105 protein-coding genes, 4 tRNA genes and 1 pseudogene (2 of these 110 cut by a window edge) are annotated in these 113,224 nt (G+C 59.4%); 58 read left to right on the top strand and 52 right to left on the bottom strand.

Going from position 1 to position 113,224, the window contains the following annotated elements; translation table 11 throughout:
• Positions 1 to 477, bottom strand: the beginning of a protein-coding gene (locus AC06G5_RS26355) for an MFS transporter (protein WP_413424639.1). The gene continues 774 nt to the left of window position 1, outside the view; only the first 477 of its 1,251 coding nucleotides appear in the window; it begins with the start codon at positions 475 to 477; the stop codon falls past the left edge of the window.
• 499 nt (positions 478 to 976) lie between these two features.
• On the opposite strand from AC06G5_RS26355, the gene AC06G5_RS26350 reads away from it, so the two are divergent.
• The 3 genes from AC06G5_RS26350 to AC06G5_RS26340 all read left to right on the top strand — a co-directional run bounded on the left by AC06G5_RS26350 (position 977) and on the right by AC06G5_RS26340 (position 3,654).
• Positions 977 to 2,413, top strand: coding sequence for a cytochrome ubiquinol oxidase subunit I (locus tag AC06G5_RS26350; RefSeq protein ID WP_110657142.1), 1,437 nt, complete (start codon positions 977 to 979; stop codon positions 2,411 to 2,413).
• A 3-nt stretch (positions 2,414 to 2,416) separates the two neighbouring features.
• Positions 2,417 to 3,424, top strand: coding sequence for a cytochrome d ubiquinol oxidase subunit II (gene cydB / locus AC06G5_RS26345; protein ID WP_413424641.1), 1,008 nt, complete (start codon positions 2,417 to 2,419; stop codon positions 3,422 to 3,424).
• A 62-nt stretch (positions 3,425 to 3,486) separates the two neighbouring features.
• On the top strand, positions 3,487 to 3,654 hold the full coding sequence (locus AC06G5_RS26340) for a DUF2474 domain-containing protein (protein ID WP_413424643.1): 168 nt from the start codon (positions 3,487 to 3,489) through the stop codon (positions 3,652 to 3,654).
• Between the two features lie 64 nt (positions 3,655 to 3,718).
• On the opposite strand, the gene AC06G5_RS26335 is transcribed toward AC06G5_RS26340, so the two are convergent.
• Both AC06G5_RS26335 and AC06G5_RS26330 read right to left on the bottom strand, forming a co-directional pair.
• Positions 3,719 to 4,843: a methyltransferase gene (locus AC06G5_RS26335; RefSeq protein ID WP_413424645.1), complete on the bottom strand. Its 1,125-nt coding sequence runs from the start codon at positions 4,841 to 4,843 to the stop codon at positions 3,719 to 3,721.
• A gap of 172 nt (positions 4,844 to 5,015) precedes the next feature.
• The gene (locus AC06G5_RS26330; protein WP_413424647.1) at positions 5,016 to 5,729 is read right to left on the bottom strand and encodes a helix-turn-helix transcriptional regulator; all 714 of its coding nucleotides are present in this window, start codon (positions 5,727 to 5,729) and stop codon (positions 5,016 to 5,018) included.
• Positions 5,730 to 6,032: 303 nt separating this feature from the next.
• Here AC06G5_RS26330 and AC06G5_RS26325 point away from each other — a divergent pair, with 303 nt between their 5' ends.
• Entirely contained in the window at positions 6,033 to 6,809 is a 777-nt protein-coding gene (locus AC06G5_RS26325) for a ferredoxin--NADP reductase (RefSeq protein WP_413424649.1), read from the top strand.
• Between the two features lie 43 nt (positions 6,810 to 6,852).
• Here AC06G5_RS26325 and mscL read toward each other — a convergent pair whose 3' ends face one another.
• Entirely contained in the window at positions 6,853 to 7,266 is a 414-nt protein-coding gene (gene mscL, locus AC06G5_RS26320) for a large-conductance mechanosensitive channel protein MscL (RefSeq protein WP_413424651.1), read from the bottom strand.
• 630 nt (positions 7,267 to 7,896) lie between these two features.
• Between mscL and radA the strand changes: the two genes are divergently transcribed.
• Positions 7,897 to 9,264: a DNA repair protein RadA gene (gene radA, locus AC06G5_RS26315; protein ID WP_057400505.1), complete on the top strand. Its 1,368-nt coding sequence runs from the start codon at positions 7,897 to 7,899 to the stop codon at positions 9,262 to 9,264.
• Positions 9,265 to 9,409: 145 nt separating this feature from the next.
• On the opposite strand, the gene AC06G5_RS26310 is transcribed toward radA, so the two are convergent.
• Positions 9,410 to 9,778, bottom strand: coding sequence for a PilZ domain-containing protein (locus tag AC06G5_RS26310; RefSeq protein WP_413424654.1), 369 nt, complete (start codon positions 9,776 to 9,778; stop codon positions 9,410 to 9,412).
• A 160-nt stretch (positions 9,779 to 9,938) separates the two neighbouring features.
• On the opposite strand from AC06G5_RS26310, the gene AC06G5_RS26305 reads away from it, so the two are divergent.
• The 3 genes from AC06G5_RS26305 (at position 9,939) to yjiA (ending at position 13,351) form a co-directional block, all read left to right on the top strand.
• Positions 9,939 to 12,005 carry a carbon starvation CstA family protein gene (locus AC06G5_RS26305; RefSeq protein ID WP_480458563.1) on the top strand — a complete coding sequence of 689 codons (2,067 nt, stop codon included), beginning with the start codon at positions 9,939 to 9,941 and terminating at the stop codon, positions 12,003 to 12,005.
• Positions 12,006 to 12,020: 15 nt separating this feature from the next.
• Positions 12,021 to 12,218 carry a YbdD/YjiX family protein gene (locus AC06G5_RS26300; protein ID WP_007895266.1) on the top strand — a complete coding sequence of 66 codons (198 nt, stop codon included), beginning with the start codon at positions 12,021 to 12,023 and terminating at the stop codon, positions 12,216 to 12,218.
• A 161-nt stretch (positions 12,219 to 12,379) separates the two neighbouring features.
• Positions 12,380 to 13,351 carry a GTPase gene (yjiA, locus tag AC06G5_RS26295; RefSeq protein WP_413426271.1) on the top strand — a complete coding sequence of 324 codons (972 nt, stop codon included), beginning with the start codon at positions 12,380 to 12,382 and terminating at the stop codon, positions 13,349 to 13,351.
• Between the two features lie 122 nt (positions 13,352 to 13,473).
• Here the strand turns inward: yjiA and AC06G5_RS26290 are convergent, their stop codons facing one another.
• The 5 genes from AC06G5_RS26290 to AC06G5_RS26270 form a co-directional block, all read right to left on the bottom strand.
• Positions 13,474 to 14,154 carry a GntR family transcriptional regulator gene (locus AC06G5_RS26290; RefSeq protein WP_413426269.1) on the bottom strand — a complete coding sequence of 227 codons (681 nt, stop codon included), beginning with the start codon at positions 14,152 to 14,154 and terminating at the stop codon, positions 13,474 to 13,476.
• 25 nt (positions 14,155 to 14,179) lie between these two features.
• Entirely contained in the window at positions 14,180 to 14,884 is a 705-nt protein-coding gene (locus AC06G5_RS26285; RefSeq protein WP_057400500.1) for a FadR/GntR family transcriptional regulator, read from the bottom strand.
• 49 nt (positions 14,885 to 14,933) lie between these two features.
• On the bottom strand, positions 14,934 to 16,247 hold the full coding sequence (locus AC06G5_RS26280) for a C4-dicarboxylate transporter DctA (protein WP_322614913.1): 1,314 nt from the start codon (positions 16,245 to 16,247) through the stop codon (positions 14,934 to 14,936).
• A 350-nt stretch (positions 16,248 to 16,597) separates the two neighbouring features.
• A complete protein-coding gene (gene glyA / locus AC06G5_RS26275) occupies positions 16,598 to 17,851 on the bottom strand; it encodes a serine hydroxymethyltransferase (RefSeq protein ID WP_008022534.1) in 1,254 nt (417 codons plus the stop codon).
• 224 nt (positions 17,852 to 18,075) lie between these two features.
• Positions 18,076 to 21,924 (bottom strand): sensor domain-containing protein, encoded by a 3,849-nt coding sequence (locus AC06G5_RS26270; protein ID WP_413703989.1) that lies wholly within the window; start codon positions 21,922 to 21,924, stop codon positions 18,076 to 18,078.
• Between the two features lie 429 nt (positions 21,925 to 22,353).
• On the opposite strand from AC06G5_RS26270, the gene ettA reads away from it, so the two are divergent.
• Together ettA and gdhA are read left to right on the top strand one after the other, a co-directional pair.
• Complete coding sequence (gene ettA / locus AC06G5_RS26265) at positions 22,354 to 24,018, top strand: energy-dependent translational throttle protein EttA (RefSeq protein ID WP_111288331.1); 1,665 nt, start codon at positions 22,354 to 22,356, stop codon at positions 24,016 to 24,018.
• Between the two features lie 349 nt (positions 24,019 to 24,367).
• Positions 24,368 to 25,705, top strand: coding sequence for an NADP-specific glutamate dehydrogenase (gdhA, locus tag AC06G5_RS26260; protein ID WP_413426264.1), 1,338 nt, complete (start codon positions 24,368 to 24,370; stop codon positions 25,703 to 25,705).
• Here the strand turns inward: gdhA and AC06G5_RS26255 are convergent.
• From AC06G5_RS26255 to AC06G5_RS26245, 3 genes are all read right to left on the bottom strand, one after another.
• The gene (locus AC06G5_RS26255; protein WP_413426262.1) at positions 25,702 to 26,196 is read right to left on the bottom strand and encodes a GreA/GreB family elongation factor; all 495 of its coding nucleotides are present in this window, start codon (positions 26,194 to 26,196) and stop codon (positions 25,702 to 25,704) included. The two genes, gdhA and AC06G5_RS26255, sit on opposite strands and share 4 nt — an antisense overlap.
• Positions 26,197 to 26,464: 268 nt before the next feature.
• Positions 26,465 to 28,318 (bottom strand): Lnb N-terminal periplasmic domain-containing protein, encoded by a 1,854-nt coding sequence (locus tag AC06G5_RS26250; protein WP_413426260.1) that lies wholly within the window; start codon positions 28,316 to 28,318, stop codon positions 26,465 to 26,467.
• 232 nt (positions 28,319 to 28,550) lie between these two features.
• Positions 28,551 to 29,039 carry a DUF3015 domain-containing protein gene (locus AC06G5_RS26245; RefSeq protein ID WP_413426258.1) on the bottom strand — a complete coding sequence of 163 codons (489 nt, stop codon included), beginning with the start codon at positions 29,037 to 29,039 and terminating at the stop codon, positions 28,551 to 28,553.
• Positions 29,040 to 29,315: 276 nt separating this feature from the next.
• Here AC06G5_RS26245 and AC06G5_RS26240 point away from each other — a divergent pair, with 276 nt between their 5' ends.
• Positions 29,316 to 31,754, top strand: coding sequence for a Lon protease family protein (locus tag AC06G5_RS26240; protein WP_480458562.1), 2,439 nt, complete (start codon positions 29,316 to 29,318; stop codon positions 31,752 to 31,754).
• A 317-nt stretch (positions 31,755 to 32,071) separates the two neighbouring features.
• Positions 32,072 to 32,413, top strand: a complete 342-nt coding sequence (locus AC06G5_RS26235; protein ID WP_008022519.1) for a PA4575 family protein — start codon at positions 32,072 to 32,074, stop codon at positions 32,411 to 32,413.
• Between the two features lie 6 nt (positions 32,414 to 32,419).
• On the opposite strand, the gene AC06G5_RS26230 is transcribed toward AC06G5_RS26235, so the two are convergent.
• Positions 32,420 to 34,249, bottom strand: coding sequence for a hypothetical protein (locus AC06G5_RS26230; RefSeq protein ID WP_480458561.1), 1,830 nt, complete (start codon positions 34,247 to 34,249; stop codon positions 32,420 to 32,422).
• 161 nt (positions 34,250 to 34,410) lie between these two features.
• Between AC06G5_RS26230 and AC06G5_RS26225 the strand changes: the two genes are divergently transcribed.
• From AC06G5_RS26225 to bamJ, 3 genes are all read left to right on the top strand, one after another.
• Positions 34,411 to 34,899 (top strand): TIGR00645 family protein, encoded by a 489-nt coding sequence (locus AC06G5_RS26225; RefSeq protein WP_007990463.1) that lies wholly within the window; start codon positions 34,411 to 34,413, stop codon positions 34,897 to 34,899.
• Positions 34,900 to 35,030: 131 nt separating this feature from the next.
• Positions 35,031 to 35,321 carry a DUF6482 family protein gene (locus tag AC06G5_RS26220; protein ID WP_413426251.1) on the top strand — a complete coding sequence of 97 codons (291 nt, stop codon included), beginning with the start codon at positions 35,031 to 35,033 and terminating at the stop codon, positions 35,319 to 35,321.
• Positions 35,322 to 35,442: 121 nt separating this feature from the next.
• Entirely contained in the window at positions 35,443 to 36,060 is a 618-nt protein-coding gene (gene bamJ, locus AC06G5_RS26215; protein WP_008022510.1) for a BamJ family beta-barrel-assembly machinery protein, read from the top strand.
• A gap of 132 nt (positions 36,061 to 36,192) precedes the next feature.
• Here the strand turns inward: bamJ and AC06G5_RS26210 are convergent, their stop codons facing one another.
• From AC06G5_RS26210 to AC06G5_RS26200, 3 genes are all read right to left on the bottom strand, one after another.
• Positions 36,193 to 36,450 (bottom strand): PA4570 family protein, encoded by a 258-nt coding sequence (locus tag AC06G5_RS26210; protein ID WP_413426249.1) that lies wholly within the window; start codon positions 36,448 to 36,450, stop codon positions 36,193 to 36,195.
• Between the two features lie 203 nt (positions 36,451 to 36,653).
• A complete protein-coding gene (locus AC06G5_RS26205; protein WP_008022504.1) occupies positions 36,654 to 36,995 on the bottom strand; it encodes a zinc ribbon domain-containing protein YjdM in 342 nt (113 codons plus the stop codon).
• A 202-nt stretch (positions 36,996 to 37,197) separates the two neighbouring features.
• The gene (locus tag AC06G5_RS26200; protein WP_413426247.1) at positions 37,198 to 38,166 is read right to left on the bottom strand and encodes a polyprenyl synthetase family protein; all 969 of its coding nucleotides are present in this window, start codon (positions 38,164 to 38,166) and stop codon (positions 37,198 to 37,200) included.
• Positions 38,167 to 38,405: 239 nt separating this feature from the next.
• Between AC06G5_RS26200 and rplU the strand changes: the two genes are divergently transcribed.
• The 5 genes from rplU to AC06G5_RS26175 all read left to right on the top strand — a co-directional run bounded on the left by rplU (position 38,406) and on the right by AC06G5_RS26175 (position 42,165).
• Complete coding sequence (rplU, locus tag AC06G5_RS26195) at positions 38,406 to 38,720, top strand: 50S ribosomal protein L21 (protein ID WP_007950961.1); 315 nt, start codon at positions 38,406 to 38,408, stop codon at positions 38,718 to 38,720.
• 35 nt (positions 38,721 to 38,755) lie between these two features.
• Complete coding sequence (gene rpmA, locus AC06G5_RS26190) at positions 38,756 to 39,013, top strand: 50S ribosomal protein L27 (protein ID WP_003281574.1); 258 nt, start codon at positions 38,756 to 38,758, stop codon at positions 39,011 to 39,013.
• Positions 39,014 to 39,208: 195 nt separating this feature from the next.
• Positions 39,209 to 40,432: an Obg family GTPase CgtA gene (cgtA, locus tag AC06G5_RS26185; RefSeq protein WP_007970919.1), complete on the top strand. Its 1,224-nt coding sequence runs from the start codon at positions 39,209 to 39,211 to the stop codon at positions 40,430 to 40,432.
• A gap of 137 nt (positions 40,433 to 40,569) precedes the next feature.
• A complete protein-coding gene (proB, locus tag AC06G5_RS26180; protein WP_413426277.1) occupies positions 40,570 to 41,688 on the top strand; it encodes a glutamate 5-kinase in 1,119 nt (372 codons plus the stop codon).
• Between the two features lie 12 nt (positions 41,689 to 41,700).
• Positions 41,701 to 42,165 (top strand): CreA family protein, encoded by a 465-nt coding sequence (locus AC06G5_RS26175; RefSeq protein ID WP_413426243.1) that lies wholly within the window; start codon positions 41,701 to 41,703, stop codon positions 42,163 to 42,165.
• Between the two features lie 173 nt (positions 42,166 to 42,338).
• Here the strand turns inward: AC06G5_RS26175 and rpsT are convergent, their stop codons facing one another.
• On the bottom strand, positions 42,339 to 42,617 hold the full coding sequence (rpsT, locus tag AC06G5_RS26170) for a 30S ribosomal protein S20 (protein ID WP_007970922.1): 279 nt from the start codon (positions 42,615 to 42,617) through the stop codon (positions 42,339 to 42,341).
• Between the two features lie 252 nt (positions 42,618 to 42,869).
• Between rpsT and murJ the strand changes: the two genes are divergently transcribed.
• The 6 genes from murJ (at position 42,870) to ispH (ending at position 50,348) form a co-directional block, all read left to right on the top strand.
• A complete protein-coding gene (gene murJ / locus AC06G5_RS26165; protein WP_480458560.1) occupies positions 42,870 to 44,408 on the top strand; it encodes a murein biosynthesis integral membrane protein MurJ in 1,539 nt (512 codons plus the stop codon).
• Positions 44,409 to 44,537: 129 nt separating this feature from the next.
• Positions 44,538 to 45,476 (top strand): bifunctional riboflavin kinase/FAD synthetase, encoded by a 939-nt coding sequence (gene ribF, locus AC06G5_RS26160; RefSeq protein ID WP_413426239.1) that lies wholly within the window; start codon positions 44,538 to 44,540, stop codon positions 45,474 to 45,476.
• Between the two features lie 13 nt (positions 45,477 to 45,489).
• Positions 45,490 to 48,321 carry an isoleucine--tRNA ligase gene (gene ileS, locus AC06G5_RS26155; protein WP_413703991.1) on the top strand — a complete coding sequence of 944 codons (2,832 nt, stop codon included), beginning with the start codon at positions 45,490 to 45,492 and terminating at the stop codon, positions 48,319 to 48,321.
• Positions 48,314 to 48,826 (top strand): signal peptidase II, encoded by a 513-nt coding sequence (gene lspA, locus AC06G5_RS26150; protein WP_007970932.1) that lies wholly within the window; start codon positions 48,314 to 48,316, stop codon positions 48,824 to 48,826. Before ileS ends, lspA begins: the two co-directional genes overlap by 8 nt.
• Before the next feature lie 7 nt (positions 48,827 to 48,833).
• Complete coding sequence (gene fkpB / locus AC06G5_RS26145; protein ID WP_413426275.1) at positions 48,834 to 49,271, top strand: FKBP-type peptidyl-prolyl cis-trans isomerase; 438 nt, start codon at positions 48,834 to 48,836, stop codon at positions 49,269 to 49,271.
• A gap of 129 nt (positions 49,272 to 49,400) precedes the next feature.
• Complete coding sequence (gene ispH / locus AC06G5_RS26140; RefSeq protein WP_413426235.1) at positions 49,401 to 50,348, top strand: 4-hydroxy-3-methylbut-2-enyl diphosphate reductase; 948 nt, start codon at positions 49,401 to 49,403, stop codon at positions 50,346 to 50,348.
• Here ispH and AC06G5_RS26135 read toward each other — a convergent pair.
• Complete coding sequence (locus tag AC06G5_RS26135; RefSeq protein ID WP_413426273.1) at positions 50,317 to 50,856, bottom strand: GspH/FimT family pseudopilin; 540 nt, start codon at positions 50,854 to 50,856, stop codon at positions 50,317 to 50,319. The two genes, ispH and AC06G5_RS26135, sit on opposite strands and share 32 nt — an antisense overlap.
• Positions 50,857 to 50,984: 128 nt before the next feature.
• On the opposite strand from AC06G5_RS26135, the gene AC06G5_RS26130 reads away from it, so the two are divergent.
• From AC06G5_RS26130 to thiO, 7 genes are read left to right on the top strand one after another with little or no spacing between them, the layout of a single operon-like run.
• Positions 50,985 to 51,458, top strand: coding sequence for a GspH/FimT family pseudopilin (locus AC06G5_RS26130; RefSeq protein ID WP_413426233.1), 474 nt, complete (start codon positions 50,985 to 50,987; stop codon positions 51,456 to 51,458).
• Positions 51,455 to 51,904 carry a type IV pilus modification protein PilV gene (pilV, locus tag AC06G5_RS26125; RefSeq protein WP_413426231.1) on the top strand — a complete coding sequence of 150 codons (450 nt, stop codon included), beginning with the start codon at positions 51,455 to 51,457 and terminating at the stop codon, positions 51,902 to 51,904. Before AC06G5_RS26130 ends, pilV begins: the two co-directional genes overlap by 4 nt.
• Positions 51,901 to 52,608 carry a PilW family protein gene (locus tag AC06G5_RS26120; RefSeq protein WP_413426229.1) on the top strand — a complete coding sequence of 236 codons (708 nt, stop codon included), beginning with the start codon at positions 51,901 to 51,903 and terminating at the stop codon, positions 52,606 to 52,608. The genes pilV and AC06G5_RS26120 overlap by 4 nt, the downstream gene beginning before the upstream one ends.
• A gap of 10 nt (positions 52,609 to 52,618) precedes the next feature.
• The gene (locus tag AC06G5_RS26115; protein WP_480458559.1) at positions 52,619 to 53,098 is read left to right on the top strand and encodes a pilus assembly PilX family protein; all 480 of its coding nucleotides are present in this window, start codon (positions 52,619 to 52,621) and stop codon (positions 53,096 to 53,098) included.
• On the top strand, positions 53,085 to 53,498 hold the full coding sequence (locus AC06G5_RS26110; protein WP_413703994.1) for a hypothetical protein: 414 nt from the start codon (positions 53,085 to 53,087) through the stop codon (positions 53,496 to 53,498). Before AC06G5_RS26115 ends, AC06G5_RS26110 begins: the two co-directional genes overlap by 14 nt.
• 14 nt (positions 53,499 to 53,512) lie before the next feature.
• Entirely contained in the window at positions 53,513 to 53,914 is a 402-nt protein-coding gene (locus tag AC06G5_RS26105) for a type IV pilin protein (protein WP_413426223.1), read from the top strand.
• Positions 53,915 to 53,970: 56 nt separating this feature from the next.
• Positions 53,971 to 55,089 carry a glycine oxidase ThiO gene (gene thiO, locus AC06G5_RS26100; RefSeq protein WP_413426221.1) on the top strand — a complete coding sequence of 373 codons (1,119 nt, stop codon included), beginning with the start codon at positions 53,971 to 53,973 and terminating at the stop codon, positions 55,087 to 55,089.
• On the opposite strand, the gene AC06G5_RS26095 is transcribed toward thiO, so the two are convergent.
• The 4 genes and pseudogenes from AC06G5_RS26095 to AC06G5_RS26080 all read right to left on the bottom strand — a co-directional run bounded on the left by AC06G5_RS26095 (position 55,067) and on the right by AC06G5_RS26080 (position 58,130).
• Entirely contained in the window at positions 55,067 to 56,404 is a 1,338-nt protein-coding gene (locus tag AC06G5_RS26095; protein ID WP_413426219.1) for a sigma-54-dependent transcriptional regulator, read from the bottom strand. The genes thiO and AC06G5_RS26095 overlap by 23 nt on opposite strands.
• A pseudogene (locus AC06G5_RS26090) lies at positions 56,401 to 56,718 on the bottom strand (hypothetical protein); the annotation flags it as partial. The pseudogene AC06G5_RS26090 and the gene AC06G5_RS26095, both read right to left, overlap by 4 nt.
• A 31-nt stretch (positions 56,719 to 56,749) precedes the next feature.
• Positions 56,750 to 56,983, bottom strand: a complete 234-nt coding sequence (locus AC06G5_RS26085) for a PP0621 family protein (RefSeq protein ID WP_322614893.1) — start codon at positions 56,981 to 56,983, stop codon at positions 56,750 to 56,752.
• 124 nt (positions 56,984 to 57,107) lie between these two features.
• On the bottom strand, positions 57,108 to 58,130 hold the full coding sequence (locus AC06G5_RS26080; protein WP_413426215.1) for an outer membrane protein assembly factor BamD: 1,023 nt from the start codon (positions 58,128 to 58,130) through the stop codon (positions 57,108 to 57,110).
• 151 nt (positions 58,131 to 58,281) lie between these two features.
• Here AC06G5_RS26080 and rluD point away from each other — a divergent pair, with 151 nt between their 5' ends.
• The 7 genes from rluD to AC06G5_RS26045 all read left to right on the top strand — a co-directional run bounded on the left by rluD (position 58,282) and on the right by AC06G5_RS26045 (position 63,376).
• A complete protein-coding gene (gene rluD, locus AC06G5_RS26075; RefSeq protein WP_007990414.1) occupies positions 58,282 to 59,244 on the top strand; it encodes a 23S rRNA pseudouridine(1911/1915/1917) synthase RluD in 963 nt (320 codons plus the stop codon).
• Entirely contained in the window at positions 59,241 to 59,966 is a 726-nt protein-coding gene (gene pgeF / locus AC06G5_RS26070; protein WP_413426213.1) for a peptidoglycan editing factor PgeF, read from the top strand. The genes rluD and pgeF overlap by 4 nt, the downstream gene beginning before the upstream one ends.
• A gap of 130 nt (positions 59,967 to 60,096) precedes the next feature.
• On the top strand, positions 60,097 to 62,661 hold the full coding sequence (gene clpB, locus AC06G5_RS26065; protein WP_480458558.1) for an ATP-dependent chaperone ClpB: 2,565 nt from the start codon (positions 60,097 to 60,099) through the stop codon (positions 62,659 to 62,661).
• Positions 62,662 to 62,961: 300 nt separating this feature from the next.
• Positions 62,962 to 63,037 (top strand) — tRNA-Asn (locus AC06G5_RS26060).
• A 9-nt stretch (positions 63,038 to 63,046) separates the two neighbouring features.
• Positions 63,047 to 63,123: transfer RNA gene (locus AC06G5_RS26055), tRNA-Pro, on the top strand.
• A gap of 5 nt (positions 63,124 to 63,128) precedes the next feature.
• Positions 63,129 to 63,204, top strand: a tRNA-Lys gene (locus AC06G5_RS26050).
• A 95-nt stretch (positions 63,205 to 63,299) separates the two neighbouring features.
• Positions 63,300 to 63,376: transfer RNA gene (locus AC06G5_RS26045), tRNA-Pro, on the top strand.
• Between the two features lie 172 nt (positions 63,377 to 63,548).
• Here AC06G5_RS26045 and AC06G5_RS26040 read toward each other — a convergent pair.
• From AC06G5_RS26040 to AC06G5_RS26025, 4 genes are read right to left on the bottom strand one after another with little or no spacing between them, the layout of a single operon-like run.
• Positions 63,549 to 64,847: an NAD(P)/FAD-dependent oxidoreductase gene (locus AC06G5_RS26040; protein WP_413426347.1), complete on the bottom strand. Its 1,299-nt coding sequence runs from the start codon at positions 64,845 to 64,847 to the stop codon at positions 63,549 to 63,551.
• 60 nt (positions 64,848 to 64,907) lie between these two features.
• Positions 64,908 to 65,081 carry a DUF3094 domain-containing protein gene (locus tag AC06G5_RS26035; RefSeq protein ID WP_007970531.1) on the bottom strand — a complete coding sequence of 58 codons (174 nt, stop codon included), beginning with the start codon at positions 65,079 to 65,081 and terminating at the stop codon, positions 64,908 to 64,910.
• A 51-nt stretch (positions 65,082 to 65,132) separates the two neighbouring features.
• Complete coding sequence (locus AC06G5_RS26030) at positions 65,133 to 65,660, bottom strand: MOSC domain-containing protein (protein ID WP_413426343.1); 528 nt, start codon at positions 65,658 to 65,660, stop codon at positions 65,133 to 65,135.
• Complete coding sequence (locus AC06G5_RS26025) at positions 65,657 to 66,283, bottom strand: DUF1780 domain-containing protein (RefSeq protein ID WP_057400461.1); 627 nt, start codon at positions 66,281 to 66,283, stop codon at positions 65,657 to 65,659. The genes AC06G5_RS26030 and AC06G5_RS26025 overlap by 4 nt, the downstream gene beginning before the upstream one ends.
• A gap of 219 nt (positions 66,284 to 66,502) precedes the next feature.
• Here AC06G5_RS26025 and AC06G5_RS26020 point away from each other — a divergent pair, with 219 nt between their 5' ends.
• From AC06G5_RS26020 to AC06G5_RS26010, 3 genes are read left to right on the top strand one after another with little or no spacing between them, the layout of a single operon-like run.
• Entirely contained in the window at positions 66,503 to 67,846 is a 1,344-nt protein-coding gene (locus AC06G5_RS26020) for an aromatic acid/H+ symport family MFS transporter (protein WP_480458557.1), read from the top strand.
• Positions 67,847 to 67,849: 3 nt separating this feature from the next.
• Positions 67,850 to 69,070, top strand: a complete 1,221-nt coding sequence (locus AC06G5_RS26015; RefSeq protein ID WP_480458556.1) for a benzoate/H(+) symporter BenE family transporter — start codon at positions 67,850 to 67,852, stop codon at positions 69,068 to 69,070.
• A 16-nt stretch (positions 69,071 to 69,086) separates the two neighbouring features.
• Positions 69,087 to 70,355, top strand: a complete 1,269-nt coding sequence (locus AC06G5_RS26010) for an OprD family porin (RefSeq protein ID WP_480458555.1) — start codon at positions 69,087 to 69,089, stop codon at positions 70,353 to 70,355.
• A 9-nt stretch (positions 70,356 to 70,364) separates the two neighbouring features.
• Here AC06G5_RS26010 and AC06G5_RS26005 read toward each other — a convergent pair whose 3' ends face one another.
• Positions 70,365 to 70,607 carry a DUF2790 domain-containing protein gene (locus AC06G5_RS26005; protein ID WP_413426335.1) on the bottom strand — a complete coding sequence of 81 codons (243 nt, stop codon included), beginning with the start codon at positions 70,605 to 70,607 and terminating at the stop codon, positions 70,365 to 70,367.
• A gap of 121 nt (positions 70,608 to 70,728) precedes the next feature.
• Between AC06G5_RS26005 and AC06G5_RS26000 the strand changes: the two genes are divergently transcribed.
• Positions 70,729 to 71,661 (top strand): LysR family transcriptional regulator, encoded by a 933-nt coding sequence (locus AC06G5_RS26000; RefSeq protein ID WP_480458554.1) that lies wholly within the window; start codon positions 70,729 to 70,731, stop codon positions 71,659 to 71,661.
• Positions 71,662 to 71,789: 128 nt separating this feature from the next.
• Entirely contained in the window at positions 71,790 to 72,479 is a 690-nt protein-coding gene (locus AC06G5_RS25995) for an energy-coupling factor ABC transporter permease (RefSeq protein ID WP_413704000.1), read from the top strand.
• Between the two features lie 35 nt (positions 72,480 to 72,514).
• On the opposite strand, the gene yacG is transcribed toward AC06G5_RS25995, so the two are convergent.
• From yacG to AC06G5_RS25975, 4 genes are read right to left on the bottom strand one after another with little or no spacing between them, the layout of a single operon-like run.
• Positions 72,515 to 72,715, bottom strand: a complete 201-nt coding sequence (gene yacG, locus AC06G5_RS25990; RefSeq protein WP_413426329.1) for a DNA gyrase inhibitor YacG — start codon at positions 72,713 to 72,715, stop codon at positions 72,515 to 72,517.
• A complete protein-coding gene (gene coaE / locus AC06G5_RS25985; RefSeq protein WP_413426327.1) occupies positions 72,712 to 73,335 on the bottom strand; it encodes a dephospho-CoA kinase in 624 nt (207 codons plus the stop codon). Before coaE ends, yacG begins: the two co-directional genes overlap by 4 nt.
• Positions 73,332 to 74,204, bottom strand: a complete 873-nt coding sequence (locus AC06G5_RS25980) for a prepilin peptidase (protein WP_413426325.1) — start codon at positions 74,202 to 74,204, stop codon at positions 73,332 to 73,334. The genes coaE and AC06G5_RS25980 overlap by 4 nt, the downstream gene beginning before the upstream one ends.
• Before the next feature lies 1 nt (position 74,205).
• The gene (locus tag AC06G5_RS25975) at positions 74,206 to 75,423 is read right to left on the bottom strand and encodes a type II secretion system F family protein (RefSeq protein ID WP_480458553.1); all 1,218 of its coding nucleotides are present in this window, start codon (positions 75,421 to 75,423) and stop codon (positions 74,206 to 74,208) included.
• Between the two features lie 227 nt (positions 75,424 to 75,650).
• Between AC06G5_RS25975 and AC06G5_RS25970 the strand changes: the two genes are divergently transcribed.
• Both AC06G5_RS25970 and AC06G5_RS25965 read left to right on the top strand, forming a co-directional pair.
• Entirely contained in the window at positions 75,651 to 76,064 is a 414-nt protein-coding gene (locus AC06G5_RS25970; protein ID WP_480458552.1) for a pilin, read from the top strand.
• A gap of 433 nt (positions 76,065 to 76,497) precedes the next feature.
• The gene (locus AC06G5_RS25965) at positions 76,498 to 76,854 is read left to right on the top strand and encodes a BON domain-containing protein (protein ID WP_413426319.1); all 357 of its coding nucleotides are present in this window, start codon (positions 76,498 to 76,500) and stop codon (positions 76,852 to 76,854) included.
• Between the two features lie 179 nt (positions 76,855 to 77,033).
• Here AC06G5_RS25965 and AC06G5_RS25960 read toward each other — a convergent pair whose 3' ends face one another.
• The 16 genes from AC06G5_RS25960 to dksA all read right to left on the bottom strand — a co-directional run bounded on the left by AC06G5_RS25960 (position 77,034) and on the right by dksA (position 98,115).
• Complete coding sequence (locus AC06G5_RS25960) at positions 77,034 to 77,330, bottom strand: DUF2845 domain-containing protein (RefSeq protein ID WP_413426317.1); 297 nt, start codon at positions 77,328 to 77,330, stop codon at positions 77,034 to 77,036.
• Positions 77,330 to 80,287 (bottom strand): DUF748 domain-containing protein, encoded by a 2,958-nt coding sequence (locus AC06G5_RS25955; protein WP_413426315.1) that lies wholly within the window; start codon positions 80,285 to 80,287, stop codon positions 77,330 to 77,332. Before AC06G5_RS25955 ends, AC06G5_RS25960 begins: the two co-directional genes overlap by 1 nt.
• Before the next feature lie 93 nt (positions 80,288 to 80,380).
• Positions 80,381 to 81,397: a class I SAM-dependent rRNA methyltransferase gene (locus AC06G5_RS25950; RefSeq protein ID WP_413426313.1), complete on the bottom strand. Its 1,017-nt coding sequence runs from the start codon at positions 81,395 to 81,397 to the stop codon at positions 80,381 to 80,383.
• Between the two features lie 145 nt (positions 81,398 to 81,542).
• On the bottom strand, positions 81,543 to 82,409 hold the full coding sequence (locus tag AC06G5_RS25945) for an oxygenase MpaB family protein (RefSeq protein WP_413704003.1): 867 nt from the start codon (positions 82,407 to 82,409) through the stop codon (positions 81,543 to 81,545).
• A 128-nt stretch (positions 82,410 to 82,537) separates the two neighbouring features.
• The gene (gene acs, locus AC06G5_RS25940; RefSeq protein WP_413426309.1) at positions 82,538 to 84,475 is read right to left on the bottom strand and encodes an acetate--CoA ligase; all 1,938 of its coding nucleotides are present in this window, start codon (positions 84,473 to 84,475) and stop codon (positions 82,538 to 82,540) included.
• Positions 84,476 to 84,707: 232 nt separating this feature from the next.
• The gene (gene pgi / locus AC06G5_RS25935) at positions 84,708 to 86,372 is read right to left on the bottom strand and encodes a glucose-6-phosphate isomerase (protein WP_223500462.1); all 1,665 of its coding nucleotides are present in this window, start codon (positions 86,370 to 86,372) and stop codon (positions 84,708 to 84,710) included.
• 223 nt (positions 86,373 to 86,595) lie between these two features.
• A complete protein-coding gene (panD, locus tag AC06G5_RS25930) occupies positions 86,596 to 86,976 on the bottom strand; it encodes an aspartate 1-decarboxylase (RefSeq protein ID WP_003228271.1) in 381 nt (126 codons plus the stop codon).
• Between the two features lie 204 nt (positions 86,977 to 87,180).
• Entirely contained in the window at positions 87,181 to 88,041 is an 861-nt protein-coding gene (gene panC / locus AC06G5_RS25925) for a pantoate--beta-alanine ligase (RefSeq protein ID WP_413426307.1), read from the bottom strand.
• On the bottom strand, positions 88,038 to 88,838 hold the full coding sequence (panB, locus tag AC06G5_RS25920) for a 3-methyl-2-oxobutanoate hydroxymethyltransferase (RefSeq protein WP_413704004.1): 801 nt from the start codon (positions 88,836 to 88,838) through the stop codon (positions 88,038 to 88,040). Before panB ends, panC begins: the two co-directional genes overlap by 4 nt.
• Positions 88,839 to 89,202: 364 nt before the next feature.
• Positions 89,203 to 89,688: a 2-amino-4-hydroxy-6-hydroxymethyldihydropteridine diphosphokinase gene (gene folK / locus AC06G5_RS25915; protein WP_480458551.1), complete on the bottom strand. Its 486-nt coding sequence runs from the start codon at positions 89,686 to 89,688 to the stop codon at positions 89,203 to 89,205.
• Positions 89,689 to 89,691: 3 nt separating this feature from the next.
• Positions 89,692 to 91,092, bottom strand: a complete 1,401-nt coding sequence (locus tag AC06G5_RS25910; protein WP_480458550.1) for a polynucleotide adenylyltransferase PcnB — start codon at positions 91,090 to 91,092, stop codon at positions 89,692 to 89,694.
• 802 nt (positions 91,093 to 91,894) lie between these two features.
• Positions 91,895 to 93,334, bottom strand: a complete 1,440-nt coding sequence (locus AC06G5_RS25905) for a sigma-54-dependent transcriptional regulator (protein WP_480458549.1) — start codon at positions 93,332 to 93,334, stop codon at positions 91,895 to 91,897.
• Positions 93,335 to 93,356: 22 nt separating this feature from the next.
• Positions 93,357 to 96,311 carry a sensor histidine kinase gene (locus AC06G5_RS25900; RefSeq protein WP_007971103.1) on the bottom strand — a complete coding sequence of 985 codons (2,955 nt, stop codon included), beginning with the start codon at positions 96,309 to 96,311 and terminating at the stop codon, positions 93,357 to 93,359.
• A complete protein-coding gene (locus AC06G5_RS25895) occupies positions 96,295 to 96,471 on the bottom strand; it encodes a hypothetical protein (RefSeq protein ID WP_003176118.1) in 177 nt (58 codons plus the stop codon). Before AC06G5_RS25895 ends, AC06G5_RS25900 begins: the two co-directional genes overlap by 17 nt.
• A gap of 77 nt (positions 96,472 to 96,548) precedes the next feature.
• Entirely contained in the window at positions 96,549 to 97,445 is an 897-nt protein-coding gene (gluQRS, locus tag AC06G5_RS25890) for a tRNA glutamyl-Q(34) synthetase GluQRS (protein ID WP_413426298.1), read from the bottom strand.
• 229 nt (positions 97,446 to 97,674) lie between these two features.
• Entirely contained in the window at positions 97,675 to 98,115 is a 441-nt protein-coding gene (gene dksA / locus AC06G5_RS25885; protein WP_007995322.1) for an RNA polymerase-binding protein DksA, read from the bottom strand.
• 335 nt (positions 98,116 to 98,450) lie between these two features.
• On the opposite strand from dksA, the gene AC06G5_RS25880 reads away from it, so the two are divergent.
• Together AC06G5_RS25880 and sfsA are read left to right on the top strand one after the other, a co-directional pair.
• Positions 98,451 to 99,623 (top strand): pyridoxal phosphate-dependent aminotransferase, encoded by a 1,173-nt coding sequence (locus tag AC06G5_RS25880; protein WP_413426296.1) that lies wholly within the window; start codon positions 98,451 to 98,453, stop codon positions 99,621 to 99,623.
• On the top strand, positions 99,623 to 100,336 hold the full coding sequence (gene sfsA / locus AC06G5_RS25875) for a DNA/RNA nuclease SfsA (protein WP_413426294.1): 714 nt from the start codon (positions 99,623 to 99,625) through the stop codon (positions 100,334 to 100,336). The genes AC06G5_RS25880 and sfsA overlap by 1 nt, the downstream gene beginning before the upstream one ends.
• On the opposite strand, the gene AC06G5_RS25870 is transcribed toward sfsA, so the two are convergent.
• From AC06G5_RS25870 to AC06G5_RS25855, 4 genes are all read right to left on the bottom strand, one after another.
• Positions 100,333 to 100,650 carry a Rieske (2Fe-2S) protein gene (locus tag AC06G5_RS25870; protein WP_008020493.1) on the bottom strand — a complete coding sequence of 106 codons (318 nt, stop codon included), beginning with the start codon at positions 100,648 to 100,650 and terminating at the stop codon, positions 100,333 to 100,335. The two genes, sfsA and AC06G5_RS25870, sit on opposite strands and share 4 nt — an antisense overlap.
• A gap of 489 nt (positions 100,651 to 101,139) precedes the next feature.
• Complete coding sequence (locus AC06G5_RS25865) at positions 101,140 to 101,412, bottom strand: TfoX/Sxy family protein (protein WP_008020494.1); 273 nt, start codon at positions 101,410 to 101,412, stop codon at positions 101,140 to 101,142.
• Positions 101,413 to 101,657: 245 nt separating this feature from the next.
• Positions 101,658 to 102,002, bottom strand: coding sequence for a pentapeptide repeat-containing protein (locus AC06G5_RS25860; protein ID WP_008020496.1), 345 nt, complete (start codon positions 102,000 to 102,002; stop codon positions 101,658 to 101,660).
• Positions 102,003 to 102,093: 91 nt separating this feature from the next.
• Positions 102,094 to 103,650 (bottom strand): bifunctional aminoglycoside phosphotransferase/ATP-binding protein, encoded by a 1,557-nt coding sequence (locus AC06G5_RS25855; protein WP_413426291.1) that lies wholly within the window; start codon positions 103,648 to 103,650, stop codon positions 102,094 to 102,096.
• 115 nt (positions 103,651 to 103,765) lie between these two features.
• Between AC06G5_RS25855 and mrcB the strand changes: the two genes are divergently transcribed.
• The 9 genes from mrcB to msrQ all read left to right on the top strand — a co-directional run.
• A complete protein-coding gene (gene mrcB, locus AC06G5_RS25850; protein WP_413426289.1) occupies positions 103,766 to 106,084 on the top strand; it encodes a penicillin-binding protein 1B in 2,319 nt (772 codons plus the stop codon).
• A gap of 16 nt (positions 106,085 to 106,100) precedes the next feature.
• Positions 106,101 to 106,838: a tetratricopeptide repeat protein gene (locus AC06G5_RS25845; RefSeq protein ID WP_413426287.1), complete on the top strand. Its 738-nt coding sequence runs from the start codon at positions 106,101 to 106,103 to the stop codon at positions 106,836 to 106,838.
• Positions 106,838 to 107,173, top strand: a complete 336-nt coding sequence (locus AC06G5_RS25840; RefSeq protein WP_008020503.1) for a YqcC family protein — start codon at positions 106,838 to 106,840, stop codon at positions 107,171 to 107,173. Before AC06G5_RS25845 ends, AC06G5_RS25840 begins: the two co-directional genes overlap by 1 nt.
• 483 nt (positions 107,174 to 107,656) lie before the next feature.
• Positions 107,657 to 109,381, top strand: coding sequence for an acetolactate synthase 3 large subunit (locus AC06G5_RS25835; protein WP_413426283.1), 1,725 nt, complete (start codon positions 107,657 to 107,659; stop codon positions 109,379 to 109,381).
• Positions 109,382 to 109,383: 2 nt separating this feature from the next.
• Positions 109,384 to 109,875, top strand: coding sequence for an acetolactate synthase small subunit (gene ilvN, locus AC06G5_RS25830; protein WP_003205610.1), 492 nt, complete (start codon positions 109,384 to 109,386; stop codon positions 109,873 to 109,875).
• A 45-nt stretch (positions 109,876 to 109,920) separates the two neighbouring features.
• Positions 109,921 to 110,937 carry a ketol-acid reductoisomerase gene (ilvC, locus tag AC06G5_RS25825; protein ID WP_003228216.1) on the top strand — a complete coding sequence of 339 codons (1,017 nt, stop codon included), beginning with the start codon at positions 109,921 to 109,923 and terminating at the stop codon, positions 110,935 to 110,937.
• Positions 110,938 to 111,081: 144 nt separating this feature from the next.
• On the top strand, positions 111,082 to 111,936 hold the full coding sequence (pssA, locus tag AC06G5_RS25820; RefSeq protein ID WP_057400427.1) for a CDP-diacylglycerol--serine O-phosphatidyltransferase: 855 nt from the start codon (positions 111,082 to 111,084) through the stop codon (positions 111,934 to 111,936).
• A gap of 58 nt (positions 111,937 to 111,994) precedes the next feature.
• On the top strand, positions 111,995 to 113,008 hold the full coding sequence (gene msrP / locus AC06G5_RS25815; protein WP_480458548.1) for a protein-methionine-sulfoxide reductase catalytic subunit MsrP: 1,014 nt from the start codon (positions 111,995 to 111,997) through the stop codon (positions 113,006 to 113,008).
• Positions 113,008 to 113,224 carry the start of a protein-methionine-sulfoxide reductase heme-binding subunit MsrQ gene (gene msrQ, locus AC06G5_RS25810; RefSeq protein WP_413426279.1) on the top strand. The gene runs 404 nt beyond the window's last position, so only the first 217 of its 621 coding nucleotides appear in the window; its start codon is at positions 113,008 to 113,010; its stop codon lies beyond the right edge, outside the window. The genes msrP and msrQ overlap by 1 nt, the downstream gene beginning before the upstream one ends.

Genomic DNA, 113,224 nt, shown 5'->3' with positions numbered 1-113,224 from the left:
CGGGGCGACGATGGTTGCCGATTGCTGGGCCGATTGCGCGGCGGCCACCGCACGGGGAAACAGTGCGCTGGGCACGATGCTTGGCAGCAGGGCCTGGGTGGTCGGCATTTCAAAGGAGCGAGCGCCGCCGAGCAGGAAGGCCAGGATAAAGATCATTTCCCGGGTGACATGGTCGGTCGCGCTGCCGATGGCCAGCGACAGGGCGATCAGTGCCTGCAAGGACTGGCAGATTGCCGCGACCTTACGCCGGTCATAGCGGTCGGCGACGTGCCCGGTGTGCAGCATGAACAGCACGCGCGGGGCGAACTCGACCAGGCCGACCAGGCCCAGGTCAAGCACGTTGCCGGTCAATTGATACAGGTTCCAGCCGATGGCCACGGTGAGCATCTGGAAGCCGCTGGCGGTGAAAATCCGGGCCAGCCAGAACGCGAGAAAAGGGCGATGGTGACGTAACAGCAAGGGCTCTTGGCTGGGCATCTGCGGGAAAATCTGGGGAGAGGGGAACGGCGAGATTAGCATCAACCTGTAACAGGAAGTTGCCATGACAAAAAATTTAGTTAGCCAGACATCGAATTCAGTAGCACTACCAATCCCTGTGGGAGCGGGCTTGCTCGCGAAGAGGACGGCACATCCGGCATTGAAGTCGACTGACACTCCGCCTTCGTCGGAACGCCGCCCGGAGCAAGTCCGCTCCCACAGGAAATGTATTTCAGCTTGTGACCAAGGCCGTGAGGCAACTTGTCACGCGGCAAAAGACCACGCGGTTCATGCCCGAAAATGGGACTACTCTTTCAACGTTGATTGATCCAGATCAAAACCCGCAAAAGGAATTGATCCGGCGGCCGCAAGGCCAGACTCCCTGCGTTGTGATGCGTGCAGAAAAAGAACAAAAAGGGATTCGCCACACTCCATACCCGTGGGGGCCGTGGGTGCAGGCTTCCAGCCGGCAGCCGTACTACCTGACAGAGGAAGACTTATGTTCGGTTTAGAGGCACTTGATCTCGCCCGAATCCAGTTCGCGTTCACCATCTCGTTCCACATCCTGTTTCCGGCCATCACCATCGGCCTGGCGAGTTACCTGGCGGTACTCGAAGGCCTCTGGCTGAAAACCCATAACGACACCTACCGTGACCTCTACCATTTCTGGTCGAAGATCTTTGCCGTCAACTTCGGCATGGGGGTGGTTTCCGGCCTGGTAATGGCCTATCAGTTCGGCACCAACTGGAGCCGCTTCTCGGACTTCGCCGGTTCCGTGACCGGGCCGTTGCTGACCTATGAAGTGCTCACGGCATTCTTCCTCGAGGCCGGGTTCCTCGGCGTCATGCTGTTTGGCTGGAACAAGGTCGGGCGTGGCCTGCACTTCTTCGCCACCGTGATGGTCGCTATCGGTACGCTGATCTCGACCTTCTGGATTCTCGCCTCCAACAGCTGGATGCAGACCCCGCAGGGCTTCGAGATCGTCAACGGTCAGGTCATCCCCACCGACTGGCTGGCCATTATCTTCAACCCCTCGTTCCCCTATCGCCTGATGCACATGGCCACGGCGGCGTTCGTAGCCACGGCCTTCTTCGTCGGTTCCTCCGCGGCCTGGCATTTGCTGCGCGGCAAGGACAACCCTGCGATCCGCAAAATGCTCTCGATGGCCATGTGGATGGCGTTGATCGTGGCGCCGATCCAGGCGGTCATTGGCGACTTCCACGGCCTCAACACGCTTGAGCATCAGCCGGCGAAAATCGCCGCGATCGAGGGGCACTGGGAAAACAAAGGCAATGAGGCGACTCCGTTGATTCTGTTCGGCTGGCCGGACATGAAAGAGGAGAAGACCAAGTTCGCCGTTGAGATTCCGTATCTTGGCAGCCTGATCCTCACGCATTCCCTGGATAAACAGGTGCCGGCCCTCAAGGAGTTCCCGCCTGAAGACCGGCCAAACTCGACCATTGTGTTCTGGTCGTTCCGGATCATGGTGGGCCTGGGCTTCCTGATGATCTTCACAGGGTTGTGGAGCCTGTGGCTGCGCAAGCGTGACACCCTCTATACCTCGCGGCCGTTCCTGTACCTGGCGTTGTGGATGGGGCCGTCAGGCCTGATCGCGATCCTCGCCGGCTGGTTCACCACGGAAATCGGCCGTCAGCCGTGGGTGGTCTACGGCCTGATGCGTACGGCGGATGCGTCGTCCAACCATAGCTTCATGCAGATGAGCATCACCCTGATCCTGTTTGTCGTGGTTTATTTCGCGCTGTTTGGCGCCGGTCTTGGCTACATGATGCGCCTGGTGCGCAAGGGACCGAAGATCGACGAGGGCAAGGAAACCAACGACGGCGGCCCCGGCCAGAAACGCACACCGGCCCGTCCGTTGTCCGCAGCCGACGACGATCACGCCGATGCCGGCCACAGCCTGACCAAGGAGATTTGAATCATGGGTATTGATCTTCCGCTGATCTGGGCCGTGATCATCATCTTCGGCATCATGATGTACGTGGTCATGGACGGTTTCGACTTGGGCATCGGCATTCTCTTCCCGTTCATTCCGGGCAAGACGGATCGCGATGTGATGATGAACACCGTCGCCCCGGTCTGGGACGGCAACGAGACCTGGCTGGTGTTGGGTGGCGCGGCGTTGTTCGGCGCGTTTCCGCTGGCCTATTCGGTGGTGCTCTCGGCGTTGTACCTGCCGCTGATCCTGATGTTGATCGGGTTGATCTTCCGCGGTGTGGCCTTCGAGTTCCGCTTCAAGGCCAGGGATGACAAGCGTCACCTGTGGGACAAGGCGTTCATCGGTGGCTCGATCACTGCGACGTTCTTCCAGGGCGTTGCGCTCGGTGCGTTCATCGATGGACTGCCGGTGGTCAACCGGCAGTTCGCCGGTGGTTCACTGGACTGGCTGACACCGTTCACGATGTTCTGTGGTGCGGCGCTGGTGGTGGCCTATGCGTTGCTCGGTTGCACCTGGCTGATCATGAAGACCGAAGGCAAGTTGCAGGAACAGATGCATGACCTGGCTCGGCCATTGGCTTACGTGCTGCTGGCGGTGATCGGCATCGTCAGCATCTGGACCCCGTTGGCTCACGCAGAAATCGCCGCACGCTGGTTCACCATGCCGAATCTGTTCTGGTTCATGCCGGTGCCGATTCTGGTGCTGGTGACGATGTACGGCCTGATCCGCGCTGTGGCCCGCAACGCTCACTACACGCCGTTCCTGCTGACCCTGGTGCTGATCTTCCTCGGTTACAGCGGGTTGGGCATCAGCCTGTGGCCGAACATCATCCCGCCGTCGATCTCGATTTGGGATGCTGCCGCGCCACCGCAAAGCCAGGGCTTCATGCTGGTGGGCACGCTGTTCATCATCCCGTTCATCCTGGGCTACACCTTCTGGAGCTACTACGTGTTCCGCGGCAAGGTCACCCATGAAGACGGCTATCACTAGCCCCATGGAACCCTGCGATGGTGCCGCAATCGGCGCCATCGCACTGAAGGAGGATCAAAGCAATGAGCGGCAAAGATTCCCTGCACGACATTGAAGAAGCCGAAAAAAAGCCGCTGTGGCAGCGGCTAGGCTGGTTGGCCCTGATCTGGGCTGGCAGCGTGGGCGCCTTGTTCATCGTCGCCAGCCTGATGCGTCTGTTCATGAACGCGGCCGGCCTGACCACGCACTGACATCTCTCCCGTAGCCTCAAGGCACGGATTTATAACCCTCCGACCGGAGGGTTTTTTTTGCCTGTTACTTACGCGCCTTGAGGATCACGAATTTCGGATTGGCTGCCACTTGCTCGACACCACGGAACAATCGCGCCAGCTTGCTGTGGTAGCCCAGGTGACGATTGCCGACGATGTAAAGCGCGCCGCCCACGACCAACGCTTCGCGCGCTTGCTGGAACATCCGCCAGGCCAGGAAGTCGCCGACCACTTGTTGTTGGTGAAACGGTGGATTGCACAGCACGACATCAAGCGATTGCGGCTCCTGGCCGGCCAGGCCATCGCCGGCACGCACGGTCACTTCCCGTTCACCCAACGCTGCGCGCCAGTTTTCGCAGGCCGATTGCACGGCCATGAAAGATTCGTCCACCAGTGTGTAGCGGGCCTCGGGGTTTTGCAGGGCGCTGGCGATGGCCAGAACGCCGTTGCCGCAACCGAGATCGGCGACCCGCGCCGAGCCGAGGTTTTTCGGCAGGTGTGGCAAAAACGCCCGGGTACCAATGTCCAGGCCTTCGCGGCAAAACACATTGGCGTGGTTGAGCAGTTCGATAGCCGGTTCGTCGAGTCTGTATCGCGTCGGGTAAGGCGACACGGCTGGTGCTTTGTCTTGAGCAGTGGCAATCAATAGCCGCGCTTTCTTCACGGCCAACGAGGCTTGCACTGGGCCGATGTAGCGCTCCAGCAAGTCGCCCGCCGCCCGGGGCAGATGTTTGATCATGGCCGCGGCAACCACTTGGGCGCCGGGCGCCAGTTGGTCCTGCAGGCGGATCAGTTGTTCCTCCAACAGCGCCAGGGTTTTCGGCACACGGATCAGCACGCAGTCGAACGGCCCGACAAGGGCCTCGCTGGCGGGGACGCCCGGTACCGCATCAAACGCCAGGCCGTTACGCACCAGGTTCTTTTCCAGGCCCTGGAAGGCCAGGAACGAATCACCGCTGCTGACCACCCGGACCTTACCCGCCAGGCTGGCCGCCAGCGCGCCGAAACTGTCATTGAGGACCAATACCCGGGTGTCTGACGCCGGCTGCTGTTCGGCCAGATGATTGAGCAGGTATTCATCGGCCGCATCGAAAGCTTGCAGCGGTTCGTTCTGCTGTTCGGGCTGGCGGATCAGGTCGAGGCTGGCGAAGGGTGTTTCGAGCAAAGGCATGGGGGGGCTCTGGGTAATCAACTGATGTCCCGCTACCCTAAGGCGTAGGAGCGGGCGGAGCCGTCCGAGTGTACTGCGCCGTGAAGGTCTACACGCTATCACTCAGGAGGGACCGCAAATGGTACGTTTTTTTTGCCTGGATTACCCGCAGGTTTTCCCGCAGTCGGGCTTTTCAGATGGCTCCGGACCGTGCCGCGGCGATGACGGCCGCAATCTTGTTGTTGACGCCAAGCTTCTCGATAGCCCTGTGTACATGAAAGTTGACTGTGCGCTCACTCAAATTGAGGATCCTGGCAATTTCATAGGCCGTCTTGCCATCGGCCGACAGTTTCAACACTTCAAGTTCCCGCCGTGACAAGGGGGGAATCTGAGGGGGAGCCGGTTTTTTCGGTTGCATTGCGATTGCCAGAGCGTGCAGATGGCGACTGATGAACACCGAGAACCCAAGATTCTCGTACAGCTCAAAAGCGGAAATGGGGCAATGGCTCCTGGCCAGGCTGAGAATACTGCGCAGGCCTGTTTCCTCATCGTGGATCGCCTGGGACCAGCCATGCTGCAAACCTTGTTGCTGCAACAACTGCCATAGCCATGGTGTCCTGGAAAAAAGCTCCTCGCTCCAGAGAACAGGCAATAATGAGTGATTGCAATGAGCCATTACCGGATCTATTTGCGAGACGTGGTTTTTTTCATATTGGGTATTCCACTCATGAGGGAAATTGTTCAGGTTCACCGTACTGGCGTCGATCCCGACTGAGTTTGAAGTAATTGAAAAGCCACAGAATTTATATCCAAGGTTTTTGGCAAAATTGAGCGCGATTCGATAGGCCGTATTGATCTCTTGCGTATGCGCCAATTGCTTGAGCTGTGACTCTTTCCAGATCTCCATAGAATGATCTCCATAAGTGTGTCTTTTGGGTGAAGAATTGGATCCAAAATGCGGCACGTGACGAGTGTAGGACAGTTCCTACGGTGCTGGTGCAACAAATTTGCTCTTTTGGCTGTTGGAAAAGTGTATTTAAGGTTCTTAGGCAATTGATGAGTTAAAAAATCCATATGTCATTTTATATCTATGGTTGGGCGTAATATTTTGTAACAAGTCGCTGGTGCAGATTAATGTCACTACAAACTGTCGGTGTTTACGCTGCTTTCTTTGCGGGACACTGGGGGTGTCTTTTGATTGGAGCCTTCCATGTCCGTCAGTGAAGAAAAATTTACGCGTCAGACCTTGCGCGAGGTTCATCCGTTGACCCCGAACCTGTTTACCCTGCGCGCCACCCGGGATGCAGGGTTTCGTTTTCGGGCGGGGCAGTTTGCCCGATTGGGTGTCACCAAGGCTGATGGCAGCACGGTATGGCGTGCCTACTCCATGGTGTCCTCGCCCTTTGACGAGTTCCTCGAGTTCTTTTCCATTGTCGTACCGGGCGGTGAGTTCACCAGCGAACTGTGCCGACTGGGCGTTGACGATACATTACTGGTCGACCGCCAGGCTTTCGGCTACCTGACGCTGGACCGTTTTGTCGATGGACGCGATCTGTGGTTGTTATCCACAGGCACGGGCCTGGCGCCGTTCCTGTCGATACTCCAGGACTTCGAAGTCTGGGAGAGATTCGAGCGGATCATCCTGGTCTACAGCGTTCGCGAAGCCCGGGAACTGGCTTATCAGGAGCTGATCGCAGGGTTGGCGCAACGTGAGTATCTGGCGGAGTACACACACAAACTGCAGTTCATCACCACGGTCACTCGTGAGCAGCATCCTGGCGCATTGAACGGGCGTATCACCACGTTGATTGAAAACGGCGAGCTGGAGCGTGTCGCGGGTGTTGCGCTGACGCCTGAGCACTCACGGGTCATGCTGTGCGGCAATCCGCAGATGATCGATGACACGCGCAAGCTGCTTAAACAGCGGGACATGCACTTGAGCCTCAGTCGGCGACCCGGCCAGGTGGCGGTGGAAAACTTCTGGTAAGAAAAACGGCGCCTCAAAGCGCCGTTTTTTTTCGCTAATGAAGTCAAGGCCGGTTGTTCTGGGCCTTGAGCAAGTCGCGGATTTCGCCCAGCAATTCTTCTTCCTTGGTGGGAACCGGCGGCAGGCTAGGGGCCACGGCCTCTTCGCGCTTCAGGCGGTTGATGGCCTTGACGCCCATGAAAATCGCAAAGGCGACGATGACGAAGTCGATGATGGTCTGGATGAATTTGCCATACGCCAGCACCACCGCTGGAGTTGCGCCTTCTGCTGCCTTGAGCGTTATGGCCAGATCACTGAAGTCCACGCCACCGATCAGCATCCCGATTGGCGGCATGACCAGGTCACCGACAAACGACGTAACGATCTTGCCGAAGGCTGCACCGATAATGATGCCGACGGCCATGTCGACCACGTTGCCTTTGACCGCGAAGGCCTTGAACTCGTTAAGCACGCCCATAGGTTATTTCCTTGTTACAGATGAGGTTGATAAGCGCAGTGTAAATCAGCAAATCGCATCCTGCTCGAGTCAAGTGCCTGTTGTGCTTGCCAGCAATCGACCCGGGCGGTGTTGAAAAAATCACCGATCGATCTCATGTGTGGGCTGGTCAGCCATTCTGAGGCAGTTTGAATACGACTTTTCTCAACGACAGGGCGTCGTTTGTTTCAGCGAACCAGAGTTGAGAGACCATCCCTGAGTCGGGCCGTTTAAGTTGAACGCGCAGCTGGTGGTCAGGAGGCTGTATTTAGAACTAGTGCGTTTGTAGTTGTATTAACTGTTTCGTTAGTTCTGGAGGGCTAGAAAGTTATGTATTGCTCGGAGCGGATAGCTGTGTTTTGTTTAATTGATTTTGCACTAAATGTGTAACTGAATAAAGTTTGTATAGGTTTTCAAGTCGTTCAGTAAGGCGTGTCTCTAGTGTTTGTCGGGCGTGCGTGGAAAAACTTATACAAGTTTTTGTAGGGGGGCGTATATCGGTATGCCTGAGCCTGTTGAAATATTTTGAAAATATTAAACGGGTTGCAAAGTACCTGACCGTACTCGCGCGCCTTGGCTGAGCTATCATCGCGTTTTTTTCCGGGGGTTCCGATGGCCAAGGCCAAGCGCATGTATGGCTGCACCGAGTGCGGCTCAACCTTCCCCAAATGGGCCGGCCAGTGCGGTGAGTGCGGGGCCTGGAACACGCTCACCGAAACCATGGTGGAAAGCGGCGGGGCAGCTGCCCCCAGCGGTCGTACCGGCTGGGCCGGCCAGCAGGCGCAGATCAAGACCCTGGCCGAAGTCAGTGTCGAAGAAATTCCGCGTTTCTCCACCGCTTCCAGCGAACTCGACCGGGTTTTGGGTGGTGGTCTGGTGGATGGCTCGGTGGTGCTGATCGGTGGCGACCCGGGCATCGGCAAGTCGACCATTCTGTTGCAAACCCTGTGCAACCTCGCCAAGAGCATGCCGGCGTTGTACGTCACCGGTGAAGAGTCCCAGCAGCAAGTGGCCATGCGTGCACGGCGCCTGGGGTTGCCTCAGGATCAACTGCGGGTCATGACCGAAACCTGCATCGAAGCCATCATTGCCACGGCCCGTCAGGAAAAGCCCAGGGTGATGGTGATCGACTCGATCCAGACGATCTTTACCGAGCAACTGCAATCGGCCCCGGGTGGTGTATCCCAGGTACGTGAAAGCGCGGCGTTACTGGTGCGTTATGCCAAACAGAGCGGTACGGCGATCTTCCTGGTGGGCCACGTCACCAAGGAAGGCGCGCTGGCGGGCCCTCGGGTGCTGGAACACATGGTCGACACCGTGCTGTATTTCGAGGGTGAGTCCGATGGGCGCCTGCGTCTGCTGAGGGCGGTGAAGAACCGCTTCGGTGCCGTCAATGAATTGGGCGTGTTCGGCATGACCGACAAAGGCCTGAAAGAAGTCTCCAATCCGTCGGCGATTTTTCTGACCCGCGCCCAGGAAGAAGTCCCGGGCAGTGTGGTGATGGCAACGTGGGAAGGCACGCGGCCGATGCTGGTGGAGGTTCAGGCGCTGGTGGACGACAGTCACCTGGCCAACCCGCGTCGGGTCACGCTGGGGCTGGATCAGAACCGGCTGGCGATGTTGCTGGCGGTGCTGCACCGTCACGGTGGCATTCCGACCCACGATCAGGACGTGTTCCTCAACGTGGTCGGTGGGGTCAAGGTGCTGGAAACGGCGTCCGACCTGGCCTTGATGGCGGCGGTGATGTCCAGTTTGCGCAACCGGCCGTTGCCCCACGATCTGCTGGTGTTCGGTGAAGTCGGGCTGTCCGGTGAAGTGCGTCCGGTGCCTAGCGGTCAGGAGCGATTGAAAGAAGCTGCCAAGCACGGCTTCAAGCGGGCCATCGTGCCCAAGGGTAATGCGCCGAAGGAGGCTCCGGCAGGGTTGCAGATCATTGCCGTTACTCGCCTGGAGCAGGCCTTGGATGCGTTGTTCGAATAATCTGCAGGGGAAACACAAACCCTGTGGGAGCGGGCTTGGTCCGGGCGGCGTTCCGACGAAAGCGGTGTGTCAGTCAACGGAGATGCTGAATGTAACGGCCTCTTCGCGAGTAAGCCCGCTCCCACACTGGATGGTTGCCGGGCGGTCAGACTTCGATCAGGGCACCCAGTTCGCGCTCAAGCTCCTGCTGGTCGCCCAGATTTAGCTCGATCAACCGCCGCAGGCGCCCGATGGATTCCAGGCTGATGTGCCGGCAAACAAAGCCAAGTTGGCCATGGTCGTCATGGGCCAGTTGCACATCCATGGTGATGTCGGCCTCTTCGCTCAGATGTATGTCGACCAGAAAATCCTGCTGCGGGTTGCCCAACCAAGGATCGGGACGCTCGATCAATAACCCCTTGAGCGACAGATCAACCAACTTCACCGACCAGGTGGACTCACCCTGACTCAGCTCGGTTCGTGCATCGAACGCAATACGTTTGAAGCGGCGACGTTCGGCAGGGTGCTCGCTCATGGCGCGATCCTCGGAAATGTACGCTGACTATAGACCCGCCTGATCAAAGGCTGCCAGCGCGTGCAGGTGTCCAGACCAATGTCGGGGTATGGCCTTTGCCGTCAGGAGCGCTAAACTCGGGGTGGCTGTCTTTCTTGTCCACTCTGGCTGGAATAATAAAATGAAAAATAATAATAGCCCGCTACGCCATCTGCCTTGGCTGGTGCTGGCAATCGTAGGTGCGTGTGCCTTGGGTGTCGTGGCACTGCGCCGAGGCGAGGCCATCAACGCCTTGTGGATTGTGGTCGCTGCCGTGGCCATCTATCTGGTCGCCTATCGCTACTACAGTCTGTTCATCGCCAACAATGTCATGCAACTCGATGCGCGCCGGGCCACTCCCGCTGTGCTCAACAATGACGGTCTGGACTACGTTCCGACCAACAAACACATTCTTTTTGGTCACCACTTCGCAGCCATCGCCGGTGCAGGTCCGCTGGTCGGTCCGGTGCTGGCGGCGCAGATGGGCTACCTGCCCGGCACGCTGTGGCTGATCGCCGGCGTGGTGCTGGCCGGTGCCGTCCAGGACTTCATGGTCCTGTTCATGTCCACCCGCCGCAACGGTCGCTCCCTGGGCGACATGGTCCGTGAAGAAATGGGCCGCATCCCCGGTACCATCGCGCTGTTCGGCTGCTTCCTGATCATGATCATCATCCTCGCGGTGCTGGCGCTGATCGTCGTGAAGGCCCTGGCCGAAAGCCCCTGGGGCATTTTCACGGTGATGGCGACCATCCCGATCGCGATGTTCATGGGCGTCTACATGCGCTACATCCGCCCCGGTCGCATCGGCGAAATCTCGGTGATCGGCGTGGTGCTGCTGCTCGGTTCGATCTGGCTCGGTGGGCAGATTGCCGCGGATCCGGTGTGGGCCAAGGCTTTCAGCTTCACTGGCGTACAAATCACCTGGATGCTGATCGGCTACGGTTTTGTCGCGGCGGTGTTGCCGGTATGGCTGATCCTGGCGCCGCGTGACTACCTGTCGACCTTCCTGAAAATCGGCACCATCGTGGCCCTGGCCATCGGCATCCTGGTGACCATGCCCGAGCTGAAAATGCCGGCGCTGACCCAGTTCATCGACGGCACCGGCCCGGTATGGAAGGGCGGTCTGTTCCCGTTCCTGTTCATCACCATCGCCTGTGGCGCGGTCTCGGGTTTCCATGCGCTGATCTCTTCCGGTACTACACCGAAACTGCTGGATAACGAAACCAACGCCCGCTACATCGGTTACGGCGGCATGCTGATGGAATCGTTCGTGGCGATCATGGCCATGGTCGCCGCGTCGGTGATCGAGCCAGGCGTGTACTTCGCCATGAACAGCCCGGCTGCCGTGGTTGGCGGTGATGTGGTGGCGGTAGCGACAGCGGTCAGCAACTGGGGCTTTGCCATCACGCCGGAAGCGTTGCAGGCGGTGGCCCATGACATCGGTGAAACCACCATCCTGGCCCGTGCCGGTGGTGCGCCGACCCTGGCGGTGGGGATCGCACAGATCCTGCACAGTGTTCTGCCGGGTGAAAACACCATGGCGTTCTGGTACCACTTCGCGATCCTGTTCGAAGCGCTGTTCATCCTGACCGCGGTCGACGCCGGTACCCGTGCCGGGCGCTTTATGCTTCAGGACTTGCTCGGTTCGTTCGTGCCGGCCCTGCGCCGCACCGAATCCTGGACCGCCAACCTGATCGCCACCGCCGGTTGCGTGGCCATGTGGGGCTGGTTGCTGTACCAAGGGGTGATCGACCCGCTGGGCGGTATCAACACCTTGTGGCCGCTGTTCGGTATCTCCAACCAGATGCTGGCCGGTATCGCGCTGATGCTCGGCACCGTGGTGCTGATCAAGATGAAACGCCAACGCTACATCTGGGTGACCTTGCTGCCGGCGGCATGGCTGCTGATCTGCACCACCACCGCCGGCTTCATCAAGCTGTTCGATGCCAACCCGGCGATCGGCTTCCTCGCCCTGGCGAAAAAATACAGCGATGCCCTGGCCAATGGTCAGATCCTCGCCCCGGCCAAGGACATCACGCAGATGCAGCACGTGATCTTCAACGCCTACACCAACGCAACGCTGACCGCGCTGTTCCTGTTCGTGGTGTTCAGCATCCTGTTCTATGCGCTCAAGGTCGGTATTTCCGCCTGGGGCAGCAAGGAGCGTACGGATAAAGAATCGCCATTCCAGGCGCAGCCGGAAGCGTGATCGAGGATTTGCACCATGTTCAATGACCTGAGTCGCCTCGGTAAATACCTCGGTCAGGCCGCGCGCCTGATGGTCGGCATGCCCGACTACGACAACTACGTCGAGCATATGCAGACCAAGCACCCGGACAAACCGGTGATGAGCTATGAGATGTTCTTTCGCGAGCGTCAGGAAGCCCGTTACGGTGGCAAGGGGGGGCCGAAGTGCTGTTGATCCGGTTGTTCGATTAACAGCGACCCTGTGGGAGCGGGCTTGCTCGCGAAAGCGGTGTATCAGTCAACATAACTGTTGAAGCTGACGGCCCCTTCGCGAGCAAGCCCGCTCCCACATTTGTTTTGTGTTGTTTTTTCATTGTGTGAAAAAGGAGATCCAGCTTGTCCTCTCCCATCCCGGTCACGATCCTCAGCGGCTTCCTCGGCGCTGGCAAGACCACCCTGTTGCGTCACCTGCTCAAGGCCGAGCACGGCCTGAAGATTGCCGTGATCGAGAACGAATTCAGCGACGCCGGTATCGACACCCAGTTGTTGGGCGATGAACCGGTGCAAGTGATGACGCTCTCCAACGGCTGCGTCTGCTGCACCATCCATACAGACCTGACCAAAGCGCTTTATCTGTTGCTCGAGCGTCTGGACCAGGGCGACATCGCCTTCGACCGTCTGGTGATCGAGTGCACCGGCCTGGCCGACCCGGCGCCCGTGGCGCAAACCTTTTTCATCGACGAAGAATTGCGCGAGCGCTATATCCTCGACGGCATCATCACGCTGGTCGATGCGGCGCATGCCGACTTGCACCTGACCCAGACCATCGCCCAGGCGCAGATCGGTTTCGCCGACCGCTTGCTGGTGAGCAAGCGCGATCTGGTGGACGAGCTGACCTTCACCGCGTTGAGCGAACGCCTGACCCGCATCAACCGTCGCGCCCCGATCCGCGTGGTCGACCATGGCAAGATCGACCTGGCCGAATTGCTCGACGTGCGCGGTTTCAATCTCAACGCCGACCTCGGTGGCGGGGTGAGTTTGCGACCGGTCAGCCAGGCACCGTCCATCGACCGCATTTCCAGCCTGGTGCTGCGCACTGAAAAGCCGCTGGATATCGACAGACTCAGCGAGTTCATGAACGAGCTGCTGGAGGAGCATGGCAAGCAGTTGCTGCGCTACAAAGGTGTGTTGAACATCCTCGGCGAACCGCGGCGCATGGTGTTCCAGGGTGTCTTGAAGCTTTATGGATTCGACTGGGATACCGAATGGGCCGACGATGAAACCCGCGAAAGCGTGATCGTGTTCATTGCTGATGATTTGCCGGAAGAAAAGATTCGAGAGGGGTTTGCGCGGGTGGCGGCGGTCTGAAGTTTTATGGCGTCTGTGAGGGCGCCATCGCGGGCAAGCCCGGCTCCCACAGGTTTCTGGTTGAACACAAAGTCTGTGCTTACCCTCGAACACTGTGGGAGCGGGCTTGCCCGCGATGCGATCTAGCCAGCAACACAATGTTCACGGGGTGTACTGAGCAGTGTCTGCTCCAGATGATCCAGATGCCGGTTTATCAGCATGACCGCTGTCGCAGCATTTCCACGTTCAACAGCATCAGCAATCGCCAAATGCTCCTGCCACGCGCAACAACTGTGCGTCTGCTCCTCACACTGTGCAATCGCCAATGAGGTCAGCGGCACCAGGCTGCCAAGAAAATGCGCCAGCGGTGCATTTCCAGCCATTTCGGCCAACTGCAAATGGAACTCTCCCGACAAACGAATTGCCCGGCCGCGCTCAGCGCATTCACGCTCGTTATCGACTAGCGTCCGCAGTTGCTTCAGGTCTTGCGCGCAGGGTTGCTGACACGCCAGCCGCACCAGCATGATCTCGGCGAGCCGCCGGGCATGCAGTGTCTGCCGGGTCTGCTCGGCATCAAGTTCGGCGACGCGGGGACGATGGTTGACTCGAAGGAGGATGATTTGCTGATGGGACAGTCGCGTCAGTACATCGCGCACATCGCTGCGTCGAGCACCGAACATCTGCGTCAGACTTTCTTCCGTAAAGCGGCTGGCCGAATGGATGCGCTGGTCGAAAATGGCATCGAGGATCCGCGAATACAGATCATCCACCGAAGGGCGGATGGGCAGGGTAACGAGTGTTTGTGGCGAGGCGAAGCCGGTCATGGCCAATCTCCAGTTCGAAGAGGTTTCAACTGCCGAGGTTGTCTTCCGGAATGTTCAGTTCGATGCCCATGCGCTGGCCTTCGCGCAAAATGTGCCGACGCATCTCGGCACTGGCCTGGGCGCTGTTCTTGCTGCGGATCGCGCGCACCACGGCCTCGTTTTCTTCAAGGCGTTCAGCCAGATGCTCCGGGGAGTTGCGCAACACTTCGGCGCTTTGCTTGAGGGCATTGCTGGTTTGCTGGACCACGCTCTGGAAGATCGGGTTCGAGGTCAGGGTGAACAATTCCTCGTGGAAGGCGATGTAGGCGCTGACTCCGGCTTCACTATCGCCAGCCTCCAGGGCTTCGCGCATGTCCATCAGGGTCAGGCGCAGTTGCCCGACTTCCTTGCTGCTGATGGACTGCGCCACGAGGCCGACGATGAACGGTTCGAGGGTGTAGCGCAGTTGCAGCACATCTTCGAGGCTGGCGCCGGCCACGGCGCTGTCATGGCTGGCGTTGTCGCTGAGCTGCGCGTCGAGCACCACAACGCCTTTGCCCGGCATTGAACGCACGAGGCCGAGGGTTTCCAGCACGATCACCGCTTCGCGCAGGCTCGGGCGGCTGATGCCCAGTTGTTCGGCCAGTTCACGCTGGCCCGGCAGCATGTCGCCGGAGCGCCACTGCCCCCTGGCCAAAGCGGCCCGAAGTTTTTCTACCACTGAGTTGACGACGGTTGATGAGGTAATCACTTGTTCGCTCCGTGAGCCGTGCCTGCGGGTCGGCAGGCACGGCGGTCATTCAGAATTCTTTGGCTGCCGCTTGAGCAACCGGTTTTCGTGGCTGGAAGGTATAACCCGCCTGGCCGGAAAGCACCTTGTTCGCCCGTTGTACATCGATGTCCTTTTCCCACCGTGCGATGGCGACGGTCGCTACGCAGTTGCCGATCAGGTTGGTCAGTGCCCGGCCGATGCCCATGAACCAGTCCACGGCCAGCACCAGCACCAGACCCACCACCGGAATTGCCGGAATGGCGGTCAGGGTGGCCGCCAGAATCACCAGCGCCGAGCCCGGAATACCGTGGGCACCCTTGGAGGTGATCAACGATACCAACAGAATCGTCAGCAGGTCGGTCATGGCCAGCGGCGTGCCGGTGGCGTTGGCGATGAACACGATGGCCAGGGTCAGGTAGATCGAGAAACCGTCGAGGTTGAACGAGTAACCCGTTGGAATCACCAGGCCGACTGTCGAACTGCCGATGCCCAGATGCTCGAGCTTGCGCATGATTTGTGGCAGAACGGCATCGGACGAAGCGGTGCCCATGACGATGAGCAGTTCCTCGCGAAGGTATTTGAGCAATGGCCACATCTTCAAGCCAGAGAGACGCATCACCAGGCCGAGAATCAGGGCAACGAAGGCCACACAGGTCAGGTAGAACAAGCCGACCAGGCTGCCCAGGTGTTGCAGCGAGTCCAGGCCATATTTGCTGGTGGTGAAGGCGATCGCGCCGAATACACCGATCGGTGCCAGTCGCACGATCATGCCCATGATGCGGAAGATCACGTGGCTGAGTTCATTGATCAGCCGCGAAATACCCGATGCCGCCTCGCCCACCAGATTCAGTGCACTGCCGAACAACACTGAAAACAGCAGGACCTGCAGGATATTGTTATCGGCAAAGGCGCCGATCACCGACGTCGGAATCAGGTCCATCAGGAACTGTGTGGTGGTGTGCATGTGCTGGCCGCGCTGGGCAATGTCGCCCATGTCGGCAGCGGAAAGCTGTTCCAGGTGAATGTTCGCGCCACTGCCGATACCGGTGCTGAAGGCGAACACCAGGCCGATCACCAGGGCGATGGTGGTCAGCACTTCAAAGTAGATCACCGATTTTAGGCCGATGCGCCCGACCTTTTTCAGGTCGCCGGCACCGCTGATGCCGCTGACCACCACGCAGAACACGATCAGGCCGATGAGCATTTTGATCAGCTTGATAAAACCGTCACCGAGCGGCTTGAGCTGAGCGGAGTATTCGGGAAGGGTCAGTCCGCAGACGATGCCGAGCACCAGTCCGAGAACCACTTGGAGGAAGATTGAACGCGAGCACCATCTGAGCATGGGAGGAATCCTGGTCGGTGTCCTGGCTGCCGTGCGCAAGGCGCATCGACTTCAGGACTTAATTATTGTGGTCTTACCGGTATGTCCAGTGCAGGCGCAGTCTAGGCGCTATTTTTAGATGTTCGCAAGTAAAAATTAGAAAATTGGCATGACCGGTCTTACCAGTTGTGCTGATCCTGTAGGAGCGAGCGTGCTCGCGAAGGTCGTCAACGATAACGAGTGCTTGCTGGATCAACGCATCATCATTGAAATCATCGCGAGCAAGCTCGCTCCTGCAGAAGCATTTCACGGGCGAAAAAAAACCGGCCATCTCTGGCCGGTTTCTCATGACTGCGGTTTAGCGGGGCTGATTAAGCGCCGTATACCGGCAGCTTCTTGCAGATAGCCTTTACCTTCTCACGAACGGCATCGATCACCGCTTCGTTGTTCAGGTCAGCCAGGATGTCGCAGATCCAGCCGGCCAGTTCCTTGCACTCTGCTTCCTTGAAGCCGCGAGTGGTCACAGCCGGGGTGCCGAAGCGCAGACCGGAGGTGACGAACGGGGAGCGTGGGTCGTTTGGCACGGAGTTCTTGTTCACGGTGATGAACGCTTTGCCCAGAGCGGCATCGGCGTCTTTACCGGAGATTTCCTGCTTGATCAGCGACAGCAGGAACAGGTGGTTCTCAGTACCGCCCGACACTACGTCGAAGCCGCGCTCGATGAACACGCTGGCCATGGCCTGGGCGTTCTTCACCACTTGTTGCTGGTAAGCCTTGAACTCAGGCTGCAGCGCTTCCTTGAAGCAGATCGCCTTGGCCGCGATCACGTGCTCCAGCGGGCCGCCCTGGGCGCCCGGGAATACCGCGGAGTTCAGCTTCTTCTCGATGTCGGCGTTGGCGCGAGCCAGGATCAGGCCGCCACGTGGACCGCGCAGGGTCTTGTGGGTGGTGGTGGTCACGACGTCGGCGAATGGAACCGGGTTCGGGTAGACGCCAGCGGCGACCAGACCGGCTACGTGAGCCATGTCGACGAACAGGTAAGCGCCAACCTTGTCAGCGATTGCACGGAAGCGCGGGAAGTCGAGGATCTGCGAGTAGGCAGAGAAGCCAGCCACGATCATTTTCGGCTTGTGCTCAACGGCCAGGCGCTCGACTTCGTCGTAGTCGATCAGGCCGTTGGCGTCGATGCCGTACTGGATGGCGTTGTACAGCTTGCCGGAGGACGAAACGCTGGCGCCGTGGGTCAGGTGACCGCCGTGGGCCAGGCTCATGCCCAGGATGGTGTCGCCAGCCGACAGCAGGGCCAGGTAAACGGCGCTGTTGGCTTGCGAGCCAGCGTGTGGCTGAACGTTGGCGTAGTCGGCACCGAACAACTCTTTGGCGCGATCGATAGCCAGCTGCTCGACGACGTCTACGTACTCGCAACCACCGTAGTAGCGCTTGCCCGGGTAGCCTTCGGCGTACTTGTTGGTCAAGACCGAGCCTTGAGCTTCCATCACCGCAGGGCTGGTGTAGTTTTCCGAAGCGATCAGCTCAATGTGCTCTTCCTGGCGCTGAGCTTCTTGCTCCATGGCGGCAAAGAGATCGGCGTCGTACTTGGCAATAGTCAAATCACGGCTGAACATGGCGGTCCTCAAGGATCGGGGGCGGAAAAGGGGGGCATTCTAACCCAATGGGTTTTAGATGGCATATGAAACGGCATCATGTCGCAGACAAGTGGTGTTCATGCGGGGATTAGCGGTGATCGTGCCGGTCTCTTCGCGAGCAAGCCCGCTCCCACAGGGGAATGCATTCCAAAATGTGGGAGCGGGCTTGCTCGCGAAGGCGTCATCTGCGGCGCTGCAAAACCTCAGTCAAACATGAACAGCGCATCATTACTGAACTGCCCTTCGAACCGGCCTGCCGGCATCGGACGGCCGAACAGGTAACCCTGCACCTCGTCGCAACCGTGCTCCCTCAGGAAATCAAGCTGCTCGTGGGTTTCCACGCCTTCGGCGATCACCGCCAGGTTCAGGCTGTGGGCCATGGCAATGATCGCCCGGGCGATCTGCGCATCCTGTTCACCCGACGGCAGGCCGTCGACGAAAGTGCGGTCGATCTTCAGTACGTCGATCGGGAACTGCTTGAGGTAGTTGAGCGATGAGTAACCGGTACCGAAATCGTCGACCGCAATGCTCAGGCCGAGGTTTTTCAGGCCATCGAGTATCTGCATCGCCTCGCAGACTTCGCGCATCAGGATACTTTCGGTGAGTTCCAGTTCCAGGCACGCCGGCGGCAGGCCGGTTTCCTTGAGGATGGTGGCGATTCGCGTGCCGAGCTGGCCGTCGGAGAACTGCCGCGCCGAGATGTTCACCGACACCTTCGGCACCCGTACCCTGGCCTGATGCCAGGCCTTGAGCTGGCGGCAGGCTTCGCTGATCACCCAGTCGCCGACATCCACCACCAGCCCGAGCTCTTCGAGCACTGGAATGAAATCCCCCGGCGGCACCAGCCCGCGGCGTGGATGGCGCCAGCGCAACAGTGCCTCGGCACCGGTCAGGCGCTTGCCGTCGCCGCTGAACTGCGGTTGGTAATACAGTACGAATTCGTTCTGTTCCAGGGCATGGCGCAAGTCGCTTTCCAGCTCCAGGCGTTCCAGCGCACTGGCGTTCATGTCCGCCTGATAGAACTGGAAGTTGTTCTTGCCACGCTCCTTGGCGTGGTACATCGCGGTGTCGGCATTCTTCATCAATTGGCTGAGTTCGTTGCCGTCCTGCGGGCTCAGGGCGATGCCGATACTGGCCGTGACGAAGAACTCGCGGCCTTCAAGCACAAACGGTTTCACCAGGCTGGCGAGAATCTGTTCGGCCACATGAATGGCCCGGTTCAGGGCGATTTCACGGTTGGCCCGCGGTTGCAGGAGCAAGGTGAATTCGTCCCCGCCCATGCGCGCCACGGTGTCGTCATCGTCGACGCAACCGAGCAGGCGCGCGGCCATTTCCTTGAGCATGCGGTCGCCGGCGGCGTGGCCCAGGGAGTCGTTGATCGGCTTGAAGCGGTCGAGATCGAGGAACATCAGCACCACCCACGACTTCTGCCGTTCGGCCGATTGCAGTGCCGTGTGCAGGCGATCCTGGAACAGCGTGCGGTTGGGCAGGTGGGTCAGGGCATCGTAGTAGGCGAGGCGGTGAATCCGCTGCTCGCTGGCCTTGCGCTCGCTGATGTCACTGAAGAAACACACATAACTGGCCAGGTCGCCTTCGTCGTCGAGTACCGCGGTGATCCCGACCCAGGCCGGGTAGTGCTCGCCGTTGCGGCGCTTGAGCCAGACTTCGCCTTCCCAGGTGCTGTGCTGGCCCAATTGCTTGAGCACGTAACGCAGATGGGTATCCTGCTGCTCGTCGACGGTCAGCATGTTCGGCAACTGGTCGAGGACCTGCTCCACGGCATAACCGCTGACACGGCTGAAGGCTTCGTTGGCCTGGACGATGTAGCCGGCCGGGTCGGTGATCAGGATCGCCGAGGTCGAGTGTTCGAATACCGTGGCGGCCATGCGCAAGTCTTTTTCGGCCCGACGTTGCTGGCTGATGTCGCGACCGACGCCGAGCACGCCTTCGAACGTGCCGTGTTCGTCCCAGACCAATACCAGGCGCAGCTCGATCGGGATCTTGCGCCCGTCGGCCCGCAGGCAATCGAACAGGAACAGTTGGGTTTGCACCTGGCAGCGCAACAGCGCCAGTTGGTCCGGCTGATCCAGCGCTTTGCTGACCCGGTCCATCAGGTGGTAGATGCCGGTCAGTTGTTGCGGGTTGGCAATGGTCGATTGCCAGCCATTCTGGAAAATCCACTCGGCGTTGTAGCCCAGCACGGCTTGCACCGAAGGGCTGACGTAATTGAGGTTAAGGCGGTTGTCGGTGGAGAAAATCACGTCGCTGATGCTTTCGGCGAGCATCCGGTAGCGCTGCTCGCTGTCGCGCAGCGATTCGCTTGCTTCGATCTGGTCGGTAATGTCCTTGGCCACGCCGATGATCCGCGTGACCTGATCCTCCTTGTCCCGCGCCAGTGCCTGTTCGCGAATCTCGAAGCGTCGCCACTGGCCGTCCCGATGGCGGAAGCGCAACTGGCACTGCATCAACTGGCGATAACCGGTCTGGCGCTGGACCTGGCGGGAGCGATGGTAATAGTCGGCGTCTTCGGGATGCAGGAGGATTTCCCAGAAGTATTCGCCCATCTGCTGCAGTTCAGTGCGGTTGTAACCCAGGGTCTGGCCCAGGTGGTGGTTGCTGAAGATCATGCGCTGGCTGATCACGTCCTGCACATACAGGTGATCCGGCACCGTGCGCACCACATCCGACCAGAACCCTTCACGCTCCTGCAATGACAATTCGATGAGCTTGCGGCTGGTGATGTCGGTGATGCTCAGGATCACCGCGTCATAGTCGTCCGGGGTTTGCGGCAGGCGCAGCACCAGCCACAGGTGCTGGTCGCGACCGCTGGCGTCCTGGAGCTTGATTTCCAGCTCCAGCTGTTGCTGCCGATTGAGCATCGCGTCGAGCACCTGGTTGCCGATGGCGGTGCCGTCCTGCGGATTGCCGTCGACCAGCAGTTTCCAGGCGTTGTCGGTGCTATCGACATTAAGCAGTTGCAGCGCGACCTGGTTGACCTCGGTGATCCGCAGTTCGTTCAGCAATTGACGGCGTTGCTCCGGGATCGCCAGCCATGCTTGCAGTTGCTCGCTGCCCTGCAGCTGTGCCTTGTCGAAAAAGACCTTGAGCCCTGACATGTCGAGCACGCACAAAGCCACGCCGGTGCCTTCGAATATGTCCTGATAACGCCGGCGGCCTTCATTCAACTGGCGCTGACGTCGGCGCATGTTCAGCAAGGCAAGAAACGGCAGCATGGAAAACGCCAGGCCCAGCAGGCATTTGCCGATGAACGCCGGTAGCAGTTGCTCCAGCACGCGCTGACGGTCGAACAAGCCGCGCAATTGCCAATCGCTGCTGCTCAGCGGAACCGTCAGCACGCTGTTGGCGATGTCGTCGGCGGTCAGCGTCCCCGGGGTGACCGAGGGCAACGCTTCGTCACGGCTGACGATCTGATGATTGACACGGTTTTCCACCAGCCACATCGGACGGTCCACGGCCTCGCCTTGCTTGGTCAAGGACGAAAAGAAGGTGGGAGTCAGACGCAAGGCCCAATAGCCTCGGGAGCTGCCGCTGGCCTGATGCAACAATAGATGCACCACGGAACCGTCGGTGGCATTGCTGAAGTAGTGCGCCTGGGCGTGGCTGCGGCGTACCAGTTCACCCAGGTAGTCGCTGTCATCGCTATCGAGAGCGCTGTCACTGATGACTTTTCCGGAGGGGCTGAGCAAAGCCAGGCTGCGCAGATCAGGCAGTGACTGTTGCAGCTTGCGCAGCAGGGCCTGCAGCTCATCGGCGTCCTGCGGTTGTTCGACGATCGGCAACAGATTGAGGGCGATCTGCGCGTTGAGTGCCATGTTCAGGCTGACCTGCGCGGCCAGATCGGCGGTGTAGTCGATGGTGTACTGGCGCTGGTTCTTCTGGGTTTCCCGCAGTTGGTCGAGCAACTGCCAGAACAGCAGGGCCAGCAGCAATAGTGCAAGTGTCGCCAAGGTGCCCTTCAAAGTCCCGAGCAGGGGGGAGCCGGGCGTTGTGGCCGGCGCACTGGAAGTCAGAGGCGGGGGGACATTGGACAAGCTGTAATCCTGCGGTTTGGCTGGACCGACGCGACGTGCACTATAAGCCGGACGCCCGAAGGGCGGCTAGCATGCCTTGAGTTGTGGCGAAGTGCCAGCCCCTGTCCGTCGGCTGGACTGCCACTGGTCATTCAGGTAGCTTTGCCGGTTACGCGGGGGCCCAGACACTGCTAAAACTACTGCTCTCGGAAATACTGCGTTGAAAACAGGCTCGGACTGCTCATTTACAACTCGTAAACTCCGCGTCCTCGCCTGTTTTCGCCTTGTCTTTCCTTCGCTCATTACGTTTTAACAGCGTCTGGACCAGCTCCTAGATTCAGACTTTTTTCAGCGCGCACGTTTTGATCCCTTCAAGCGAGCGACGCGCACGGTCTGGCCGGGCATAGCCTGCGCTCCAATCATTCATCAGTCACTGACCCTAGGTTCTCCATGGCTCAATACGTATTCACCATGCATCGGCTGGGCAAAGTTGTTCCGCCGAAGCGGGAAATCCTGAAAAACATTTCTCTGTCGTTCTTCCCCGGCGCCAAGATCGGCGTACTCGGCCTCAACGGTTCGGGTAAGTCCACGCTGTTGAAAATCATGGCCGGCGTCGATACCGAATTCGAAGGCGAAGCCCGCCCAATGCCGGAGCTGAACATCGGCTACCTGCCGCAGGAACCGATCCTGGACCCGACCAAGACCGTGCGTGAAGTGGTCGAGGAAGCGGTCAGCGTGATCAAGGACGCCCAGGCGCGTCTGGACGAGGTCTACGCGGCCTACGCCGACCCGGATGCCGACTTCGACAAGCTGGCGGCCGAGCAGGCCAAGCTCGAAGCCATCCTGCAAGCCAGCGACGGCCACAACCTGGAGCGTCAACTGGAAGTCGCCGCCGATGCGCTGCGTCTGCCAGCCTGGGATGCCAGGGTCGAACACCTTTCCGGTGGTGAAAAGCGTCGTGTGGCCCTGTGCCGTCTGCTGCTGTCCGCCCCGGACATGCTGCTGCTCGACGAACCGACCAACCACCTGGACGCCGACTCCGTTGCGTGGCTTGAGCACTTCCTGCACGACTTCCCGGGCACTGTGGTAGCGATCACGCACGACCGTTACTTCCTGGACAACGTTGCCGGCTGGATTCTGGAACTCGACCGCGGCGCGGGCATTCCGTACGAAGGCAACTATTCGGGTTGGCTGGAAGCCAAGTCCGATCGTCTGGCTGCCGAATCCAAGCAGCAGTCGGCCCACGAAAAAGCCATGAAGGAAGAACTGGAGTGGGTGCGCAAAGGCGCCAAGGCCCGCCAGTCCAAATCCAAGGCTCGTCTGCAACGCTTCGAAGAAATGCAATCGCAGGAATTCCAGAAACGCAGCGAAACCAACGAGATTTATATCCCGGCCGGTCCGCGCCTGGGCGACAAGGTCATCGAGTTCAAGAACGTCACCAAGGGCTACGGCGACCGCGTGCTGATCGACAACCTGTCGTTCTCCATGCCTAAAGGCGCCATCGTCGGCGTGATCGGCGGTAACGGTGCCGGTAAGTCGACCCTGTTCCGCATGCTGATGGGCAAGGAAACTCCGGATTCGGGCAGCATCGAAGTCGGTGAAACCGTGCAGCTTGCGTGTGTGGATCAGAGCCGCGAAGACCTGGACGGCAGCAAGACCGTGTTCCAGCAGATCTCCGACGGTTCCGACCAGATCCGCATCGGCAACTACGAGATCCCGTCGCGTACCTACGTCGGTCGCTTCAACTTCAAGGGCGGCGATCAGCAGAAGTTCGTCAAGGACCTGTCCGGTGGTGAGCGTGGTCGCTTGCACCTGGCCCTGACCTTGAAAGAGGGCGGCAACGTCCTGCTGCTCGACGAACCGTCCAACGACCTCGACGTTGAAACCCTGCGTTCTCTGGAAGAAGCCCTGCTGGACTTCCCGGGCGCCGCCATTGTGATCTCCCACGACCGGTGGTTCCTTGACCGCGTCGCGACGCACATCCTGGCGTACGAAGACGACTCGCAAGCGGTGTTCTTCGAAGGCAACTACACCGAGTACGAAGCCGACCGCAGAAAGCGCCTCGGCGAAGCGGCTGCCCAGCCGCATCGTGTACGCCACAAGAAACTGGCCTGATTTCGGGTTGGTTGCATAAAGAGCGGAGCCTTCGGGCTCCGTTTTTTTATGCCTGTGTTTTTTCAATGACGCCGAGTCGCGCCATTCGCGAGCAAGCCCGCTCCCACAGTAGAACGCATTTCAAATGTGGGAGCGGGCTTGCTCGCGAAGGCGGTGTTTCTAATGGTGCAAGACTTGAATTGTTGATCCCTGTTCAGGTGCAAAAATGGTCAAGAAACCGGAGTTATTTATATCCTGTGCACCATTTAATTTCATAAGTGCGACATTTTGCGCTGTTCTTGTGCGCAAGTCGTTTGTTACAGTCCGGCTCAATCTCTTACAACGACAATCAATTTGCCGAGACTTTTCCATGATCGAATCCGTCGAATCCTTCCTTGCCCGCCTGAAAAATCGCGATCCGGACCAGCCTGAATTCCACCAGGCCGTGGAAGAAGTACTACGCAGTCTATGGCCGTTTCTTGAGGCCAACCCGCATTACCTGAGCTCGGGCATTCTGGAACGCATCTGCGAGCCGGAGCGGGCGGTAGTGTTCCGCGTGTCGTGGGTCGACGATCAGGGCAAGGTCCAGGTCAATCGCGGGTTCCGCATCCAGATGAACAGCGCGATCGGCCCGTACAAGGGCGGCCTGCGTTTCCATCCGTCGGTGAACATGGGCGTGCTGAAATTCCTCGCCTTCGAACAGACCTTCAAGAACTCCCTGACTTCATTGCCCATGGGGGGCGGCAAGGGCGGTTCGGACTTCGATCCGAAGGGCAAAAGCGATGCCGAAGTCATGCGCTTCTGCCAGGCCTTCATGAGCGAGCTGTACCGCCACATCGGTGCAGACGTTGACGTGCCGGCCGGGGACATCGGCGTCGGTGCGCGGGAGATCGGTTTCCTGTTCGGCCAGTACAAGCGCCTGAGCAACCAGTTCACCAGTGTGCTGACAGGCAAAGGCCCAAGCTACGGCGGCAGCCTGATTCGCCCTGAAGCCACCGGTTTCGGTTGCGTGTACTTCGCCGAAGAAATGCTCAAGCGCCGTGATCAGACCGTTGAAGGCAAGCGCGTGGCAATCTCCGGTTCCGGCAACGTTGCCCAGTACGCAGCACGCAAGGTGATGGACCTGGGTGGCAAAGTGATTTCCCTGTCCGACTCCGAAGGCACGCTGTATTGCGAAGCTGGCCTGAGTGAAGATCAGTGGCTGGCGTTGCTGGATCTGAAAAACGTCAAACGCGGGCGGATCAGCGAATTGGCGGCGGCGTTCGGCCTGGAGTTTCGCGCCGGCCAGCACCCATGGACGCTGCCGTGCGACATCGCGCTGCCATGCGCCACGCAGAACGAACTCGATGCCGAAGCTGCGCACACTCTGCTGCGTAACGGCTGCGTATGCGTGGCCGAAGGCGCGAACATGCCGACCACGCTGGAGGCTGTGGATATCTTCGTCGAGGCCGGCATTCTGTTTGCCCCGGGCAAGGCATCCAACGCCGGTGGCGTGGCGGTGAGCGGTCTGGAGATGTCGCAGAACGCCATGCGTTTGCTGTGGACCTCCGGTGAGGTGGACAGCAAGCTGCACGCGATCATGCAGTCGATCCATCACGCCTGTGTGCACTACGGTGAAGAGAACGGACGTATCAACTATGTCAAAGGCGCGAACATCGCAGGCTTCGTCAAAGTCGCCGATGCAATGTTGGCCCAAGGTGTGGTTTAAGACGGTTCGATGCGGATCACTTCAATCACTTGATCGCCAACAGGGCGCTGCCAGAGCACTTCATCGTTGAGTCGTGCGCCGAACAGCGCCCGGCCCAGCGGTGAACCCCAGTTGATCAGGCCGTGGGCGGCATCGGCCTGATCTTCGCCCACCAGTTGTACCCGGCGTTCGGTGTTGTGTTCATCGGCATAGGTCACCCAACTGCCGAACTGCACTTTCTCGGTCGAAGTCGCGGCGGGTACCACCTGGGCGCTGCCCAGGCGCTGCTTGAAGTAACGCAAATCACGTTCGAGATCCACCAGGCGCTGCTTGTCGGCCTCGTCGCCCTTTGCCGATTGTTCAGTGTGCAGGGCTTGCAGTTCGGCGACTTTAGCCTGCAACAGGCTGAGGCCTTGCGGCGTGACGTAATTGGGCTGCGCGCTGACCTGCCGTTCGACAGGCTGATCGGTTTGCGCAGCGGCGTTATCTTCATGGACGAAGGCACGGCTCATGGAATTCTCCCGGCATAGGGTTTGGATCATGGTCGCAGGCATCTGGTTTCACTGGATGTCTGAAAGCGACTTACGGCGAGTGATAGGCCCGGGCCTGTCACTCGCCACATTTCGAACTCCCATGCCCCAACGGCCCATAAGGAAAGTCTAGAAGCCGGCTCGCCAGGATGGTGTGCAAGGGCGGTGAAAAATCCACTCAACACCGCGTACCGCTTGTAGGAGCGAGCTTGCTCGCTCCCTCCCACAGTGGCGGTGGGTGTGTATCAGGTCAGTAGTGATACCACTTCAGCTCAAGCATCACTTCGTTCTCGGGCGTCGCCAGATGGCTGAACTCGCGCCGGGCACTCAAGCGCAGTCCGAGATTGCGGGACATTTCCCATTGCTGATTCAGGCTCAGGCTACGACGCACTTCGCCATTGGTGAAGAAATCACCCTTGGCTTCCAGGCTCAGGTTGCCCACCGGGTTTTTCCACAGCACACCACTGTTGAAGCCAGCGGCCGGCGCGATGAAGGCGGCGAAGTCGTTGTTGTGTTCGATACGCACAGTGCCCAGGGCAAATCCGAGCAGGTCATCGCCCAGTTGCCAGGTCCCACCGCCACCGCCGTTGACGTGGCTGACCAGGGTCTGGTCATCGTGCTTGCCCGGCACCCGCTCCAGACCACCGGTGACTTGCCATGACAGTGGTTGCAGCAATTGGTTGCGCGGGGTCAGGGAGCGAATGGTCGCCAGGTCCAGTTGCTGTACTTGCCAGTCATTGCCTTCGTACTGGCGCAGTTTCAATTGCAGGATTTCGATCTGCGCGCCCAGTGGAAAGCTTTCGCTGTTGTCATTGAGGTCGTGATAAGCCATGCGCAAGCCGTACTCGCCAAAGGCTCTGTCACCCCGGGTGCCGAGGCCGAGCTGCCAGGTACGGGACTCGTGACCGTCTTCAGGCAGGCCGGGTTGCGCGATGTCCAGCTCCGGCGCCGGGTTCTGGTTGATTGCCCGCAGCAGTTCGAAGCTGCGCTGGGCGCGCGCCGGGTCGCGTTCCTGGCCATTGGCGCGGTAACGCTCCAGTCGATAGGCCGCATCGATGATCAGCGCCTGGCGCTCGCGGGGTTGTGCCTTGAACGCCGGATCCTGCAATCGCTTCTGATCGGCGCTGACTTTCAACACCCATTGCTGCTCTTCAGGGTTGAGCGGCTCGGCGCGACTGAGCAACTCGCGCTCCCGGGACGGACGATACTGGATGGATTCCACCAGCCCGGCATTTTTCACCGCTTTGACGGTGTCGGTCGGGATGGCCGTGAGTGGAAATTGCCCGGTCAGGCGCAAGCTCGGGCGGGCTACTTGCAGCAGTTCCAGTAAACGGTATGAGCAGTTTTCGTCGAAGAAGAAATAGTCGAACCTGATCTGCTTCAGCTCCCAGACGTGCTCGACCATGCGCTCGGTTTCCTGCCGGGTCAGGTTCAGCCGGTATTCCCACAGGTCGCGGTTTTCCAGGCTGCGGTATTCCGAGAGTTTTTCCTGGTAGGGCACCATCGCGAACAAGCCGGGGTAACCGCCCATCAGGCCTTTCCAGGCATAGAGGATGCTGTTGTCCGAGCCCTCGATGTAGGCGCCGAAGTTGATCGCGTAACTGAGCAGCGAAGTCTTGTCGCTCTTCACTTCGGCCTGGTCGATGCGCAGCAGGGTGTGGCCAAACATCGAGGACGGGCTGTTCAGGTAGGCTGCCGGGAAGATCATCACCGCACTGTCCGGTGAGACGTCCTTGAACCATTGCCTGAACCCGGCGCAGTCCGGCGTCGGCAGGCCGGTCAGGCCGAGCTGTTCTTTCAGCCAGCGGGTGCGGGCAGGGTAGACGCATTGAGCGTGCGTTTCACCGGCACTGGCCGGGGCGTACAAGGCCTGTACCGTCGCCGCCAGTTCATGGTCGGGATGTTCATTGCCGTCAGCGGCGAGGAAGAATCTCCTGTCGCTGACATAGCTGCGCCAGCCGCCGAGCTTGGCGGTTTCGTAATGGCCCAGGGATATCCAGAAAGGGTCGTTGGCCAGTTGCTGCAAACGTTGCGGGTCGATTTGAGGCGCGGCGGACAGCGGGGCGCAGACACACAGCGCCAGCCAGGCAAGGCGTTTGAGCATAGGTGGCAACTTAAACAGGAAAAAATGAAGACCCAACGAGGTGGATGTCTTTTACCTGTAGGAGCTGGCTTGCCAGCGATGGTTTCAAAGGCGCTGTGTTTATCCCGTAAACACGCGTAATCGTTAACGACCATCGCTGGCAAGCCAGCTCCTACAGTCAGCAACATTACCCGGAGTGGGGCAGGTCCAAAAAACAAAACCCGCTTCCCGAGAGAAGCGGGGCGAGTCGAGCTTATGCCTGGGTGGCGTACTTGGCCAGTCGAGGGTCGTTCTTCAGGACGGCGAGGGTATTGGTATGCACGTCTTCGGCAGTCACGTCAGCCTTGTTGAAGATCTGCTGGAAGTGCTCGTGGGTGACGGCGGCGAAGTGCGCACGGTCTTCCGGCGCCACGCCCAGTACCACGGCGTAGGTGGTCAGCGCTTCGCCCTGACCTTTGGCCATGTCTTCGGACAGCTCGTTCATCATGCCATTCATGGCAAACCAGGATTTGCCGCCATAGGTCAGCGACGCATTGGTCGCGCAACCGTTGGTGCCGGAGGTCATGCCGAAGGTTGCGTTGCCGGAGGTGCCGTTGGTGGTGGATGCCAGGAAGTGAGCCGGAGTGCCACGCTGGCCTTCGAACAGCATGTTGCCCCAACCGCAATCCGGGCCGCCTGGCGCCTGAGCCATGGCGTTGATGGATACAGCGGTGAAGAGAGTACCGAGAAGAATCCGTTTCATAGCTTTGTTCTCTTTAGGTGCCTACCAATGGACATGGGTCTGGCCCGTCTGGTGCCAGTGGGCCGGTCATTAGTCCAGCCGCGCAGTCTGGAGTTTAGGCACGATCACGAGGTTCCGTTATTTTTTGCAGAACATTCATGGGAAACGGTGGCGAAAGCCCGGCCCGCCTGGGGTTGGCGGATTGACGCTGCTCCGGCCAGCGGTGCTCCTTGCCAGTCGGGCATGGGCGGCGCCAGAATGCTGCCATCTGCCCCGCCTGATTGTTAAGGAAGCCCGATGCCTGATCCTGTTGCTGCCAGCTTGCGTCTAGCGCCCGAAGCGCTGACCCGTCCGTTTTCCGCTGAACAGTTCAGCTTCTCTACCACCAATGATCTGGAGCCCTTTCGCGGTGTGCTTGGCCAGGAACGTGCGGTCGAAGCCTTGCAGTTCGGTGTGGCCATGCCACGCCCCGGTTACAACGTATTCGTCATGGGCGAGCCCGGCACTGGCCGGTTCTCGTTCGTCAAACGCTACCTCAAGGCCGAAGGCAAGCGCCTGCAGACCCCGGCGGACTGGGTCTACGTCAACAATTTCGATGAGCCTCGCGAGCCGCGCGCACTGGAACTGCCGTCGGGCACCGCCGGTGCCTTCATCGGTGACATCAACGGCTTGATCGACAACCTGCTGGCGACGTTTCCGGCAGTCTTCGAGCATCCGTCCTACCAGCAGAAGAAAAGCAGCATCGACCGCGCCTTCAACCAGCGCTACGACAAGGCCCTGGACGTCATCGAGCGTCTGGCGCTGGAAAAGGACGTCGCGCTGTACCGCGACGCGAGCAATATCGCCTTCACCCCGATGGGCGAAGGCAAAGCGTTGGACGAAGCTGAGTTCGCCCAGTTGCCGGAAGCCGAGCGTGAGCGCTTTCACGAGGATATTTCGGCTCTGGAGGAGCGCCTGAACGAGGAGCTCGCCAGCCTGCCGCAATGGAAGCGTGAGTCGAGCAACCAGTTGCGTCATCTGAACGAAGAAACCATCACCCTGGCCTTGCAGCCATTGTTGTCGCCATTGTCGGAGAAATACGCCGAGAACGCGGCGGTTTGCGGTTATCTGCAAGCCATGCAGGTGTACTTGCTCAAGACCGTGGTCGAGCAACTGGTGGACGACAGCAAGACTGACGCTGTCGCCCGCAAGTTGCTGGAGGAACAATACGCGCCAAGTCTGGTGGTCGGTCACTCGGCCAGCGGCGGTGCGCCCGTGGTGTTCGAGCCGCACCCGACCTACGAAAACCTCTTCGGTCGTATCGAATACAGCACCGACCAGGGTGCGCTGTATACCACTTACCGCCAGCTGCGGCCGGGAGCCTTGCACCGGGCCAACGGTGGGTTCCTGATCCTTGAAGCGGACAAGATGCTCAGCGAGCCGTTCGTGTGGGACGCGCTGAAACGCGCCCTGCAATCGCGCAAGCTGAAAATGGAATCACCGCTGGGTGAGCTGGGCCGCCTGGCCACCGTGACCCTGACTCCGCAACACATCCCGTTGCAGGTCAAAGTAATCATCATCGGTGCCCGTCAGCTGTATTACACGCTGCAAGACCTTGATCCGGACTTCCAGGAGATGTTCCGCGTCCTGGTGGATTTCGACGAAGATATCCCGATGGTCGACGAGAGCCTGGAGCAGTTCGCCCAGTTGCTCAAAACCCGTACTTCCGAAGAAGGCATGGCACCGCTGACCGCCGATGCAGTGGCACGTCTGGCGACTTACAGTGCCCGTCTGGCGGAGCACCAGGGGCGCTTGTCAGCGCGTATCGGTGACTTGTTCCAACTGGTCAGCGAGGCGGACTTCATCCGCCATCTGGCCGGCGATGAAAGGACCGACGCGGGACATATCGAGCGTGCGCTCAAGGCCAAGGCCACGCGGACCGGGCGGGTTTCGGCGCGGATTCTCGACGACATGCTGGCCGGGATCATCCTGATCGATACCGCTGGTGCGGCGGTCGGCAAGTGCAATGGCTTGACCGTGCTGGAAGTCGGCGACTCGGCCTTTGGTATACCGGCGCGGATTTCCGCCACGGTGTACCCGGGCGGCAGCGGCATCGTCGACATCGAGCGCGAGGTCAACCTCGGCCAGCCGATCCACTCCAAAGGCGTGATGATCCTTACCGGTTATCTGGGCAGCCGTTACGCCCAAGAGTTTCCGCTGGCAATCTCCGCGAGCATCGCCCTGGAGCAATCCTACGGTTATGTCGATGGCGACAGTGCTTCCCTGGGCGAGGCCTGCACCCTGATCTCGGCCTTGTCGAAAACCCCGCTCAAGCAGTGTTTTGCCATCACCGGTTCGATCAACCAGTTCGGCGAAGTGCAGGCGGTCGGTGGAGTCAACGAGAAGATCGAGGGCTTCTTCCGTCTGTGTGAAGCCCGTGGGTTGACCGGTGAGCAGGGGGCAATCATTCCTCACGCCAACGTCGCCACGCTGATGCTCGACGAGAAGGTGCTGGCGGCGGTGCGTGCGGGGCAGTTCCATGTCTATGCGGTCCGTCAGGCCGACGAAGCCTTGAGTTTGCTGGTTGGCGAGCCGGCCGGCGAACCGGACGAGAATGGCGAATTCCCTGAAGGCAGCGTGAACGCGCGGGTCGTGGAGCGACTGCGGGTTATCGCGGAAATGATCAGTGAAGATGATCTGAAAGAAGCCGAGAAGGAGTTGGCGCAAGAGGCTTTGGCGGAAACCAAGCCGGCTTGATGCAGTAACCCATGTGGGAGCGGACTTGCTCCGGGCGGCGTTCCGACGAAAGCGTCGGAACATTCAACATTTATGTTGGCTGATTGACCGCTTTCGCGAGCAAGCCCGCTCCCACATTTGCTTGTGTGAATAACTGGAAAAGCGTCGTCGAAATGACGTCAATATTCACGCTATGACCATTCGGCGCCTTTCGGTCTCGCGTGGCCTGTAAGCCAGACTTTTCTTCTATTCTCTGCTCAGGGATATCGAGAGTAATCACAGGATCGAAACAGCCTTCCCGAGGGGGCTGAATACCGGATCTACCGAGGGTCGCCGCCATGTCGCGCAACCTCTGCCTCACCCGTCAATGCCTGGGCCTTGTGACCCGTATCGAATGTGCCATCCGTCCATTGGCGGGAGATACGGGCATGTGGACTCTGCTGTTCGCCGCCGGAATGGCCGGCGAACAACCTTCGGCCATCAAGGCCCAAGGCCCGTTTCACGGGCCGGTCGTCGCTGAATCAATCCTCGACACCATCGTTGAAAGCCTGACCCTGCACGGCTACGAGTTGGCCGACGATCCGCAAATCTGGTGCCTGCACCTGCAAGCCCAACTGCGGGAAATCAATGGTGGTCGCTGCCGAAACATGGGCGGTTTCGAGTTTCACCCCGAGCACTGAGTCGCACTATTGATCAAGGCGCATCATGTCGGCCTTTTCGAGTTTGACCTCGAAACCATATTGCACGGTGGCGAGGTCAGTGCGCTGATAGGTTTCCAGGCGCGCAGGCTGCCCGTAGAAGTAATGCACGACAAACTGCGCCGGACCTTGTGCGCTCGCGCCATGGCTGACCGATAGAATCTCCTTCAAGTAATTGCCGCTGTCGTCCTTGGCGAAAAAGCGCCAGTCCTGGGCGGGAAATGCTTTCAGATCCACCACCAGTGCGTTGTCTTTGAGTCCAAGGCCTTTGGGCAGTTGACGGGCATCCACGGTTTTTTTGTCGACCGTGGCCAGGAACAGCGGCATCGAGCCCACTGCATAGGCCGGCGTTTGCGGAAACAGATTCAGATCGTAAGTGATGGTGCCGCGCAGGGGATCGACCTGGTACGCCTCAGGCGGCAGTTCGATCGGCTCGTCGCGATTGCCGCGAGCGTCTTCGGTGAAGAAACTCACCGGACTTTCACCGGGGTTGAACGATGTGCCAAGCAGCTCATCGTTGAAGCTGCGCAGATGAGTGAATTCGATTCGCGCAGCGCTGGGGTCGTCGACCGACTGACTGATGCTGACGTTCTTTTTCAGTTGATCCTCAGTCAGCGTTGCCCCTTTCAGCCAGCTCGCCGCCTGGTCGTCATAGACCACCACGGACAGGTTCAAGGGCTGGATGGTCTTGTCCGTGGTAATGGCATCAAAGCGCCGGATCGGCAGGTCGAGGTCCTTTCGGGTGACGGTGACGGCGGAAAAATCCAGCATGCTGACTTCGAGGGTTTCGATGGTCCCGTTGAAGTACACCTTCGAATAATGTCGAGTCTGCTGTTTCTCAAAGTTGCGTTGTTCTTCGTCGAGCTGTTTTTCCAGGGACTCGCTCCAGCTCTTTTGCTGCTGCATCTTGGCCAGCTGTTGCTGATAGAAGGCAATCTGTACCGCTGTTTCGTTGATTGAGCCGGCGCGCGTGATGAATTGCCCGGTGCTGTCCCTGGCCTGAACGATCAGCGGCTTCAGCGGTGTTTCACTGACTTCGGGAGCCAGCGGCGCGCTGTTGTTGTATTCGACTTCCGCGTAGTTGTTCGTCAATGTGAGCAGGGTGACACTCAGGTTGTCATTGGTGCGAGTCTGGCCCACGTCCTTTTTCGTCAGGTCGAAGCTGTAGAGGCGGCGTGGCGCGATGACTTCGACTTTGCCTTGCAGGCTCACCGGTTGCGGTTGCTGCTTTCTGTCGATGTCGAGGCCTTCGATGAAGGGGTAGGCCACGGTCAGGTCATCGGGGTTGGTCAGGTTGGAGCTCGATGGGCTGAGTTGAATGCCGGGGTCGGTTTCCGACCATTCCGGCTGGAATGGAATCACCCGTTTATTGCTCAGGGTGACCGACTGCCATTCCAGGCCATGGGGAAACAAAAACGCGGCAGGAATGCTGAACGTGAACGGGAACACCGGTTGCAGATCGGTCAGGTAGTCGGAACCGGAGTCCTTTTGCAACACGAACAACCCGTTGATATAGGTGTCGACCAGGGCCTGCGGGGTCGGGTAGTGCTTGAGCATGGCGAGGGCGTCTTCGCCGTATTCGGTTTCCACCGGTTTACTGTCGAGCTTGAGTCGTGCGCGCTCGAGCAGCAGCAGTGAGCCGCCCAGCTCCGACACGGCGTCCTTGAGTTTCGGATCCTGGATGGCGTCCAGCGACTTTTCGAACTGCGCGGTTTTTTCTTCGAGGCTGACCTGGCGTTTTTCATCGCTGGGTGAGCAGCCGCTTAGCAGCAGCACCAGGCAAATACCGGCACTCGTCAAAGGCAATCGCACACCCATTTCCAGTCTTCCTGTCCGACATTACTGAGCAGTCAATGATTTGGACACTAGCAGAAAAACCTTGATACACAGGCGCAGGTGGCGGATTTTTCGACGGTTTCTGGCTATGGACGGGCGGCTGGTATACTCGCGGCCATTTCCAATCCAACGTGTGAGATTCAATGGAACGCTTTATCGAAAATACAATGTACGCCTCGCGCTGGCTGCTGGCGCCGATCTATTTCGGCCTGTCCCTCGGGTTGCTGGCGCTGGCGCTGAAATTCTTCCAGGAAGTCTTCCACGTCATCCCGAACGTGTTTTCGATGGCTGAGTCGGATTTGATCCTGGTGCTGCTGTCGCTGATCGACATGGCGCTGGTGGGCGGATTGCTGGTGATGGTGATGATTTCCGGCTACGAGAACTTCGTCTCGCAACTGGACATCGACGATAGCAAGGAAAAGCTCAACTGGCTGGGCACCATGGACTCTTCGTCGCTGAAAATGAAGGTGGCTGCGTCGATCGTGGCGATCTCGTCCATTCACCTGCTGCGCATCTTCATGGACGCCAAGAACGTCGATCCTGAACATCTGCAGTGGTATGTGATCATCCACATGACCTTCGTGGTCTCGGCATTCGCCATGGGTTACCTGGATAAAGTCACCAAGCACTGATCCATTGCCGGCCCCATGAAACACGCCGCCCGTCTGTTGCAAAACAGACGGGCGGCGTCGTTTGTGGCTTGTGCTTTGATGCGTCGAAGCCTATCCCTGTAAAGAGGCTCGCTACTGCGTGAGGTGCGCTCATGAACCTGCAAGAGTTGAATGCGTATGCCGTCGCCGGGAAGGTCGATGAGCTGAACCTGATCTCCATGGAGGGAGGCATTTACTTGCTTGAGGCGCGTATGCACGGAGCGGCGTATCCCTTGAACGATGCGCCAGGTCACACGATGCAGTTGCGCTCCGTGGAGCATGCCCGTGATGTGCTGCGCTCCTTTCCCAAGTTGCACTTCAACCTTGTGCACACGGTCGTGCATGACGAGATGTGCGGGCTGGTTGCCGATGTGGAGGAAAACCTGAAGGTGCCGATCGCCTGAGGTCCCTCATCAATGACGTGACATCTGTGCTAGTCTGCTGGCCCTTTTGGTTCCGGGCGCTCCGGGACGCGCTGTGCACGCATGGCAAGTTCCCGAGCCGTCCGCACAGCGGAGCAGTGTCATGTCCGAAGTAAATCTGTCCACCGACGAAACCCGCGTCAGCTACGGTATTGGCCGTCAGCTGGGCGACCAGCTGCGCGACAACCCGCCACCGGGCGTAAGCCTGGACGCGATCCTGGCAGGTCTGACCGACGCATTCGCCGGCAAGCCAAGCCGTGTGGGTCAGGAAGAAATGTCCGCCAGCTTCAAAGTCATCCGCGAAATCATGCAGGCCGAAGCTGCAGCCAAGGCTGAAGCGGCTGCTGGCGAAGGCCTGGCTTTCCTGGCTGAAAACGCCAAGCGTGAAGGCATCACCACTCTGGCTTCCGGCCTGCAGTTCGAAGTCCTGACCGCTGGTGAAGGCGCCAAGCCATCCCGTGAAGACTCCGTGCGTACTCACTACCACGGCACCCTGATCGACGGCACTGTGTTCGACAGCTCCTACGAGCGTGGCCAGCCTGCAGAATTCCCGGTCGGTGGCGTGATCGCCGGCTGGACCGAAGCCCTGCAACTGATGAACGCCGGCAGCAAATGGCGCCTGTATGTGCCGAGCGAACTGGCTTACGGCGCTCAAGGCGTTGGCAGCATCCCGCCGCACAGCGTACTGGTGTTCGACGTCGAACTGCTCGACGTTCTGTAAGACCCGCTGATTACCTGTAGGAGCGAGCTTGCTCGCGATGGGCGCAAACGATAACGCGACCATCCTGAATGAACGCGGTGTCTTCGAGTTCTTCGCGAGCAAGCTCGCTCCTACAAAGTTTTGTAGCGTTTTTCATATTTCAATCTTGTGGTGCAGTTCGCTGTGCGGGCGCAACGCCCGGGCATAGCAGAACAGAAACAGGTTTCTCACCACTTCCTTGAGCACCATCGGCTCGCTGGAACTCAAACCATTGAGATCCAGATCACCCTGATCCTGCAGCTCGCTCAAGGCTTCCTCTTCCAGTACGGCACAGACTTCCCCGGTTTCCCGATGCAGGATCCTGAGGTAAGGATGTGGGCGGTCCAGCCAGGCATCGATCAAATAAGTCATGTTTCTCATCTCCACTGAGGGTTTTATGAGAATAATTCCTATTCGCAAAATAGCAAGGGCCTATTGGCGGTTTGCGCCTTTTTCCGGGTAAAGATTGCGTCAGGTCAAAACGACTGGCGTTTGGCTATTGCGAGGGGTTATTGGGTGAAGCGGGGGAGGGTGAGGCGCCATCCCGCGCCGGGCGCGGGATGGAGACAGCAGGTTCAGACTTTTCTGACGAACTCGGACTTGAGTTTCATCGGGCCGATACCGTCGATCTTGCAATCGATGTCGTGATCGCCATCGCACAGGCGGATGTTCTTGACCTTGGTGCCGACCTTGACCACCAAAGACGTACCCTTGACCTTGAGGTCCTTGATCACGGTGATGGTATCGCCGTCCTGCAGGACATTGCCGACCGAATCCTTTTTCACAGCGTCATCGGACGCCGCTTCGGCTTCACCGTTGGCGGACCATTCGTGGGCGCACTCGGGGCAGATCAGCTGGGCGCCGTCTTCATAGGTGTATTCGGAATTGCATTTTGGGCAGGGTGGCAGCGTGCTCACTAAGGCTCCTTGGATTCAGGATCGCTAAAAAGCGCACATTATATAGGGTTTTAGGCGGAGAGGGGGCGGTGCGGGAAAACCTGTAGGAGCAGCCGGTCGACGCTCGATTGCTCGCGATGGAGTCAAGATCGCAGCGGGATGCCAGGTTTCCCGTGTCATCATTGGCGACCATCGCGAGCAAGCTCGCTCCTACAGATGTCTTTTAGTGCGTGCGCGCGACCGCGAACTCACTCAATTCGACCAGTGCATCGCGGTACTCGCTGGCTGGCAGCACGTCGAGGCACTTGATCGCACGGGCTACGTAGTCGCGAGCCAGTTTTGCGGTGTACTCCAGCGAGCCCGAGGCTTCTACGGCTTCGCGGATGCTTTCCAGGTCTTCGATGCCGCCCTTCTGGATCGCTTTGCGTACCAGGGCGGCCTGCTCCGGCGTACCTTCACGCATGGTGTAGATCAGCGGCAGGGTCGGCTTGCCTTCGGCCAGATCGTCACCGACGTTCTTGCCCAGGGTTTCGGCGTCGCCTTTGTAATCAAGCAGGTCGTCGACCAGTTGGAAGGCCACTCCCAGGTGATCGCCGAATGTACGCAGGGCTTCGGCCTGCTCCGGCGTGGCTTCGCACAGGGCGGCGGCACTATGGGTCGAGGCTTCGAAGAGCATCGCGGTCTTGCCGCGGATGACCTCCATGTAGGTTTCTTCGGTGGTGCTGGCGTCACGCACCTTCGACAGCTGCAACACTTCGCCTTCGGCGATGATGCGCGTGGCTTGCGAAAGGATCTTCATCACTGGCATGGAGCCCAGCTCGACCATCATTTCGAAGGAGCGCGAATACAGGAAATCACCGACCAGCACGCTTGGCGCGTTGCCCCACATGGCGTTGGCAGTCGAGCGTCCCCGGCGCATGCCGGACATGTCGACCACGTCGTCATGCAGCAGGGTAGCGGTGTGCAGGAACTCGATGGTGGCGGCCAGCAGGCGCAGGTCGTCACCTTCACGGCCCAGAGCCTTGCCACACAGCAACACCAATAAAGGACGCAGGCGTTTGCCGCCGGCCGAGGTAATGTAATCGCCGATTTTCGATACCAGCGGCACTCGGGAAGTCAGCTGCTTCTTGATGATGCCGTCGACGGCGCTAAAATCGTCCGCGACCGCGCGGTAGAAGGCTTGGGGTTGCATCAGCGACAGTCGCTCCAGAAGGGTTGCGCGGCATGCTAGGACCCACGCCTGCAGGTGTCAAGGCGCGATGGACGGCCTCTTGCAAGGCTAGCGTGGCTTGCGTACAATCGCGCACCCTGAACTTCCTGGGCAGCACCTGCCTTACGCAATTGCAAGCGGGCCTCCAGCCCCATGCAGCCATGCCAGCCAATACCTCTTCTTATAAAGAGCTGGGTGAGCAGGATTATCGGAGAAATACCATGTCTTATGCAGTAATCGTTACTGGCGGCAAGCAGTACAAAGTCGCCCCAGGTGAATACCTGAAGATCGAAAAACTGGAAGTCGCTACCGGCGAATCCGTTACCTTTGATCGCGTTCTGTTGGTTGCCAACGGTGACGACGTGAATATCGGCGCTCCAGTTGTTGCTGGCGCTACCGTTGTGGCTGAAGTGATCTCCCAAGGTCGTCACGATAAAGTCCGCATCATCAAGTTCCGTCGCCGTAAGCACCACATGAAGCGTATGGGCCACCGCCAGTGGTACACCGAGATCAAAATCACCGGTATTCAGGCTTAATTTCAGCCTAATTCCTCACTAGGAGAATTGAACTCATGGCACACAAAAAAGCTGGTGGTAGTACCCGTAACGGTCGCGACTCAGAAGCCAAACGCCTTGGCGTGAAGATGTATGGCGGCCAGGCTATCAAGGCAGGCAACATCATCGTGCGTCAGCGCGGCACCCAATTCCACGCTGGCTACGGCGTTGGCATGGGTAAAGATCACACCCTCTTCGCTAAAGTCGAAGGCGTGATCAAGTTCGAAGTAAAAGGCGCCTTCGGTCGTCGTTACGTGAGCGTAGTCGCAGCTTAATTGCGCGATCGCTGGAAAAGCCCTGTCTCGCGACGGGGCTTTTTCGTTTGTGGGGTGAGTCTCTTGCAAAGCTGTTTGCATGGGCTGTCGGCGTACGATGTAGGTGTCGTGGTTTGGGGTCGCTGCGCTCATTTTTGCAAGAGTCTTATGTCTTGATTGTTTTTCGGCTCGTCCGTATGGCGAGAGGCGTTTGTTATGAAGTTTGTTGATGAAGTATCGATTCGAGTAAAGGCCGGTGATGGCGGCAATGGCTGCATGAGTTTCCGTCGCGAAAAATTCATCGAAAACGGCGGTCCTAACGGTGGTGATGGTGGTGATGGCGGTTCCATCTACATGATGGCCGACGAAAACCTCAATACCCTGGTGGACTACCGTTACACCCGGCACTTCGATGCCGAGCGTGGCTCCAACGGCGGCAGCACCGACTGCACCGGCAAGAAGGGCGAGGACCTGATCCTGCGTGTACCGGTTGGTACCACGGTGATCGACTCTGCCACTCAGGAAGTGATCGGCGACCTGACCAAGGCTGGCCAGAAACTGCTGGTGGCACACGGCGGCTGGCACGGCCTGGGCAACACCCGTTTCAAATCCAGTACCAACCGTGCTCCGCGTCAGACTACGCCAGGCAAGCCGGGCGAGCAGCGTGACCTGAAGCTGGAAATGAAAGTGCTCGCGGATGTCGGTCTGCTGGGCTTGCCAAACGCCGGTAAAAGTACCTTTATCCGTTCGGTATCGGCCGCCAAGCCGAAAGTCGCCGACTACCCATTCACCACGCTGGTGCCGAACCTGGGTGTGGTCAGTGTCGATCGCTGGAAGAGCTTCGTGGTCGCGGACATTCCGGGCCTGATCGAAGGTGCTTCCGACGGCGCGGGCCTGGGGATTCGCTTCCTCAAGCACTTGTCGCGTACTCGTCTGCTGTTGCACCTCGTCGACATGGCGCCGCTGGATGAAACCAGTGCCCCGGACGCCGCAGAAGTCATCGTCAGTGAGTTGACCAAGTTCAGCCCGTCCCTGGCGGAGCGTGATCGCTGGCTGATCCTGAACAAGTGCGACCAGATTCTTGATGAAGAGCACGATGCTCGCGTCAAGGAAATCGTCGATCGCCTGGAGTGGACCGGTCCGGTCTACGTGATCTCGGCCATTGCCAAGCAGAACACCGAGCGCCTGTGCCACGACATCATGCGTTACCTGGAAGATCGCGCCGATCGCCTGGCTAACGATCCGGCCTACAAGGAAGAGTTGGCCGAGCTCGATCAGCGCATCGAAGATGAAGCCCGTGCCCAGTTGCAGGCGCTGGACGACCAGCGTGCCCTGCGTCGCAGCGGCGTGAAGTCGGTCCACGACATCGGCGACGATGATTGGGACGAAGAAGATGTGGATGACGAAGACGGTCCGGAAATCATTTACGTGCGTGACTGATTCGTTGCGATAAACTTAAGCGCCGCTCAATCGAGCGGCGTTTTGGTATCTGGAAATCGATCGTTGGTCACGAATAACCACGAATAATGTCACGGGCAGTGCTAGGTCGTGCTGCCCTCAAGCTAAGGTTGAAGATGATGCGGAGCAAGGTGACAGGTGCGCAGCGTTGGGTCGTGAAGATCGGCAGCGCTTTGCTGACGGCGGACGGCAAGGGCCTGGATCGCGCGGCAATGGGTGTCTGGGTTGAGCAGATGGTGGCCTTGCATGAGGCGGGTGTCGAGCTGGTGCTGGTGTCCTCCGGGGCGGTGGCGGCCGGTATGAGCCGTTTGGGCTGGACCTCGCGACCCAGTGCGATGCACGAGCTTCAGGCCGCTGCTGCAATCGGCCAGATGGGGCTGGTGCAGGCCTGGGAGTCGAGCTTTGCCAAGCATGGCCGGCATACCGCGCAGATTCTCCTGACCCATGACGACCTGTCCGACCGCAAGCGCTACCTGAATGCCCGCAGTACCTTGCGTGCGCTGGTCGAGCTCAAAGTCATTCCGGTGATCAACGAGAACGACACTGTAGTCACCGACGAAATCCGTTTTGGCGACAACGATACCCTGGCGGCACTGGTGGCGAATCTGGTCGAGGCGGATTTGCTGGTGATTCTGACGGATCGCGACGGCATGTTCGACGCGGATCCGCGCAACAATCCGGATGCCCAGTTGATTTACGAGGCGCGTGCCGATGATCCGGCGCTCGACGCGGTGGCTGGCGGTACGGGTGGGGCGCTGGGGCGTGGCGGCATGCAGACCAAGCTGCGCGCTGCGCGTCTGGCGGCGCGTTCCGGTGCTCATACCATCATCGTCGGTGGGCGGCTTGAGCGCGTACTGGATCGCCTCAAGGCGGGCGAGCGCATCGGCACTCTGCTCTCGCCGGAGCGTGGCATGCTGGCGGCGCGCAAGCAGTGGCTGGCTGGTCATCTGCAAACCCGTGGCACCCTGGTGCTGGATGCTGGTGCCGTGACCGCGTTGTCCCAGGGCAACAAAAGCTTGCTGCCAGTTGGGGTCAAGTTGGTGCAGGGCAGCTTCCGTCGTGGTGAGATGGTGGTCTGCGTGGCGCCGGACGGTCGCGAGATTGCCCGTGGCCTGGCCAACTACAGTGCGCTGGAAGCGCAAAAAATCATCGGTCAGTCGTCCGATGCGATTGTCGGTCTGTTGGGTTACATGGCGGAACCGGAGCTGGTTCACCGCGATAACCTGATTCTGGTCTGAAGGAATACCTGAATGCGTGTGGCAAAAGGATTGTTGGGGCTGTTGCTGGCGATGCCGCTGCTGGCTTCGGCCGAAGAGATCGGTCAGGTGTCGACGGTGTTCAAGTTCGTTGGGCCAAATGACCGGATTGTGGTCGAGGCCTTTGACGATCCCAAGGTCGACGGTGTGACCTGCTACCTGTCGCGCGCCAAGACGGGTGGTGTGAAGGGTGGTCTGGGGTTGGCCGAGGATCGTGCCGAAGCGTCCATCGCTTGCCGCCAGGTCGGGCCTATCAGCTTCAAGGGTGAGCTCAAGGATGGCGACGAGGTGTTCAAGGAGCGTACGTCCCTGGTGTTCAAGACCATGCAGGTGGTGCGCTTTCTCGACAAGAAGCGCAATACGCTGGTGTACCTGGTGTATAGCGATCGCTTGATCGAGGGTAGTCCGCAGAATGCGGTGACGGCGATTCCGATCTTGCCGTGGGCGAACGCTCAGTAAAGCTACGAAGATCGCCAGTGTAGGAGCGAGCTTGCTCGCGAAGATCTCCATGACGCCGCGTTTCTTCGGGAGACGCGCTTTATCGTTGACGACATTCGCGAGCAAGCTCGCTCCTACAAATCGCAGGCAATAAAAAACCGACCCTGAGGTCGGTTTTTTAATGAACGGGTCGCTTAGGCAGCAGCGGCAACGTTCAGGGCCTTGACGTGGCCATTCAGGCGGCTCTTATGACGAGCGGCCTTGTTCTTGTGGATGATGCCTTTATCGGCCATGCGGTCGATAACTGGCACAGCCAGAACGTAAGCGGCTTGAGCTTTGGCAGCGTCTTTTGCGTCGATGGCCTTAACTACATTCTTGATGTAGGTACGAACCATGGAACGCAGGCTGGCGTTGTGGCTGCGACGCTTCTCAGCCTGTTTTGCACGTTTTTTGGCGGAAGGTGAGTTGGCCACCGTCGAGCTCCTCGAAAGACTTTTTAGGAAATAGCAAACAAAATAGGCCGCGAATCATGCCGATGAGTTGATGTGTTGTCAAGGGCGGTTGATGCGTTCCGCTGAGTGGTCGATCTAAAGAGGCGGGATATTTATTTCCGGCGCTTGACCTGTAAACTCGCGAGCTTTGGCTCTGTGCTGTTGCGGCGCGGAGTATCGCATAAGTGGGCGCGTAGTTCGCCTGCTGTTTATCGACAGGCACAAACTCTTTCCATGAATCTGCTCAAATCGTTGGCCGCCGTCAGCTCTATCACGATGCTTTCCCGGATTTTGGGGTTTGTTCGAGACACCCTCATCGCACGCGCATTTGGCGCGGGAATGGCGACTGACGCCTTCTTTATCGCCTTCAAATTGCCCAATCTGCTGCGGCGGATCTTTGCCGAAGGGGCGTTTTCCCAAGCGTTCGTGCCGATTCTTGCAGAATACAAAAGCCAGAAGGGCGAAGAGGCGACGCGAACCTTCATTGCTTATGTCTCGGGCCTGCTGACGCTGGTGCTGGCGCTGGTCACGGTATTGGGCATGATCGCTGCGCCGTGGGTCATCTGGGTGACCGCGCCGGGTTTCACCAACACCCCGGAAAAATTCGAACTGACCTCCAGTCTGTTGCGGGTGACCTTTCCATACATTCTGCTGATTTCCCTGTCGTCGCTGGCCGGTGCAATCCTCAATACCTGGAACCGCTTTTCGGTGCCAGCCTTCGTGCCGACCCTGCTGAACGTCAGCATGATCATCTTTTCGGTGTTTTTGACGCCGTACTTCGATCCGCCCGTAATGGCGCTTGGCTGGGCGGTGCTGGTCGGCGGCCTGGCGCAGTTGCTCTATCAGCTGCCGCACCTGAAAAAGATCGGCATGCTGGTGCTGCCGCGCCTGAACCTGCGCGACACGGGTGTCTGGCGGGTGATGAAGCAAATGCTGCCAGCAATCCTTGGTGTCTCGGTGAGCCAGATTTCGCTGATTATCAATACCATCTTCGCTTCGTTCCTGGTGGCCGGCTCCGTGTCGTGGATGTATTACGCCGACCGTTTGATGGAGCTGCCGTCCGGCGTGCTGGGCGTGGCGCTGGGGACGATTCTGTTGCCGACCCTGGCCAAGACCTACGCCAACAAGGATCGTCACGAATACTCGCGCATCCTCGATTGGGGCCTGCGTCTGTGCTTCGTGCTGGTATTGCCTTGCGCCCTGGCGCTGGGGATTCTGGCCGAGCCGTTGACGGTTTCGCTGTTCCAGTACGGTCAGTTCGATGCCCATGATGCGGCCATGACCCAGCGCGCGTTGATCGCCTATTCCGTCGGTTTGCTCGGGATTATCGTGATCAAAGTGCTGGCGCCGGGCTTTTATGCGCAACAAAACATCCGTACACCGGTAAAAATTGCGATTTTCACCCTGGTGGTGACCCAGCTGTTCAACTTGATGCTGATCGGACCGCTGGCTCACGCGGGCCTGGCCTTGGCGATCAGCGCCGGTGCCTGCCTCAATGCCGGATTGCTGTTCTATCAACTGCGCAAGCAGCAGATGTACCAGCCGCAGCCGGGCTGGGCGAAGTTCGCGCTCAAGCTGGTGGTCGCGGTGGCAGTGATGTCCGCGGTACTGTTGGGGGCGATGCATTTCATGCCGGCCTGGGATCAAGGGCATATGCTCGAGCGCTTCTTGCGTCTGGGGGCTTTGGTGGCGGCGGGTGTGGTGGCTTATTTCGGCATGTTAGTGTTGATGGGCTTCCGTTTGCGCGACTTCAATCGCAAGGCGCTGGGCTGAGGTTCTGGCCTCGATAAACACGGGCGAGCCGGCGGTTTTGTCGGCTCGATCACTTTGGGTTACGGTGTTGCCTGTCGTCGGCCGCCGGGTGTGGTTATAATCGACCACTTTATGAGCAAGAAGCGCGTTATGCAGCTGGTTCGAGGCCTCCAAAATCTGCGCCCCCAGCATCGGGGCTGTGTCGCCACTATTGGCAACTTTGACGGTGTACACCGTGGCCACCAGGCTATCCTGGCGCGCCTGCGTGAGCGTGCGCTCGAGTTGGGCGTGCCCAGTTGCGTGGTGATTTTCGAGCCGCAACCGCGAGAGTTCTTTGCTCCGGAGACTGCGCCAGCCCGTCTGGCCCGTCTGCGGGACAAGCTGCAATTGTTGGCTGCCGAAGGCGTCGACCGTGTTCTGTGCCTGGCTTTCAACCAGCGCCTGAGCAAGCTCAGCGCCAGCGAGTTCGTCGATACCATTCTGGTGGATGGCCTTGGCGTCCAGCACCTGGAAGTCGGTGATGACTTCCGTTTCGGCTGTGACCGCGCGGGGGATTTCGATTTCCTGCAACAGGCTGGCATCCTTCAGGGGTTTACCGTCGAAGCGGCGCAAACCGTCGAACTCGATGGCATCCGGGTCAGCAGCACGCAGGTCCGCAATGCCCTGGCCGCCGCGGATTTCGCCTTGGCCGAACGGCTGCTTGGGCGGCCGTACCGGATCGCCGGTCGCGTATTGCATGGCCAGAAGCTCGCTCGGCAGTTGGGTACGCCCACCGCCAACATACAACTCAAGCGTCGTCGCGTGCCGTTCACCGGGGTTTACCAGGTGGATATCGAGATCGACGGCAAGACCTGGCCCGGCGTCGCCAATATCGGCGTGCGGCCTACGGTTCAAGGTGATGGCAAAGCCCACCTGGAAGTGCATCTTTTAGATTTTGCCGGCGATCTGTATGACCGGCGTTTAACGGTGGTTTTCCACCACAAGCTGCGTGAAGAGCAGCGTTTCGCCTCTCTGGAGGCGCTGAAAACGGCGATCAACGCGGATGTCGCCGCCGCCCGTGCACTAGCCGCACCTAGCGCCCATCGCTAATGAAGAGCCTTAAATGACCGACTATAAAGCCACGCTAAACCTTCCGGACACCGCCTTCCCAATGAAGGCCGGCCTGCCTCAGCGCGAACCGCAGATTCTGCAGCGCTGGGACAGCATTGGCCTGTACGGAAAGTTGCGCGAGATTGGCAAGGATCGTCCGAAGTTCGTCCTGCACGACGGTCCTCCGTACGCCAACGGCACGATTCACATCGGTCATGCGCTGAACAAGATTCTCAAGGACATGATCATCCGCTCGAAGACCCTGTCGGGCTTCGACGCGCCTTATGTTCCAGGCTGGGACTGCCACGGCCTGCCGATCGAGCACAAGGTCGAAGTGACCCACGGCAAGAACCTGGGCGCGGACAAGACCCGCGAACTGTGCCGCGCGTACGCCACCGAGCAGATCGAAGGCCAGAAATCCGAATTCATCCGTCTGGGCGTGTTGGGCGACTTCGCCAACCCGTACAAGACCATGGACTTCAAGAACGAGGCCGGCGAAATCCGCGCCTTGGCCGAGATCGTCAAGGGTGGCTTCGTGTTCAAGGGCTTGAAGCCTGTGAACTGGTGCTTCGACTGCGGTTCGGCCCTGGCCGAAGCGGAAGTCGAGTACGAGAACAAGAAGTCCTCGACCATTGACGTGGCGTTCCCGATTGTCGATGAAGCCAAACTCGCGGCCGCGTTCGGCCTGCCATCGCTGGCCAAGCCTGCTTCGATCGTGATCTGGACCACCACCCCGTGGACCATTCCGGCCAACCAGGCGCTGAACGTTCACCCGGAGTTCAACTACGCCCTGGTCGACGTTGGCGACAAGCTGCTGGTGTTGGCTGAAGAGCTGGTCGAGTCGTGCCTGGCGCGCTATTCGCTGGAAGGCTCGGTGATCGCTACCGCCAACGGTTCGGCGCTGGAACTGATCAACTTCCGTCACCCGTTCTACGACCGCCTGTCGCCGGTATACCTGGCCGACTACGTTGAACTGGGCGCCGGCACCGGTGTGGTTCACTCCTCTCCGGCCTACGGCGTGGACGACTTCGTGACCTGCAAGAAATACGGCATGGTCAACGATGACATCCTCAACCCGGTACAAAGCAACGGCGTTTACGTACCGTCGCTGGAGTTCTTCGGCGGCCAGTTCATCTGGAAGGCCAACCCGGCCATCGTCGACAAACTGACCGAAGTCGGTGCGCTGCTGCACACCACCGTCATCGAACACAGCTACATGCACTGCTGGCGCCACAAGACCCCGCTGATCTACCGCGCCACCGCGCAGTGGTTCATTGGCATGGACAAAGAGCCAGTCAGCGGCGACACCCTGCGTGTACGCTCGCTCAAAGCCATCGAGGAAACCAAGTTCGTTCCGGCCTGGGGCCAGGCGCGCCTGCACTCGATGATCGCCAACCGTCCGGACTGGTGCATTTCCCGTCAGCGCAACTGGGGCGTGCCGATCCCGTTCTTCCTGAACAAGGAAAGCGGCGAACTGCACCCACGCACCGTCGAGCTGATGGAAGAAGTCGCCAAGCGCGTCGAAGTCGAAGGCATCGAAGCCTGGTTCAAGCTGGATGCCGCCGAACTGCTGGGCGATGAAGCACCGCAGTACGACAAGATCAGCGACACCCTGGACGTCTGGTTCGACTCGGGGACCACCCACTGGCACGTCCTGCGCGGTTCGCACCCGATGGGCCACGAAACCGGTCCGCGCGCCGACCTGTACCTGGAAGGCTCGGACCAGCACCGTGGCTGGTTCCACTCGTCGCTGCTGACCGGTTGCGCCATCGACAACCACGCACCGTATCGCGAACTGCTGACTCACGGCTTCACCGTCGACGAGTCCGGCCGCAAGATGTCCAAGTCCCTGGGCAACGTGATCGCGCCGCAGAAAGTCAACGACACCCTGGGCGCCGACATCATGCGTCTGTGGGTCGCCTCGACCGATTACTCGGGTGAAATGGCGGTTTCCGAGCAGATCCTGCAGCGCAGTGCGGACGCCTACCGGCGTATCCGTAACACCGCGCGCTTCCTGCTTTCGAACCTGACCGGCTTCAACCCGGCCACCGACCTGCTGCCGGCCGAAGAAATGCTGGCACTGGACCGTTGGGCCGTGGACCGTACCCTGCTGCTGCAACGCGAGCTGCAAGAGCACTACGGCGAATACCGCTTCTGGAACGTGTACTCGAAGATCCACAACTTCTGCGTGCAGGAGCTGGGCGGCTTCTATCTCGACATCATCAAGGATCGCCAGTACACCACTGGCGCCGACAGCAAGGCCCGCCGTTCGTGCCAGACCGCGCTGTTCCACATCTCCGAAGCGCTGGTGCGCTGGATCGCGCCGATCCTGGCGTTCACCGCCGACGAACTGTGGCAGTACCTGCCGGGCGAGCGTAACGAGTCCGTCATGCTCAACACCTGGTACGAAGGCCTGAGCGAACTGCCGGAAGGCTTCGAGCTGGATCGCGCGTACTGGGACCGGATCATGGCGGTCAAGGTCGCGGTCAACAAGGAAATGGAAATCCAGCGTGCGGCCAAGGCTGTCGGTGGCAACCTGCAAGCCGAAGTGACGCTGTTCGCCGAAGACGCGCTGACCGCCGACCTGGCCAAACTCAGCAACGAACTGCGCTTCGTGCTGATCACTTCGACCGCCAGCGTTGCGCCATTGGTGCAGGCACCGGCCGATGCCGTGGTCACTGAAGTCAGCGGCCTGAAGCTCAAGATCGTCAAGTCGAGCCACGCCAAGTGCGCCCGTTGCTGGCACTGCCGCGAAGACGTCGGCGTGAACCCGGAGCATCCGGAAATCTGCGGCCGTTGCGTGGATAACATCAGCGGCGCTGGCGAGGTCCGTCACTATGCCTAATGCCGTTGGCCGTTTTGGACGGCTGAGCTGGCTCTGGTTGAGTTTGCTGGTACTGGTCATCGACCAGGCCAGCAAGTTCTACTTCGAAGGCAAGCTCCAGATGTACCAGCAGATCGTAATCATCCCCGATTACTTCAGCTGGACCCTGGCCTACAACACTGGTGCGGCGTTCAGCTTCCTGGCTGACAGCTCCGGCTGGCAGCGCTGGCTGTTCGCGTTGATCGCTGTCGTGGTCAGTGCGGTGCTGGTGGTGTGGCTCAAGCGTCTGGGGCGTAACGAGACCTGGCTGGCGGTTGCGCTGGCACTGGTGCTCGGCGGCGCGCTGGGCAATCTGTATGACCGCATTGCCCTGGGCCATGTGATCGATTTCATTCTGGTGCATTGGCAGAACCGCTGGTATTTCCCGGCGTTCAACTTTGCCGACAGTGCTATCACTGTAGGCGCTGTCATGCTGGCACTGGATATGTTCAAAAGTAAAAAGACCGGAGAAACCGTTCATGACTGAACAGGTATTGGCTGAGCAACGCATCGGCCAGAACACGGAAGTCACCTTGCATTTCGCATTGCGCCTGGAGAACGGCGACACGGTGGACAGCACCTTCGACAAAGCCCCGGCGACCTTCAAGGTCGGTGACGGCAACCTGTTGCCAGGTTTCGAAGTAGCCCTGTTCGGTTTCAAGGCCGGTGACAAGCGTACACTGAGCATCGAGCCGGAAAACGCTTTCGGCCAGCCTAACCCGCAAAACGTGCAGGTCATCCCGCGCTCACAGTTCCAGGACATGGAGCTGTCGCCTGGCTTGCTGGTGATCTTCAACGATGCGGCCAATACCGAGTTGCCGGGCGTGGTCAAAGAGTTCGACGATGCGCAAGTGACCGTCGACTTCAACCACCCGCTGGCGGGCAAGACGCTCACCTTTGATGTGGAAATCATTTCCGTCAAAGCGTTGTAACTGCTTTTCTGTAGGAGCGAGCTCGCTCGCGATGATCGTTAACGAATGCGCGTTCTTCTGGAAGAACGCGTTGTCCTTTAGTTTTTCGCGAGCAAGCTCGCTCCTACAGGGCAAGACACGAGGCTCAGCATGCAAATCAAACTCGCCAATCCCCGTGGCTTCTGCGCCGGTGTGGACCGGGCGATCGAAATCGTCAACCGCGCCCTGGAAGTCTTCGGGCCGCCGATCTACGTGCGCCATGAAGTGGTCCACAACAAATTTGTCGTCGAAGACCTGCGCTCCCGTGGTGCAGTTTTCGTCGAAGAACTGGATCAGGTGCCGGACGACGTCATCGTGATCTTCAGTGCCCACGGCGTGTCCCAGGCCGTGCGCAGCGAAGCGGCTGGCCGTGGACTGAAAGTGTTCGACGCCACCTGCCCGCTGGTCACCAAGGTCCACATCGAGGTGGCGCGCTACAGCCGTGACGGTCGTGAATGCATTCTCATCGGCCACGCCGGTCACCCGGAAGTCGAAGGCACCATGGGCCAGTACGATGCCAGCAATGGCGGCGCGATCTACCTGGTCGAAGACGAGAAAGATGTCGCGGCGTTGCAGGTGAACAACCCTGAAAAGCTCGCCTTCGTGACCCAGACAACCTTGTCGATGGACGACACCAGTCGTGTTATCGACGCCCTGCGTTTACGCTTCCCAGCCATCGGTGGACCGCGCAAGGACGACATTTGCTACGCCACGCAAAACCGTCAGGACGCGGTCAAGCAACTGGCCGACGAGTGCGACGTGGTGCTGGTGGTCGGCAGCCCGAACAGCTCCAACTCCAATCGCCTGCGCGAATTGGCAGAACGCATGTCCACTCCGGCCTACCTGATCGACGGTGCCGAAGACCTGCAAAAGAGCTGGTTCGACGGTGTCGAGCGTATCGGTATCACCGCTGGCGCCTCCGCCCCGGAAGTCCTGGTGCGCGGAGTGATCGAGCAGTTGCAGGCCTGGGGTGCCACTGGTGCCGATGAACTGGCCGGTCGCGAGGAGAACATCACGTTCTCGATGCCTAAAGAACTGCGCGTTCGCTCGTTGCTCTGAGTTTCTTCCTTTCTTCGCATAATGCCTGCTCAGCCTTGTCGCTGCGCAGGCTGACGCGACCGGTCCGAGCCAACACCACTTGATGCTGGCTCACCGGTTCGCGGACTTTGCAAACGTGTAATGTCCCTCCAAACAGTGGTTCACCCTGACCTCTGAATCGTATAAAGCTTTCGACCGGACCGTTCCCCACAATCGGCACGCGTGCGCCGCTCTGGCGTTCGGCCAACAGTGGGTTGGCGCTGTCCATATCCCCCTTGCCGCTGATATCCAGAATGATCCGCCAGCCCTGGCTCCAGTCGCCATTGATGCCGTGAATCACCACGGCCTGGTTGCGGACGATGGCTTCGGTTCGGGCGGTGCGAATACCGCTGAAAAGAGCCTGTGCCGCTTGCTCTCTCTGGTTTGACTCGATCAGCGTTGCGAACGCCGGACTGACCAGTTGCAGAACAATTCCTGTAATTGCCAGTCCCATGAGCAGTTCGATCAGGCTGAAGCCGTGTTGCCGCATGACATCTCCCTCCGTGGCGTGCTGTGGCTCGCGCAATCCCTGCGCGAGAAATGGCATCACATACGTAGCGCATCACTCGAATTGTGCCGCGCAAGAGCAGGTATAGCCGAAGGAAACAGAAGGCCCCGATGGATCATCGTACAAAAGGTTTCACGTTGATCGAGTTATTGGTCGCGATCGCGATCCTCCTGATTCTGCTGACTCTGGCTGTCCCGGCGTTTACCCGCTCGATGCAAACGACGAGGGCTGATACTGAAATCGCTGACCTGCGACGAGCCCTGAATTTTGCCCGACTCGAGGCCATCGATCGGGGCAATACCACACGGGTGCGTCCGACGGCAGGAGGGGATGCCTGGAGTGGGGAGCTGGCGGTTTACGACGGTACTGGCGCTTTAGCCAAAGTATTGCGGGTTGTTCCGGCGATGAGCAGCGGCGCAACTCTGGCGCTAACCTCGGGCGTGACTGCCATCGATTTCAACAGTACGGGCGGATTGTCATCACCGTCCTCAGAGGTGGTGATCAGCTATGGGCGGGGAGCTCAAAGCCGGACGCTGAAAGTGTGTTTGAACGGACGAATTCTATTGGGCGGAAGTTGCGGATGAGGATAGGAAACCAAGGCCCGCAGGAGGGCATGACGCTGGTCGAAGTCCTGGTGGCATTAGTCATTCTGGGAGTGGGGTTGTTGGGGGCCGCGGCGTTTCAGCTCAATGCGCTGAAGTATACGGACAGTGCGCGCATGACCAGTCAGGCCAGTTTTATCGCCTACGACATGATGGACCGCATTCGCGCCAACGCCGCAGCGGACTACACCATCGCGCCGCCAGCTACGGGCAATCCGGGTGTTGCCCGGGATCAGGACCTGTTTGACTTCAATACCAACATTGTCAGCTCACTCGGCGCCACCGCGACGGGCAGTGTCACCGTCAATCAGCAGGTGTACACCATCACGATTACCTGGGACGACTCACGGGCTGCGAACGCTGCCGACTCGCGGCGCAGCTTCGTCCTGAGCAGCCGCACGGCCATTGACCCGGTGGTGACCCCGTGAGTCGCCGCAGCGCAGGCTTTGGCCTGGTCGAGTTGCTGATCGCCCTGGTGTTGAGCCTGATCGTGGTACTGGGCGTGGTGCAGGTTTTCATCGCGGCCAAGAACACTTATCTCAGCCAGAATGCGGCCGCGAACATGCAGGAGGACGCACGTTTCGTGTTGAGCAAAATGCTTCAGGAAATCCGCATGGTCGGGATGTTCGGTTGCCTGGAAACGATCATTGATTCAAGTACGAAGGGTGATTTCCATGCCAGTCGGCTAACGCCGATCCGCTGGGACAATGGCAGTCGCAGTTTGACGCTGGTTACGGCGGATATCGGCGGCAATGGCGGCAAACCGGACTGGACCGTGCTTTCCGATTGTCGAAACAATTCGACGGCCTACAGCGACAGCCCGACTCCGGTGGCAGGGCAACTGGTTTTTCCGATACGGCAACTGACTTACAGCTTCAGCAACAACCAGCTGCTTATGAGGGGCGGGAGTGCAGCACCACAGGTATTGGTGAACAACGTAAGCGCTTTTGACGTGAGCTTCGGCCTGGCCAGCACTGCCACTGATCTGGCTGCTTCCCGTTACAGCAGCAACCCACCGAACCCTGCGCTGATTCGTAGCGTTCGCCTGAGCCTGACGCTCATCGATCCGAACCATCGGGTGAGCGATCAAACCTTCAACGCAGTGGCCGCCCTGCGCAACCGCTTGCCATGAGGGAATGCCGATGAACCGTTTTCCCATGGCGTATTACACCCAGCGCGGCATGGCACTGCTGGTCAGTCTGGTGTTCTTGCTCTTGCTGACGCTGATCGGTCTTTCATCGATGCAAAGCGCCACCCTGCAGGAAAAAATGGCCGGTAGCGTCGCCTTGCGCAACCAGTCGTTTCAGAGTGCCGAAGCCGCCTTGAGGGTGGGCGAGAGTGCAGTGCAACGGGACAGTTATGCACTACCCGTTTGTAGCGGCATCGTTCAATGTGCACCACCGTCCGAGTCCTCGACAATCACCGCTGCCGGTTTCAGCGCCGCGTCCGGAGTGACCTGGATTGCATCAGACAACGGCTTTTATTGCGTGCAAAACATCGGTGTCAGCCGAGATGCGGTGAATGTGCCGATCAATACCCCGGCGACGTTGTATCGGGTAACGGCAGTAGGCATCGCGGGTCATTCGCGCAGTGTGGTGGAGAGCATCTATGCGAAGTACTGAGCGATATATCCGGCGGTGGTCACAACTGTTCGGTGTTGTAGCCGCGCTGAACCTGTCGATGGCGGCGCACGCTGCCACGCCACCGGATTCGCCGGCACTGAACCGGCCAACCTGTCTGGCGAATGGCAACTGGTACGGGTTCTACCACAGCAATCAGGGATTGAAAGCCGTCTGCTTGAGGCTGCCCGATGCGATCAGCGTTAAGATGCTCGACAGCAACGACGATGGCGTGGTCGACAGCATCGACAGGCTGTCCGATGGCGTGATCTTTGTTGGAGAGCATTCGACCCAGGACGTCAGCGACAATGGCGGGGCCGTGAACGATTCCACTGGCGACGATACTCCGGGAATGGAAAAATCCGGCGGTAGCCGTCGCATCATGTGGCGACAAATACAGTAAGTGAGAGTTGAGGCATGCGTAGTACCAACCGCGGTTTTACCCTGATCGAAATCATGATCGTGATTGCGATCATCGGGATGGTCATGACCATTGCTGCCCCGAGTTTCACCGAGTACCTGAACAAGGGCCGTCGCGCAGAAGTGGCGGGTCTGCTCTCGGAGCAGGCGCAGATCCTGGAGCGCTTCTACTCGCAGAAAAATGTCTACACCAATGCGGCGGGCCTCAGTGCCGGCAATGATTACTACAGCATCACACCGACCCTGACCGACCAGGCCTTTCTGCTGACGGCGGTGCGCAAGGCTGACTCGAGCATGGCCACTGACAAGTGCGGTGATCTGACCATCACCAACACGGGTGTCCTCGGAATGGTCAACGCAAAATCCGGCCTGACCAGCAAAGACTGCTGGGGGCGCTGAGTTTCCTTTTCGGGTGTCCTTTACATCCTCTGTCTATTTAACGATTGGATCAGAACATGACCAGGCAACAGCAAGTGGTGATTGTCGGCGGCGGAGTGATTGGTTTGCTGACGGCCTTCAATCTCGCCTCCGAAGTGCAAAGCGTTGTGCTGCTGGATCGCTCGAACGTCGGCCAGGAATCGTCCTGGGCCGGCGGCGGCATCGTTTCGCCGCTTTACCCATGGCGCTACAGCCCGGCGGTCACTGCGCTGGCTCACTGGTCCCAGGACTTTTATCCACAACTGGGCGAGCGCTTGTTTGCCGCTACCGGCGTTGATCCTGAGGTGCACACCACCGGTCTGTACTGGCTGGATCTGGATGACGAGGCTGAAGCGCTGGCCTGGGCTGTCCGGGAACATCGTCCGTTGAGTGCGGTGGATATTTCGGTAGTGCACGACGCCGTGCCGGTACTGGGCGCTGGTTTTTCCCGGGCGATCTACATGGCCGACGTTGCCAACGTGCGCAATCCACGTCTGGTGAAGTCACTCAAGGCCGCGTTGCTGGCGCTGCCGAACGTGACGATCCATGAGCAGTGCGAAGTCAGCGGGTTCGTTCGTGACGGCAACAAAGTGGTCGGCGTGCAGACCTCCACAGGTACTGTCCTGGGCGATCAAGTCGTCCTGACGGCGGGGGCCTGGAGCGGTGAACTGCTCAAGCATCTTGACCTGACGCTGCCGGTCGAGCCGGTGAAAGGGCAGATGATTCTCTACAAGTGTGCGGCGGATTTCCTGCCGAGCATGGTCCTGGCCAAGGGACGCTACGCGATTCCCCGGCGCGATGGACACATACTGATTGGCAGTACGCTGGAGCATGAAGGCTTTGACAAGACGCCGACCGGGTCGGCACTGGAAAGCCTGAAGGCGTCCGCGGTGGAATTGATCCCGGCGCTGGCCGATGCCGAAGTGGTGGGGCATTGGGCCGGATTGCGCCCGGGATCTCCCGAGGGCATTCCATATATCGGCCCGGTGCCGGGGTTTGACGGGCTCTGGCTCAACTGCGGGCACTACCGTAACGGGCTGGTGCTGGCGCCGGCGTCATGCCAGTTGTTTGCCGATGTGATGCTGGGCCGGGCGCCAATTATCGATCCGGCGCCTTACGCGCCTGCCGGGCGGCTCAATCCAGTCCCAGCTTCTTGAGCCGGTAACGCATCGACCTGAATGACAGATTCAACCGCTGAGCCGCCGCCGTGCGGTTCCAGCGGGTTTCCTCCAGGGCCTGGAGCAGCAGTTGGCGTTCGACGTTTTCCAGGTAGGTTTGCAGATTGTCGATCCGGGTCAGGTCCGGCAGGCCACCTTCAGCCCCACAATTGCCTTCGGCCAGGCGCAGGTCGCCGGCTTCGATCTGATTGTTCTCACACAGGGTGTGCGCCCGCTCGAGCATGTTTTCCAGTTCCCGCACATTGCCCGGGAAGCGATAGTTTTTCAGCGCATCGAGGGCTTGGGGGTGGAGTCTCGCCGCAGGTTGACCGGTATCGGCGGCCAGGCGCTTGAGCATGTGGCTGGCCAACATTTCAATGTCATCACGACGCTCGCGCAGGGGCGGCACCCGGAGTTCGATCACGTTCAAGCGGTAGTAAAGGTCATGGCGAAATCGCCCGGCGGCGACTTCGGCACCAAGGTCCTTGTGTGTGGCGCAGAGAATGCGCACATCCACCGCCACTTCCTGCTGCCCGCCGACGCTGCGTACGGCTTTTTCCTGAATCGCGCGCAGCAGTTTGACCTGCATTGCCAGCGGCAGGTCAGCCACTTCGTCGAGGAGCAGGGTGCCGCCGTGAGCGGTCTGGAACAGACCGGGTTTGTCTTCGATGGCGCCGCTGAAACTGCCTTTGCGGTGGCCGAAAAACTCGCTCTCCAACAGTTCCGAAGGAATCGCCGCGCAGTTGATCGGAATGAACGGCTGATTGGCGCGGGGGCTTTGATCATGGATCAGGCGCGCGACCAGTTCCTTGCCGCTGCCGGATTCTCCGCTGATGTATACCGTCGCATGGCTGCTGGCCAGTTTGGTGATGTGTTTACGCAGGCTGCGCATGGGCAATGAGTCGCCCAGCAAGCGACGATCGATGCCAACCCCGCGGGCAGGAAGCAGCAGGGCGCTGGTGACCAGTTCACGCAGGCGGGTAAGGTCCACCGGTTTGGTCAGGAAGTCGAATGCCCCGGCCTTGAGCACATCGATCGCGGTTTCTAGACTGGCATAGGCGGTGATCATCGCCACCTGGACCTGAGGATGACGTTGCTGGATGTGCTGCACCAGCTCCAGACCGGTACCATCCGATAATTGCATGTCGGTCAGGCATAAATCGAAGCTTTCGCGTTTCAGCAGGGATTGCGCTTCGCCGATGTTGCGGGCGTTGAACGTCTCCAGTTTCATCCTTCCCAGGGTGATTTCCAGGAGTTCGCGTATGTCCGGTTCGTCATCGACGATCAAGACTTTTTGTCGTGGTCTCGTGTTCAACGTGGGTTCCGTCCGTGAGCAAAGGTCATGCAAAAGCAGCCGCGTTCCTGGCGTGCCTTGAAGTCTAGGCGGGACAGAATGCTTTCGCCCGGCTCGCCGGACAGATATGGCCCCGGGCCCTTGATTTGAGGGGCGGGGGCTTCGTTATCGAGTATTTCCAGTGATTTCAGATCGAGCCGTAGCGGCGACATTTGCTCGCGGCGCTGCAGCTGCAGGACGTTTTCGATTACCCGGTTCATTCGCAGAGAGTGGCCTTGAATAATCTGCGTCAGACGTCGATCGACGCCTTTCAGTTCCTTGGGTGCACGCGATAGTCCTCAATCGGCCGTCATTTCGGGTGAGGTGTCAGCGGCCGCTGGAGCCCTTGTCTTGCTCGAGATGAGCCTGGCTGCAATACCACCGTTGGTCGAGGCTCAGCGCGCGGTCACGGGGCAGGTGAACGCCGCAATGGGCGCAACGGACCATGGGCGCCGCTTCCCGCTCGGCAGGGGGCCTGGGGGTGGAAGCCTGCCCCTTGAACTTGCGCCAGAACCATACTGCAGCGGCAATCAGGGCGATCCAGAACAATAGACGAAGCATGGTGAGCTGCTTTTCTGCGGATGATCCGGCAGTTTAGCCAAGGACCTGTCAGGCGCACAGTGCAATAAATCGCTGAAATAAAAAAGGGAGACTCGAAAGTCTCCCTTTTTGCACAACCCGAGTGTCAGTCGAACACGCCGAAGGTCATGTAGCTGAACCACGAACGGTCGCTGTTGTTGCCTTGCGCTTCGTGATCTTCTTCTTCGATCGCGTCGCCATTGGTGTCTTTAGGCCTTAGTTCGGCCGGGATTGCATCCTTGGCGTCCTGGAACTGCTTCTGCACGTCCTGGTTGGCGCGGGTTTCGCCCGGTGGCAGCGGCGGACGGGACTCGATCAGGCCCAGGGTCGCCTTGCTCAGCCATGAACGGTTGTCGGCTTCGGCCACGGTCGGCACGAACTGACCGTCCACCAGTGTCGGGTGGTTCGGGTAGTTGAGCTTCAGGGTTTCCAGGCTGGTGGCAGCCAGATCGTCCAGGTGCAGGCGCTGGTAGGCCTCGGTCATCACCGCCAGGCCGTCGCCGACCGAAGGGGTTTCCTGGAAGTTTTCCACCACGTAACGACCGCGGTTCGCGGCGGCGACATAGGCCTGACGGGTCAGGTAGTAGTCGGCCACGTGAATTTCGTAGGCCGCCAGCAGGTTGCGCAGATAAATCATGCGCTGTTTGGCGTCTGGCGCGTAGCGGCTGTTCGGGAAGCGGCTGGTCAGCTGGGCGAACTCGTTGTAGGAGTCGCGGGCGGCGCCCGGGTCACGCTTGGTCATGTCCAGCGGCAGGAAACGCGCCAGCAGGCCGACGTCCTGGTCGAAAGAAGTCAGGCCCTTGAGGTAGTAGGCGTAATCGACGTTCGGATGCTGTGGGTGCAGGCGAATGAAGCGTTCCGCAGCGGACTTGGCCGCTTCTGGCTCGGTGTTCTTGTAGTTCGCGTAGATGAGTTCGAGTTGCGCCTGATCGGCATAACGACCGAACGGATAACGCGACTCCAGAGCCTTCAGCTTGGCGATGGCGCTGGTGTAGCTACTGTTGTCCAGGTCATTTTGAGCTTGTTGGTACAGCTCGACTTCACTGAGGTTTTCGTCTACGACTTCCTTCGATGAGCAAGCAGCGGTCAATGCGAGGATGGCGATCAGCAGCAGGTGTTTCACTTGCATGGCGGCTTGCGTCCCTATGACGGCCGCTGTCTTGGGCGTGGCCGTCCTGTTATGATGAGTGCCCCGTTGAATAGCCTCGGGGCAAAAGACGCCGTATTTAACCACAAGCGCGCAGCCGAAACCAAAGGCTGTGCCGACGCCTAGTCTGAGCATGTCCGATAAAATTGAACTCCGCGCAGAGGTGCCGTCCGAATTGGGCGGCCAACGCCTCGATCAAGTCGCCGCACAATTATTCGCTGAGCACTCGCGCTCGCGCCTTTCCGCCTGGATCAAAGACGGCCGCCTGACTGTGGATGGGGCGGTTATCCGCCCGCGAGACATCGTCCATGGCGGCGCCATCCTTGAGCTGACTGCCGAGCAGGAAGCTCAGGGCGAATGGGTCGCTCAAGACATTGCCCTGGACATCGTCTACGAAGACGACGACATCCTGGTGATCAACAAGCCTGCGGGCCTGGTGGTGCACCCGGCTGCCGGTCACGCCGACGGCACCTTGCTCAACGCCTTGCTGCACCATGTGCCGGACATCATCAATGTGCCCCGCGCCGGTATCGTGCATCGCCTGGACAAGGACACCACCGGTCTGATGGTGGTGGCCAAGACCATTCAAGCGCAGACGCAGCTGGTTACACAGTTGCAGAGCCGCAGCGTCAGCCGGATCTACGAGTGCATCGTGATTGGTGTGGTGACAGCCGGTGGCAAGATCAATGCGCCCATCGGTCGTCACGGCCAGCAGCGCCAGCGCATGGCCGTGATGGAAGGTGGCAAGCAAGCCGTCAGCCATTACCGCGTACTCGAGCGCTTCCGCTCCCACACCCACGTGCGGGTGAAGCTGGAAACCGGTCGAACGCACCAGATTCGCGTGCACATGGCGCACATTAACTACCCGTTGGTCGGAGATCCCGCCTACGGTGGTCGCTTCCGCATTCCGCCGGCCGCCAACCCGACCATGGTCGAATCCCTGAAAAACTTCCCGCGTCAGGCGCTGCATGCGCGTTTCCTGGAACTGGATCATCCGACCACCGGTAAGCGCATGAGCTGGGAATCGCCGTTGCCGGAAGACTTCGTCTGGCTGCTGACCCTGCTCAAGCAAGACCGTGAGGCGTTCATCGGATGAGTGACTGGCTGATTCCTGACTGGCCCGCGCCGGCCGGGGTAAAAGCCTGTGTTACCACCCGTGCGGGCGGCGTCAGTGTGGCGCCGTTCGACAGCCTCAACCTCGGCGATCACGTCGACGACCGCCCTGAAGCGGTTGCCGAGAATCGCCGTCGTCTTACCGATCATTTCTCCATTCAACCGGCCTGGCTGCAGCAGGTCCACGGCATTGCCGTGGCCCATGCCGACCCAAGCCAGGTGGTCACTGCCGATGCCAGTTGGACATCGACCCCCGGCATTGCCTGTGCGGCGATGACGGCTGATTGCCTGCCGGCATTGTTTTGCGACCGTGCCGGCACTCGCGTTGCTGCAGCCCATGCCGGTTGGCGCGGGTTGGCGGCGGGCGTGCTGGAAGCCACCCTCGACAGTCTGGCGGTTCCCCCTGCCGAGGTACTGGTCTGGCTCGGTCCGGCCATTGGTCCACAAGCGTTTGAAGTTGGCCCCGAAGTGCGCGAAACCTTCGTGCAGCAACTGCCTCAAGCCGCAGAAGCCTTCGTGCCAAGTCAAAACCCCGGCAAGTTCATGGCCGACATCTATATGCTGGCGCGTTTGCGTCTGGCGGCCTGCGGTGTCACGGCAGTCTATGGTGGCGGATTTTGCACCGTGACCGACCCACGCTTCTTTTCTTATCGCCGTGCGCCCCGCACCGGCCGATTCGCCTCCCTTATCTGGCTTGAACGCTAAACTCCTCTGACCTGCGTCAACGTCACGACGCTTGAAACTCCCAGAATCGACCGCATCTATTGTGTTATCTGGCAGGTTTCTTCATTCAGGATGTTTTATAGGTCCGGCCTGCTCAAAAGGAAGGTGACCCATGCGTATAGACCGTTTAACCAGCAAATTGCAGTTAGCGTTGTCCGATGCCCAATCCCTGGCTGTCGGCCACGATCATCCGGCCATTGAACCGGTGCATTTGATGCAAGCCTTGCTCGAACAGCAGGGCGGCTCGATCAAGCCCCTGCTGATGCAGGTGGGCTTCGACGTCAACAGCCTGCGTAAAGAGCTGACCAAAGAGCTCGACCAGCTACCGAAAATCCAGAACCCGACCGGCGACGTGAACATGTCGCAGGATCTGGCGCGCCTGCTCAACCAGGCCGACCGTCTGGCGCAGCAGAAAGGCGACCAGTTCATTTCCAGCGAGCTGGTGCTGCTCGCCGCCATGGACGAGAGCAGCAAGCTCGGCAAGCTGTTGCTCGGTCAGGGCGTGAGCAAGAAAGCCCTGGAAAATGCGATCAACAACCTGCGCGGCGGCGAGGCTGTCAATGACCCTAACCACGAAGAGTCCCGTCAGGCCCTGGATAAATACACCGTCGACCTGACCAAGCGTGCCGAGGACGGCAAGCTCGATCCGGTGATCGGCCGTGACGATGAAATTCGCCGGACCATCCAGGTGCTGCAACGTCGTACCAAGAACAACCCGGTGCTGATCGGTGAGCCTGGCGTGGGTAAAACCGCCATCGCCGAAGGCCTGGCCCAGCGCATCATCAATGGCGAAGTGCCGGATGGCCTCAAGGGCAAGCGCCTGTTGTCCCTGGACATGGGGGCGCTGATTGCCGGTGCCAAGTATCGCGGTGAGTTTGAAGAGCGGCTCAAGGCGTTGCTCAATGAACTGTCGAAGCAGGAAGGGCAGATCATTCTGTTCATCGACGAACTGCACACCATGGTCGGCGCCGGCAAGGGCGAAGGCTCGATGGATGCGGGCAACATGCTCAAGCCGGCCCTGGCCCGCGGTGAGCTGCACTGTGTGGGCGCCACGACGCTCAACGAGTACCGCCAATACATAGAGAAGGACGCCGCTCTCGAGCGACGCTTCCAGAAAGTGCTGGTGGATGAGCCGAGCGAAGAAGACACCATCGCCATCCTGCGTGGCCTCAAGGAGCGTTATGAGGTTCACCACAAGGTGGCGATCACCGACGGCGCGATCATTGCCGCGGCCAAACTCAGTCATCGTTACATCACTGACCGGCAGTTGCCGGACAAAGCCATCGACCTGATCGATGAAGCTGCCAGCCGCATCCGCATGGAGATCGACTCCAAGCCGGAAGTCCTGGACCGTCTGGAGCGTCGCCTTATTCAGTTGAAGGTGGAATCCCAGGCACTGAAGAAAGAAAGCGACGACGCGGCGAAGAAGCGTCTGGAAAAACTGCAGGACGAAATCGCTCGTCATGAGCGTGAGTACTCGGATCTTGAAGAAATCTGGAATTCGGAAAAAGCCGAAGTCCAGGGCTCTGCGCAGATCCAGCAGAAAATCGAGCAGTCCCGTCAGGAGCTGGAAGCGGCCCGCCGCAAAGGCGACCTGAACCGCATGGCCGAGTTGCAGTACGGGGTGATCCCGGACCTGGAGCGCAGCCTGCAAATGGTCGACCAGCATGGCAAAAGCGAGAACCAGTTGCTGCGCAGCAAGGTGACTGAGGAAGAAATCGCCGAAGTCGTATCGAAGTGGACCGGTATTCCAGTGTCGAAGATGCTCGAAGGCGAGCGCGAAAAACTGATGAAGATGGAAAGCCTGTTGCACCAGCGTGTGATCGGCCAGGATGAAGCGGTAGTCGCGGTTTCCAACGCAGTGCGGCGTTCCCGTGCCGGGTTGTCCGACCCGAATCGCCCGAGCGGCTCGTTCATGTTCCTCGGCCCGACCGGTGTCGGTAAAACCGAGCTGTGCAAGGCGCTGGCCGAATTCCTGTTTGATACCGAAGAGGCGATGGTGCGGATCGACATGTCCGAGTTCATGGAGAAACATTCCGTGGCTCGCCTGATCGGTGCGCCACCAGGCTACGTGGGGTATGAAGAGGGCGGTTACCTGACCGAGGCCGTGCGTCGCAAGCCGTATTCGGTGATCCTGATGGATGAGGTCGAGAAAGCGCACCCGGATGTGTTCAACATCTTGCTGCAAGTGCTTGAAGACGGTCGCCTGACCGACAGCCATGGCCGCACGGTGGACTTCAAGAACACCGTGATTGTCATGACCTCCAACCTGGGGTCGGTGCAGATCCAGGAACTGGTCGGTGATCGTGAGGCGCAGCGTGCAGCGGTGATGGATGCGATATCCAGCCACTTCCGGCCGGAGTTCATCAACCGGGTCGACGAAGTGGTGATCTTCGAGCCGTTGGCGCGGGATCAGATCGCCGGCATTACCGAGATCCAGTTGGGTCGTCTGCGCAGCCGCCTGACCGAACGGGAGCTGAAGCTTGAACTCAGCCCTGAAGCCATGGACAAGCTGATCGCGGTCGGTTACGACCCGGTGTACGGCGCACGGCCGCTCAAGCGAGCGATCCAGCGCTGGATCGAGAACCCGCTGGCGCAGCTGATCCTTTCCGGTCGATTCATGCCGGGCGATACCGCTCACGGTGTGGTGGAAAACGACGAAATCGTCTTCGTCTGATCCAGATCGGCAACAAAATTGAAAAGGCCTCGCATAACGAGGCCTTTTTTTCATTAGGCTGTTGAACTCAAAGGAAAAGGCTTGTAAAGTGCGCCCCGCAGTAAGTCACCCGCCAGGGTTTCCGCTCCCCAAGCAGGAATCCAAAATAAGTTGCAAATCATTAACTTGAAAGCAATTTAGGGGGTTGACAGAGGTTCTGAAGATTGTAGAATAGCGCGCCTCAGACACACGAACGCAGCGATGCAAACGGGTTGAAGAGAACGCAGTAAAGCTTCAAAGTTGTAAATTGAAATGTGTAGTTCCGTGATAGCTCAGTCGGTAGAGCAAATGACTGTTAATCATTGGGTCCCAGGTTCGAGTCCTGGTCACGGAGCCAATTTCAAACCGGGGTATAGCGCAGTCCGGTAGCGCGCCTGCTTTGGGAGCAGGATGTCAGGAGTTCGAATCCCCTTACCCCGACCATTTTTGGGTCGTTAGCTCAGTTGGTAGAGCAGTTGGCTTTTAACCAATTGGTCGTAGGTTCGAATCCCACACGACCCACCATTTTTGAAACCAGGTAACACTGGAATCGAATCTTAAGATCAGACGCCAAAAGCTCTGTTCGCAGAAGGCGCCTCTCGAAGGTGCCTTTTTTTTACCGGGGTATAGCGCAGTCCGGTAGCGCGCCTGCTTTGGGAGCAGGATGTCAGGAGTTCGAATCCCCTTACCCCGACCATATTAAAAATCCTCGTATCGAAAGATACGGGGATTTTTTTTGCCTGCGAGAAACTCAGGGTGTCGCAAAACCAGTGTGGGAGCGGGCTTGCTCGCGAAAGCAGTGTGTCAGTCGACATAAATGCTGAATGACATGGCCTCTTCGCGAGCAAGCCCGCTCCCACAAGGGGGGGTTAGTGCAGCTTGAGCCTTGGCTCGGTGCCACGTCCGATCTTGCTACCGAGCATCAGCATCGCCGTGCGGAACGGTCCGTACAACGCCATCTGGTGCATGCGGTACAGCGACACGTAGAACATCCGCGCCAGCCAGCCTTCGAGCATCACGCTGCCGGTGAGGTTGCCCATCAAGTTACCCACAGCCGAAAAACGCGACAGCGAGATCAGCGAGCCGTAGTCGGTGTACTTGTACTCCGGCAGTGCCTTGCCTTCGATGCGCAGTTTCAGCGATTTGGCCAGCAACGAAGCTTGTTGGTGAGCGGCCTGGGCACGTGGCGGCACATTGCGGTCGCTGCCTGGTTGAGGGCAGGCGGCGCAGTCACCGAACGCGAAGATGTTCTCGTCGCGGGTGGTTTGCAGGGTTGGCAGCACTTGCAGCTGATTGATGCGGTTGGTTTCCAGACCATCGATGTCCTTGAGGAAGCCCGGTGCGCGAATCCCCGCGGCCCAGACTTTCAGGCTGGCCTTGATTTCGTTGCCGTCGGCGGTGATCAGGCTGTCCGCCGTCACTTCGCTGACAGCGGCATTGGTCATGACGTTGACCCCGAGTTTCTCCAGGGTTTTATGCACAGGTCCGCCAATCCGCTCTGGCAGCGCCGGCAGGACTCGTGGTCCGGCTTCGATCAGGGTGATGTGCATGTTTTCCGGCTTGATCCGGTCCAGGCCATAGGCCGCCAGTTCATGGGCGGCGTTGTGCAGCTCGGCGGCCAGCTCGACCCCGGTGGCACCGGCACCGACGATGGCCACACTGATTTGCTCGACCGTGTCGGTCTGACCGGCGTGAGCCCGCAGGTAGTGGTTGAGCAGTTGCTGGTGGAAACGCTCGGCCTGTTTTCGGGTGTCGAGGAACAGGCAGTGTTGTGCGGCGCCCTGGGTACCGAAATCGTTGGTGGTGCTGCCGACGGAGATTACCAGCGAGTCGTAAGGCACTTCGCGGGCTGGCACCAGTTCCATACCGGTTTCGTCATAGGTGGCGGCCAGCTGGATTTTTTTCTTCGCGCGATCGAGTCCGCTCATGCGCCCCAGCTGGAACTCGAAGTGGTTCCATTTGGCCTGGGCGACATAGTTGAGTTCGTCTTCGGAAGAGTTCAGGGAACCGGCCGCCACTTCGTGCAACAACGGTTTCCAGATGTGGGTCAGGTTCGCGTCGACCAGCATCACACTGGCCGTGCCACGCTTGCCCAGAGTCTTACCCAGACGGGTAGCCAACTCCAGACCGCCGGCGCCGCCGCCAACGATGACAATACGATGAGTCATGGGGATATCTCGCAAGGCTAAAAGAAATCGGTGCAATTACCCGAGCGAGCGCAAGGCAGCTCATAGCGTCAGGTAACTGATAAGGCGGCTCAACAGGCCCAGACCAATGGTCACTGCCAATACCAGTACAAGGAGCATCCACGGCCGGAAAGGCCGGCGCTCGACTTGGTGCTGGGACAACTGCAGGTACTCTTCGACATGCTTTTGGTCGTCGGGGTTCAGGCGGCTGGTCATAAAGGCCTCGTCAGGTAGACGTAGCTAAATGTGTAGAAGCTACAGGCTGATTTAACGAACGTTGAACGGAGCATAGCCGCTGTCCGCAAGGGGCTCGACGCTCACCGTATCGTCCAGGCGAATGATTCCACTTTGTAACACTCGGGCAGTGATTCCGCCATGTCCGCGCACGGCCTGAAAGGTGCCGATGCCCAGGTTGCTTTCAAGACGCGCGCAGGGCTGGCACCAGCCGGTGGTTTCGAACGTTGCCTGGCCAATCCGGAAGCGGCGGCCCTTGAGGCTGAACAGATTGATGCCACTGATAACGAGATTGCGCCGTAGATCTTCAGGCCTGACCGGATGATCGTGCGCACGCCCCATCAACGAACTGATCACCGCCAGGTGCTCCCACTGAATCAGCGTGACCTGCCGCGCATTGCGCACGCCGGGGCGGGCGTGGTCGCCGGTCAGGCCGGCCTCGAGGCGCGCTTCCACGGCCTCGAGTGCAAGCATCGGCGAATGTGATTGCGGGCGCACGCCGATCCAGCGTACGCGTCCTTGTTGCGGCACCTCGGCGATCAGTTCCTGCAACGGGCTCACAGGCTGATCCCGACGTCAAAAACAATGCTGCGCCCCAGGTTGCTGCGCAAGAAGTCCGGGGCATCCGGGTGAGCGAACAGAACGCGGGCAAATGTCGGCCCGACCAATGACAGCGAGCGCCAGCCCTGGCGCAGGTATTCGGTCGGCGGCGGGAAATGGCTGTTGAGATCCAGCACTTCGCGTTTGAGGCTGGCGAAGGCAATGATGTCCAGTTCACCCAGATCCATGCCGCGTTCTTTGTAGTTGTGCGCTTTTTTGCGCAAGGTCGGCGCCAATCGCAGCAAGAATTCGTTGGCGGGGATGCGTCGTGGCTTGGCCTCGCGGCGCACCAGTTGGCTCAGGGAAAACGCGCTGCGCCGGCGTTGCAGTTCGTCGCGCCATTCATCGTTGAGGCGCCGGCCTTCGTCGAGCACGAAGAACACCTCGAAACTGGCATCGCGAAACAACACATCCGGTGGCTCCCCGGCGGGGGTGAATTCATCGGCACGATAGGGAATGTTCAAGCCTTGCAGCAGGCGCTGGCAAACCCAACGCTCACGCTCCCATTTGCGGGCGTTGGACAGGAACGCGTTGGCTTGCTCGGCCGCGATGGTCAGCAGGCGTAAATAATCTGAGTCATCCATAGGCCCAAGCTTAGCGTTCAAATGTGATCGCAAAGAAGACAATTTGTCGGAGAGGGCCAACGCCTCCCGTTCCCAGGCCCGTTTCAGGGCCCTGCACAAAATGGATAGAGATCTGCGCGCACTGGATATTGCCACGTATCGGGTGGCTCTACCCTCGGCTGTACGGACGTAAGCCGTGTTACCGACGCTCAAAAAAAACAACAACAAGAGACATATGCCATGCGCAAGATCGACGTACATGAGGTTATCGACAACGCTCGCTTCAACCGCTTTCACTGGATGGTGCTGTTCTGGTGTGCCCTGATCATCATCTTCGACGGTTACGATCTGGTGATCTACGGCGTGGTCTTGCCGATGCTGATGAAAGAGTGGGGGCTCAGTCCTTTGCAAGCCGGTGCACTGGGCAGCTATGCACTGTTCGGCATGATGTTCGGCGCGCTGTTCTTTGGCCCGTTGTCGGACAGGATCGGCCGCAAGAAGGCCATCACGATCTGCGTGATGCTCTTCAGTGGCTTCACCGTGCTCAATGGTTTCGCACGAAACCCCACCGAGTTCGGCCTCTGTCGCTTCATTGCCGGGCTCGGCATTGGCGGTGTGATGCCTAACGTCGTGGCACTGATGAACGAGTACGCGCCGAAAAAAATCCGCAGCACTCTGGTCGCGATCATGTTCAGCGGTTATTCGGTGGGCGGCATGCTGTCCGCCGGACTGGGCATTGTGCTGATCCCGGGTTTCGGCTGGCAGTCGGTGTTTTACGTGGCGGTCCTGCCTTTGCTGTTATTGCCGCTGATCATGTATTTCCTGCCCGAATCGGTGGGTTTCATGTTGCGTCAGGGGCGTAATGAAGAGGCGCGCAATATTCTTGAGCGGATTGATCCGGCCTACGTCGCGCAAACGTCTGACCAATTGCACATGGCCGAAGTGAAAGGCACGGGCACTCCGGTGTTGCAGTTGTTCCGTGAAGGCCGTGCGCTGCGCACGCTGATGCTGTGGCTGGCGTTTTTCTGCTGCCTGTTGATGGTGTACGCGCTGAGTTCCTGGCTGCCAAAACTGATGGCCAACGCCGGTTACAGCCTGGGTTCGAGCCTGTTGTTCCTGCTGGTGCTGAACTTCGGGGCGATCTTCGGCGCGGTCGGTGGCGGGGTGCTGGGCGACAAGCTCAATCTGCCGAAAGTGCTGGCGGTGTTTTTCGCCATGGCGGCGGTGTCGATCACTCTGTTGGGCTTCAACAGCCCGATGCCGGTGTTGTACCTGCTGATCGCCGTTGCGGGTGCCACCACCATTGGCTCGCAGATTCTTTTGTACGCCTGCGCTGCGCAGTTTTACTCCATGACGATTCGCTCTACCGGTCTGGGCTGGGCGTCGGGCATTGGGCGCAACGGGGCCATCGTCGGTCCGCTGCTGGGTGGTGCATTGCTCGGGATCAGCTTGCCCCTGCAACTGAACTTCATGGCGTTTGCCTTGCCTGGCGCGGTGGCGGCCCTGGCCATGACCGTGTTCGCCGTCAGCAGCCGACGCAGCGCTGCTGGCGTCAGCCCAGCGTTGTCAACGACCGGTGCCTGAATCATGAAAGCGTTTTTCCAGGACTTCTCGTTGTCAGCCGCCGTGGCCGGATTCATTGCCACGGTGATTTCCTATGCCGGCCCGCTGGTGATCATCTTTCAGGCGGCAGAAGCGGCACATCTTTCGCGGGAAGTGCTGTCGTCCTGGATCTGGGCGATCTCCATTGGCAGCGCTGTGCTCGGTATCGCTTTGAGCCTGCGCTACCGCGTTCCGGTGATCATCGCCTGGTCGGCGCCGGGCTCGGCGTTGCTGGTGACGCTGTTGCCGGAAATTTCCATGGCAGAGGCGGTGGGGGCTTATCTGGTCAGCAGCCTGATCATTTTCGTGGTCGGCATCTCGGGCGCTTTCGACCGGATCATCGACAAGCTGCCCGCAGCCATCGCGGCGGCGATGCTGGCGGGAATCCTGTTCAGTTTCGGCACCGGGTTGTTTGTGTCGATGCAGCACAAGCCGTTGCTGGTCCTGGCGATGTTTGCCTGCTACCTGATCTGCAAGCGTGCGATGCCGCGTTATGCGGTGATGATGGTGCTGCTGGTGGGTTGTTCGATTGCCGCGTTCACCGGTGAATTGCATCGTGAAGCACTGGTGATCGGCCTGGCCACGCCGGTGTGGATCACGCCCGAGTTCAGCCTGGGCGCGATCCTGAACATCGCCTTGCCGCTGGTGATGGTGGCGCTGACCGGTCAGTTCGTGCCTGGCATGGCGGTGCTGCGCGCCAGTGGGTATCCAGTGCCGGCGAGCCCGATCATCGCCAGTAGTGCGCTGGGCACGGCATTGCTGGCGCCGTTTGGTTGCCATGGACTGAATCTGGCGGCGATCACCGCGGCGATCTGCACCGGTCGCGAATCCCACGAAGATCCTCGCAAACGCTACGTGGCCGGGGTCGTCGGCGGCCTGTGCTACCTGCTGCTGGGGATCTTCGGCGCCACGTTGGTCTCGCTGTTTTCAGCATTCCCCAAAGAGTTGATCGCGGCGCTGGCCGGGCTGGCCCTGTTCGCCGCCATTGCCGGTGCGTTGACGGGCGCAATGGCGGTGCCGAGCGATCGCGAAGCCGCGCTGGTGACCTTTCTGGTCACGGCTTCGGGCATGTCGTTGTTCGGTTTGTCCGCGGCGTTCTGGGGGCTGATTTTCGGCATGGTCACCCATGTGCTGTTGAGCACCCGTCGTTCCGTTCCCCGTCGCAAATCCACTGCAACTGAAGTCCTTCAATCAGTCGATCAATAACAATAAGAGAAAAACGATGAAACAGATTCTCCCAACAACCGGTTCGGCGTTGTCCCTGGCTGTCGTCTCGGGTTTTTCCACGGGTGCGATGGCGGCTGAAACCGGCTTTGTCGAAGACACCACCGCGACGTTGCAGGCGCGCAATTACTACTTCAGCCGTGACTATTCCGACATCGTCGGCGCGAACCGGCAATCGAAGGCCGAAGAGTGGGCCCAGGGTTTCATCCTCAACGTGAAGTCCGGATACACCCAGGGCACCGTCGGGTTTGGGGTGGATGTCATCGGCCTGCTCGGCCTCAAGCTCGACAGCGCTCCGGACCGGACCAATACCGGTTTGCTGCCGGTGCAGGATGACGGCCGCGCGCCGAACGACTACAGCCGCCTGGAGGGCGCGTTGAAGATGCGCTACTCCAGAACCGAGCTGAAAGTCGGTGAGCTGCAGCCCAATCTGCCGGTGTTGGCATTCAGCGATATTCGCCTGCTGCCACCGAGTTATCAGGGCGCAAGCATCACCTCCAACGAGATCAATGGCCTGACGGTGCAGGGTGGTCACTTGAGTTCAACCAGCCTGCGCAACGAAGCCGGCGACGAAAAGATGCAAGCGATGCTGGGTCACGTGCCGCAGCGTCAGGTCAGCAGTGACGGTTTCAATTTTGCCGGCGCTGATTATGCGTTCAATGACAAGCGCAGCTCGGTCAGCGCCTGGTACGGGCAACTGGAAGATATCTACAACCAGCGTTTTCTGGGTTTAAAACACAGTGAGCCAGTGGGCAACTGGATCCTTGGCGCCAACCTCGGTTACTACGATTCGCGCGAGGACGGCAAAAAACTGCTGGGCAATATCGACAACCAGGCGTTCTTCTCGTTGCTGTCGGCCAAGCGTGGCGGCCATACGTTTTACGTCGGCTATCAGGGCATGTTCGGCGACAGTGCATTTCCACGGGTATTTGCCAACATCTCGCCTCTGGGCAACGAAGTGCCGACCTATGAGTTCGCCTTCACCGATGAACGATCCTGGCAGGCGCGCTACGACTACGACTTCGCAGCGCTAGGCGTACCGGGGCTGACCAGTACCGTGCGCTATATCAGCGGCAACAATGTCGATACCGGAAAGGGTTTCGAAGGCAAGGATCGCGAGCGTGACCTGGACATCGGCTATGTGTTGCAGAGCGGCAGCTTCAAAGGTCTGGGCATTCGCGTGCGCAATGCGATGGCGCGTTCCAACTACCGCAGTGACATCGACGAGAACCGCTTGATCCTCAGCTACACGTGGACCTTGCTGTGAGCCCATCGATCACAGGTTGCTGGTGCAATCACCCATGACGTCGTAGGTCACGCGGTGGGTCTGGCCCTGATGATCGACATACACCATGGTCGCCGGTACGACCCCGCACGCGGTCGCGGTGTCCGACACAGAAACCACGCTGGCGATGTCCAGTGGCTGCGCCGGGTTGTACAGGACCGCGAGGGGCTCGTTGTCGGCGGCCATGGCCGAGGTGGCGATGACGGTCAGCAACAGGCTGATCAACGTTTTCATGTTGGCGTGCTCCGTGTCGGTTCTGATGTCTGAATTTTAGTCTTTGCCACCGACGGATAAAGGGGCGAACGGCGGATGCAGCCTTACATAAAACGTAACAGTCATCGCCCGAGGGGGGCTTATGGACGTGCTTAACAACTTGCGTGTGTTCATCCGGGTGGTGGACTGCGCCAGTTTCACCGGGGCTGCCGATGCGCTGGATCTGTCGACCGCGCAGGTATCCCGATTGGTGGCGGATCTGGAGGAACATGTACAGGCGCGTCTGCTGCAACGCACCACGCGGCGCTTGAGCCTGACCGATGCCGGCGAACGCTTCCTGCTGCGCAGCCGGCAAATCGTCGAAGCCATGGATGAGGCGACGGCTGAGGCTCGTGGCGCTCATATCAATCCGGCCGGGCGCCTGCGGGTGCACAGCATGAACGGCCTGGGTATGCTGCTCACGCCGTTGATCGCCCGCTACAGCGAGCTTTATCCCGATGTGGTGTTCGAGCTGACCTTGTCGCAGCGCAATCCCGATCCGCTGGAGGAGGGGCACGATGTGGTGATTTCGATAGCTCCGGAACTTGCCGACTCGCAAATGGTTGCGCAGGCCGTCGGGCAAATCTACAGCGTACCCTGTGCCTCCCCGGACTATCTGCACCACCGGGGCGTGCCGCAGCATCCGCAGGCGCTGAGCGATCATCAATGCCTGCGCATGCTCGACCCGCTGTACAGCGATCAATGGCTGTTCCAGGACGAGCACGGCGAGCACGCCGTCAGCCCGGCCAAGACCTTTCAGTGCAATGTTGCCGAGTCGATGGTCAAGGCTTCGGAGGCGAGCATGGGCATCAGCCTGCTGCCTTTCTACACCGCGACGCGGCCCTTGAGCGACGGTACTTTGCTGCGCGTGTTACCTGCATGGCGCCTGCGCGAACGCCATGTGTATGCGTTGTATCCTTCGCGACGCTTTCTCGACGCCAAGGTGCGCACCTGGGTGGACTTTCTCAAGTCTGAGCTACCGAAGCTGTTCGCCGAGCATGACTCGGTGATGAACGATCCGCGGCATTGGGCTTGAAGTCGAAGGGCCTGCGAGCGGCGGTGTAGACTGAGTGTCTGTTGTCTTTCGCCAAGGAGTCGCGCGTAGATATGCACACCAGGGTCAGCGGGCATCGTGCCATGGCGCACACGGGAGTGTGTTGAACCATGATCGGTGCGCAGTTGCTGTCATCGGAAACCCTTGCGGCCGGCTGGCTGATCTATGTGCCGGTGTTGGTCTGGGCGGTTTGTCGTGCGCCGTGGGTTGAACTGTTCACCGACAGCCGTCGTCAGCATCTGCTGTTTGGAACGGTGTTTGCGCTGTTTCTGCTGTGGCTGGTGCGGCAGGATTTCGATACCGGCGTGTCTTATCACCTCATCGGCATGACAGCGGTGACGCTACTGCTGGACTGGCCGCTGGCGCTGGTCGGCGGGTTGGTTGCCCAAACGGGGCTGGTGTTGCTCGGTCGACAGGATGTGGCGGCGGTCGGGGTCAATGGTGCGCTGTTGATTGCGCTGCCGGTGCTGGTCACCGAGTGCTGCGCCATTCTGGTGGAGCGTGCGCAGCCACGAAATCTATTCGTGTATATCTTCGTTTCCGGATTCTTTGCCGCCGCGCTGTCGGCGTTGCTGTGCCTGCTGCTGGGGCTGTGGTTGCTGTGGTTCGATGAGCGTTTCGAAATGCCATATTGGCTCGAGGACTTTGTCGGTTACCTGTGGCTGATCATTTTCCCCGAGGCGTTTATCAACGGCATGATCGTCAGTGCGCTGGTCGTGTTTTGTCCGGAGTGGCTTGAGACGTTCAACCGCACACGCTACCTCTCGGCTCCCTGGAAGGACGACGATCCCAAGTCCTGATCCCCATCAAAACCTGGAATCGCCCACTCGAAGGATCAGTGACGCGGGTCGAAATCACCGCTGAACAACTCGTCCTCGGCATCGGGAGCCACTGGAATCTTGTGTTCTTCGGACGCCCAGGCGCCCAGGTCGATCAGTTTGCAGCGGTCGGAGCAAAATGGCCGGAATTTGCTCTCTGCGCTCCATTCCACGGGGGCGCCACAGGTTGGGCATTCGACGGTTGTTGGTTGGCTCATGACTGGCCTCCACGCAAAGTAAGATAAAAGTGATGCAGGCGTTCGACCTCGCTGTGCAGCCAGGCAAGGTCGCGGTCATTGATCACGACGTCGTCGGCATGGCTCACGCGATCCTGGCGGCTGGCCTGGGCCTTGAGGATTGCCTGGACTTGCTGTTCGCTGGTCTGGTCACGTTGCAAGGTGCGTTCAACCTGCAATTGTTCCGGGGCATCGATCACCAGCACGCGTTGGGTCATGGTGTATTGCCCGGACTCGATCAGCAGTGGCGAAACCAGAATCGCATAAGGCGATTTTGCCAGCGCCAGGTGGTGAGCGATTTCCTCGCCGATCAGTGGATGCAGGAGGGCCTCCAGCCAGCGGCGTTCTTCAGGCACTTCGAAGATCAATTTGCGCAGCGCTGCGCGGTCCAGTTGTCCGTCGCTCTGCAACACGCCGGGGCCGAAGTGCCCGGCGATCAGTGCCAGTGCCGGGCGGCCAGGCTCAACGACCCAGCGAGCGGCATGATCGGCGTCGACCACATGCACACCCAGATCGATGAAGTGCTGGGCGGCCGCGCTCTTGCCACTGCCGATGCCGCCGGTCAGGCCGAGAATCCAGGGTTTTTCCACAGGGCTATTCATTTCAAACCGACAAACTGCCAATAGAGGTCGGTTATTTGACCACCCCAGAGCAACGCAATCCAGCCGGCAATGGCCAGATAGGGACCGAAAGGGATCGGCGTCGAGGTTTTTGCATTGCGCCAGCGCAGCAGCATCATCCCGATAATGGCACCCACCAGCGAGGACAGCAGGATAGTCAGTGGCAAAATCTGCCAGCCACCCCAGGCTCCCAGCATCGCCAGCAGCTTGAAATCACCGTAGCCCATGCCGTCCTTGCCCGTGATCAGCTTGAACAGCCAGAACACCGCCCACAGCACGCTGTAGCCGGCTATTGCACCCCAAAGCGCCTCGTGTAACGACACGAACAGGCCGAAACTGTTGACGATCAACCCCAGCCATATCAACGGCAGCACCAGTACGTCCGGCAATATCTGATGTTCGGCGTCGATCAGGCTCATCGCCAGTAACCCCCAACTCAGGATCAGCATCAGGCAGGCTGGCCAACCGAAGCCGAAATGCCAGGCCACAAACGCCGACAGCGCACCACAGGCCAGTTCGATCAACGGATAGCGCGGGCTGATCGCTGCTGCGCAGGCTGAACAGCGCCCGCGCAACAACACATAACTGAGCAGCGGAATGTTTTCCCAGGCGCGGATCCGGTGACCGCAATGCGGGCACTGGGAATGGGGCAGCAGCAGGTTGTAGGTCGGCACCGGCGTTTCGCCGGGCAGCCCGAGAATGTCATGGGCCTGCACACGCCACTCGCGTTCGAGCATTTTCGGCAGGCGCCAGATCACCACATTGAGGAAACTGCCGACCAGCAGGCCGGTGATTCCCGCGAGAAGGACAAAGGCCAGCGGATAGTGAATCAGGATTTCATTCAAGGGCATGTCAGATCGCTGAGCCGAGTTGGAAAATGGGCAGGTACATGGCAACTACCAGTCCACCGACGATAACACCCAGCACCACCATGATGAACGGCTCCATCAGGCTGGTGAGGTTATCGACCATGTTATCGACGTCGTTTTCGTAGAAATCCGCGACTTTTTCGAGCATACCGTCCAGGGCGCCGGACTCTTCGCCGATGGCGGTCATCTGTATGGCCATGTTCGGAAACACGCCAGAGGTACGCATGGCGAAATTCAATTGCATGCCGGTTGAAACGTCTTGCCGGATGCGCAACACGGCGCGCTTGAACACGATATTGCCGGTCGCACCGGCCACTGATTCCAGGGCCTCCAGCAGTGGCACGCCGGCAGCGAATGTAGTCGACAGTGTACGGGCGAACCGGGCCACGGCGGACTTGTAAGTCAACGTGCCCACCAGCGGCAGTTTCAGCAGCCAGGTGTCCATCCGGTCGCGAAAGGCCGGGGATGTCCTGAGGGCGTGACGCACACCGAAGGCCATTGCGATCAGCGCGCCAAGGACCGTCCACCACCAGGCCTGCATGAATTGCGACAAGCCAATGACCATCACGGTGAAGGCCGGCAGTTCGGCGCCAAAGCTTTTGAACACCGATTCGAACTGCGGTACGACGTTGACCAGCAGAATCCCGGTGACAATCGCCGCGACGAACACCACCACCAGCGGGTAGGTCATGGCATTCCTGATCCTGGCCTTGAGGCTTTCGCTTTTTTCCTTATAGGTCGCGACCCGCTCCAAAAGGGTGTCGAGGGCTCCGGCCTGCTCGCCGGCATCCACCAGGTTGCAATACAGTTCATCGAAATACCGGGGCTGCTTGCGCAGGGCGGTGGCGAAACTGTTGCCGGCCGCGACTTCCTGTTTCAGTTCGTCCACCAGCTGGCGCATGGCCGGATTGTCGAAGCCTTCGCCGATGATGTCGAACGACTGTAACAAGGGCACGCCGGCCCTCATCATCGTTGCCATTTGCCGGGTGAACAGGGCAATGTCCTGGGCCTTGATGCGCTTGCCCATGTTGAAAACCGCTTGGTTTTTCTTGCGAACCTTGCCCGGATTGATGCCTTGTTTGCGCAGTTTCGCCTTGAGCAGTGCCGGGTTTTGAGCGCTGAGCTCACCGGTTACCTTTGTGCCTTTGCGGTCGATGCCTTCCCATGCGTACACGCTGATTTTCGCTGCCTTGACCGCCATGTTCAGTCCTGGGTAATCCGCTTGAGTTGCTCTTATAGCCTAGTCAATCAACGGAGCCAAACCAGCAAGGGTGAGGTGACAAAAAACGTCAGATAGTACTGATCCTCGTCGTATGGAAGGACTTTGCCGCCGCCACGACCCCAGTCAACAGGGGGCTTTTGCCTTGGCACAGGCTGTGCTGCCAAGGGGCAGGTCATGAGCTTTCGACTCATGCATGGAGCCTGTATATGAATCAAAAAGGTTTTACCCTGATCGAGTTGCTCGTCGTGGTGGCGATCATCGGGATCCTGGCAACACTGGGTCTGCCGATGTATTCCAAATACCAGGCTCGGGCCAAAGTCACGGCGGCGCTGGCCGAACTGACTGCGATGAAAGTGCCGTTCGAGGATGTGATCAATCAGGGGGACACCCCGACAATTGCCAACGTGGCGCCCGCCGGCGCGACATCGACTAACCACTGCGCCCTGTCTGTGACGGCTTCGACTCCGGAGGGGGCGGGATCGATCGTTTGTACGTTGCAGAATGCCCCGGGGACGGTCCTGGGCAAAACCGTCGTCCTGACACGGGATGAAACCAAAGGCTGGTCGTGTAAAAGCACCGTATCCCGGGATTACTTGCCGAAAGGGTGTTCCGCGACATGAATCGCTGAATCAAGTCCTGCCATTGCGGTGGTACTGTTCAGTCAAGGATTCTGTAGGAGCGAGCTTGCTCGCGATGGACTCAAGAGCGCTGCGTTCAGTCAGTAAACACGCGGCATCGTTAACGACCATCGCGAGCAAGCTCGCTCCTACAGCGGATCATTACCGCCATTGCGGGGTTCGACCCCTCGTCAAAAGCTTCAGAGAAAGCGTAGAAATTCAGGATCTTAGGAACTTTCCACAAACCCGCAACTTGCATGCAGCGTTTCGGCGTCTCGTGCATTTTGCATGATTCCGAAAATCGGCTTACTTTATAAATTATTGATTTATAAAGGTTTATTCTTTGTTTAAAAGTTGGCACAGCATTCGCAATACCCTTGGTAACCCTGCCGACATGACACCCGGCAGACTTTTCAGAAAAACAGGAGTTACTCGTATGAAGAAGTTCGCTATCGCTGCCGCTACTGCTACCGTGCTGACTCTGACCATGGCAAATGCGGCATTCGCCCAGACCACTCAAGCCACCCAGTCTCCAATGACCCTGGCGGCGGGTGAAATGACCAAGGCTAAAGAAGCTACTTCCGATACCTGGATCACCACCAAAGTCAAAGCCGACCTGATGACCGAAAAAGGCATTCCAGGTACCGACATCAAGGTTGAAACCAACAAAGGCGTGGTATCGCTGTCGTCGACCGCTGCCGTGACCGATTCGCAAAAAGACATGGCTGTGGCCATCGCCAAGAAAATCAAAGGCGTCAAGGCAGTCTCCGCTGACGGCCTCAAAGCCGAATAAGGCAGGCTTCTCGCCTGGACCGGGAGAGGGCGCGACAGACGGGCCGAGTCATACGTCTGTTGCAACCTGAGAGTTCATGCGAGCGGCCAAACGGAGTTTGGCCACCACAGGCCCCGCGCATTTTTGCCGGGGCCTGTTTTATTTACAGCGGTGCCAATCAACGGTGGGGGCGTGCCTGATCAATTGCCGCGTTTGCTGGTGATCTGTTTCAGCCGATTACCTTCGAACCGCAAGTATTGATACATGCCGCCATTCGGTCCGTAGGTCCATTCCTCGACCTGAAACTCCTCGCGCCGGTCTGCACTGCGTTTGTAACCCAGCAAGTCGCGACTGACCGGTTCACCGCACTTTTGCAAGACCTCACTCGAACGATCACCGACGCTGATCAATTGGCTGCCACAGCGCAGGGTATCGGCTGCCCAGGCCTGACTGGCGGCTAGTGCCAGAATCAGGCCTTTCAGCATCTGTCGAATCATCACTCGGCATCCAGATGCATCGGTGTCACCACACGGCCGTCACTTTCTGCCTCGCCCAGATTGGCGTCGATGAAATACACCCGGTCATCTTCCAGCTGGGCCTTGTCGACCAGGTAATCCTTGATGCTGCTGGCGCGCTCCTGGCCCAGTTGGCGCAACAGCACGTCGCTGGAGCTCCAGAACTTGATCACCTCAGCACGCATTTTCGCGGTGCGCTCTTCCTTGCCCAGGTCTTTCCATTCGGCAGGGGGCTGGGTTTTCAGGCGGGTGCGGTAGATACCTTCGAGCAGCGGGCCTTTTTCCCCGTCCGGCACTTCCAGCAACGAAGCCTGGGCCGGGACCTTGTCACCGCGGCGCTGGAGCATTTTGTAGTAGTTGTACTGATACTCACGTTCCAGGCGTTGTTCGGCGATCAACGGGCCATCGCTGCTCTGGGCGGCGGTGCCTTCGATTTCCAGGCGCAGGGCCGGGCGTTCCTTGAGGGCCTTGGACAGTTTGTCCAAAGCGCCTTCGGCGTCCTTGCTCAGGTCGCTGGAACCCGCTGCGAACGACACACTGCCCAGATCTTCCGCGCCCCCACCGCTGACCAGCCCGCCAATGAGCTTGAACGGTGCTGCCGCCGCTTTGACGATCAGGTTGCGCAGGGTCTGCCAGATAATCGGCATGACACTGAACTGGGGGTTGTTCAGGTCGCCGGTCACCGGCAATTCGATGGAGATCTTGCCGTCGACGTCCTTGAGCAAGGCAATGGCCAGTTTCAGCGGCAGGCTCACGGCATCCGGGCTGTCGACTTTTTCACCCAGTTGCAGTTGTTCGACCACTACTTTGTTTTCAGCTTTGAGTTGGCCCTTGGTGATCTGGTAGTGCAGGTCGAGATTGAGCCGGCCCTTGCGGATACGGTAGCCGGCGAACTTGCCGGAGTAGGGCGTCAGTGTGGTCAGTTCCACGCGCTTGAAGCTGGTGGCGATGTCGAGGCTGGCCATCGGGTCGAACGGATTGACGGCGCCCTTGATGGTCACCGGCGCATAGCGATCGACCTTGCCCTTGACGTCGACAGCGGCCGGTTTCGGCTGGCGGCTGTCGATGGTGCCGATCTGCCCGTTGAGTTGCTGGATGGCGGTGGCGAAGTTCGGGGTCAGGCTGAAGTCGGCGAAGTTGGCCGATCCATCATTGATGAAAATGCCGCCAATGTGGATGCCCAACGGTTTTTCGTTGCTGGCCGGTTTGTTCGCTGCCGGTTTTGCCCCGGAGTCCGCCGGCTGCGGAATCAGCAGATCATCGATGTTGGTGGTGCGATCATCGTTGATCATGAAACGCGCATAGGGCTGGAACAGGTTGATCCTGTCGATCGAAAGGCTGTCCCCGTGCTGATAGTTCAGGCCTTCGACAACGACTTGTTGCCACTTGAGGAAGTCGCGGGTTTTCAGGGTGTCCAGGGTATGCAACTGATCGACCTGGGCGCGGCCGGTGATGCCGAAGGCCAGGGGCTCGGTGCTTTTCAGGTTGACTGCCAGATCACTGCCGAGCATGCCGCTGCGCAGTTCAAGGCGAATGAACGGCGTGATGTAGGACTGGGCAACCCGCAGGTCGATGTCCCTGGTCTGTACCTTCAGTTGGGCGCTGACCGGGGCCAGGTTGACCTCGCCGTCGGCGATGATCTTGCCTTGTTTGCCCACGCCGGTATCAAGCTTGAGGGTAAAGGGCGAGCCGTTGAGGCTGTCGAAGTTTTGCAGGTCGAGGTTCAGCGGGCTCAGGTCAAGGGCGACGGCGGGTTGTGCCTTGCGGTCAGCCAGATGCACCCGGTAATCGCGCAACTGTACATCCTTGAGCAGCACCTGCCAGGGTTTGTCGGGCGCGGCCGGATCGGTTTTCGGTGAGTCTGCCGCCGCCGGAGTGCTGGCCGGTTCGGCATCCGCCTTGGCTTTGGCGGTGGGTTTAGACGGTTGGCTGGCGAACAGCTTCTGCCAGTCGAGTTGGCCGTCCGACTCCAGCGCGGCCCAGGTTTCCAGTTTATTGCTGCGGATCTTGCCAACCACCACTTGCTGCCTGGCCAGGTCCACGGTGGTTTCGCTGACGTCCAGCCGTTCAAGCTTCACCAGCGGCCGTCCGTCCGGGGCCTTGATGGCGAAGGGGGCAATGTTGACCGCAACATTGCTCAGCAGCAGCTCGGTGTCCTTGGACAGGTTGAGTTTGTAGTCGGTACTGATACTCATGATGCCGCTTTCGAGGTCCAGTGGCACGGCATCGCGCACATAGGGCCAGAAGGCTTTCATCTTGCCATCGGTGATTTTCAGCTTACCTTCGGAGGCGATCGGGATCAGGCTGAAGTTACCCGTCCAGTCGATCTGTCCACCGTTTGGGCCGACAGCCACCAAGGTCATGTCGGCGCTATCTTCGGGCAAGGTGCTGAGGTTGTTCAGCTCGAAATCGAGCGAGTCGTAGAGAAACTCGATGGGCTCGCTGGGGCGGGCATCTTCAAAATGCACAGCGCCGCCCGCCAGTTTGATCCGCTCGATGCGCAGCGGAAACGGCTTGGCATTCGGGTCGGTGGGTGTGGGTTCGCTCGCTGGCAGTTTGAACAGTCCAAGCAGATTGAGTTTGCCGTCCTTGCTGAACAGGATTTCGGTCTTGGGCTTGTCCAGTTCGACATCGGACAGGTGCACGGCCTTGGTCCACAGGCTGTCGAATTGCAGGTTGGCGTACAGACGTTCGAAACCGACCTGCTCCTTGCCGGGCTCACCGATATTCAAGCCCCAAAGGGTCAGTTCAAGGCTGAACGGATTGAATTCGATCCGCTGGATCGCAGCGGGGGTGGTGGCGTAGTTGGCCAGTTGCTGGTTGGCAACGCGCAACGCGATCCCCGGTAAAATCAGAAAGCCCAGCAAGCTGTAGAGGGCCAGAGCAGTCAACAAGGCGCCGAGGGCGCGAATCAATCCTTTGTACATGTGCGGCTTCATCTGTCTGGATCGGAGTGCGTTGGAGTATGGCACGCGTTTCCGGTTCCGAAGTGATTGGCCTGTTCAGTAAATTTCAGATTTTTCCTGCAGCGCTCAGAGCTGCAGAATCAGGGTTTTCAGCGGTGGTTGCTGATCCATTGACGGGAAGTCGGCGCCTGGCTTCATCACGGTCCACTCACGTACAGGTCGCCCGGCCTTCTCTGCACAGCGCAAAACCTGCTCGCGCCAGTCGTCCATGCTGACTTTCGCCAGGTTGTTGCAGCAGATCAGCACGCCGTTGTCGGCGGTGGTCAGCAGGGCTGGTTTGAGCAGGCTCTGGTAGTCGCGCAGCAGGTCGACGGTGCCGAATGCGCTCTTGGCCCAGGCCGGCGGGTCCAGCAGCACCAAATCGTACTGGCGCTGTTCCAGGCGCTGATAGCTCGGCAGTTTTTGCCCGCGGCGCTGGCTGACCGGCAGGCCGGCCAGTTGGCGAATGGCCGGGAAGTAGTCGGACTGGATAAACTCCATGGTCGGCAACTGCGGATTGAGTAAACCGTTCTCCCGACCGACCGCCAGGTTGCCTTCGGCGAAGTCCAGGTTGCACACCTCGCGCGCGCCGCCGGCGGCAGCACTGAGGCCGACGCCACAGGTGTAGGCAAACAGGTTCAGTACGCTTTTGTTTTTACTGTGATCCTTGACCCAGCCACGGGTGTTGCGCAAGTCGAGGAACAGCAGCGGGTCTTGTCCGGCATGGCGGCCACGCACCCGATAGTTCAAGCCCCATTCGTGGCCAACCAGGTCTTGCAGGGCGGCTTCGTCGGCGCGGTAGACGGTGTCTTCGCGATCGATGCGCGAGTTGCCACGGGAGCGGTCGTTGTAGACCAGCAGGGTGGCAAATCCCAGGTGTTGATTGATCGTTTCGTGCAGTTGCAGCAGCGTCTCGCGCTCCAGCGGCTGGTGGAAACTTTGCACCAGCAATTGCGGGCCGTAGCGGTCGATGGTCAGGCCACCGGCGCCTTCCTGGCTGCCGTGGAACAGGCGATAGCAATCGGTACCTTGCTGGTGCAGTTCGGCGAGCAGGTCCTGGCGTTGATCGAGGGCGGCGCGCAGCGCCTGATTCAAGGAAGACATGCTGGGCGCCTTGCAGGAGGAATTGGGCGCGGGAGTTTAACAGCTTGGAGCACAACCTGGAGCTCGCTCACGATGGTCGACAACGATAACGTGTGCTGTCTGAATGATCGCGTGTTCCAGGCGTTTTTCGCGAGCAAGCTCGCTCCTACAGGCCCATCCGGCGTTTAGCGCGTTGAACCGATCCATTACGCACCGCCCAGCGCAGCATCGGTGCGCTGCGGTTGACGCTGGCGCGGATCAGCTTGCGTTGTAGCGGGTTCTGGCTGACGCCGAGCATGTCACTGGCCCAGTCCGGCAGCAGATCGATCCCGGCCTGCATCATCAAACTGCCGAAAGGCTTGGCCAGGCGACTGGGGGACGGGGCGTTCAGCAGCAGGCGCAGGACCTCACGACTGCGTTCGTCGCACAGCAGTTGTGGACGGATGCGCTTGAGGTAGCCGGCAATTTCCCGCCGAGAACGGGGCACATCGCGGGCGCCCAGGCGTTCGGCGACCAAGGCGATTTCCGCGTAATAGCGATCCTGGTCGGCTGGTGAAAGATGCGGGTTGCGATAGCGCAAATGCGCGGCGAGGAAGTTGCTGACTTCCGCCACGTGCACCCACGTCAGCAATTCGGGATCGCTGGCGGCGTAGGGGCGTCCATCCGGCGCCGTGCCGGTAATCTGCAAATGGATGGTGCGGACTTTTTCGATCAGCCACTCGGCATCCTGTCGAGAGCCGAAGGTGGTGCCGGAGATGAACTGCCCGGTGCGGCGCAAGCGGCCGAGCATGTCTTCACGAAAATTCGAATGGTCCCAGACCCCGGCCAGTGCCAGCGGGTGCAGGGCCTGCAGCATCAGGGCGGCGATGCCACCGATCAGCATGCTGCTGAAATCACCATGGACTTGCCAGCTCACCGAATCTGGCCCGAACAGCCCGGGGTCGCCCTTGGGGTTTTCCAGGTCGAGTTTGCCCAGGGACAAACCGCTCAGGCTCATGATCTGGGTTTCGATGCGGGTGCGGATGAATTCCATGGCCACTCTGTAAATCTGTAGGAGCGAGCAAGCTCGCGATGGACGCTAACGATAACGCATGCTTCCTGAATATACGCGGCGCGTCTGAGTTCATCGCGAGCGAGCTCGCTCCTACAGGGCACAGTCCGTTATTGATTCAGACGTTTGTCGATCAGGCCCTGCACCACGCTTGGATCGGCCAGTGTCGAAGTGTCGCCCAGGCTGTCCAGCTCGTTGCAGGCAATCTTGCGCAGAATGCGCCGCATGATCTTGCCTGAGCGGGTTTTCGGCAAGGCCGGCGCCCACTGGATCAAATCCGGTTTGGCGAAACTGCCGATTTCCTGGCTGACGAGGGCCAGCAGTTGTTTCTTCAGTTCATCGTTGGTCTCGACGCCGTTCATGGGCGTGACGAAGACATAGATGCCCTGGCCCTTGATGTCGTGGGGGTAACCGACTGCAGCGGCCTCGGCGATGCTCTCGTGCAGCACCAGGGCGCTTTCCACTTCGGCAGTGCCGATACGGTGGCCGGACACGTTGATCACATCGTCGATGCGCCCGGTGATCCAGTAATCGCCATCTTCATCGCGCCGCGCGCCATCGCCGGTGAAGTAGTAACCGGGATACGGCTTGAAGTAGGTGTCGACCATGCGTTGCGGGTCGCGATAGACGCTGCGGATCTGCGCCGGCCAGCTGGACTTAATGGCGAGTACGCCGCTGCCGGCGCCTTTGATTTCCTTGCCCTGCTCGTCGAGCAGCACCGGTTGCACACCGAACATCGGATGCGTGGCGCAACCGGGTTTTATCCGCTGTGCGCTGACCAGGGGACTGAGCATGATGCCGCCGGTTTCGGTCTGCCACCAGGTATCGACGATCGGGCAGCGCTCTTCGCCGACCTCATGGAAGTACCATTCCCACGCTTCCGGGTTGATCGGCTCGCCGACGGTACCGAGCAATCTGATGCTTTGGCGCGACGTTTCCTTCAACGGCTCGGGACCTTCGCGCATCAGGGCGCGCAGGGCGGTGGGGGCGGTGTAGAAGATGTTCACCTTGTGCTTGTCGATCACTTGCCAGAAACGCGACGTGCTCGGGTAGCTCGGCACGCCTTCGAAGATCAGCGTGGTCGCACCGTTGGCCAGCGGGCCGTACACGATGTAGCTGTGGCCGGTGACCCAGCCGACATCGGCGGTGCACCAGAACACTTCGCCGTCGCGGTAATCCAGCACGTATTTGAAGGTCATCGCCGCTTGTAGCAGGTAACCGCCAGTGGTGTGCAACACGCCTTTGGGTTTGCCGGTGCTGCCTGAGGTATAGAGGATGAACAGCGGGTCTTCGGCGTCCATTGGTTCGGGCGGGCAATCGTCACTGACGTCGCGCAGCGCCTGGTGATACCAGAGGTCGCGGCCTTCAACCCAATTCACCTGGTTTTGGGTGCGCTCGACCACGATCACGCTGCTGACATCGGGACAGCTTTGCAGGGCCTTGTCGACGTTGTGTTTGAGCGGCACGAATTTACCGCCGCGCACGCCTTCGTCGGCGGTGATCACGGTGCGGCAGTCGGCATCGAGGATCCGGTCGCGCAGGGAGTCCGGGGAAAAGCCGCCGAAGACCACCGAATGCACGGCGCCGATGCGCGTACAGGCGAGCATGGCGTAGGCCGCTTCGGGGATCATCGGCATGTAGATGCACACCCGATCGCCTTTCTTCACGCCACGGCTTTTGAGCACGTTGGCCAGGCGGCAGACGTGGTGATGCAGTTTTTTGTAGGTGATTTGCGTGGATTCGGCAGGCTCGTCGCCTTCCCAGATGATGGCGACCTGATCGCCGCGTTTTTCCAGGTGACGGTCAATGCAGTTGTAGCTGACGTTCAATTGCGCTCCGGCAAACCAGCTGGCCTCACCGGTTTTCAGGTTGTAGCGCTGGACGGTGTCCCAGGGTTTGCTCCAGTCGAGAAAACGCGTGGCCTGTTCGGCCCAGAACGTACTGGGGTGTTCAACGGATTCGCGGTACAGGCGGTGGTAGTCGTCTTGACTCAATTGTGCGGCCCGGCGGACGGCATCGGCTTTGGGGAACGTGCTGATATCGAACATGACGGTTCCTTATGCTTGTTTTGCGACAAGGATAAAGATGCGCCGAGAGATCAATGGGTTCAAGTCAGATGCAAAACAACTGTGGGAGCGGGCTTGCTCGCGAAGACGGCGGTTCAGTCAACAAGGATGTTGAATGTACCGGCCTCTTCGCGAGCAAGCCCGCTCCCACACCGGATGTTTATTGCCCACAGAATTCGGGTTTGATCCAAAGTCTGCGGGCTGTGCCGTCAAATCAACCGCGGTGACGACCGCGGAAGTAGTTGATCAGCCCTTGGGTCGAGGCGTCCTCGGCCGGGGTTTCTTCGCTGCCGACCAGGCGGTTGTAGACGCCTTTGCCCAGCTCTTTGCCCAGTTCCACACCCCACTGGTCGAAGGCGTTGATGCCCCAGATCACGCTTTGCACGAAGACCTTGTGTTCGTACATCGCCACCAGAGCGCCGAGGCGACGCGGGCTGATGCGCTCGACCACCAGAGTATTGCTCGGACGGTTGCCCGGGATCACCTTGTGCGGTGCAAGCTTTTGCACTTCGGCTTCGCTCATGCCTTTGTCACGCAGCTCGGTTTCGGCCTCGGCAAGGGTCTTGCCGAGCATCAGCGCCTGGCTCTGGGACAGGCAGTTGGCGTACAGCCACTGGTGGTGGTCGGACACCGGGTTGAAGCTGACGATCGGCACGATGAAGTCGGCCGGGATCAGTTGGGTGCCCTGGTGCAGCAACTGGTGGTAGGCGTGCTGACCGTTGCAGCCAACGCCGCCCCAGATCACCGGTCCGGTGTCGGTGGACACGGGCTTGCCGTCCTGGCGCACGCTCTTGCCGTTGGATTCCATGTCCAGCTGTTGCAGGTGCTTGGTGATGTTACGCAGGTAGTGATCGTACGGCAGGATCGCATGGCTTTGCGCACCCCAGAAGTTGCCGTACCACACGCCGAGCAAGGCCAGCAGCACCGGCATGTTCTGTTCGAACGGTGCGCTCTGGAAGTGCTGGTCCATGGTGTAGGCACCGGACAGCAATTCCTTGAAGTTGGACATGCCGATGGCCAGGGCAATCGGCAAACCGATGGCCGACCACAGCGAGTAGCGCCCGCCGACCCAGTCCCACATCGGGAAGATGTTCTCTTCGCGGATGCCGAACGCCACCGCGGCGGCGTTGTTGCTCGATACCGCGATGAAGTGGCGATACAGCTCGGCTTCCGAACCACCCTGGGCCAGATACCAGGCACGGGCGGCCTGGGCGTTCTTCAGGGTTTCGAGGGTGTTGAAGGATTTCGACGAGACGATGAACAGCGTGGTCTCGGCGCGCAGCTTCATGGTCAGTTCATGGAACTCGCTGCCGTCGATGTTTGCCAGGTAATGGCAGCGCACGCCTTTCTGGGCGTAGGACAGCAAGGCTTCGGATACCAGCTCCGGGCCGAGGAAGGAGCCGCCGATGCCGATGTTGACCACGTCGGTGATTGGTTTTTCGGTGTAACCACGCCACAGACCATCGTGGATACGGCCGACGAGGTCGGTGATCTGGTTCAGTACCTTGTGCACTTCCGGCATCACGTTGACGCCATTGACCGACAGCTTGTCGCCAACCGGGCGGCGCAGGGCAGTGTGCAGGGCTGGACGGCCTTCGGAAGAGTTGACGATTTCGCCGTCGAACAACGACTTGATCGCACCCTTGAGGTCGACTTCGTTGGCCAGGCCCACCAGCAAGTTGCGGGTCTCGGCGTTGATCAGGTTTTTCGAGTAGTCGAGAAACAGGCCGCAACTGCTGAGGGTGAATTGAGTAAAACGCTGCGGATCGGCATTGAAGGCTTCGCGCATGCTGAAATCCTGCATGGCTTGGCGGTGGTCATTCAACGCTTGCCAGGCAGGCAGAGCGGTAACGTCGTGAGGAGTGCGGTAATACGCCATCGCTGCGGGTTTCCTTATTACTTGAACGGCCTTTTGAACACTAAAAATCCCGGAGCGCTGTGGGTGGGCGTTCCGGTCAACTGCGTCGACACGATTTCATGGCGCAGGGCGAATACAGTAAACCCCGCGCAATGATCTGTCTTGACTTTGTCTGACCTGTTTCCGGTACTTTTTTAACATCAAGTCAGGAATAGTCCGACAAACGGAAGAGACAGGGCTCGGATCAGGCGACCTGGACCGGAATGGCGTTGCTGGTGTGGCTCAGTTCATTGCCCGGTGCCATGTAGAGCATGCGCGGCTTGAAGTTGAGCAGTTCGGCTTCGCTGTAGTGGGCATACGCGCAGATGATCACGCGATCGCCGACCTTGGCCTTGTGCGCTGCGGCGCCATTGACCGAGATCATGCGCGAACCCTCTTCGCCACGGATGGCGTAGGTGGTGAAGCGTTCGCCGTTGTCGACGTTGTAGATCTGGATCTGTTCGTACTCGCGGATGCCGGACAGGTCCAGCCATTCACCGTCGATGGCGCAGGAGCCTTCGTAATCGAGTACAGCGTGGGTGACTTCGGCGCGATGCAGCTTGGCTTTGAGCATGATGGCGTGCATGAGTGTTTCCCAGGTCGGAATCGAACGGCGGGCAGTTTGCCCGAAGGGTTTGTGGGCGGCAATACAGTCTGTTTGGGCACAGATGCCCCTGTAGGAGAGAGCTTGCTCGCGATGGACGTTAACGATTACGCGTATTTCCTGAATGTACGCGGCGCGTCGGAGTTCATCGCGAGCAGGCTCGCTCCTACAGGGGAATTTCGGTGATTAGATCGGCGCGTCGAGGTTCAGGTGCAGGTTGTCGATCAACCGCGTCGTCCCCAGGAACGCCGCCACCAGAATCACCAGGTCCCGATCTTCCGGCGTCGCCGGACGCAAGGTCAGGGCGTGGCGAATTTCCAGGTAATCCGGGCGCAGGCCGGCAGCTTCGAGCTGTTGCAATTTCACGCGGATCAACGCCGGGAAGTCGCGCTCACCTTGCTTGATCGCCCCGGCGATCTCGCTCAACGTGCGGTACACCGCCGGCGCCACAGCCCGCTGCTCTTCGTTGAGGAAACCGTTGCGCGACGACAGCGCCAGGCCATCGGCCGCCCTTACGGTCGGCTCACCGATGATCTGGATCGGCATGTTCAGGTCATGTACCAGTGCGCGAATCACCGCCAGTTGCTGGAAGTCTTTCTCGCCGAAAATCGCCAGGTCCGGCTGGACCATGTTGAACAGCTTGCTGACCACCGTCGCCACGCCTTCGAAATGCCCCGGCCGGCTGGCTCCGCACAGTCCTTCGGACAATTGCGGGACACTGACGCGGGTCTGGCCGGTCATGCCGTCGGGATACATCTCTTCAACAGTGGGGGCAAACAGCAGGTGGCAACCGGCCTGGAGCAGTTTTTCCTGGTCGGCGGCGAGAGTGCGCGGGTACTTGTCGAGGTCTTCGCCTGCACCGAATTGCAGTGGGTTGACGAAAACGCTCGCGACCACGAAGTCCGCCCGCTGGGAGGCTTTGGTCACCAGCGCAACGTGGCCGCTGTGCAGGTTGCCCATGGTTGGCACAAAGGCGATGCGCTTGCCTTCGCTACGGGCACGGGCCACGGCGGCCCGCAGTTCGCGTACGGTTTTTACGGTGTTCATGCAGAGAATCCGTGTTCGATCCCAGGGAAGGTCGCCGCTTTGACTTCAGTCACGTAGGCACTCAGTGCAGCTTCAATGCTGGTCTGGCCAGTCATGAAGTTTTTCACGAATTTTGGCATGCGGCCGGAAATGGACAGCCCCAGCATGTCGTGCAGAACCAGCACCTGGCCATCGGTGCCATTGCCGGCGCCAATACCAATCACCGGGATCTTCACCGCCTGGGTGATTTCTTCTGCCAGTTCGCTCGGGACGCACTCGAGCAGCAGCATTGCCGCGCCGGCCTGTTCCAGGGAGATCGCGTCGGCACGCATCTGCCGCGCCTGGTTTTCGTTGCGGCCCTGGACCTTGTAGCCGCCAAGGATATTCACCGATTGCGGTGTCAGGCCCATGTGCGCGCAGACAGGGATGCCGCGCTCGGCCAGCAGGCGGATCGAATCGGCCAGCCACAACGCCCCTTCAACCTTGACCATGTGCGCGCCAGCCTGCATCAACAGCGCGCTGTTGGTCATGGCTTGCTCGGTGGTGGCATAGGCCATGAAAGGCAGGTCGGCGAGGATGAAGGCATCGCTATTACCGCGTTTTACGGCGGCCACGTGGTAAGCCATTTCGGCGGTGGTGACAGGCAAGGTGCTGTCGTGGCCCTGCAAAACCATGCCGAGGGAGTCGCCCACCAGCAGCACTTCGACGCCGGCCTGATTGCAGGCATGGGCGAAGGTCGCGTCGTAGCAGGTCAGCATGGTGATCTTTTCACCTTTTTGCTTCAGACCTTGCAGGGTGGTCAGGGTAATGGCTGGCATGAAAAGTTCCTCATTCAGGCGCTGTGGAAACTACTGCGAGTAACGCGCGTGATTCTTCGTTAAATACAGGCGCACGCTCTTTTTGTCGTGCTTTTAAGGCCTGGATTGCGCCCTTGAACGCCGTGTTGGCGGCAGCGGGACGCCTATAGTCGTGAGGAGAACGAGGGAAGTCAATTGCGTGTGTTACCGCATTGTTACGGGTGGGGTGTTACCGGGGTAACTGATGCGATTCAGCAGTAGATCTTGTGCGCGACACAAAACCAATGTGGGAGCGGGCTTGCTCGCGAAAGCGGCCTGACAGTCAACTTTCATGTTGAATGTTAACTCGTCTTCGCGAGCAAGCCCGCTCCCACAGGGATTTTGGTCAGGTCGGGGGAAGGCGTTCCAGGCCGACGAACGGGCATACCTTGAGCAGTTCGGCCAGGGTGCGGCCATCGGCCAGTTGCAGATCCGCAGGTGCCAATTCCGCCAGCGGATAAAGCACGAAGGCCCGTTCCTGCATGTGGTAATGGGGAACCTTGAGGCGCGGTTCGTCGATCAGGCGATCACCGAACAGCAGGATGTCGAGGTCCAGCGTGCGTGGCCCCCAGCGCTCGAGGCGCTCGCGACCCTGGCCGTTTTCAATGGCTTGCAAGGCATCCAGCAGTTCCAGCGGCGCCAGCGTGCTCTCAAGAGCAGCCACCGCATTGGTGTAGCGCGGTTGTCCGGGAAGCAGCGAGTCGCTTTGATAAAACGCAGAAACCCCGACCAGCTCCGATTGCGGCAAGTCCGCCAGCGCCTCGACGGCGCTGCGCAGTTGTTCGGCAGGGTCAGCCAGATTGCTGCCCATGCCGATGTAGATGCGTTCCATGGATTACTCGCCCGTAGTGCTCGAAGCACCGGCGGCGCGTTTGCGTTTGGATCCACCGCTGCGACGACGCTTGCGCGGGGCGCCGGTGCCTTCGTCCTTGCCGCTGAGGTCGCGAATCATGTCGCGGCGCTCACTGTCGTTGGCGTCCTGGTAGTCCGTCCACCATTCGCCCAGGCCGTCGGTCTGCTCGCCAGCGCTTTCGCGTAGCAACAGGAAGTCGTAGCCGGCGCGGAAGCGCGGATTGTCCAGCAACAGATCGGCACGCTTGCCGCTGCGGCGCGGCAGGCGTTCCTGCATATCCCAGATCTCGCGGATCGGCATGGTGAAGCGTTTCGGAATCGCGATCCGTTGGCACTGTTCGGCAATCAGTTCGTGCGCCGCTTCCTGCATCGCCGGAATTGGCGGCATACCGCGCTCCTGCAGGCGCAGGACCCGCGCCGGCAGGGCAGGCCAGAGCAGGGCAGCAAACAGGAACGCCGGGGTAACCGGTTTGTTCTGCTTGATCCGCAGGTCGGTATTGATCAGGGCTTCGCTGATCAGGGTGTGGGTGTACGTCGGGTTGTATTCCAGTGCTTCGGCGCTGGCCGGGAACAGTGGATCGAACAATTGCAGGTCGACCAGCATTTCAAACGTATCGGCTGCATGGCCGGAGAGGAACAGCTTGAGTACTTCTTCGAACAGGCGCGCCGACGGGATCTCGCGCAGCATCGGCGCCAGGTCGCGGATCGGTAGGGCGCTGTGTTTTTCGATGCCGAAGTTCAGCTTGGCGGCGAAACGCACGGCCCGCAGCATGCGTACCGGGTCTTCCTGATAGCGTTGCTTCGGATCGCCGATCAGGCGGATCAGGTGATTGCGGATGTCGTGTACGCCATTGGCGTAGTCAAGGATGCGTTCACTGACCGGATCGTAATACAGGGCATTGATGGTGAAGTCGCGACGTTGCGCGTCTTCTTCCAGGGTGCCATAGACGTTGTCGCGCAAGATGCGCCCGCTTTCGTTGCGGGAGGACTGGTTGCTGTCTTCCTCGTCTTCGTTTTGCGGGTGATTGGCGCGGAAGGTCGCGACTTCGATGATTTCTCGGCCGAAGTGGATGTGCACCAGTTTGAATCGGCGCCCGATGATTCGTGCGTTACGGAATTCGGCCCGTACCTGCTCGGGGGTGGCGCTGGTGGCAACGTCGAAATCTTTCGGTGTGATACCCAGCAGCATATCGCGCACGCAACCGCCAACCAGATAAGCCTGATAGCCGGCGCTCTGCAGGCGTTCAACGATATTCACCGCGTAGCGGCTGAATTGCGCCTTTTGCAGCGAATGTTGGCCGCTGTTGAGCACTTCAGGCGTGCTGCGAATGTGTTGCGTAGGACGCTTGGGAGTACGGAATGACTGGAACAGCTTCTTCAGCATGGGATGCACTGTTTGAAGGAATATTCGGCCATAACAGAAGAATGACCGCATGATGGGCGGGGATTCTAGCATTTAGTCGGGGGATGGTGTAGGACACTGTAGGAGCGAGCTTGCTCGCGATGGTCGTGAACGATTACGCGGAAAACCAGATGCCCAGTGTTGCCTGTGGGTTTTTCGCGAGCAAGCTCGCTCCTACAGGTACGGGTACAGGAAGCGGGTAGGGGGGAATCACAGAAACCACAAGGGGAGCCGAAGCTCCCCAAGAAGTAGTTGCATGCTCTATTTTTATTTTTGGTTTTGGGCTTCTTGTTTTTGTTGAGCGCCCTCGCCATGAAGTTTTCCTTCATGACCCTCCCAATCGGGAGCCAAGAGCAAACGGATTGCTTTGGTCGCTGAATTGCAGTGATCTTTCGATCCAACCAGTACAGGCTCTGTCTTGGGACAGTTTTTTGTTGTTCTCGGCCTGGTCGTGGGGCAAGCCCCAAATACAACGCCTCTCCAAAAGAATCAGTTAGCTGCGCCTCTCGCCGTCTTGTTTTTATTGTGCGTGAGTCGATACGTCTTATTTTTATTGTCTTGTGCATTGCTTGTTATTGTTCTTGTACCAAACATATAGCAGGGTGCGTGCCAACTTTTGCGAAACCCAATAAAACAAGGGGTTAGGCCGGTTTGAAGGTATTTCGAAGGCCAAAAAAAACCGGGGCTTCGTTACCGTAAGCCCCGGCTTCTGTTACGTGAAAAAGCTGAGGTAACAGTTTTTTCCACAAAGTCACGTGTTACCCGCACATCAGACAGGCGCGGTTCAGCTCTCGCTGGCCACCCCGGTCTTGCGCCGTGGAATGCCCAGGCGTTGACGGCGCTCCCACAGGCATTTGCGACTGACCCCGAGCTTGCGAGCCAGCTCGGTTTCGGTCATGTGGTCCTGATGCTCGAGAACGAAATGCTGGAAGTAATCTTCCAGGGAGAGGTCTTCGGTCGGCTCGTGGTTGTTGTTGCTGGCATTGCCGTTGCCCTGTTGTGGGGGCAGGCCAATGAACTCGTCGTCTTCCAGGTCACCCAGTTCGATGTCGATGCCCAGCAGTTCGGCAGAAATCTCCGGGCTTTCGCACAGGATAACGGCGCGCTCGACGGCGTTCTCCAGTTCACGAACGTTGCCCGGCCAGGAATAGTGACGAATGGCTTGCTCGGCATCTGCGGCAAACTTCAGGTCGGTGCGGTTGATTCGCGCGCTTTGCCGTGCGAGGAAGGCGTTGGCGATTTCGTTGACGTCGGCACCGCGTTCGCGCAGGGCTGGCAGCTTCAGCGCGATAACGTGGAGGCGATAATACAAGTCTTCGCGGAACTGGCCGATCTTCGCCAGGCTCTTGAGGTCGCGGTGAGTCGCTGCGATCAGGCGCACATCGACTTTTTGCGACTGCACCGAGCCCACGCGACGAATTTCGCCTTCCTGCAATACACGTAGCAGGCGAGCCTGGGCTTCCAGCGGCAGTTCGCCGATTTCATCGAGGAACAAGGTGCCGCCATCCGCCGCTTCCACCAGCCCGGCGCGCCCGGCGCTGGCGCCGGTGAATGCGCCCTTCTCGTGGCCGAACAGTTCGGATTCGATCAGGCTTTCCGGAATGGCCGCGCAGTTCACCGAAATCATCGGCGCCTTGGCGCGTTTGGACAGGTTGTGCAGGGCGCGCGCCACCAGCTCTTTACCGGTGCCCGATTCGCCCTGGATCAGAACGTTGGAATCGGTCGGCGCGACTTTGCGGATCTTGCCGTACAGGTCCTGCATCGGCGGGCACGAGCCGATAATGCCGATTTCACCGTTGCTGTTGTCGGTAGCGGATTTCACCGAACCGTTGGCAGCCTTGCCGGCAACCGCTTCACCACTGGCTTGTGCCGTTTGTCGGTCACGCAGGATTCGTGCGGCGGCTTGCAGCATTTCGTCGTGGTCGAATGGCTTGGCAATGTAATCCACTGCGCCCATTTTCATCGAGTCGACCGCCGAGCGCAGGCTGGCATAGCTGGTCATGATCAGCACTGGCGTGCCTTGGGCGAGCTTGATCAACTCCGTGCCAGGCGCACCCGGCAGGCGCAGGTCGCTGACGATCAGATCGAACGAGGGAATGGTGAAGCGTTCTTGTGCTTCCTGCACTGAACCGGCTTCGCTGACCTGGTACTGGTTACGTTCCAGCAGGCGGCGCAAGGCGGAGCGGATAATGGTTTCGTCTTCGACGATCAAAATGTGCGGCATTGATTCGATACTCTCGACGGTCTCAGTTCACAGCGGACGTCGCTTCGACATGACGCGGCAAGGTAACCCTGATTCGGGTGCCGCGTTGGCTTTGAACATCAGCCGGGCTGTCGATGGTGATTTGTCCATAATGCTCTTCAACGATGGAATAGACCAGTGCAAGGCCCAGACCGGTGCCTTCGCCAGGGTCCTTGGTGGTGAAGAAAGGTTCGAACAATCGGTCCATGATGCTCGAGGGAATACCGCTGCCTTCGTCCTCCACGATCAGATCGACCGTGTGTTCGCCGGCTTCGCTCTTGACCCGTACCGCACTGCCGGGAGGCGAGGCGTCACGGGCGTTTGAAAGCAGGTTGATCAATACCTGGGCCAGCCGTTGCGGGTCGCCTTCGACCCAGTGTTCGGGGTCGCACAGGTTGTAGAACTGCACTTCGAAATTGCGTCGGTTCAGGGCCAGCAGGCCGATGGCATCCTGAGCTACTTCGGCCAGACAGACGGGCTCGTCACTGTGTTGATGGCTGCCGGCATGGGCAAAGCTCATCAGCGACTGGACAATGCGCGATACGCGTTTGGTCTGTTCGAGGATCTGGCCGCTGATTTCCTTCAGCTCACCGTCTTCTTCCCGTTCTTCGCGCAGGTTCTGCGCCAGGCACGCGATACCGGTGATCGGGTTGCCGATTTCATGGGCTACGCCGGCCGCCAGTCGACCGATGCTGGCCAGGCGCTCGGAGTGCACCAGCTTATCCTCGAGCATCTGGGTTTCGGTCAGGTCCTCGACCAGCAATACCAGGCCGCTGTTGCCCGGTGCCAGTGGCTCATCGATGGCCGCTTTGTGCAGGTTCAGCCAGCGGGTCTGGCCATCGAGGGCCAGGTGCTGTTTGTGCAAGTGCTCGTCCGGCAGATTGATGAAACCTTGCAGCAGTTCTTTCCATGGGTCGGCAATGGTACTCAGGCGCGAACCGACCACGCGCTGCGCAGCGATGCCGGTGAGTTCCTCCATGGCCTTGTTCCACATGAGGATTTCCTGATCCTTGGCCAGCGAGCAAACGCCCATTGGCAATTCCTGCAGGGTCTGGCGGTGATAGCGGCGCAGGGCATCGAGTTCGGCGGCCAGGCCTGTCAGGCGCGAGTGGTAGTCCTCGAGACGGCTTTCGATGAAGTGAATGTCTTCGGTGACGTAGTTTTCGCCGCCAGCCTTGTATGGCAGGAACGTCTCGACCATGTCCTGGGCCACGCTCGGCCCCATCAGGCCGGAGAGGTTGGCTTCGATGCGGTCACGCAAGCGGCGCAGGGCATACGGCCGGCGTTCGTCGAAGGGCAGATAGAGGTCGCGCAGTGCCTGTTCCACTTCTTTCTGTGCCGCTTTTGCACCCAACGGTTTTGCAAGCTGCGTGGCGAATTCCTGGGGCGAGGCGGCGTGCAGTTCCCGGCGTTGCGGGCGGCGAACGTTATCCACGGCACAGGCTTCGGCAGCGCTGGCTTCTTCGGTGCTGGCGTTGGTGAATAGCGAGATCAGGGTGAACATCAGCACGTTGGCCGCCAGCGAGGCAATCGCTGCCATGTGCCAGCTGGTGTCATCCAGCACGTAGATCATGTTCAGCAGCGGAATGTAGAAGCCTTGCAGATTGCCGACCAGCGGCAGCAGCATGGTCACCAGCCACACCAGAATCCCCGCCAGCAAACCGGCAATGAAACCGCGGCGGTTGGCGGTCGGCCAATACAGGACCGAGAGCACGCCCGGCAGGAACTGCAAGGTGGCGACGAACGCGACAATGCCGAGGTTGGCCAGGTCCTGTTCTGCACCGAGCATCAGGTAGAAGCCATAGCCGGCCATGATGATCGCGACAATCAGCGCCCGGCGGGTCCACTTCAGCCAGCGGTAGATGTTGCCTTCGGCCGGTGGCTGGTACAGCGGCAGCACCAAGTGGTTCAAGGCCATTCCGGACAGTGCCAGCGTAGTGACGATGATCAGGCCGCTGGCGGCGGAGAGCCCGCCGACGTACGCCAGCAACGCCAGTGCCTTGCTGTTGGCGGCAATGCCGATGCCCAGGGTGAAGTATTCCGGATTGGTGGTGGCGCCCAGTTTCAGGCCGGCCCAGAGAATCAGCGGCACCGCCAGGCTCATCAGCAGCAGGAACAGCGGCAGGCCCCAGCTCGCACTGACCAGCGAGCGCGGGTTGAGGTTCTCGGTAAAGGTCATGTGATACATGTGCGGCATCACGATCGCCGAGGCGAAGAACACCAGCAACAGCGTACGCCACGGGCCTTCCTGCAAAGGTGTGTGCAGGGCAGCGAGTGCGGTCTGGTTTTGCAGTAGCCAGAGCTCAAGTTGTTGCGGACCGTCGAACACGCCGTAAAGCGCATACAGCCCGACACCGCCGAGGGCGATCAGCTTGATCACCGACTCGAAGGCAATCGCAAACACCAGGCCTTCATGCTTCTCGCGGGTGGCGATGTGGCGGGAACCGAAGAAAATCGTGAACAGCGTAATCAATGCGCAGAAGCTCAGGGCCACGCGATTCTGCACCGGCTCGCGGGTGAGAATGCCGATGGAGTCGGCGACCGCCTGAATCTGCAAGGCCAGCAGCGGCAGTACGCCGACCAGCATGAAAATCGTGGTCAGCGCTCCGGCCCAGGTGCTGCGGAAGCGGAAGGCAAACAGGTCCGCCAAAGACGACAGTTGATAGGTGCGGGTGATCTTCAGGATCGGGTAGAGCAACACCGGCGCCAGCAGAAATGCCCCGGAGACACCCAGGTAACTGGACAGAAAACCGTAGCCATACTGATAGGCCAGGCCCACGGTGCCGTAAAACGCCCAGGCACTGGCGTAGACGCCCAGTGACAGGGTGTAGGTCAGCGGGTGGCGAATGATCGCCCGCGGGATCATGCCCCGTTCACTGATCCAGGCCACGCCGAACAGCACCGCCAGGTACGCGGCGCTGATCAGGATCATCTGGGTCAGGCTAAAGCTCATCGGCATCTTTTTGGCTCTGCAGGATGAAGGTCACGACGATCAGAATCAGCCAGAGCAGATAAGGGCGATACCAGGCGCCAGTGGCGTCGATCCACCAATCCATGATGGCCGGGGAAAACAGGTAAATCCCCACTACCAAAAGCAGGACCAAGCGATAGATGTACATCCCGGCCTCTCTTTTTTATGCGCGTGCCCGAAAACGTGCGGCGATGGTAACGGATGGGCGCGCCACTGCAAGTGCGATCACAATAGCTGTGCCTCGGGCAGGTTCAGTGTGCGCGGGATCAATGAAGCATCCCAGTGGGCAATGCCCCAGTTCAACACTTCCCGTGGCGTGGCGTAAGCCAGTTCGGTTCCCGGGTTCTGTCCCAGTGCCCGCAGCGCCCGCAGCAACAGCGGCGTTGCCTGATCCTCGGTCAACGGCGGCGAACGGTAGGATTTACCCAGTTTATTGCCATCAGGCTGAGTAATCAGCGGGATATGCAGATAACGCGGTTGAGGCAGGCCGAGCAGTTCCTGCAGGTAGAGCTGGCGGGGCGTGGAGTCCAGCAGGTCGGCACCCCGAACGATATCGGTGATGCCCTGCCAGGCATCGTCCAGGACCACGGCCAATTGGTAGGCGTAGAGCCCGTCGCGGCGGCGGATCACGAAGTCGCCGACTTCCCGGCCCAGGTGTTGGCGGTATTCGCCCTGCACCCGGTCGAGGAAGTGGTATTCCAGTTCCGGAACGCGCAGGCGGATGGCAGCATCGTCAGTGCCATGGCCGGCATTGCGGCACAGCCCCGGATAAATCCCGTTATACGGTTCCAGCTGTTTGCGTGAACAGGTGCAGGCGTAGGCCAGGCCGTGATTGAACAGGCGATCGATCACCTCGGCGTAGGCATCGTGCCGTTCGCTTTGGCGGACCAGGTCACCATCCCACTCGAAGCCATAGCTTTCCAGAGCCTTGAGAATGGCCGTCTGGGCGCCGGGTTCTTCACGGGGCGGATCAAGGTCTTCCATGCGCATCAGCCAGCGTCCGCCCACCGAGCGCGCGTCAAGGTAGGAGGCCAGCGCGGCGACCAGTGAACCAAAATGCAGGTGGCCGCTGGGCGTCGGGGCGAAACGCCCGATGTAGGTGGGGGAGGTGGTGGCGGTCATCAGGGCAAGGCTACTTATTCCAGGCGGTCGTCAGATTCCTGTAGGAGCGAGCTTGCTCGCGATTGCCGTCAACGATAACGCTGGGAGCCTGGTACCCCGCGGCGTTCTCAGGTTCATCGCGAGCAAGCTCGCTCCTACAGTGATGGCGATTTTAATCGCAACGGGCATCAGCGAATTTTGGAAACAAAAACGGAGCGTTCGCACGCTCCGTTCTTCGTTCAAGTCGCAATTATTTGCCGACTTGCTTTTCCTTGATTTCCGCCAGGGTCTTGCAGTCGATGCACAGGTCGGCGGTAGGGCGTGCTTCGAGGCGCTTGACACCAATTTCGATGCCGCAGGATTCACACCAGCCGTACTCTTCGTCTTCGATCAGCTGAAGGGTCTTGTCGATCTTCTTGATCAACTTGCGTTCACGATCGCGGGCACGCAGTTCGAGGGCGAATTCCTCTTCCTGGCTGGCACGGTCTGCCGGATCAGGAAAGTTGGCCGCTTCGTCCTTCATGTGGTCCACGGTCTTGTCGACACCTTCCATCAGCTCTTTTTTCCACTGATTCAGAACCTTGGTGAAGTGCTTGCGCATGGGCTCGCCCATGTACTCTTCGCCGGCTTTCTGAACATAGGGCTCGAAGCCGCTGATCGTCTGGTTTTGCTGCTTTGCTTGGGTGGACATGAAATAGACCGCCTCTACTCTTGTAATCCATCTGCGCAGGATTGCTCCATCACCGACACCTGCCGGCCCCGCGGCTGCAAGCGGGCGAACTTACCAGATCAACTCGGGCCGCGCTACTCCCGGATGTCGAGCTCGCGGCACATGGTGCTTGCCAATGATGGCAAACCGTTGTCTGGTGGCTCTGGAACCCTGCTCAATTATTGATTTTAGTCAAACCTTGCGTAAGCGCTTGAGTCGTTTGTGGTCGGGGTTATAAGGCCTCTGACCGCTTTAGGTTCTCGCTCGTTCCTGCGCTTGGGTAGAATCGGCTTTTTTCCCCTGTTGAAGGAAGGCCAATGGCTCAGCCCTACAGTGCCCGCAGTCGCGCGATCGAACCTTTCCATGTCATGGCGCTGTTGGCGCGGGCCAATGAATTGCAGGCAGCCGGTCATGATGTGATCCACCTGGAAATCGGCGAGCCGGACTTCACCACCGCCGAACCGATCATCCAGGCCGGCCAGGCTGCGCTGGCGGCAGGGCGGACCCGTTATACCGCCGCGCGCGGTATTCCGGAGCTGCGCGAGGCCATCTCGGGCTTTTATCAGCAGCGTTATGGTTTGAACATCGACCCTCGGCGCATCCTCATCACCCCCGGCGGATCCGGCGCGTTGCTGCTGGCCAGCGCTTTGCTGGTAGACCCCGGTAAGCACTGGCTGCTGGCGGACCCGGGCTACCCGTGTAACCGGCATTTCCTGCGACTGGTGGAAGGCGCGGCACAACTGGTACCGGTCGGTCCCGATGTGCGTTATCAATTGACGCCCGGCCTGATCGAGCGTCATTGGGACCACGACAGCGTTGGCGCATTGGTGGCGTCACCGGCCAATCCGACCGGCACGATCCTGACCCGCGACGAGCTGGCGAAGCTGTCTGTCGCAATCAAGGAGCGTCACGGTCATCTGGTGGTCGACGAGATTTATCATGGCCTGACCTATGGCACCGATGCGGCCAGCGTGCTGGAAGTCGACGACAGTGCGTTCGTTCTGAATAGTTTTTCGAAGTATTTCGGGATGACCGGTTGGCGGCTGGGATGGCTGGTAGCCCCCGACGCTGCCGTCGGTGAGTTGGAAAAGCTCGCCCAGAATCTCTATATCAGTGCCCCAAGCATGGCGCAGTACGCTGCACTGGCGTGTTTCGAGCCAGCAACCATCAGCATTCTCGAAGAGCGTCGCGCCGAATTTGGCCGGCGTCGGGATTATCTGCTGCCGGCCTTGCGGGAAATGGGCTTCGGCATTGCGGTGGAGCCGGAGGGTGCTTTCTATTTGTACGCCGATATCAGCAAGTTCGGCGGCGATGCCTTCGCGTTCTGCAAACACTTTCTCGAAACCGAGCATGTGGCATTCACCCCGGGGCTGGATTTCGGGCGTTACCAGGCCGGGCATCATGTGCGGTTCGCCTATACGCAAAATCTCGAGCGTTTGCAGGAGGCGGTCGAGCGCATTGCCCGTGGGTTGCGGAGCTGGCAAGGCTGATGCGATTTCATCCTCCACTCGAAGAAGGTCGCCTGATTCGTCGTTACAAGCGTTTTCTCGCCGATATCGAAACCGTTGGCGGCGAGTTGTTGACCATTCACTGCCCGAATACCGGCTCGATGCTCAATTGTCAGGTCGAGGGCGGGCAGGTCTGGTTCAGCCGCTCCAACGACCCGAAACGAAAGTTGCCCGGCACTTGGGAGATCGGTGAAACCCCGCAAGGGCGGCTGTTTTGCGTGAACACCGCCCGGGCCAATGGTTTGGTCGAAGAGGCGCTACGCGCGGGCGTCATCACTGAGCTTAACGGCTTTACCGGGCTCAAGCGTGAAGTGGCTTATGGTCAGGAAAACAGTCGCATCGATTTTCGCCTTGATTACCCCGACGGGCCGGCCTACGTCGAAGTCAAAAGCGTGACCCTGGGCTTCGACGGTACGGCGGTGGCGGCGTTTCCCGATGCGGTCACCCAGCGTGGCGCCAAGCATCTGCGGGAGCTGGCCCATTTGGCCAGGGACGGTATTCGCGCGGTGCAGTTGTACTGCGTTTGCCTGACCGACATCGAGGCCGTTCGTCCGGCGCAGGAAATCGATGCGGCTTATGCGCAGGCCTTGCGTGAGGCGGTGGCCTGTGGGGTCGAAGTGCTGGCCTATGGCGTGCGCCTGACCCATGAAGAGATGGTGGTGGATCGACGTCTGGAAGTGTTGCCCGGCGGCTAAAGGCTGATCCAGATCCCTTGTTCATCTTCGCGACAGGCCACGGCGGTCAAGGCTTGCCCCGCGCAAGGGCCGGCGACGCATTCACCGTCTTCGATCAGGAACAGTGCGCCATGGGTGGCGCACTGGATCAGGCTGTTGCTGGGGTCGAGAAACTGGTCGGGATGCCACTCCAGACCGACTCCCCGGTGTGGGCAGCGATTGATGTAGACAAAAACCTGCCCGCTGCGACGCACCGCAAAAAGCTTTTGACCATCGATGTCGAACCCGCGGCTGCTGTCGTTGACCAGCACGGCGCCTGCGCAAAGCAACTTCATGTCTATCCTCGGTCCCGCAGCTCGTGACCGGAGATGTCCGAGCTTGATGGTTAAATGCTACAAATTATCAAATGACCGTCTTGCCCGCTGGGTACAAGTGTCTGTCGTCGAGGATACTTGGCCTGCTCCTTCGATGCCCGGGAAACCTTTAAAGGGAAGCTGTTTATGGGCTTGATCACCCGCGTCGCCGTGATCTGCATGGGGCATCCGTCACCTGATCCGGTAAGTACTTTTCCACAGGCAAAAAAAGACCCGGCAAGAGCCGGGTCAAATAACCGTGATTAGCCTGATGAGGAGATAATCTGAGAGTCCGAACCAAGGGCTTTTCAGAAAATCGACCAGTCTCGCGACCAGTTGTGATAATCATATCGATTCTCATTACCAAGTCAACCGCTGTTTCCCGAATTCTTTTCGAATTGCCGGATTTTCGACTGCAGGCCCCGTAATCATTGGGTGTCAGCTTGCAAGGCTTCAGTAAATTTTGTCGTATCAGTTCTTGTGGCGTGAAGAGATGGCTTCCAGTTGTCTGTTCAACGCCTCCTTGCGCTCAGCAGGTATGTCATTCCAGTGAACGTCCATCAGGGCGCCTTCGATTGCGTACAACAACACCTTGGACGCTCGAAAGCCGCGCGTACGCACGGCCCGATAAGCATCCACCGCCCCGAGGCGACGCAAGTCCGAAGCGCTATGGATGCCCACGGCATGCAGCCATTGCGCTGACGTCTTGCCAAGATTCTTCAGGTGTTGCAGTTCATCATTCATCAAGCCTCCTTGCGATGGCCGAATGGAGATCGTGGGCAATCTTCTGAGGAGTGTAGCCATCAGCAGGAAAAGCGTGATTGTTTGCTCGTTTTCGACGCAAATGCTTCTAAGAGGCGAGTATTGGCAGTGTGTGAAAAGTCTGCGAACGCGGGAGGAAGAGGCGGGGAACAATCAGGAATTACGGGTGAATATGCCCCGCAGTCCAGCGCAATGTGGGCGCTGGACGTGTCAGTCAGCGACGTTGATCAGCGGGTGCGATAGCGCAATCGCGTGCCGAAGTTCATCGACATCAGGATTTCGTCGGCACTGAGTTCCACTGGAAAGTAGGCGCCGGAGATTTGCGCGTGGGCCAGGCTCGCGCCTTCCAGATTCGCCTTGCGAAAATCGATGCCGCGCAAGTCGGCGGAACGGAAGTAGGCGTCGCTGAAGTCCACGCCGTCAGCATTCAGCTCGCGCAGGTCCAGCCCCCGGAAGTCTCCACCCACCATATCGATGGGGCCATCCTTGGGGCGTTCACTGTTGAAGCCTCTGATGTCGTCTTTGTGCAGCAGGGCATAAAGCGGAGTGTCGAGAAGTTTCGGCTGGCTCATGTCGCATCACCTGATGGTTTTATGACGCCAGTATAGTGCCACTATTTGACAGTCGTGAAGCCAGTGCCGGCCTCACGACTGAAATAGTTTCCTACAGGCCTGGCAGGCGCTGGCGAATCTGTGCCACAACGGTATCGAGAGTCCCGCTTTCATTGGTCTGCACACGCTTGCTGCAGAGGATTTCCGCGGGCGTCAGCGCTTCACGGCTGGCTTGCTGGGCTGCGATAACAGCCAGGGTGGCGTCGGACGGGTCTTTTTTGTCTGCCTGGCGCACAGCCAGCCAGCTTTCGATCACGGCCTGTGGCGCATTGCAGTCGAGAATCAGGAACGGTGCGCCGGTGGCCTCGGCCACCTTCGCGGCGCTGTCACGCTGATCACGCTTGAGGTAAGTGGCATCGACCACCACCGGGAAGCCCGCACGCAGAATGACGTCGGCAATTTCGTGCAGGCGGGCATAGGTCGCTGCGCTGGCGTCGGCACTATAGATGCCGGCCTGTACGTCATTCTCGACGGTTTGCTCGCCGAACAGACGCTTGCGCTCGACATCGGAGCGCAGGCGAATCGCGCCCAGGGCTTCGACCAGGCGCATGGCGACATGGCTCTTGCCGACGGCGGAAACGCCGTGGGTAATGGCCATGAAGCGCGAAGGAATGGTGCTGTAGCTTTCCGCCAGGTTGGCGTAGTTGCGGTACTGGCGCAGGGTTGTGGCGCGCTGCACGGCAGTCGCTTCTGCCGGCATGCTGAACAGGGCGACTTTGGCGCGAACCAGTGCGCGGTAGGCTTTGTAGAAGTTCAGCAGTTCAAGGCCGCGATAGTCGCCGGTCAGCTCCAGGTACTGGCTGATGAAACGACGCGCGAGGCACTTCAGGCCGCGATCTTCCAGGTCCATGGCCAGGAAGCCGGTGTCGGCATAAACGTCGGTAAAGCGAAACGGTTCGTTGAATTCGATGCAGTCGAAGATCACGACCTTGCCATCGATCACGGTCGCGTTGCCCAAGTGGATATCACCGTGGCATTCACGAATGAAACCTTCGGCCTTGCGCTGGGCGAACAGTGGTTTGAGGCGCTCGAAGCTGCTTTCGGCCCAGGCTTGCAGGGCGTCGAGTTGCAGCAGGTCGGTTTTGTCGCTGAGGAACGGACGAATCTGTTCGAAGTTCTGCCGCACCGGCGCCATGACGCTGTCCGGGGTGCCGGCTTCATGCTCGGCTGGCACTTTCGGTGCGCTGAGGTGGAAGCGGGCAATTTGTTCGGCCATCTCGTCGATGTGTGCGGTGGTCAGTTCACCATTGGCCTGAAGGGTGCTCAGCAATCCGTTTTGCGGGAACTGGCGCATCTTCAGGACATATTCGATGGCCGGGCCTTCGCCGCCCAGTTGGGGAGCCTCGGCGCTACCGGTGACGGGCAGCACTTCGAGGTACAGATCGTCAGTCAGGCGCTGGTTCAGGCGCAGCTCTTCAGTGCAAAAGTGTTCGCGAGCTTCAAGGCTGGTGAAGTCGAGAAATCCGAAATTGACCGGCTTCTTCACTTTATAAGCGAAGGGGCCTGTGAGAACGACCCAGGAAATATGGGTTTCGATGACCTGGAATCCGTCTACGGGATGCGGGTAGAGGGCAGGGTTTTGCAGGGCAGCGATCAGGGACTGGCTCACAGGCGATCCTTCAGAGTCTGGAAAATCAAGGCGGCCATTATGGCCGTAACTCCGCTTGGCGCAAACCTCGGAGCGCTCCTGTCGGGTATGAATAAAGTGCGTATAATCCGCCGCCATGACTCGTACTCGAACTCCCCGCACCCAAAAAAAACCACCCTCCAGAGGCCTGCGCCCATGGTTGGGCTGGGCCATTAAACTCAGTCTGGTCGGCCTGGTAGTGCTGGCCGGATTCGCCGTTTACCTTGATGCAATTGTCCAGGAGAAGTTCTCCGGCAAGCGCTGGACCATTCCGGCCAAGGTTTACGCGCGCCCGCTCGAGCTGTTCGTCGGACAAAAGCTGAGCAGGGACGATTTCCTCACCGAGCTCGATGCCCTGGGCTATCGCCGTGAAAGTGTGGCTAACGGTCCGGGTGCGGCGTCGGTCAACGGTAATACCGTTGACCTGAACACCCGTGGTTTCCAGTTCTATGAAGGCATGGAGCAAGCGCAGCCGGTGCGCGTGCGTTTCTCTGGCGATTACGTGGCGGAACTGTCGGGAGCAAAGGACTCGAAGCTTTCCGTGGTGCGCCTGGAACCGCTGTTGATCGGCGGTCTGTACCCGAAAAACCTCGAAGACCGGATCCTGATCAAGATCGATCAAGTGCCGCCGTACTTGCTTGAAACGCTGGTGGCTGTCGAGGACCGCGATTTTTATCATCACTTTGGTGTTTCGCCGAAGTCGATCGCCCGTGCAATCTGGGTCAACGGTGCGGCCGGCCGCATGCGTCAGGGCGGCAGTACGCTGACTCAGCAGTTGGTCAAAAACTTCTACCTGACCAACGAGCGCAGCCTGAGCCGAAAACTCACCGAAGCGATGATGGCGCTGCTGCTTGAGCTGCATTACGACAAGCGCGAAATCCTCGAGGCTTACCTCAACGAGGTGTTTATCGGGCAGGACGGTCAGCGCGCGGTGCACGGTTTCGGTCTGGCCAGCCAGTTCTTCTTCAGCCAGCCACTGGCCGAACTCAAGCTGCATCAGGTCGCACTGCTGGTGGGCATGGTCAAAGGGCCTTCTTCCTATAACCCGCGTCGTAATCCAGAGCGTGCCCTTGAGCGGCGCAATCTGGTGCTCGATGTCCTGCAAGAGCAGGGCGTCGCGACTGCCGAGCAGGTTGAGGCCGCGAAGAAAATGCCGCTGGGGGTGACCACGCGCGGCAGTCTGGCGGACAGCTCGTTCCCCGGCTTCCTCGATCTGGTCAAGCGTCAATTGCGCGAAGACTATCGCGACGAAGACTTGACCGAGGAAGGTCTGCGGATCTTCACCAGTTTCGACCCGATCCTGCAGATGAAGGCCGAGGCGTCGGTCAACGACACCTTCAAGCGCCTGGCCGGGCGCAAGGGTTCCGATGACGTCGAAGCGGCAATGGTGGTGACCAACCCGGAGACCGGCGAAGTACAGGCCATGATCGGCAGTCGCCAGGCCAGCTTTGCCGGGTTCAACCGGGCGCTGGATGCGGTACGGCCGATCGGCTCGCTGATCAAGCCTGCGGTTTATCTGACTGCGCTGGAGAAGCCTAGCCAGTACACATTGACCAGTTGGCTGTCGGACGAATCCTTCTCGGTCAAGGGCGCCGACGGCCAGGTCTGGAAACCGCAGAACTACGATCGTCGTTCTCACGGTACCGTCTTCCTTTATCAAGGCCTGGCGCATTCCTACAACCTGTCGACCGCGCGTCTCGGTCTGGCGGTCGGCGTGCCGAACGTCCTGAAGACGCTGGCGCGCCTGGGTGTGACTCGTGAGTTCCCGGCCTTCCCGTCGATGTTGCTCGGCGCTGGCGGCATGACGCCTATCGAAGTCGCGACCATGTACCAGACCCTCGCCAATGGAGGCTTCAATACGCCGATGCGCGGGATCCGTAGCGTGCTGACTGCCGAGGGTGAGCCGCTCAAGCGTTATCCGTTCCAGATTCAGCAGCGTTTCGATCCGGCCTCCATTTACCTGATCCAGAGCGCCATGCAGCGTGTGATGCGTGAAGGTACTGGCAGCTCGGTTTATAACGTGTTGCCAAGGACTCTGACCCTGGCGGGTAAAACCGGTACCAGTAACGACTCGCGGGACAGTTGGTTTGCCGGTTTCAGCCAGGACTTGCTGGCGGTGGTCTGGCTGGGTCGCGACGACAACGGCAAGACGCCATTCACTGGCGCCACCGGGGCCTTGCAGGTCTGGACCAGCTTCATGCGCAAGGCCGATCCACTTCCCCTGGACATGCCACAGCCGGACAATATCGTTCAGGCCTGGGTTGATTCGCGAACCGGGCAAGGTTCTGATGCCGGTTGCCCCGGTGCCGTGCAGATGCCGTATATTCGCGGCAGCGAACCGCCTCCCGGCGCCGCCTGCGGTGGTGAAAACCCTGCCGAGACGGTGATGGATTGGGTCAAGGGCTGGATGAATTAAGCAAAGAGGGCTTCAAGTGAACAAGTGGTTGATTCCAGCGGTTGCCGCCGTAGCTTTGCTCAGCGGTTGCTCCACCGTACAACGTGGCTCGATTCCGGTTGTGGATTCCGGCACCGCCGTGTCCAACAGTGAGCGGATCTCGGCCAATGGCGGCTTCCGCCAGACGACCGTCAAGCGCCCTGCACAAGGTCAGGCGCGGGCCCAGGCGATTCCGCAAGGTGACAGCGGCGTCGTGGTGATGGTGCCAGGGGCTGCAACGACTTCAACGCCGATCAGCACCACGCCGATCACCCCGGGTCCGATCACGCCGGGGCCGATTGACACGTCGCCGATCCAGTCGGCGCCGCTCAATCAGGGCAGCTACATCATGCCGTCGTCGCCAAGCGGTATTCCGTCAGCCAGTTCGGGCGGGCTGTCTGCCGACGAGCAACTCGACGGCCCGGTATTGGCTCTGCTGACCACGGCTCAACAGCAGCAGGTGAGCGGTGATCTCAATGGTGCCTCCTCCAGTCTCGAGCGCGCCCAGCGCGTTGCTCCGCGTGAACCGCAGGTGCTTTACCGTCTGGCGCAGGTGCGGATGGCTCAAGGCGATGCGGCCCAGGCCGAGCAGTTCGCTCGCCGCGGGCTGACCTTTGCCAATGGTCGTCCAGCCCTTCAGGCGAACTTGTGGGAACTGATTGGCCAGTCGCGTGAAAAACAGGGTGACTCCCAGGGCGCGGCATTGGCTCGTCAGAAGGCCAAGGTAACGCTGTGATGGATACGCGCTTTCTGAAAATCGCCGATCAACTGCTGTTGATCGAGCGCGAATTGCGCGTGCAAGGATGGTGGGATGAAGTCTCGCCATCTGCTGAAGCGCTTTCCAGCGTCGAACCGTTTTCGGTCGATACACTGGATTTCGAGCAATGGCTGCAATGGATCTTCCTGCCACGCATGAAGATGATCCTCGAGCAGAATTTGCCGCTACCCAATGCTTCGGGCATTCAGGAAATGGCCGAAATGGTCTTTGCCGGACGCAATGTCCAGGGCAAGGATCGGCAGTTGCAGGCATTGCTCAAACAGTTTGATCAGCTGATCACCGCGTCTCGCTGAGCCAGAAGCTGCCAGCGTCCGCTGGCAGTTGTCCACAATCTCTCTCTATTTTGTCGGCCGTTGCAGCCTAAGTGCATGCGCGTGCCAATTTTTTGCCAAAACTTGCGCAATTGAAGCTAACACACAGCGGATTTACAGGTTTTTTCTTGCGTTCTCATGTGCTTACTAGAATAAAGCTCATAGACGACTTGACTTGCGAAGGGCGAAACAGAAGAATCCAAAGTCCGCTGTACAGGGACTGCCAGAAGCAGACCCTCTCAGCAGATCATGAGGCGCATATCCGCGTCGACCTGTTACACCCGCAACGCGTTACCTCGCGCTGGGTGGGAAAGGCCCGCAACACTTGGGACGATCCCAATACTTGCTCAGTCAGTGCTGACGTAGTCGGCGACCACCGTCGCTCATGCTCTGCTGAGAAGTAAACCTATTAAGACCCGTCCCATTTTTCGTGGGCGGTATTCTGGCGTTTTAGAGGTGAGCAACGTGGAGCTTTTATCTGGCGGTGAGATGCTCGTCCGCTTTTTGCGCGACGAAGGCGTCAAATATATCTACGGGTACCCGGGTGGTGCTCTTCTTCATGTCTACGATGCCCTGTTCAAAGAACCGGAAGTGACCCACATCCTGGTTCGTCACGAGCAAGCGGCTACCCATATGGCTGACGGCTACGCCCGTGCCACCGGTAAAGCCGGCGTGGTACTGGTGACTTCCGGTCCGGGTGCAACCAACGCCATCACCGGTATCGCCACGGCCTACATGGACTCCATTCCGATGGTGATCATTTCCGGCCAGGTACCGAGCACCATGGTCGGCACCGATGCGTTCCAGGAAACCGACATGATCGGTATCTCCCGGCCAATCGTGAAGCACAGCTTCATGATCAAGCATGCGTCGGAAATCCCGGAAGTCATGAAGAAGGCGTTCTACCTGGCGCAATCCGGTCGTCCTGGCCCGGTCGTTGTCGATATTCCGAAAGACATGACCAACCCGGCCGAGAAGTTCGAATACGTCTTCCCGAAAAAAGCCAAGCTGCGTTCCTACAGCCCGGCTGTTCGCGGTCACTCCGGTCAAATCCGCAAGGCGGCGGAAATGCTCCTGGCGGCCAAGCGTCCTGTGTTGTACTCGGGCGGCGGCGTGATCCTCGGCGGTGGTTCCGCACCACTGACCGAACTGGCGAAGATGCTTAACCTGCCAGTGACCAATACCCTGATGGGCCTCGGTGGCTACCCTGGCACCGACCGTCAGTTCATCGGCATGCTCGGCATGCACGGCAGCTACACCGCGAACCTGGCGATGCACCATGCTGACGTGATCCTCGCTGTCGGTGCACGTTTCGACGACCGCGTCATCAATGGCGCGTCGAAGTTCTGCCCGAACGCCAAGATCATCCATATCGACATCGACCCGGCTTCGATCTCCAAGACCATCAAGGCCGATGTGCCTATCGTTGGTCCGGTTGAGAGTGTCCTGACCGAAATGGTCGCGATCCTCAAGGAAATCGGCGAAACCCCGAACAAGGAGTCCGTGGCCAGCTGGTGGAAGCAGGTTGACGAGTGGCGTGGTGATGGCGACCTGTTCCCGTACGACAAGGGCGACGGCAGCAAGATCAAGCCGCAAACCGTGATCGAAACCCTGTGCGAAGTGACCAAGGGCGATGCCTTTGTGACCTCCGACGTGGGCCAGCACCAGATGTTCGCTGCGCAGTACTACAAGTTCAACAAGCCGAACCGCTGGATCAACTCCGGTGGCCTGGGCACCATGGGCTTCGGTCTGCCGGCGGCTATGGGCATCGCCTTGAGCTTCCCTGACGCTGACGTTGCATGCGTCACCGGTGAGGGCAGTATCCAGATGAACATCCAGGAGCTGTCGACCTGCCTGCAATACGGTTTGCCAGTGAAGATCGTCATCCTCAACAACGGTGTGCTGGGGATGGTTCGCCAGTGGCAGGACATGAGTTACGGCAGCCGTCACTCGCACTCCTACATGGAATCGCTGCCTGATTTCGTCAAGCTGGCAGAGGCCTACGGCCACGTCGGCGTACGCATCACCGAATCGAAAGACTTGAAGTCGAAGATGGAAGAGGCGTTCGCCATGAAGGATCGCCTGGTGGTGATCGATATTTCGGTCGACACCAGCGAGCACGTCTACCCGATGCAGATCAAAGACGGCTCCATGCGCGATATGTGGCTGAGCAAGACGGAGCGTACCTAATCATGCGGCACATTATTTCCTTGCTTCTGGAAAACGAACCCGGTGCTCTGTCTCGTGTGGTTGGTCTGTTCTCGCAGCGCAACTACAACATCGAAAGCCTGACCGTGGCCCCAACCGAGGACCCGACCCTGTCGCGTCTGACGCTGACCACTGTCGGTCACGATGAGATCATCGAGCAGATCACCAAGAACCTGAACAAGCTGATCGAAGTGGTAAAACTGGTCGACCTGTCGGAGAGTGCTCACATCGAGCGTGAACTGATGCTGGTCAAGGTCAAGGCCACCGGCGCCCAGCGCGCCGAGATCAAGCGCACTACCGATATTTACCGTGGACAGATCGTCGATGTCAGCGCCAGCGTGTATACCGTTCAACTGACCGGTACCAGCGACAAGCTCGACAGCTTCATTCAGTCCATCGGCACCGCCTCGATTCTGGAAACCGTCCGTAGTGGCGTGACCGGCATTGCCCGCGGCGACAAAGTACTCAGCATCTAAACCAAATTAGCGAACGGCCTGAACGGCCTGATATAGGGGAAATTCATGAAAGTTTTCTACGATAAAGACTGCGACCTGTCGATCATCCAGGGCAAGAAAGTTGCCATCATCGGTTACGGTTCCCAGGGTCACGCTCAAGCGTGCAACCTGAAAGATTCCGGCGTTGACGTGACTGTCGGCCTGCGTAAAGGTTCGGCTACCGTTGCCAAGGCAGAAGCCCACGGCCTGAAAGTGACCGACGTTGCTTCCGCTGTTGCAGCTGCCGACCTGGTCATGATCCTGACCCCGGACGAATTCCAGTCCTCCCTGTACAAGAACGAAATCGAGCCGAACATCAAGAAAGGTGCCACCCTGGCCTTCTCCCACGGCTTCGCGATCCACTACAACCAGGTTGTGCCGCGCGCTGACCTCGACGTGATCATGATCGCGCCGAAGGCTCCGGGCCACACCGTGCGTTCCGAGTTCGTGAAGGGCGGCGGTATCCCTGACCTGATCGCTATCTACCAGGACGCCTCGGGCAACGCCAAGAACGTCGCTCTGTCCTACGCTGCCGGCGTTGGCGGCGGTCGTACCGGCATCATCGAAACCACTTTCAAGGACGAGACTGAAACCGACCTGTTCGGCGAACAAGCCGTTCTGTGCGGCGGTACCGTTGAACTGGTCAAAGCCGGTTTCGAAACCCTGGTTGAAGCTGGCTACGCGCCGGAAATGGCCTACTTCGAGTGCCTGCACGAACTGAAGCTGATCGTTGACCTCATGTACGAAGGCGGTATCGCCAACATGAACTACTCGATCTCCAACAACGCCGAATACGGCGAGTACGTGACCGGCCCTGAAGTCATCAACGCCGAATCCCGTCAGGCCATGCGCAACGCCCTGAAACGTATTCAGGACGGCGAATACGCCAAGATGTTCATCAGCGAAGGCGCTACCGGCTATCCTTCGATGACCGCCAAGCGTCGTAACAACGCCGCTCACGGTATCGAAATCATCGGCGAGCAACTGCGCTCCATGATGCCGTGGATCGGTGCCAACAAGATCGTCGACAAAGCCAAAAACTAAGTCACGCGCTTGTACGGAAAACGCGGCTTAGGCCGCGTTTTTTCGTTTGGGAGGCCGGTTCTGGTATAAAGCTGCATCGTTTGTGGCCGAACCGTCGTCCCAGACACCTGTCCAAACTCTCCACCCCGTTGCAAGGTAATGTCCATGAGCGAACGCCCCGAAGAGCCAAACCAGGCTTCTGACGCCGAAAGCCTGCTGCCCATCGATGAACATGTCGAGGAAGGGCATGACGCTGAAGGTCGTAAAGTCCGGCATCGTGGTATCTATCTTCTGCCGAATCTGTTCACCACTGCGAACCTGTTCGCAGGGTTCTACTCCATCATCAACTCGATGAGCGCCCAGGCTGCCTTGAGCGCCGGCGACTCGGTGAATGCGAGCAAGTACTTTGCGTTTGCCGCCATCGCCATTTTCGTCGCGATGGTGCTCGACGGCCTTGATGGCCGGGTCGCGCGCATGACCAATACCCAGAGCGCCTTTGGTGCCGAGTACGACTCGCTGTCGGACATGGTCGCCTTTGGTGTTGCGCCGGCATTGCTGGCCTTCGGTTGGGCCTTGGGTGATATGGGCAAGGTTGGCTGGATGGTCGCCTTCGTTTATGTCGCGGGTGCGGCGTTGCGTCTCGCGCGTTTCAATACTCAGGTTGGTACGGCGGACAAACGTTACTTCATCGGCCTGGCCAGTCCGGCAGCGGCGGGTGTTGTTGCGGGCATCGTCTGGGCGTTCAGCGATTACGGTATCCAGGGCTCCAAGATGTCTTTCCTGGTGGCGCTGATGGTTGCTGCGGCCGGCATGCTGATGGTCAGCAACATCAAGTACAACAGCTTCAAGGAGCTGGACCTGAAGGGACGAGTGCCTTTCGTGGCGATTCTCGCTGTGGTGCTGGTCTTCGCAGTGGTGTTCAGTGATCCGCCGCGCATCCTGCTGCTGGTGTTTCTCGCCTACGCAGCCTCCGGTCCGGTTCAATACCTGTTACGCCTTCGCCGTAACAAGAGCGCGTAATTTCCCTCATACTCCGCAGTCTATGGGTGCATCTGTCCTCCAAAGCTGCGGAGTAACCATGCTGATCAAAGTCTCCAAAGCGTCCGACTGCCATGAGTCGGACGTCACGCCTGAATCCCTCTATCTGTCTCGACGCAAAGTGCTCGGTGCCACGGTTGCCGGCTTCGCTCTGGGCAGCCTGCCTCGGTGGGGTGTTGCCGGTGAGGCGGCGCGTTATCCGGATGTAGAGCCCGGCAAGGCGCCTGCCTGGTTCAGCGAAAAGCTTACGGCTACCCAGTGGGGCGCGGTCAACGTCAAGGATGAGGCGATCACGCCGTTCAAGGACGCGACCCACTACAACAACTTCTACGAGTTCGGCACCGACAAAGGTGATCCGGCCGCCAATGCCGGCGCGCTGAAGACGGAACCGTGGTCGGTGGTGGTGGACGGGGAGGTGGGCAAGCCTGGGCGTTATGCGCTGGAAGACTTCATGAAACCGTATCAGCTGGAGGAGCGAATCTACCGACTGCGTTGCGTGGAGGCCTGGTCGATGGTCATTCCCTGGATCGGTTTTCCCCTCTCGGCTTTGCTCAAGGAGGTCGAGCCGACCTCGAAAGCCAGATTCATCCGCTTCGAAACCCTGCAGGATCCCAAGAGCATGCCGGGTCAGCGCTCCGGTTTTGCCTTGATCGACTGGCCGTATATAGAAGGGCTGCGTCTGGATGAGGCGATGAACCCGTTGGCGATTCTCGCGGTAGGCATGTACGGGCGTGAGTTGCCTAATCAAAACGGTGCGCCGCTGCGTCTGGTGGTACCTTGGAAATACGGTTTCAAGAGCATCAAGTCCATTGTGCGCATCAGTCTGGTCGGCGAGCAGCCGAAAACCACCTGGCAGAGCATTGCGCCGGATGAATATGGCTTTTATGCGAACGTGAATCCCACCGTTGATCATCCTCGTTGGACTCAGGCTCGTGAACGCCGCCTGCCCAGTGGGTTGCTCAAACCCAATGTGCGCGACACGCAAATGTTCAACGGCTATTCAGAGGAAGTCGCCTCTCTATATACGGGGCTCGACCTGAGGGTGAATTACTGATGCGCTATCCGTTTTGGCGTATCGGCGTCTTTATCGTGGTGTTGGTGTGGCCGCTGCTGTGGTTGTACCAGGCCTGGGAAGATGTGCTTGGGCCGGATCCGGGTAAGGTGCTGGTCGATCGCTTGGGTTTGGGGGCGCTTGTTCTGCTGCTTGTAACGTTGAGCATGGCGCCTTTGCAGAAGCTCACCGGTTGGGCGGGGTGGAACTCCGTGCGGC

This window comes from Pseudomonas sp. WT-JTC, from assembly GCF_056711565.1.
This window is presented reverse-complemented; position numbering and strand designations above follow the sequence as displayed.

Bases quoted from the DNA above. Each gene is read 5' to 3' on its own strand.
- AC06G5_RS26350 (WP_110657142.1), top strand. From the start codon at position 977: ATGTTCGGTTTAGAGGCACTTGATCTCGCCCGAATCCAGTTCGCGTTC.
- cydB (WP_413424641.1), top strand. From the start codon at position 2,417: ATGGGTATTGATCTTCCGCTGATCTGGGCCGTGATCATCATCTTCGGC.
- AC06G5_RS26340 (WP_413424643.1), top strand. From the start codon at position 3,487: ATGAGCGGCAAAGATTCCCTGCACGACATTGAAGAAGCCGAAAAAAAG.
- AC06G5_RS26335 (WP_413424645.1), bottom strand. From the start codon at position 4,843: ATGCCTTTGCTCGAAACACCCTTCGCCAGCCTCGACCTGATCCGCCAG.
- AC06G5_RS26330 (WP_413424647.1), bottom strand. From the start codon at position 5,729: ATGGAGATCTGGAAAGAGTCACAGCTCAAGCAATTGGCGCATACGCAA.
- AC06G5_RS26325 (WP_413424649.1), top strand. From the start codon at position 6,033: ATGTCCGTCAGTGAAGAAAAATTTACGCGTCAGACCTTGCGCGAGGTT.
- mscL (WP_413424651.1), bottom strand. From the start codon at position 7,266: ATGGGCGTGCTTAACGAGTTCAAGGCCTTCGCGGTCAAAGGCAACGTG.
- radA (WP_057400505.1), top strand. From the start codon at position 7,897: ATGGCCAAGGCCAAGCGCATGTATGGCTGCACCGAGTGCGGCTCAACC.
- AC06G5_RS26310 (WP_413424654.1), bottom strand. From the start codon at position 9,778: ATGAGCGAGCACCCTGCCGAACGTCGCCGCTTCAAACGTATTGCGTTC.
- AC06G5_RS26305 (WP_480458563.1), top strand. From the start codon at position 9,939: ATGAAAAATAATAATAGCCCGCTACGCCATCTGCCTTGGCTGGTGCTG.
- AC06G5_RS26300 (WP_007895266.1), top strand. From the start codon at position 12,021: ATGTTCAATGACCTGAGTCGCCTCGGTAAATACCTCGGTCAGGCCGCG.
- AC06G5_RS26290 (WP_413426269.1), bottom strand. From the start codon at position 14,154: ATGACCGGCTTCGCCTCGCCACAAACACTCGTTACCCTGCCCATCCGC.
- AC06G5_RS26280 (WP_322614913.1), bottom strand. From the start codon at position 16,247: ATGCTCAGATGGTGCTCGCGTTCAATCTTCCTCCAAGTGGTTCTCGGA.
- glyA (WP_008022534.1), bottom strand. From the start codon at position 17,851: ATGTTCAGCCGTGATTTGACTATTGCCAAGTACGACGCCGATCTCTTT.
- ettA (WP_111288331.1), top strand. From the start codon at position 22,354: ATGGCTCAATACGTATTCACCATGCATCGGCTGGGCAAAGTTGTTCCG.
- gdhA (WP_413426264.1), top strand. From the start codon at position 24,368: ATGATCGAATCCGTCGAATCCTTCCTTGCCCGCCTGAAAAATCGCGAT.
- AC06G5_RS26255 (WP_413426262.1), bottom strand. From the start codon at position 26,196: ATGAGCCGTGCCTTCGTCCATGAAGATAACGCCGCTGCGCAAACCGAT.
- AC06G5_RS26250 (WP_413426260.1), bottom strand. From the start codon at position 28,318: ATGCTCAAACGCCTTGCCTGGCTGGCGCTGTGTGTCTGCGCCCCGCTG.
- AC06G5_RS26245 (WP_413426258.1), bottom strand. From the start codon at position 29,039: ATGAAACGGATTCTTCTCGGTACTCTCTTCACCGCTGTATCCATCAAC.
- AC06G5_RS26240 (WP_480458562.1), top strand. From the start codon at position 29,316: ATGCCTGATCCTGTTGCTGCCAGCTTGCGTCTAGCGCCCGAAGCGCTG.
- AC06G5_RS26235 (WP_008022519.1), top strand. From the start codon at position 32,072: ATGTCGCGCAACCTCTGCCTCACCCGTCAATGCCTGGGCCTTGTGACC.
- AC06G5_RS26230 (WP_480458561.1), bottom strand. From the start codon at position 34,249: ATGGGTGTGCGATTGCCTTTGACGAGTGCCGGTATTTGCCTGGTGCTG.
- AC06G5_RS26225 (WP_007990463.1), top strand. From the start codon at position 34,411: ATGGAACGCTTTATCGAAAATACAATGTACGCCTCGCGCTGGCTGCTG.
- AC06G5_RS26220 (WP_413426251.1), top strand. From the start codon at position 35,031: ATGAACCTGCAAGAGTTGAATGCGTATGCCGTCGCCGGGAAGGTCGAT.
- bamJ (WP_008022510.1), top strand. From the start codon at position 35,443: ATGTCCGAAGTAAATCTGTCCACCGACGAAACCCGCGTCAGCTACGGT.
- AC06G5_RS26210 (WP_413426249.1), bottom strand. From the start codon at position 36,450: ATGACTTATTTGATCGATGCCTGGCTGGACCGCCCACATCCTTACCTC.
- AC06G5_RS26200 (WP_413426247.1), bottom strand. From the start codon at position 38,166: ATGCAACCCCAAGCCTTCTACCGCGCGGTCGCGGACGATTTTAGCGCC.
- rplU (WP_007950961.1), top strand. From the start codon at position 38,406: ATGTCTTATGCAGTAATCGTTACTGGCGGCAAGCAGTACAAAGTCGCC.
- rpmA (WP_003281574.1), top strand. From the start codon at position 38,756: ATGGCACACAAAAAAGCTGGTGGTAGTACCCGTAACGGTCGCGACTCA.
- cgtA (WP_007970919.1), top strand. From the start codon at position 39,209: ATGAAGTTTGTTGATGAAGTATCGATTCGAGTAAAGGCCGGTGATGGC.
- proB (WP_413426277.1), top strand. From the start codon at position 40,570: ATGCGGAGCAAGGTGACAGGTGCGCAGCGTTGGGTCGTGAAGATCGGC.
- AC06G5_RS26175 (WP_413426243.1), top strand. From the start codon at position 41,701: ATGCGTGTGGCAAAAGGATTGTTGGGGCTGTTGCTGGCGATGCCGCTG.
- murJ (WP_480458560.1), top strand. From the start codon at position 42,870: ATGAATCTGCTCAAATCGTTGGCCGCCGTCAGCTCTATCACGATGCTT.
- ribF (WP_413426239.1), top strand. From the start codon at position 44,538: ATGCAGCTGGTTCGAGGCCTCCAAAATCTGCGCCCCCAGCATCGGGGC.
- ileS (WP_413703991.1), top strand. From the start codon at position 45,490: ATGACCGACTATAAAGCCACGCTAAACCTTCCGGACACCGCCTTCCCA.
- lspA (WP_007970932.1), top strand. From the start codon at position 48,314: ATGCCTAATGCCGTTGGCCGTTTTGGACGGCTGAGCTGGCTCTGGTTG.
- ispH (WP_413426235.1), top strand. From the start codon at position 49,401: ATGCAAATCAAACTCGCCAATCCCCGTGGCTTCTGCGCCGGTGTGGAC.
- AC06G5_RS26135 (WP_413426273.1), bottom strand. From the start codon at position 50,856: ATGCGGCAACACGGCTTCAGCCTGATCGAACTGCTCATGGGACTGGCA.
- AC06G5_RS26130 (WP_413426233.1), top strand. From the start codon at position 50,985: ATGGATCATCGTACAAAAGGTTTCACGTTGATCGAGTTATTGGTCGCG.
- pilV (WP_413426231.1), top strand. From the start codon at position 51,455: ATGAGGATAGGAAACCAAGGCCCGCAGGAGGGCATGACGCTGGTCGAA.
- AC06G5_RS26115 (WP_480458559.1), top strand. From the start codon at position 52,619: ATGAACCGTTTTCCCATGGCGTATTACACCCAGCGCGGCATGGCACTG.
- AC06G5_RS26110 (WP_413703994.1), top strand. From the start codon at position 53,085: ATGCGAAGTACTGAGCGATATATCCGGCGGTGGTCACAACTGTTCGGT.
- AC06G5_RS26105 (WP_413426223.1), top strand. From the start codon at position 53,513: ATGCGTAGTACCAACCGCGGTTTTACCCTGATCGAAATCATGATCGTG.
- thiO (WP_413426221.1), top strand. From the start codon at position 53,971: ATGACCAGGCAACAGCAAGTGGTGATTGTCGGCGGCGGAGTGATTGGT.
- AC06G5_RS26085 (WP_322614893.1), bottom strand. From the start codon at position 56,983: ATGCTTCGTCTATTGTTCTGGATCGCCCTGATTGCCGCTGCAGTATGG.
- AC06G5_RS26080 (WP_413426215.1), bottom strand. From the start codon at position 58,130: ATGCAAGTGAAACACCTGCTGCTGATCGCCATCCTCGCATTGACCGCT.
- rluD (WP_007990414.1), top strand. From the start codon at position 58,282: ATGTCCGATAAAATTGAACTCCGCGCAGAGGTGCCGTCCGAATTGGGC.
- pgeF (WP_413426213.1), top strand. From the start codon at position 59,241: ATGAGTGACTGGCTGATTCCTGACTGGCCCGCGCCGGCCGGGGTAAAA.
- clpB (WP_480458558.1), top strand. From the start codon at position 60,097: ATGCGTATAGACCGTTTAACCAGCAAATTGCAGTTAGCGTTGTCCGAT.
- AC06G5_RS26040 (WP_413426347.1), bottom strand. From the start codon at position 64,847: ATGACTCATCGTATTGTCATCGTTGGCGGCGGCGCCGGCGGTCTGGAG.
- AC06G5_RS26035 (WP_007970531.1), bottom strand. From the start codon at position 65,081: ATGACCAGCCGCCTGAACCCCGACGACCAAAAGCATGTCGAAGAGTAC.
- AC06G5_RS26025 (WP_057400461.1), bottom strand. From the start codon at position 66,283: ATGGATGACTCAGATTATTTACGCCTGCTGACCATCGCGGCCGAGCAA.
- AC06G5_RS26020 (WP_480458557.1), top strand. From the start codon at position 66,503: ATGCGCAAGATCGACGTACATGAGGTTATCGACAACGCTCGCTTCAAC.
- AC06G5_RS26015 (WP_480458556.1), top strand. From the start codon at position 67,850: ATGAAAGCGTTTTTCCAGGACTTCTCGTTGTCAGCCGCCGTGGCCGGA.
- AC06G5_RS26010 (WP_480458555.1), top strand. From the start codon at position 69,087: ATGAAACAGATTCTCCCAACAACCGGTTCGGCGTTGTCCCTGGCTGTC.
- AC06G5_RS26005 (WP_413426335.1), bottom strand. From the start codon at position 70,607: ATGAAAACGTTGATCAGCCTGTTGCTGACCGTCATCGCCACCTCGGCC.
- AC06G5_RS26000 (WP_480458554.1), top strand. From the start codon at position 70,729: ATGGACGTGCTTAACAACTTGCGTGTGTTCATCCGGGTGGTGGACTGC.
- AC06G5_RS25995 (WP_413704000.1), top strand. From the start codon at position 71,790: ATGATCGGTGCGCAGTTGCTGTCATCGGAAACCCTTGCGGCCGGCTGG.
- yacG (WP_413426329.1), bottom strand. From the start codon at position 72,715: ATGAGCCAACCAACAACCGTCGAATGCCCAACCTGTGGCGCCCCCGTG.
- coaE (WP_413426327.1), bottom strand. From the start codon at position 73,335: ATGAATAGCCCTGTGGAAAAACCCTGGATTCTCGGCCTGACCGGCGGC.
- AC06G5_RS25980 (WP_413426325.1), bottom strand. From the start codon at position 74,204: ATGCCCTTGAATGAAATCCTGATTCACTATCCGCTGGCCTTTGTCCTT.
- AC06G5_RS25975 (WP_480458553.1), bottom strand. From the start codon at position 75,423: ATGGCGGTCAAGGCAGCGAAAATCAGCGTGTACGCATGGGAAGGCATC.
- AC06G5_RS25970 (WP_480458552.1), top strand. From the start codon at position 75,651: ATGAATCAAAAAGGTTTTACCCTGATCGAGTTGCTCGTCGTGGTGGCG.
- AC06G5_RS25965 (WP_413426319.1), top strand. From the start codon at position 76,498: ATGAAGAAGTTCGCTATCGCTGCCGCTACTGCTACCGTGCTGACTCTG.
- AC06G5_RS25960 (WP_413426317.1), bottom strand. From the start codon at position 77,330: ATGATTCGACAGATGCTGAAAGGCCTGATTCTGGCACTAGCCGCCAGT.
- AC06G5_RS25955 (WP_413426315.1), bottom strand. From the start codon at position 80,287: ATGAAGCCGCACATGTACAAAGGATTGATTCGCGCCCTCGGCGCCTTG.
- AC06G5_RS25950 (WP_413426313.1), bottom strand. From the start codon at position 81,397: ATGTCTTCCTTGAATCAGGCGCTGCGCGCCGCCCTCGATCAACGCCAG.
- AC06G5_RS25945 (WP_413704003.1), bottom strand. From the start codon at position 82,409: ATGGAATTCATCCGCACCCGCATCGAAACCCAGATCATGAGCCTGAGC.
- acs (WP_413426309.1), bottom strand. From the start codon at position 84,475: ATGTTCGATATCAGCACGTTCCCCAAAGCCGATGCCGTCCGCCGGGCC.
- pgi (WP_223500462.1), bottom strand. From the start codon at position 86,372: ATGGCGTATTACCGCACTCCTCACGACGTTACCGCTCTGCCTGCCTGG.
- panD (WP_003228271.1), bottom strand. From the start codon at position 86,976: ATGCACGCCATCATGCTCAAAGCCAAGCTGCATCGCGCCGAAGTCACC.
- panC (WP_413426307.1), bottom strand. From the start codon at position 88,041: ATGAACACCGTAAAAACCGTACGCGAACTGCGGGCCGCCGTGGCCCGT.
- panB (WP_413704004.1), bottom strand. From the start codon at position 88,838: ATGCCAGCCATTACCCTGACCACCCTGCAAGGTCTGAAGCAAAAAGGT.
- folK (WP_480458551.1), bottom strand. From the start codon at position 89,688: ATGGAACGCATCTACATCGGCATGGGCAGCAATCTGGCTGACCCTGCC.
- AC06G5_RS25910 (WP_480458550.1), bottom strand. From the start codon at position 91,092: ATGCTGAAGAAGCTGTTCCAGTCATTCCGTACTCCCAAGCGTCCTACG.
- AC06G5_RS25905 (WP_480458549.1), bottom strand. From the start codon at position 93,334: ATGCCGCACATTTTGATCGTCGAAGACGAAACCATTATCCGCTCCGCC.
- AC06G5_RS25900 (WP_007971103.1), bottom strand. From the start codon at position 96,311: ATGCCGATGAGCTTTAGCCTGACCCAGATGATCCTGATCAGCGCCGCG.
- AC06G5_RS25895 (WP_003176118.1), bottom strand. From the start codon at position 96,471: ATGTACATCTATCGCTTGGTCCTGCTTTTGGTAGTGGGGATTTACCTG.
- gluQRS (WP_413426298.1), bottom strand. From the start codon at position 97,445: ATGACCGCCACCACCTCCCCCACCTACATCGGGCGTTTCGCCCCGACG.
- dksA (WP_007995322.1), bottom strand. From the start codon at position 98,115: ATGTCCACCCAAGCAAAGCAGCAAAACCAGACGATCAGCGGCTTCGAG.
- AC06G5_RS25880 (WP_413426296.1), top strand. From the start codon at position 98,451: ATGGCTCAGCCCTACAGTGCCCGCAGTCGCGCGATCGAACCTTTCCAT.
- sfsA (WP_413426294.1), top strand. From the start codon at position 99,623: ATGCGATTTCATCCTCCACTCGAAGAAGGTCGCCTGATTCGTCGTTAC.
- AC06G5_RS25870 (WP_008020493.1), bottom strand. From the start codon at position 100,650: ATGAAGTTGCTTTGCGCAGGCGCCGTGCTGGTCAACGACAGCAGCCGC.
- AC06G5_RS25865 (WP_008020494.1), bottom strand. From the start codon at position 101,412: ATGAATGATGAACTGCAACACCTGAAGAATCTTGGCAAGACGTCAGCG.
- AC06G5_RS25860 (WP_008020496.1), bottom strand. From the start codon at position 102,002: ATGAGCCAGCCGAAACTTCTCGACACTCCGCTTTATGCCCTGCTGCAC.
- mrcB (WP_413426289.1), top strand. From the start codon at position 103,766: ATGACTCGTACTCGAACTCCCCGCACCCAAAAAAAACCACCCTCCAGA.
- AC06G5_RS25840 (WP_008020503.1), top strand. From the start codon at position 106,838: ATGGATACGCGCTTTCTGAAAATCGCCGATCAACTGCTGTTGATCGAG.
- ilvN (WP_003205610.1), top strand. From the start codon at position 109,384: ATGCGGCACATTATTTCCTTGCTTCTGGAAAACGAACCCGGTGCTCTG.
- ilvC (WP_003228216.1), top strand. From the start codon at position 109,921: ATGAAAGTTTTCTACGATAAAGACTGCGACCTGTCGATCATCCAGGGC.
- pssA (WP_057400427.1), top strand. From the start codon at position 111,082: ATGAGCGAACGCCCCGAAGAGCCAAACCAGGCTTCTGACGCCGAAAGC.
- msrP (WP_480458548.1), top strand. From the start codon at position 111,995: ATGCTGATCAAAGTCTCCAAAGCGTCCGACTGCCATGAGTCGGACGTC.